The sequence below is a fragment of the Conyzicola nivalis genome (assembly GCF_014639655.1).
GTDB lineage: Bacteria > Actinomycetota > Actinomycetes > Actinomycetales > Microbacteriaceae > Conyzicola > Conyzicola nivalis.
In genome coordinates, this window is sequence record NZ_BMGB01000001.1 from 2,267,082 (window position 1) to 2,380,889 (window position 113,808).

Annotated in this window: 106 protein-coding genes (1 of these 106 cut by a window edge); 46 read left to right on the forward strand and 60 right to left on the reverse strand. The window is 69.2% G+C overall.

The genetic code is table 11. The features are described 5' to 3' along the window. Window positions 1-727, reverse strand: a 727-nt coding sequence (locus tag IEV96_RS11310; protein ID WP_188510692.1) for a LacI family DNA-binding transcriptional regulator, incomplete at its 3' end; no start/stop codon positions are given. Window positions 728-911: 184 nt separating this feature from the next. On the opposite strand from IEV96_RS11310, the gene IEV96_RS11315 reads away from it, so the two are divergent. From IEV96_RS11315 to IEV96_RS11360, 10 genes are all read left to right on the forward strand, one after another. After that, a complete protein-coding gene (locus IEV96_RS11315; RefSeq protein WP_188510693.1) occupies window positions 912-2,432 on the forward strand; it encodes a sugar ABC transporter ATP-binding protein in 1,521 nt (506 codons plus the stop codon). A gap of 5 nt (window positions 2,433-2,437) precedes the next feature. Further along, complete coding sequence (locus tag IEV96_RS11320; RefSeq protein WP_229733403.1) at window positions 2,438-3,457, forward strand: ABC transporter permease; 1,020 nt, start codon at window positions 2,438-2,440, stop codon at window positions 3,455-3,457. Then, window positions 3,454-4,497, forward strand: a complete 1,044-nt coding sequence (locus IEV96_RS11325) for an ABC transporter permease (RefSeq protein ID WP_188510695.1) — start codon at window positions 3,454-3,456, stop codon at window positions 4,495-4,497. The genes IEV96_RS11320 and IEV96_RS11325 overlap by 4 nt, the downstream gene beginning before the upstream one ends. A gap of 42 nt (window positions 4,498-4,539) precedes the next feature. Then, window positions 4,540-5,580, forward strand: coding sequence for a rhamnose ABC transporter substrate-binding protein (rhaS, locus tag IEV96_RS11330; protein WP_188510696.1), 1,041 nt, complete (start codon window positions 4,540-4,542; stop codon window positions 5,578-5,580). A gap of 91 nt (window positions 5,581-5,671) precedes the next feature. Next, on the forward strand, window positions 5,672-6,007 hold the full coding sequence (locus tag IEV96_RS11335) for an L-rhamnose mutarotase (RefSeq protein WP_188510697.1): 336 nt from the start codon (window positions 5,672-5,674) through the stop codon (window positions 6,005-6,007). 75 nt (window positions 6,008-6,082) lie between these two features. Continuing rightward, window positions 6,083-7,249 (forward strand): L-rhamnose isomerase, encoded by a 1,167-nt coding sequence (rhaI, locus tag IEV96_RS11340; RefSeq protein ID WP_188510698.1) that lies wholly within the window; start codon window positions 6,083-6,085, stop codon window positions 7,247-7,249. Between the two features lie 2 nt (window positions 7,250-7,251). After that, window positions 7,252-9,306, forward strand: a complete 2,055-nt coding sequence (locus tag IEV96_RS11345) for a bifunctional aldolase/short-chain dehydrogenase (protein WP_188510699.1) — start codon at window positions 7,252-7,254, stop codon at window positions 9,304-9,306. Window positions 9,307-9,319: 13 nt separating this feature from the next. Next, window positions 9,320-10,738, forward strand: coding sequence for a rhamnulokinase (locus IEV96_RS11350; protein WP_188510700.1), 1,419 nt, complete (start codon window positions 9,320-9,322; stop codon window positions 10,736-10,738). A gap of 148 nt (window positions 10,739-10,886) precedes the next feature. Beyond that, window positions 10,887-11,450, forward strand: a complete 564-nt coding sequence (locus IEV96_RS11355; protein WP_188510701.1) for a TetR/AcrR family transcriptional regulator — start codon at window positions 10,887-10,889, stop codon at window positions 11,448-11,450. 79 nt (window positions 11,451-11,529) lie between these two features. Next, the gene (locus IEV96_RS11360) at window positions 11,530-12,564 is read left to right on the forward strand and encodes a medium chain dehydrogenase/reductase family protein (protein ID WP_188510702.1); all 1,035 of its coding nucleotides are present in this window, start codon (window positions 11,530-11,532) and stop codon (window positions 12,562-12,564) included. 51 nt (window positions 12,565-12,615) lie between these two features. Here IEV96_RS11360 and IEV96_RS11365 read toward each other — a convergent pair whose 3' ends face one another. From IEV96_RS11365 to IEV96_RS11375, 3 genes are read right to left on the reverse strand one after another with little or no spacing between them, the layout of a single operon-like run. Then, window positions 12,616-13,878, reverse strand: a complete 1,263-nt coding sequence (locus tag IEV96_RS11365) for a multidrug effflux MFS transporter (protein WP_188510703.1) — start codon at window positions 13,876-13,878, stop codon at window positions 12,616-12,618. Then, window positions 13,875-15,821: a beta-galactosidase gene (locus tag IEV96_RS11370; RefSeq protein WP_229733261.1), complete on the reverse strand. Its 1,947-nt coding sequence runs from the start codon at window positions 15,819-15,821 to the stop codon at window positions 13,875-13,877. The genes IEV96_RS11365 and IEV96_RS11370 overlap by 4 nt, the downstream gene beginning before the upstream one ends. Continuing rightward, the gene (locus IEV96_RS11375; protein WP_229733262.1) at window positions 15,818-16,843 is read right to left on the reverse strand and encodes a LacI family DNA-binding transcriptional regulator; all 1,026 of its coding nucleotides are present in this window, start codon (window positions 16,841-16,843) and stop codon (window positions 15,818-15,820) included. The genes IEV96_RS11370 and IEV96_RS11375 overlap by 4 nt, the downstream gene beginning before the upstream one ends. Window positions 16,844-16,928: 85 nt before the next feature. Between IEV96_RS11375 and IEV96_RS11380 the strand changes: the two genes are divergently transcribed. The 6 genes from IEV96_RS11380 (at window position 16,929) to IEV96_RS11405 (ending at window position 23,968) form a co-directional block, all read left to right on the forward strand. Beyond that, window positions 16,929-17,894: a serine hydrolase domain-containing protein gene (locus IEV96_RS11380; protein ID WP_188510705.1), complete on the forward strand. Its 966-nt coding sequence runs from the start codon at window positions 16,929-16,931 to the stop codon at window positions 17,892-17,894. A 236-nt stretch (window positions 17,895-18,130) separates the two neighbouring features. Continuing rightward, window positions 18,131-19,429 carry an ABC transporter substrate-binding protein gene (locus IEV96_RS11385; RefSeq protein ID WP_188510706.1) on the forward strand — a complete coding sequence of 433 codons (1,299 nt, stop codon included), beginning with the start codon at window positions 18,131-18,133 and terminating at the stop codon, window positions 19,427-19,429. Window positions 19,430-19,527: 98 nt separating this feature from the next. Beyond that, window positions 19,528-20,538, forward strand: coding sequence for a carbohydrate ABC transporter permease (locus IEV96_RS11390; protein ID WP_188510707.1), 1,011 nt, complete (start codon window positions 19,528-19,530; stop codon window positions 20,536-20,538). After that, a complete protein-coding gene (locus IEV96_RS11395; protein WP_188510708.1) occupies window positions 20,535-21,431 on the forward strand; it encodes a carbohydrate ABC transporter permease in 897 nt (298 codons plus the stop codon). Before IEV96_RS11390 ends, IEV96_RS11395 begins: the two co-directional genes overlap by 4 nt. Beyond that, window positions 21,432-22,874: a GH1 family beta-glucosidase gene (locus IEV96_RS11400; protein ID WP_188510709.1), complete on the forward strand. Its 1,443-nt coding sequence runs from the start codon at window positions 21,432-21,434 to the stop codon at window positions 22,872-22,874. It begins immediately after the preceding gene. Between the two features lie 71 nt (window positions 22,875-22,945). Further along, entirely contained in the window at window positions 22,946-23,968 is a 1,023-nt protein-coding gene (locus IEV96_RS11405) for a LacI family DNA-binding transcriptional regulator (RefSeq protein WP_188510710.1), read from the forward strand. 9 nt (window positions 23,969-23,977) lie between these two features. On the opposite strand, the gene IEV96_RS11410 is transcribed toward IEV96_RS11405, so the two are convergent. The 10 genes from IEV96_RS11410 to IEV96_RS11455 form a co-directional block, all read right to left on the reverse strand. After that, window positions 23,978-24,622, reverse strand: a complete 645-nt coding sequence (locus tag IEV96_RS11410) for a HEAT repeat domain-containing protein (RefSeq protein ID WP_188510711.1) — start codon at window positions 24,620-24,622, stop codon at window positions 23,978-23,980. A 39-nt stretch (window positions 24,623-24,661) separates the two neighbouring features. After that, window positions 24,662-25,537, reverse strand: coding sequence for an alpha/beta hydrolase fold domain-containing protein (locus IEV96_RS11415; protein WP_188510712.1), 876 nt, complete (start codon window positions 25,535-25,537; stop codon window positions 24,662-24,664). Next, window positions 25,534-26,181, reverse strand: coding sequence for a hypothetical protein (locus IEV96_RS11420; protein ID WP_188510713.1), 648 nt, complete (start codon window positions 26,179-26,181; stop codon window positions 25,534-25,536). Before IEV96_RS11420 ends, IEV96_RS11415 begins: the two co-directional genes overlap by 4 nt. After that, a complete protein-coding gene (locus IEV96_RS11425) occupies window positions 26,178-27,089 on the reverse strand; it encodes a carbohydrate ABC transporter permease (RefSeq protein ID WP_188510714.1) in 912 nt (303 codons plus the stop codon). The genes IEV96_RS11420 and IEV96_RS11425 overlap by 4 nt, the downstream gene beginning before the upstream one ends. Beyond that, the gene (locus IEV96_RS11430) at window positions 27,086-28,075 is read right to left on the reverse strand and encodes a carbohydrate ABC transporter permease (RefSeq protein WP_188510715.1); all 990 of its coding nucleotides are present in this window, start codon (window positions 28,073-28,075) and stop codon (window positions 27,086-27,088) included. Before IEV96_RS11430 ends, IEV96_RS11425 begins: the two co-directional genes overlap by 4 nt. Window positions 28,076-28,125: 50 nt before the next feature. After that, window positions 28,126-29,433 (reverse strand): ABC transporter substrate-binding protein, encoded by a 1,308-nt coding sequence (locus IEV96_RS11435; protein ID WP_188510716.1) that lies wholly within the window; start codon window positions 29,431-29,433, stop codon window positions 28,126-28,128. 87 nt (window positions 29,434-29,520) lie between these two features. Continuing rightward, window positions 29,521-30,462 (reverse strand): family 43 glycosylhydrolase, encoded by a 942-nt coding sequence (locus IEV96_RS11440; protein WP_188510717.1) that lies wholly within the window; start codon window positions 30,460-30,462, stop codon window positions 29,521-29,523. Further along, window positions 30,462-31,622 (reverse strand): Gfo/Idh/MocA family protein, encoded by a 1,161-nt coding sequence (locus IEV96_RS11445; protein ID WP_188510718.1) that lies wholly within the window; start codon window positions 31,620-31,622, stop codon window positions 30,462-30,464. The genes IEV96_RS11440 and IEV96_RS11445 overlap by 1 nt, the downstream gene beginning before the upstream one ends. After that, on the reverse strand, window positions 31,619-32,719 hold the full coding sequence (locus IEV96_RS11450) for a M24 family metallopeptidase (protein WP_188510719.1): 1,101 nt from the start codon (window positions 32,717-32,719) through the stop codon (window positions 31,619-31,621). Before IEV96_RS11450 ends, IEV96_RS11445 begins: the two co-directional genes overlap by 4 nt. Continuing rightward, window positions 32,716-33,714, reverse strand: coding sequence for a LacI family DNA-binding transcriptional regulator (locus IEV96_RS11455; protein WP_188510720.1), 999 nt, complete (start codon window positions 33,712-33,714; stop codon window positions 32,716-32,718). Before IEV96_RS11455 ends, IEV96_RS11450 begins: the two co-directional genes overlap by 4 nt. 166 nt (window positions 33,715-33,880) lie before the next feature. On the opposite strand from IEV96_RS11455, the gene IEV96_RS11460 reads away from it, so the two are divergent. Together IEV96_RS11460 and IEV96_RS11465 are read left to right on the forward strand one after the other, a co-directional pair. Then, window positions 33,881-34,780 (forward strand): NAD-dependent epimerase/dehydratase family protein, encoded by a 900-nt coding sequence (locus IEV96_RS11460; RefSeq protein WP_188510721.1) that lies wholly within the window; start codon window positions 33,881-33,883, stop codon window positions 34,778-34,780. Next, a complete protein-coding gene (locus IEV96_RS11465) occupies window positions 34,777-35,859 on the forward strand; it encodes a mandelate racemase/muconate lactonizing enzyme family protein (RefSeq protein WP_188510722.1) in 1,083 nt (360 codons plus the stop codon). The genes IEV96_RS11460 and IEV96_RS11465 overlap by 4 nt, the downstream gene beginning before the upstream one ends. Here the strand turns inward: IEV96_RS11465 and IEV96_RS11470 are convergent. Together IEV96_RS11470 and IEV96_RS11475 are read right to left on the reverse strand one after the other, a co-directional pair. Beyond that, window positions 35,856-37,118, reverse strand: coding sequence for a Gfo/Idh/MocA family protein (locus tag IEV96_RS11470; RefSeq protein WP_188511235.1), 1,263 nt, complete (start codon window positions 37,116-37,118; stop codon window positions 35,856-35,858). The two genes, IEV96_RS11465 and IEV96_RS11470, sit on opposite strands and share 4 nt — an antisense overlap. Window positions 37,119-37,159: 41 nt before the next feature. Continuing rightward, on the reverse strand, window positions 37,160-38,056 hold the full coding sequence (locus IEV96_RS11475; protein ID WP_188510723.1) for a DUF6807 domain-containing protein: 897 nt from the start codon (window positions 38,054-38,056) through the stop codon (window positions 37,160-37,162). A gap of 161 nt (window positions 38,057-38,217) precedes the next feature. On the opposite strand from IEV96_RS11475, the gene IEV96_RS11480 reads away from it, so the two are divergent. Further along, window positions 38,218-39,267 (forward strand): LacI family DNA-binding transcriptional regulator, encoded by a 1,050-nt coding sequence (locus IEV96_RS11480; RefSeq protein ID WP_188510724.1) that lies wholly within the window; start codon window positions 38,218-38,220, stop codon window positions 39,265-39,267. Window positions 39,268-39,382: 115 nt separating this feature from the next. Here IEV96_RS11480 and IEV96_RS11485 read toward each other — a convergent pair whose 3' ends face one another. The 5 genes from IEV96_RS11485 to IEV96_RS11505 are packed head-to-tail and all read right to left on the reverse strand — an operon-like array spanning window position 39,383 to window position 43,593. Further along, window positions 39,383-40,612 carry an ABC transporter permease gene (locus IEV96_RS11485; RefSeq protein WP_188510725.1) on the reverse strand — a complete coding sequence of 410 codons (1,230 nt, stop codon included), beginning with the start codon at window positions 40,610-40,612 and terminating at the stop codon, window positions 39,383-39,385. Then, window positions 40,609-41,304, reverse strand: a complete 696-nt coding sequence (locus tag IEV96_RS11490) for an ABC transporter ATP-binding protein (protein WP_188510726.1) — start codon at window positions 41,302-41,304, stop codon at window positions 40,609-40,611. The genes IEV96_RS11485 and IEV96_RS11490 overlap by 4 nt, the downstream gene beginning before the upstream one ends. After that, a complete protein-coding gene (locus IEV96_RS11495; protein ID WP_188510727.1) occupies window positions 41,301-42,362 on the reverse strand; it encodes a peptidoglycan-binding protein in 1,062 nt (353 codons plus the stop codon). Before IEV96_RS11495 ends, IEV96_RS11490 begins: the two co-directional genes overlap by 4 nt. 53 nt (window positions 42,363-42,415) lie before the next feature. After that, the gene (locus tag IEV96_RS11500) at window positions 42,416-42,937 is read right to left on the reverse strand and encodes a hypothetical protein (protein WP_188510728.1); all 522 of its coding nucleotides are present in this window, start codon (window positions 42,935-42,937) and stop codon (window positions 42,416-42,418) included. A 50-nt stretch (window positions 42,938-42,987) separates the two neighbouring features. Continuing rightward, a complete protein-coding gene (locus IEV96_RS11505; protein WP_188510729.1) occupies window positions 42,988-43,593 on the reverse strand; it encodes a M15 family metallopeptidase in 606 nt (201 codons plus the stop codon). 154 nt (window positions 43,594-43,747) lie between these two features. Between IEV96_RS11505 and IEV96_RS11510 the strand changes: the two genes are divergently transcribed. The 6 genes from IEV96_RS11510 to IEV96_RS11535 all read left to right on the forward strand — a co-directional run bounded on the left by IEV96_RS11510 (window position 43,748) and on the right by IEV96_RS11535 (window position 49,279). Then, window positions 43,748-44,416, forward strand: coding sequence for a response regulator transcription factor (locus tag IEV96_RS11510; RefSeq protein ID WP_188510730.1), 669 nt, complete (start codon window positions 43,748-43,750; stop codon window positions 44,414-44,416). Next, window positions 44,413-45,525, forward strand: coding sequence for a sensor histidine kinase (locus tag IEV96_RS11515; RefSeq protein ID WP_188510731.1), 1,113 nt, complete (start codon window positions 44,413-44,415; stop codon window positions 45,523-45,525). Before IEV96_RS11510 ends, IEV96_RS11515 begins: the two co-directional genes overlap by 4 nt. Window positions 45,526-45,710: 185 nt before the next feature. Beyond that, the gene (locus IEV96_RS11520; protein ID WP_188511236.1) at window positions 45,711-46,808 is read left to right on the forward strand and encodes a Gfo/Idh/MocA family protein; all 1,098 of its coding nucleotides are present in this window, start codon (window positions 45,711-45,713) and stop codon (window positions 46,806-46,808) included. 10 nt (window positions 46,809-46,818) lie between these two features. Continuing rightward, window positions 46,819-47,979 (forward strand): dihydrodipicolinate synthase family protein, encoded by a 1,161-nt coding sequence (locus tag IEV96_RS11525; protein ID WP_229733264.1) that lies wholly within the window; start codon window positions 46,819-46,821, stop codon window positions 47,977-47,979. Beyond that, window positions 47,976-48,812 carry a sugar phosphate isomerase/epimerase family protein gene (locus tag IEV96_RS11530; RefSeq protein WP_188510733.1) on the forward strand — a complete coding sequence of 279 codons (837 nt, stop codon included), beginning with the start codon at window positions 47,976-47,978 and terminating at the stop codon, window positions 48,810-48,812. Before IEV96_RS11525 ends, IEV96_RS11530 begins: the two co-directional genes overlap by 4 nt. A 68-nt stretch (window positions 48,813-48,880) precedes the next feature. Then, on the forward strand, window positions 48,881-49,279 hold the full coding sequence (locus IEV96_RS11535; RefSeq protein ID WP_188510734.1) for a four-helix bundle copper-binding protein: 399 nt from the start codon (window positions 48,881-48,883) through the stop codon (window positions 49,277-49,279). Window positions 49,280-49,689: 410 nt separating this feature from the next. On the opposite strand, the gene IEV96_RS11545 is transcribed toward IEV96_RS11535, so the two are convergent. The 6 genes from IEV96_RS11545 to IEV96_RS11570 form a co-directional block, all read right to left on the reverse strand. Next, a complete protein-coding gene (locus tag IEV96_RS11545) occupies window positions 49,690-49,977 on the reverse strand; it encodes a hypothetical protein (RefSeq protein WP_188510736.1) in 288 nt (95 codons plus the stop codon). 66 nt (window positions 49,978-50,043) lie between these two features. Next, the gene (locus IEV96_RS11550) at window positions 50,044-52,158 is read right to left on the reverse strand and encodes an alpha-galactosidase (RefSeq protein ID WP_188510737.1); all 2,115 of its coding nucleotides are present in this window, start codon (window positions 52,156-52,158) and stop codon (window positions 50,044-50,046) included. A gap of 16 nt (window positions 52,159-52,174) precedes the next feature. After that, a complete protein-coding gene (locus tag IEV96_RS11555) occupies window positions 52,175-53,506 on the reverse strand; it encodes an ABC transporter substrate-binding protein (RefSeq protein ID WP_188510738.1) in 1,332 nt (443 codons plus the stop codon). 55 nt (window positions 53,507-53,561) lie between these two features. Next, window positions 53,562-54,440 carry a carbohydrate ABC transporter permease gene (locus IEV96_RS11560; RefSeq protein ID WP_229733266.1) on the reverse strand — a complete coding sequence of 293 codons (879 nt, stop codon included), beginning with the start codon at window positions 54,438-54,440 and terminating at the stop codon, window positions 53,562-53,564. After that, window positions 54,437-55,348: a carbohydrate ABC transporter permease gene (locus IEV96_RS11565; RefSeq protein WP_229733268.1), complete on the reverse strand. Its 912-nt coding sequence runs from the start codon at window positions 55,346-55,348 to the stop codon at window positions 54,437-54,439. Before IEV96_RS11565 ends, IEV96_RS11560 begins: the two co-directional genes overlap by 4 nt. Continuing rightward, window positions 55,345-57,366 carry a beta-galactosidase gene (locus IEV96_RS11570; protein ID WP_188510739.1) on the reverse strand — a complete coding sequence of 674 codons (2,022 nt, stop codon included), beginning with the start codon at window positions 57,364-57,366 and terminating at the stop codon, window positions 55,345-55,347. The genes IEV96_RS11565 and IEV96_RS11570 overlap by 4 nt, the downstream gene beginning before the upstream one ends. Before the next feature lie 185 nt (window positions 57,367-57,551). On the opposite strand from IEV96_RS11570, the gene IEV96_RS11575 reads away from it, so the two are divergent. The 4 genes from IEV96_RS11575 (at window position 57,552) to IEV96_RS11590 (ending at window position 61,053) form a co-directional block, all read left to right on the forward strand. After that, entirely contained in the window at window positions 57,552-58,574 is a 1,023-nt protein-coding gene (locus IEV96_RS11575) for a LacI family DNA-binding transcriptional regulator (RefSeq protein WP_188510740.1), read from the forward strand. A gap of 100 nt (window positions 58,575-58,674) precedes the next feature. After that, entirely contained in the window at window positions 58,675-59,337 is a 663-nt protein-coding gene (locus IEV96_RS11580; RefSeq protein WP_188510741.1) for a GntR family transcriptional regulator, read from the forward strand. A 14-nt stretch (window positions 59,338-59,351) separates the two neighbouring features. After that, window positions 59,352-60,587, forward strand: a complete 1,236-nt coding sequence (locus tag IEV96_RS11585) for an alpha-hydroxy acid oxidase (protein WP_188510742.1) — start codon at window positions 59,352-59,354, stop codon at window positions 60,585-60,587. Window positions 60,588-60,627: 40 nt separating this feature from the next. Beyond that, complete coding sequence (locus IEV96_RS11590; RefSeq protein WP_188510743.1) at window positions 60,628-61,053, forward strand: hypothetical protein; 426 nt, start codon at window positions 60,628-60,630, stop codon at window positions 61,051-61,053. 14 nt (window positions 61,054-61,067) lie between these two features. Here the strand turns inward: IEV96_RS11590 and IEV96_RS11595 are convergent, their stop codons facing one another. From IEV96_RS11595 to IEV96_RS11605, 3 genes are read right to left on the reverse strand one after another with little or no spacing between them, the layout of a single operon-like run. Beyond that, entirely contained in the window at window positions 61,068-62,336 is a 1,269-nt protein-coding gene (locus IEV96_RS11595) for a uracil-xanthine permease family protein (protein ID WP_188510744.1), read from the reverse strand. Window positions 62,337-62,392: 56 nt separating this feature from the next. Further along, window positions 62,393-63,508 (reverse strand): acyl-CoA dehydrogenase family protein, encoded by a 1,116-nt coding sequence (locus IEV96_RS11600; RefSeq protein WP_188510745.1) that lies wholly within the window; start codon window positions 63,506-63,508, stop codon window positions 62,393-62,395. A gap of 41 nt (window positions 63,509-63,549) precedes the next feature. Beyond that, entirely contained in the window at window positions 63,550-64,515 is a 966-nt protein-coding gene (locus IEV96_RS11605) for a ketopantoate reductase family protein (RefSeq protein ID WP_188510746.1), read from the reverse strand. 99 nt (window positions 64,516-64,614) lie between these two features. On the opposite strand from IEV96_RS11605, the gene IEV96_RS11610 reads away from it, so the two are divergent. After that, window positions 64,615-65,088: an Lrp/AsnC family transcriptional regulator gene (locus tag IEV96_RS11610; protein WP_188510747.1), complete on the forward strand. Its 474-nt coding sequence runs from the start codon at window positions 64,615-64,617 to the stop codon at window positions 65,086-65,088. Between the two features lie 11 nt (window positions 65,089-65,099). Here the strand turns inward: IEV96_RS11610 and IEV96_RS11615 are convergent, their stop codons facing one another. Continuing rightward, the gene (locus tag IEV96_RS11615) at window positions 65,100-66,269 is read right to left on the reverse strand and encodes a low temperature requirement protein A (protein WP_229733270.1); all 1,170 of its coding nucleotides are present in this window, start codon (window positions 66,267-66,269) and stop codon (window positions 65,100-65,102) included. Between the two features lie 105 nt (window positions 66,270-66,374). Further along, window positions 66,375-67,568 carry a kynureninase gene (locus IEV96_RS11620; protein WP_188510748.1) on the reverse strand — a complete coding sequence of 398 codons (1,194 nt, stop codon included), beginning with the start codon at window positions 67,566-67,568 and terminating at the stop codon, window positions 66,375-66,377. Between the two features lie 97 nt (window positions 67,569-67,665). On the opposite strand from IEV96_RS11620, the gene IEV96_RS11625 reads away from it, so the two are divergent. After that, window positions 67,666-68,559: a TerC family protein gene (locus IEV96_RS11625; protein ID WP_188510749.1), complete on the forward strand. Its 894-nt coding sequence runs from the start codon at window positions 67,666-67,668 to the stop codon at window positions 68,557-68,559. Here IEV96_RS11625 and IEV96_RS11630 read toward each other — a convergent pair. The 3 genes from IEV96_RS11630 to IEV96_RS11640 form a co-directional block, all read right to left on the reverse strand. Then, window positions 68,556-70,220, reverse strand: a complete 1,665-nt coding sequence (locus IEV96_RS11630; RefSeq protein ID WP_188510750.1) for an HNH endonuclease signature motif containing protein — start codon at window positions 70,218-70,220, stop codon at window positions 68,556-68,558. The two genes, IEV96_RS11625 and IEV96_RS11630, sit on opposite strands and share 4 nt — an antisense overlap. A gap of 86 nt (window positions 70,221-70,306) precedes the next feature. Then, window positions 70,307-70,711, reverse strand: a complete 405-nt coding sequence (locus tag IEV96_RS11635; protein WP_188510751.1) for a DMT family transporter — start codon at window positions 70,709-70,711, stop codon at window positions 70,307-70,309. After that, complete coding sequence (locus IEV96_RS11640; protein ID WP_188510752.1) at window positions 70,711-71,025, reverse strand: DMT family transporter; 315 nt, start codon at window positions 71,023-71,025, stop codon at window positions 70,711-70,713. The genes IEV96_RS11635 and IEV96_RS11640 overlap by 1 nt, the downstream gene beginning before the upstream one ends. A gap of 88 nt (window positions 71,026-71,113) precedes the next feature. Between IEV96_RS11640 and IEV96_RS11645 the strand changes: the two genes are divergently transcribed. Beyond that, entirely contained in the window at window positions 71,114-71,704 is a 591-nt protein-coding gene (locus IEV96_RS11645; RefSeq protein WP_188510753.1) for a TetR/AcrR family transcriptional regulator, read from the forward strand. A gap of 697 nt (window positions 71,705-72,401) precedes the next feature. On the opposite strand, the gene IEV96_RS11650 is transcribed toward IEV96_RS11645, so the two are convergent. Both IEV96_RS11650 and IEV96_RS11655 read right to left on the reverse strand, forming a co-directional pair. Further along, window positions 72,402-73,862, reverse strand: a complete 1,461-nt coding sequence (locus tag IEV96_RS11650; protein WP_188510754.1) for a peptide MFS transporter — start codon at window positions 73,860-73,862, stop codon at window positions 72,402-72,404. A gap of 10 nt (window positions 73,863-73,872) precedes the next feature. Beyond that, entirely contained in the window at window positions 73,873-75,297 is a 1,425-nt protein-coding gene (locus IEV96_RS11655) for an aminotransferase-like domain-containing protein (protein ID WP_188510755.1), read from the reverse strand. Between IEV96_RS11655 and IEV96_RS11660 the strand changes: the two genes are divergently transcribed. Continuing rightward, window positions 75,296-76,282, forward strand: a complete 987-nt coding sequence (locus tag IEV96_RS11660) for a DMT family transporter (protein ID WP_188510756.1) — start codon at window positions 75,296-75,298, stop codon at window positions 76,280-76,282. The genes IEV96_RS11655 and IEV96_RS11660 overlap by 2 nt on opposite strands. 49 nt (window positions 76,283-76,331) lie before the next feature. Here IEV96_RS11660 and rocD read toward each other — a convergent pair whose 3' ends face one another. Further along, window positions 76,332-77,537 (reverse strand): ornithine--oxo-acid transaminase, encoded by a 1,206-nt coding sequence (gene rocD, locus IEV96_RS11665; RefSeq protein WP_229733272.1) that lies wholly within the window; start codon window positions 77,535-77,537, stop codon window positions 76,332-76,334. 77 nt (window positions 77,538-77,614) lie between these two features. Beyond that, window positions 77,615-78,490, reverse strand: coding sequence for a dimethylargininase (ddaH, locus tag IEV96_RS11670; RefSeq protein ID WP_188510758.1), 876 nt, complete (start codon window positions 78,488-78,490; stop codon window positions 77,615-77,617). Window positions 78,491-78,593: 103 nt separating this feature from the next. Here ddaH and IEV96_RS11675 point away from each other — a divergent pair, with 103 nt between their 5' ends. Further along, window positions 78,594-79,031, forward strand: coding sequence for an Lrp/AsnC family transcriptional regulator (locus tag IEV96_RS11675; protein WP_188510759.1), 438 nt, complete (start codon window positions 78,594-78,596; stop codon window positions 79,029-79,031). 105 nt (window positions 79,032-79,136) lie between these two features. Here the strand turns inward: IEV96_RS11675 and IEV96_RS11680 are convergent, their stop codons facing one another. Together IEV96_RS11680 and IEV96_RS11685 are read right to left on the reverse strand one after the other, a co-directional pair. Then, window positions 79,137-79,634, reverse strand: a complete 498-nt coding sequence (locus IEV96_RS11680) for a hypothetical protein (protein ID WP_188510760.1) — start codon at window positions 79,632-79,634, stop codon at window positions 79,137-79,139. Between the two features lie 5 nt (window positions 79,635-79,639). Beyond that, entirely contained in the window at window positions 79,640-80,473 is an 834-nt protein-coding gene (locus IEV96_RS11685) for an aldo/keto reductase (RefSeq protein WP_188510761.1), read from the reverse strand. Window positions 80,474-80,578: 105 nt separating this feature from the next. Between IEV96_RS11685 and IEV96_RS11690 the strand changes: the two genes are divergently transcribed. Together IEV96_RS11690 and IEV96_RS11695 are read left to right on the forward strand one after the other, a co-directional pair. Continuing rightward, entirely contained in the window at window positions 80,579-81,481 is a 903-nt protein-coding gene (locus IEV96_RS11690) for a hypothetical protein (RefSeq protein ID WP_188510762.1), read from the forward strand. Further along, window positions 81,481-81,834 (forward strand): GntR family transcriptional regulator, encoded by a 354-nt coding sequence (locus IEV96_RS11695; protein WP_188510763.1) that lies wholly within the window; start codon window positions 81,481-81,483, stop codon window positions 81,832-81,834. The genes IEV96_RS11690 and IEV96_RS11695 overlap by 1 nt, the downstream gene beginning before the upstream one ends. Before the next feature lie 3 nt (window positions 81,835-81,837). Here IEV96_RS11695 and IEV96_RS11700 read toward each other — a convergent pair whose 3' ends face one another. Next, window positions 81,838-85,341, reverse strand: coding sequence for a bifunctional proline dehydrogenase/L-glutamate gamma-semialdehyde dehydrogenase (locus tag IEV96_RS11700; RefSeq protein ID WP_188511240.1), 3,504 nt, complete (start codon window positions 85,339-85,341; stop codon window positions 81,838-81,840). 126 nt (window positions 85,342-85,467) lie between these two features. On the opposite strand from IEV96_RS11700, the gene IEV96_RS11705 reads away from it, so the two are divergent. The 3 genes from IEV96_RS11705 to IEV96_RS11715 all read left to right on the forward strand — a co-directional run bounded on the left by IEV96_RS11705 (window position 85,468) and on the right by IEV96_RS11715 (window position 88,470). Next, the gene (locus IEV96_RS11705) at window positions 85,468-86,352 is read left to right on the forward strand and encodes a LysR substrate-binding domain-containing protein (protein ID WP_188510764.1); all 885 of its coding nucleotides are present in this window, start codon (window positions 85,468-85,470) and stop codon (window positions 86,350-86,352) included. A gap of 74 nt (window positions 86,353-86,426) precedes the next feature. After that, entirely contained in the window at window positions 86,427-87,089 is a 663-nt protein-coding gene (locus IEV96_RS11710; RefSeq protein WP_188510765.1) for a TetR/AcrR family transcriptional regulator, read from the forward strand. 40 nt (window positions 87,090-87,129) lie between these two features. Beyond that, window positions 87,130-88,470 (forward strand): FAD-binding oxidoreductase, encoded by a 1,341-nt coding sequence (locus IEV96_RS11715; protein ID WP_188510766.1) that lies wholly within the window; start codon window positions 87,130-87,132, stop codon window positions 88,468-88,470. Between the two features lie 14 nt (window positions 88,471-88,484). Here IEV96_RS11715 and IEV96_RS11720 read toward each other — a convergent pair whose 3' ends face one another. Then, on the reverse strand, window positions 88,485-89,408 hold the full coding sequence (locus IEV96_RS11720; RefSeq protein ID WP_188510767.1) for a DNA-3-methyladenine glycosylase family protein: 924 nt from the start codon (window positions 89,406-89,408) through the stop codon (window positions 88,485-88,487). A 177-nt stretch (window positions 89,409-89,585) separates the two neighbouring features. Here IEV96_RS11720 and IEV96_RS11725 point away from each other — a divergent pair, with 177 nt between their 5' ends. Together IEV96_RS11725 and IEV96_RS11730 are read left to right on the forward strand one after the other, a co-directional pair. Then, window positions 89,586-91,880, forward strand: a complete 2,295-nt coding sequence (locus tag IEV96_RS11725; RefSeq protein WP_188510768.1) for a glycosyltransferase family 2 protein — start codon at window positions 89,586-89,588, stop codon at window positions 91,878-91,880. 3 nt (window positions 91,881-91,883) lie between these two features. Next, window positions 91,884-93,473, forward strand: a complete 1,590-nt coding sequence (locus IEV96_RS11730) for a chitinase (protein ID WP_188510769.1) — start codon at window positions 91,884-91,886, stop codon at window positions 93,471-93,473. Between the two features lie 24 nt (window positions 93,474-93,497). On the opposite strand, the gene IEV96_RS11735 is transcribed toward IEV96_RS11730, so the two are convergent. Beyond that, the gene (locus IEV96_RS11735) at window positions 93,498-95,048 is read right to left on the reverse strand and encodes a carboxylesterase/lipase family protein (protein ID WP_229733273.1); all 1,551 of its coding nucleotides are present in this window, start codon (window positions 95,046-95,048) and stop codon (window positions 93,498-93,500) included. A 53-nt stretch (window positions 95,049-95,101) separates the two neighbouring features. Between IEV96_RS11735 and trhO the strand changes: the two genes are divergently transcribed. Then, entirely contained in the window at window positions 95,102-95,977 is an 876-nt protein-coding gene (gene trhO / locus IEV96_RS11740; RefSeq protein WP_188510770.1) for an oxygen-dependent tRNA uridine(34) hydroxylase TrhO, read from the forward strand. 46 nt (window positions 95,978-96,023) lie between these two features. Here the strand turns inward: trhO and IEV96_RS11745 are convergent, their stop codons facing one another. Next, window positions 96,024-96,353, reverse strand: a complete 330-nt coding sequence (locus IEV96_RS11745) for a hypothetical protein (protein WP_188510771.1) — start codon at window positions 96,351-96,353, stop codon at window positions 96,024-96,026. A 156-nt stretch (window positions 96,354-96,509) separates the two neighbouring features. Between IEV96_RS11745 and IEV96_RS11750 the strand changes: the two genes are divergently transcribed. From IEV96_RS11750 to IEV96_RS11760, 3 genes are read left to right on the forward strand one after another with little or no spacing between them, the layout of a single operon-like run. After that, on the forward strand, window positions 96,510-97,538 hold the full coding sequence (locus IEV96_RS11750; protein WP_188510772.1) for a 6-phosphofructokinase: 1,029 nt from the start codon (window positions 96,510-96,512) through the stop codon (window positions 97,536-97,538). Between the two features lie 34 nt (window positions 97,539-97,572). Continuing rightward, on the forward strand, window positions 97,573-98,592 hold the full coding sequence (locus IEV96_RS11755; protein ID WP_188510773.1) for an MDR family oxidoreductase: 1,020 nt from the start codon (window positions 97,573-97,575) through the stop codon (window positions 98,590-98,592). Window positions 98,593-98,596: 4 nt separating this feature from the next. Then, window positions 98,597-98,995, forward strand: a complete 399-nt coding sequence (locus tag IEV96_RS11760) for a DUF1304 domain-containing protein (protein ID WP_188510774.1) — start codon at window positions 98,597-98,599, stop codon at window positions 98,993-98,995. Between the two features lie 108 nt (window positions 98,996-99,103). On the opposite strand, the gene hemL is transcribed toward IEV96_RS11760, so the two are convergent. Genes hemL through hemE form a run of 11 tightly spaced genes read right to left on the reverse strand, consistent with a single transcriptional unit; the run spans window position 99,104 to window position 108,391 of the window. Further along, window positions 99,104-100,405, reverse strand: coding sequence for a glutamate-1-semialdehyde 2,1-aminomutase (gene hemL, locus IEV96_RS11765; RefSeq protein ID WP_188510775.1), 1,302 nt, complete (start codon window positions 100,403-100,405; stop codon window positions 99,104-99,106). Next, a complete protein-coding gene (gene hemB, locus IEV96_RS11770; RefSeq protein ID WP_188510776.1) occupies window positions 100,402-101,382 on the reverse strand; it encodes a porphobilinogen synthase in 981 nt (326 codons plus the stop codon). The genes hemL and hemB overlap by 4 nt, the downstream gene beginning before the upstream one ends. Then, window positions 101,379-102,167 carry a uroporphyrinogen-III synthase gene (locus IEV96_RS11775; RefSeq protein WP_188510777.1) on the reverse strand — a complete coding sequence of 263 codons (789 nt, stop codon included), beginning with the start codon at window positions 102,165-102,167 and terminating at the stop codon, window positions 101,379-101,381. Before IEV96_RS11775 ends, hemB begins: the two co-directional genes overlap by 4 nt. Next, the gene (gene hemC / locus IEV96_RS11780; protein WP_229733275.1) at window positions 102,164-103,135 is read right to left on the reverse strand and encodes a hydroxymethylbilane synthase; all 972 of its coding nucleotides are present in this window, start codon (window positions 103,133-103,135) and stop codon (window positions 102,164-102,166) included. The genes IEV96_RS11775 and hemC overlap by 4 nt, the downstream gene beginning before the upstream one ends. After that, entirely contained in the window at window positions 103,132-104,352 is a 1,221-nt protein-coding gene (locus tag IEV96_RS11785) for a ferrochelatase (protein ID WP_373282431.1), read from the reverse strand. Before IEV96_RS11785 ends, hemC begins: the two co-directional genes overlap by 4 nt. Then, entirely contained in the window at window positions 104,349-105,038 is a 690-nt protein-coding gene (gene hemQ / locus IEV96_RS11790) for a hydrogen peroxide-dependent heme synthase (RefSeq protein ID WP_188510778.1), read from the reverse strand. The genes IEV96_RS11785 and hemQ overlap by 4 nt, the downstream gene beginning before the upstream one ends. Before the next feature lie 43 nt (window positions 105,039-105,081). Next, a complete protein-coding gene (locus tag IEV96_RS11795; protein ID WP_188510779.1) occupies window positions 105,082-105,309 on the reverse strand; it encodes a DUF3618 domain-containing protein in 228 nt (75 codons plus the stop codon). A 1-nt stretch (window position 105,310) separates the two neighbouring features. Beyond that, the gene (locus IEV96_RS11800) at window positions 105,311-105,715 is read right to left on the reverse strand and encodes a phage holin family protein (protein ID WP_188510780.1); all 405 of its coding nucleotides are present in this window, start codon (window positions 105,713-105,715) and stop codon (window positions 105,311-105,313) included. Between the two features lie 6 nt (window positions 105,716-105,721). Next, entirely contained in the window at window positions 105,722-106,030 is a 309-nt protein-coding gene (locus IEV96_RS11805; RefSeq protein WP_188510781.1) for a YtxH domain-containing protein, read from the reverse strand. A 46-nt stretch (window positions 106,031-106,076) separates the two neighbouring features. Then, window positions 106,077-107,339 carry a protoporphyrinogen/coproporphyrinogen oxidase gene (locus tag IEV96_RS11810; protein ID WP_188510782.1) on the reverse strand — a complete coding sequence of 421 codons (1,263 nt, stop codon included), beginning with the start codon at window positions 107,337-107,339 and terminating at the stop codon, window positions 106,077-106,079. Continuing rightward, window positions 107,336-108,391: a uroporphyrinogen decarboxylase gene (gene hemE / locus IEV96_RS11815; RefSeq protein WP_188510783.1), complete on the reverse strand. Its 1,056-nt coding sequence runs from the start codon at window positions 108,389-108,391 to the stop codon at window positions 107,336-107,338. The genes IEV96_RS11810 and hemE overlap by 4 nt, the downstream gene beginning before the upstream one ends. Window positions 108,392-108,408: 17 nt before the next feature. On the opposite strand from hemE, the gene IEV96_RS11820 reads away from it, so the two are divergent. After that, window positions 108,409-109,677, forward strand: coding sequence for a glutamyl-tRNA reductase (locus tag IEV96_RS11820; protein WP_188510784.1), 1,269 nt, complete (start codon window positions 108,409-108,411; stop codon window positions 109,675-109,677). Window positions 109,678-109,787: 110 nt separating this feature from the next. Here IEV96_RS11820 and IEV96_RS11825 read toward each other — a convergent pair whose 3' ends face one another. The 4 genes in view from IEV96_RS11825 to IEV96_RS11840 are tightly spaced (at most 52 nt apart) and all read right to left on the reverse strand, a layout consistent with a single transcriptional unit that may run on beyond the window. After that, window positions 109,788-109,979, reverse strand: coding sequence for a YbdD/YjiX family protein (locus IEV96_RS11825; protein ID WP_188510785.1), 192 nt, complete (start codon window positions 109,977-109,979; stop codon window positions 109,788-109,790). Then, on the reverse strand, window positions 109,979-112,231 hold the full coding sequence (locus IEV96_RS11830) for a carbon starvation CstA family protein (RefSeq protein ID WP_188510786.1): 2,253 nt from the start codon (window positions 112,229-112,231) through the stop codon (window positions 109,979-109,981). Before IEV96_RS11830 ends, IEV96_RS11825 begins: the two co-directional genes overlap by 1 nt. A 52-nt stretch (window positions 112,232-112,283) precedes the next feature. After that, window positions 112,284-113,192, reverse strand: coding sequence for a serine hydrolase (locus tag IEV96_RS11835; RefSeq protein WP_188510787.1), 909 nt, complete (start codon window positions 113,190-113,192; stop codon window positions 112,284-112,286). A gap of 33 nt (window positions 113,193-113,225) precedes the next feature. Further along, window positions 113,226-113,808 carry the 3' portion of a M13 family metallopeptidase gene (locus tag IEV96_RS11840; RefSeq protein ID WP_188510788.1) on the reverse strand. Its footprint extends 1,403 nt past the window's final position, so only the last 583 of its 1,986 coding nucleotides appear in the window; its start codon lies beyond the right edge, outside the window; it ends in the stop codon at window positions 113,226-113,228.

A 113,808-nucleotide genomic window follows, 5' to 3' on the forward strand; every position in this document is an offset into this window, starting at 1 on the left:
CGTCGGGCCTGTCATGCGGCGCGCGCTCGGCGATCTCGATGCCGGCCGCCCTGCCGGCGAGCACGCTGAGCGCCTCGACGACGACGACCTCGAGCGCCGTGCCCTCGTGCGCGTCGACGGCCAGGCGCGCGCCGGCCAGGCGGTCCTGGACCTGCCGGATCTGCATCGGGCCTCCGATGAACGCGATGCGCTTGCGCCCCTGCGCGATGAGGTGCTCGACGGCGAGCCTGCCGCCCGCGAGGTCGTCGACCGACACCGAGCTGAACGACGCGTCGCCGCTCGAGCGGTCGACGAGCACCGCCGGTATGCCGCGCTGGCGCAGCCGCTCGAGCCGGCCGGTGATGTCGCCGAAGGGCGAGATGAGAACGCCGTGCACCCGCTGTTCCTCGAACAGGTCGAGGTACGCCGACTCGCGGTCGGTGTTCTCGTCACTGTTGCCGAGGATGACGGTGAGCCCCGCGTCGGCGGCCTTGTCCTCGGCGCCGCGGGCGACGTCGGTGAAGAACGGGTTGCGCACGTCGAGAACGACGAGTCCGACGGTCTTGGAGTGCCCGGCGCGCAGTTGGCGGGCGGCGTCGTTCCGGATGAACCCGAGCTCGTCGATCGCCGCGTGCACGCGGGCCACGGTCTCGGCGGTCACCTTCGCGGGCCGGTTGAGCACGTTGGAGACCGTGCCGACCGAGACGCCTGCCTTCAAGGCCACGTCGCGCACGCTTGCTGCTGCCATAAAAGTTCCTCCTGATCGGCGCTGACCCAGCGGAAGTTGTGAATCGTTCCAGATTCTAACCGTCCGTGACCCGATCGTCGCTTGACGAGAATTCGGCTCTGGCCATAGAGTTCTGTCAGCCCGAATCCTTAAAACGATTCAATCGGCTCGCACGACTCCACCCACCTCAAAGGCGAGGCAAGCAATGACGAACACAGCAACCACCCCGGACGCGCCCGCGCTCGAGCTGCGCACCATCTCGAAGGCCTTCGGCGCCGTCGTAGCCCTGTCCAACGCGAGCCTCACTCTGCGTTCCGGCTCCATCCACGCGCTCGTCGGCGAGAACGGCGCGGGCAAGTCGACGATCGTCAAGATCATCGCCGGCCTGTACCAGCGCGACACCGGCGATTTCGACCTCGACGGCGAGAGCGTGAACTTCACCTCGACCGCCCAGTCGAAGGCCGCCGGCATCGCCGTGATCTACCAGGAGCCCACGCTCTTCCCCGACCTCTCGGTCACCGAGAACATCTTCATGGGCCGCCAGCCCACGCTGAGCCTCGGCCGCATCGACCGCAAGCTCATGCGCCAGCAGGCCCTCGGCCTCTTCGCCCGCCTGGGCGTGCGCATCGACCCCGACCGCCCCACGCAGGGCCTGTCGATCGCCGACCAGCAGATCATCGAGATCGCGAAGGCGATCTCCCTCGACGCGCGGGTGCTGGTGATGGATGAACCGACAGCGGCCCTCAGCGGCGTGGAGGTCGACCGGCTCTTCGCCGTGGCGCGCAGCCTGCGCGACGAGGGCCGCGCGCTGCTCTTCATCTCCCACCGCTTCGACGAGGTGTTCGACCTGTGCGACACGGTCACCGTCATGCGAGACGGCGAGTACATCGACACGAGCGCGATCGCCGACACCACCGTCGAGCAGATCGTGCGCCGCATGGTCGGCCGCGATGTCACGACGCTCTTCCCGAAGGAGGAGGCGGTGATCGGCGCCGAGGTCCTGAGCGTCACGGGCCTGACGGAGGCCGGGATCTTCCATGACGTGTCGTTCGGCGTGCGGTCGGGCGAGATCGTCGCCTTGGCCGGCCTCGTCGGTGCGGGCCGCAGCGAGATCGCCCGCGCCGTGTTCGGCGTCGACCCGTACAGCGCGGGGACGGTGCACATCGGTGGCGCCCACGTGCCGAAGCGCGACCCCGCCGCGGCGATGCGCCTCGGCCTCGCACTCGTGCCGGAGGACCGCCGCAAGCAGGGACTCGTGCTCGAGTCATCCGTGGCCCGCAACACGACCATGGCGATCCGGCGCAACCTCGCCCGCTTCGGCCTGCTCTTCTCCCCCGCCGAGAACCGGGCCGCCCGCGAGTGGGCGAGCCGGCTCGAGGTGAAGGCCGCGACCCTCGACACCGAGGTCGGCACCCTCAGCGGCGGAAACCAACAGAAGGTCGTGCTGGCCAAGTGGCTCGCGACCACCCCGAAGGTGCTCATCGTCGACGAGCCGACGCGCGGCATCGACGTCGGAACGAAGGCCGAGGTGCACCGCCTGCTCTCCCGCCTCGCGGGGCAGGGCATGGCGATCCTGATGATCTCGTCGGAGCTGCCCGAGGTGCTCGGCATGGCCGACCGCGTGCTCGTGGTGCGCGAGGGGCGCATCACCGCCGAGATCGACCGGGCCGACGCCACCGCCGAGTCCGTCATGTTCGCCGCAACACACGAGGGGGTCGTCGCGTGAGCACGCTGACCGCAGAAACCACGGGCTCGCGCCTCGCCTCGGGCCTCGGCGGCCTGCTCAAGGCGCGCGAGACCGGCATCCTGATCGCCCTCGCGCTCATCGTGGTCGTGACGACCGCGAAGAACCCGAATTTCCTGTTCTCCAGCGACGGCTTCCGCGACCTGCTGCTCACGCCGTCGATCCTGCTGCTGGTCGCGGTCGGCCAGGCGATCGTGATCATCACCCGCAACGTCGACCTCTCCGTCGGCTCGGTGCTGGGCCTCACCGCCTACCTGACCGGCCGGTTGTTCATCGACATCCCTGGCATCCCGATCGTCGCCGTCTTCCTCGCCGGCCTCGTCTTCGGCGGCCTGCTCGGCCTCATCAACGGTGCCCTGGTCGCGTTCGCCCGGGTGCCCGCGCTGGTGATCACGCTCGGCACGCTCTACGCCTTCCGCGGCATCAACGTGCTCTGGACCGGCAGCGACCGCATCAACGCGTCCGACATGCCCAAGCCGTTCCTGGCGCTCGGCACGCAGTCGATCCTGTTCATCCCGGTGCTCACGATCATCGCCGTGGTCGTGCTCGTCGCCGCAGGCTGGTTCATGCGCAACCAGCGCGCGGGCCGCGAGCTCTACGCGATCGGTTCAGATCCGGATGCGGCCAACCTGTACGGGCTGAACGTCACCCGGCGCGTGCTGTCGGCGTTCGTCGTGAGCGGCGCCCTCGCCGGGCTCGCGGGCGTGCTCTACGCGGCCCGCTACGGCACCGTGAACTCGCAGGCCGGCAGCGGCTTCGAACTCGAGGCGGTGGGCGCCGCGGTCATCGGCGGTGTCGCGATCTTCGGCGGCAGCGGAACGGTCTGGGGCGCGGCCATCGGCGCCTACCTGCTGTTCACCATCAACCGCGCACTGCCCATCCTCGGCGTGCAGGACTTCTGGCAGCGTGCCGTGGTCGGCGTGCTCATCCTCGGCGCGATCGTGCTCGACCGCCTGCTGGCCCTCCGACAATCGCGCAAGCTCGTGGAAGCGAGGGACATCGAATGACCGACCTCATCTCGGGCGGCACGGCCACCCCGCGCGTCTACAAGGACTACGCCCGCCCGCTCTGGCAGCGCGTGCTGCTCACCCGCGAGGGTGCCGTCTACGCCGCCCTGATCCTGGTGATCGTCGTCGCCGCCCTCAGTGTGCGCAACTTCGGCAGCCCGATCACCATGACCTATCTGCTGCTCGACGTCACACCGATTCTGCTCATCGCCCTGCCGATGACGCTCGTGATCATCACCGGCGAGATCGACCTGTCGGTCGCGAGCGTCGTGGGCCTCTCGAGCGTCGTGCTCGGCACCCTGCACCAGGGCGGACTGCCGATCGAGGCGGCCGCGTTCGTCGCGATCGTCGTCGGCGCGATTGCCGGGGCGTTCAACGGGTTCCTCATCACGGTGGTCGGGCTCCCCTCGCTCGCCGTCACGATCGGCACGCTCGCGCTCTACCGGGGGCTCGCCGTCGGCCTGCTCGGCACCACCGCAGTCACCGACTTCACCGAGTTCTGGACCGACCTCGCGAAGTCGAAGCTCGGTTCGACCGGTGTTCCCACCGTGATGATCCTGTTCGTGCTGCTGCTTGTGGTGTTCGCCATCGTGCTGCACTTCACGCCGTTCGGCCGGGGCGTGTTCGCGATCGGGCTCAGCTCGGAGGCCGCCCGGTTCTCGGGCGTGCACGTGGAACGCACGAAGTTCATCCTGTTCGTGCTGACCGGGACGATCTCGGCACTCGCCGGCATCTACTACACGCTGCGGTTCGGCAGCGCGCGCGGCGACAACGCCACGGGCCTCGAACTGTCGGTGATCGCGGCGGTGCTGCTCGGCGGGGTGTCGATCTTCGGCGGGCGCGGCGCGCTGCACGGCGTTATCGCCGGCGTGCTGCTCATCGGCGTGCTCGGCAGCGCGCTGAGACTCGCCAACGTGACATCCGATGTCATCAACATCATCACCGGGGTGCTGCTCGTCGCCTCGGTGGTGTCCACAAGCGTCCTGAACTGGGTGCGCGCCAAGCGCACCAGGCCGGGCGAACCCAGGAAAACCAGATAGCAATCGCATCACCCACCACCACACATTCAAGGGAGAACAAAGATGTTGTTTCAGAACAAGACGGGCCGCGCGGGCGCCTTCGCCGCACTCGCGGTCACCGTCGCACTCGTCGCCACCGGTTGTGCCGCGACTGACGACGGCGGCGACGGCGGTTCGGGCGGAGACTCGGGCAACCTCGCCATCACGTTCCTGCCGAAGAACCTCGGCAACGCCTACTTCGACACGTCCGACAAGGGCGGCGAGAAGGCCATCGGAGAATTCGACGGAACCTACGCCGAGGTCGGACCCGCAGAGGCCAGCCCCGACGCACAGGTCAGCTACATCAACACGCTCACCCAGCAGGGCGTCGGCGGCATCGCGATCTCGGCCAACGACCCCAAGGCCATCTGCGACGCCCTGAACGAAGCGCGCGACGCGGGCGTCAAGGTCGTCACCTTCGACTCCGACACCAACCCCGAGTGCCGCGACATCTTCATCAACCAGGCCACCGCCGAGGGAATCGCCAAGGTGCAGGTCGACCTGATCGCCGAGCAGATCGGCGACGAGGGCGAGATCGCCATCCTGTCGGCGACGGCCAACGCCACGAACCAGAACGAGTGGATCGAGCTGATGAAGACCGAACTCGAGGCCAGCCACCCGAACATCGAACTCGTCGACACGGTCTACGGCGACGACGACGACCAGACGAGCTTCGACAAGACCGCGGCGCTGCTGCAGACCCACCCGAACCTCAAGGGCATCGTCTCGCCGACCACGGTCGGCATCGCGGCGGCCGCGCGTTACCTGCAGACCTCAGAGTTCAAGGGCAAGGTCGCGCTGACCGGTCTCGGCACCCCGAACCAGATGCGCGACTACGTCGAAGACGGCACGGTCACCGCGTTCGCGCTGTGGAACCCGGCCGACCTCGGCTACCTCGCGGCCTACGCGGCGAAGGCGCTCATCGAGGGCGAGATCACCGGCGAAGAGGGCGACTCGTTCGAGGCGGGCGAGCTCGGCGACTACGAGGTGGGTGAGGACGGCGTCGTGCTGCTCGGCGACCCGTACACCTTCAACGCAGAGAACATCGCGGAGTTCGACTTCTAACCCGCAGCGGGACGTTCCGCGGCCGTATCGAAATCCGGTTCCGATACGGCCGCGGGCGGCCTACTCGACCAGCACCTACCGAAAGGCCACCATGCAACGCGTCTGCTTCGAACTCCGGGTCAAGCCCGACCACATCGACGCCTACCGGGCCGCGCACGCGGCGGTCTGGCCGGACATGCTGCGCGCCCTGAAGGCCACGGGCTGGAACAACTACTCCATCTTCATGCGTCCCGACGGACTGCTCATCGGCTACTTCGAGACCGAGAACCTGCAGGCCTCCCTCGACGGCATGGCCGCGACCGAGGTCAACGGCCGCTGGCAGGCGGCGATGGCCGACCACTTCGTCGGAATCGACCTGCCCGCCGACCAGGCCTTCTCCTACCTCACCGAGGTCTTTAACCTCGACGAGCAGATTTCGGCGCTCTAGCTTTCGAAATCTGGCTCCACCCGCTAGGCTTATTGAAACGATTCAACCCCGCTCAACACGACCGAAAGAATTCCAATGGTGCAATTCAGCGACATCTCCGCCGCGCTCGAGACGCAGGTCATCGAGCTCCCGTCTTGGGCGTTCGGCAACTCCGGCACCCGTTTCAAGGTGTTCGGCACGCCGGGCACTCCGCGCACTCCGCAGGAGAAGATTGCGGATGCCGCGAAGGTGAACGAGTTCACCGGCCTGTCGCCCAAGGTGGCGCTGCACATCCCCTGGGACAAGGTCGACGACTACAGCGAGTTGCGCGACTACGCGGCCGACCTGGGCATGCAGCTCGGCACGGTCAACAGCAACACGTTCCAGGACGACGACTACAAGTTCGGCTCGCTGACCCACGTCGACCCGAAGATCCGCCAGAAGGCCATCGACCACCACTTCGAGTGCATCGAGATCATGGATGCGACCGGCTCGACAGACCTCAAGATCTGGCTCGCCGACGGGACGAACTATCCGGGCCAAGGCGACATCCGCGGTCGCCAGGACCGCCTCGCCGACTCGCTGGCCAAGATCTACGCCCGCGTCGGCGACGAGCAGCGTCTCGTGCTCGAGTACAAGTTCTTCGAGCCGGCTTTCTATCACACCGACGTTCCCGACTGGGGAACCAGCTACGCGCAGGTCTCGGCCCTCGGCGAGCGGGCGCTGGTCTGCCTCGACACCGGCCACCACGCGCCCGGCACCAACATCGAGTTCATCGTGGCGCAGCTGCTGCGCCTCGGGAAGCTCGGCTCGTTCGACTTCAACTCGCGCTTCTACGCCGACGACGACCTCATCGTGGGCGCGGCCGACCCGTTCCAGCTGTTCCGCATCATCTACGAGGTCATCCGCGGGGGCGGCTACGGCCCCGACTCGGGCGTCGCGTTCATGCTCGACCAGTGCCACAACGTCGAGGACAAGATCCCGGGCCAGATCCGCTCGGTGCTCAACGTGCAGGAGATGACGGCGCGCGCGCTGCTCGTCGACGGCGACGCCCTCACCGCGGCGCAGAACGCGGGCGACGTGCTCGGCGCCAACGGCATCCTCATGGACGCCTTCTACACCGACGTGCGCGGCGACCTCGCCGAGTGGCGTTCGGGACGCGGGCTGCCCGCCGACCCGATGGTCGCCTACGCGGCATCCGGGAACCAGGAAAAGATCGCCGCCGAGCGCGTCGGCGGCGCACAGGCAAGCTGGGGAGCATAAGCATGACGAACACGGCAGCAGCAGAACTCATCGCCCGGTCGAACCGTCTCGGTTCCGACCCGCGCGTCACCAACTACGCCGGCGGCAACACGAGCGCCAAGGGCAGCGAGACCGACCCCGTCACCGGCGAGCCGGTCGAACTGCTCTGGGTCAAGGGATCCGGCGGCGACCTCGGCACGCTGAGGGAGGCCGGCCTCGCCGTGCTCCGCCTCGACCGCGTGCGCGCGCTGAAGGGCGTCTACCCGGGGGTCGAGCGCGAAGACGAGATGGTCGCGGCCTTCGACTACACCCTGCACGGCAAGGGCGGTGCGGCACCGTCGATCGACACCGCGATGCACGCTCTCGTCGACGCGGCCCACGTCGACCACCTGCACCCCGACGCGGGCATCGCGTTCGCCACGGCCGCCGACGGCGAAGAGCTGACCGCCAAGGCGTTCGGGGGCAAGGTCGCGTGGGTCGACTGGCGCCGTCCGGGCTTCCAGCTCGGGCTCGACATCGCCGCCATCAAGGACGCGAACCCGTCGGCCGTGGGTGTCATCCTCGGTGGCCACGGCATCACGGCGTGGGGCGACACGTCGGACGAGGCCGAGGCTAACTCGCTCTGGATCATCAAGACCGCGGAGGCGTACATCGCCGAGAACGGAAAGTCGCACCCGTTCGGCGAAGACCTGCCCGGCTACGGCGCGCTGCCCTCGGCCGAGCGCCTGGCCAAGGCGGCGGCCCTCGCCGCCCACCTGCGCGGACTCGCCTCGACCGACAAGCCGCAGGTCGGGTCGTTCACCGACGCCGACGTCGTGACCGACTTCCTCGGCCTCGCCGAGCACCCGCGCCTGGCGGCTCTCGGCACGAGCTGCCCCGACCACTTCCTGCGCACCAAGGTTCGCCCGCTCGTGCTCGACCTGCCCGCCTCGGCCTCGATCGAGGAGTCGATCGCCCGCCTCGACGAGCTGCACGCGCAGTACCGAGCCGACTACCAGGCGTACTACGACGCGTACGCGGTCCCTTCGACAGGCTCAGGGACCGGTTCGCCGGCCATCCGCGGCGCCGACCCGGCCATCATCCTCATCCCGGGCGTCGGCATGTTCAGCTACGGCGCGAACAAACAGACCGCCCGCGTCGCCGGCGAGTTCTACATCAACGCGATCAACGTGATGCGCGGCGCCGAGGCCATCTCGACCTACGCGCCCATCTCCGACGAGGAGAAGTTCCGCATCGAATACTGGTCGCTCGAAGAGGCGAAACTGCAGCGCCTACCCAAGCCGAAGCCTCTCGCCGGACGCATCGCGCTCGTGACCGGTGCCGCATCCGGAATCGGCAAGGCCATCGCGACGCGCCTCGTCGCCGAGGGCGCCTGCGTCGTCATTGCCGACCTCGACCTCGAGAAGGCGCAGGCGGCGGCGGCCGAGCTGGGCAACACCGACGTCGCGATCGGCGTGCAAGCGAACGTCACCTCGGAAGAGGACGTGCAGGCCTCGGTCGACGCCGCACTGCTCGCCTTCGGCGGGCTCGACCTCGTCGTGAACAACGCCGGCCTCTCGCTGTCGAAGTCGCTGCTCGAGACCACGGTCGCCGACTGGGACCTGCAGCACGACGTGATGGCGAAGGGCTCGTTCCTCGTCTCCCGCGCCGCGGCCCGCGTGCTCATCGACCAGAAGCTCGGCGGCGACATCATCTACATCTCGAGCAAGAACTCGGTGTTCGCCGGCCCGAACAACATTGCCTACTCGGCGACCAAGGCCGACCAGGCCCACCAGGTGCGGCTGCTGGCCGCCGAGCTCGGCGAGTACGGCGTCAAGGTCAACGGCATCAACCCCGACGGAGTGGTGCGCGGCAGCGGCATCTTCGCCGGCGGCTGGGGCGCCAAGCGCGCCGCGGTCTACGGCGTCGACGAGGAGGACCTCGGCAAGTACTACGCCCAGCGCACGCTGCTCAAGCGCGAGGTGCTGCCGGAGAACGTGGCGAACGCGGTCTTCGTGCTCTGCACGGGCGACCTCAGCCACACGACCGGACTGCACATCCCGGTCGACGCGGGCGTCGCGGCCGCCTTCCTGCGATGACTGCGGGTCAGTCATGACGGCCGCCGTCGCCGCCGTCGACCTGGGCGCGACGAGCGGGCGGGTGATCCTCGGGCACGTCTCGGCGAACGAGCTGAGCATCCGCCCGGTCGCGCGCTTCCCGAACACTCCGGTGCGCACGATCGACGGCCTGCACTGGAACATCCTCGAGCTCTACCGCAGCGTAATCGCCGGCCTCGGCGCGGCCGCGCGCGAGGACCCCGCGATCGCCAGCATCGGCATCGATTCCTGGGCGGTCGACTATGCCCTGATCCGAAACGGGCGGATGCTTGGGGTCCCGTATCACTACCGGGACGACCGGAACCAGGCCGCCGTATCCACCGTCCACGGGGTCGTGTCACCCGAGGAGCTGTACGCCGCGAACGGACTGCAGCACCTGCCGTTCAACTCCCTCTACCAACTGGAGGCCGACCGCGCCGCCGGCATGCTCGACGTCGCCGACTCCCTGCTGCTCGTGCCCGACCTGCTCGCGTACTGGATGACCGGGCGCCAGGTCGCGGAGCGCACGAACGCGTCGACGACGGGACTCGTGAACGTGCGGTCCGGCGAGTGGGACGAGGCGTTGCTGCCGCAGTTGGGGCTGCCGCGGTCGCTCTTCCCCGAGCTGGTCGATGCCGGCACGGCCATCGGGCCATTGCTGCCGGCGGTCGCGCACGAGACCGGGATCGGCGGCGACGCGACGGTGACGGCCGTCGGGTCGCACGACACGGCATCCGCGGTTCTCGCCGTGCCCGCCCTCTCCGACGACTTCGCCTACATCTCGTGCGGCACCTGGGGGCTCGTCGGCGTCGAGCTCGAGGCGCCGGAGCTCTCGGAGGCCGGCCGGCTCGCGAACTTCACCAACGAGGGTGGCGTCGACGGGACGGTGCGCTACCTGCACAACGTGATGGGGCTGTGGCTGCTGAGCGAGTCGGTGCGCGAGTGGGAGCGCGGGGGCGACGTGATCTCGCTGCCCGCGCTTCTTGCCGCGGCCGCAGCGGTGACCTCGCCGGTCGCCGTGTTCGACGCCAACGACCCCCGGTTCCTGGCGCCCGGTGACATGCCCAACCGCATCGCGGAGTGGTGCAGGGAAAACGGTGCCGCCGTTCCCGCCAGCCGGGCCGAGTTCGTGCGCAGCATCGTGGAGAGCCTCGCCTCGGCGTTCGTCGCCGCGGTGCGCACGGCCGCGACGCTGTCTGGCAAGACCGTCTCGGCCATCCACATCGTCGGCGGCGGATCGCAGAACGAGCTGCTCTGCCAACTCGTCGCCGACCGCAGCGGACTGCCCGTGCAGGCCGGCCCGGTCGAGGCGACCGCGATCGGCAACGTGCTGGTGCAGGCCAGGGCGGCCGGGCTCGTCGCCGGGTCGCGCGAGTCGTTGCGGTCGCTCGTGGCGGCGTCGTTCCCGCCGCGGCTGTACGCGCCCGCGCGCTGAGAGCCGTCGCGGGCTCTCGTGTACCAAATGCAGGAGATCCCGGGCTGAGTCACACGATCGCGCGGATCGCGGGCCCTCGCCGGTGAAATCTCCTGCATTTGGTACGTGGCGCTTGACATCCGGTCGTTGTGACTGTTCAATCAGTTACATGACTTCCGGCCCCCGCTCCACCGCAGACGCCCAGCGCGCACGGATCATCGACCGTGCCGTCGACGTGTTCGCCGACGCCGGCTATCACGCCACCCCGGTGACGGCGGTCGCCACGGCCGCGGGTGTCTCTCCGGCCTACGTCTTCCGGCTCTTCCCGGGCAAACTCGCCCTCTTCATCGCCGCCGTCGAGCAGTGCTACGCCCGCGTTATCGACACGATGACCGAGAGCGGCAAGGCGGCGGGTGACGCCACCCCCGACGAGGTCCTCGAGGCGATGACCCTCGCCTACGTCGACCTCATCCGCGACCGCAATCTGATCCGGCTTCAGGTGCATGCCCAGAGTGCGTGCGATGTTCCCGAGATCCGCTCCGCTGTGCAGCGTGGACTACGCGACCTCGTCAACGCCGTCACCCTGGTCTCTGGCGCCGACCCCTCCAGCGTGCAGCGGTTCATGGCCTACGGCCAGCTCTGCCACCTCATCGTTCAGGCCGAACTGTCGCCCATCGACGACACCTGGGCGCACACGCTGAGCGACGGCATCCGGCACGCCGGACCGGTGTGAACCGGACCTACCCCCCCTCGCTTTTTCCCTTACCCAAAAAGGTGACTGACCAGTCACATACAACAGAATGGATGACACAATGAACACCGTTACCGCACTCGAGGTCGTACTGCCGGGGCTCGTCGAGCCGAGCGGCCTGCTGCTGCGCGAACGACCGCTGCCCGCGCCCGAAAGGGGCCAGCTGCTCGTCGCGGTCGAGGCGACCGGAATCTCGTTCGCCGAGAAGTCCATGCGCCGCGGCCTGTACTTCGGACAGCCCGCCTTCCCCTTCGTACCCGGGTACGACCTCGTCGGGCGCGTGCTCGCCGTCGGCTCCGAGCGCGACTCTGCGCTCGTGGGAACGCGAGTCGCATCCGTCACCAAGGTCGGCGGCTGGGCCAGCCACGCGATCGTCGCGGCACGCGATTCCGTACCCGTGCCCGACGGCCTCGCGCCCGCCGACGTCGAGACGGTGGTCGTCAACGGCCTGACCGCGTGGCAGATGCTGCACCGCAAGGCGCGGGTGCGGGCCGGCCAGACCGTGGTTGTGCACGGCGCGAACAGCGGGGTCGGCGGCATCCTCGTGCAGCTCGCGCGGCACGAGGGCATCCGGGTGATCGGCACCGCGTCGCCGCGGCACCACGACGCCCTACGCGCACAAGGCGTAGAACCGCTCGACTACAACGACCCGCGGCTGCTCGAGCGCGTGCTCGAGCTGTCGCCCGGTGGCGTCGCCGCGGTCTTCGACAACGTCGGCGGCGAGATGGTCAAGGCGTCATGGCGGATGCTCGCCCGTGGCGGATCGCTCGTTCGCTACTCGATCATCGCCGACGTGAGCGGCCTCACCGGCTCGCTGGCCGTGCCCTTTATGAAGGCTCTCGCGCGCACCGCCGCCTGGAACCTCCTGCCGAACGGACGCCGCGCGTCGTTCTACGACCTCTGGGCGGGGCATCGCATGCACCCGACGACGTTCCGTCTCCGGCTGCGCAAAGACCTCGGGCGCGTGTTCGCCCTGCTCGGCGACGGCACGATCAAGGCGAACATCGCCGCCACCTTCCCGCTGAGCGAGGCGAGCGACGCGATGGAACTCGCCGAGTCGCGAACGATCAACGGCAAGGTCATCCTGGTGCCGTGACACTCCCCACCCATGTACCAAATGCAGGAGATCTCGGGTCGAGTCACACGTTTACGCGGCCGGGCGGCCCTCGCCGGCGAAATCTCCTGTATTTGGCACGGGGCGCGAGCGGAACGCCCACGCGTAGGCCGCGAACGCCGCCGCCTCGAGCACGAGCATCACGACGACCGTCGCGGTCGGGGTGGCCACGCCGAAGAACCCGGCGATCGGCGACGCCACGGCGGCGAACACCATGTTCGAGGCGCCGAGCATCGAGGCCGCGGTGCCGGCGCGCAGGGCGTGCGGTTCGAGGGCGAACGCCTGCACGGCCGGGCCGATCAGGCCGAACGACGTCGTGAACAGCAGCAGCGGGAGCAGGAATCCGAGGAACCCCGCCTGCGGCACCAGCAGCACGCTGAGCAGCAGCAGCGCGGCGGCCGACACCAGCGAGGTCATGCCGATGAGCACGATTCGGCGTGGCGAGAACCGGCGCGACAGCCGCGCGCTCACCTGGGCGCCCACGATCATCAGCGCGCCGTGGCCGCCGAACGCGATCGCGTACTCGGTCGGGGTGAGGCCGAACACGTCCTGGAACAGGAACGCGCTCGACGCCATGTAGGTCATCATGCCCGCGAACATCAGCCCGCCACCGACGACGAGCGCCCGGAATACCGGCGACCCGAGCAGCACCCGGTAGTCGTCGCGCACCGTCGCACCCTCCCGCAGAGCACGCCGCTCGGGCGGGTTCGTCTCTGCGCGCAGGAACACCGCGAACGCCAGCACGACGAGCAGGCTGCCGTAGGCGGCGAGCACCCAGAACAGTCCGCGCCAGTCCACGACGGTCAGCAACTGCGCCCCGAGCGCCGGCGAGAGCACCACGAAGAAGCCGCTGATTACCGACAGGTTGGCGATGAAGCGCAGCATCGCCGGGCCCGACACGGTGTCGCGCACGAGTGCGATTCCGATCACCGCGCACCCGGCGGCGCCGAGCCCCTGCGCGAACCGGCCGGCGATCAGCAGCTCGATCGACGGCGCCAGAGCGCACCACACGGTCGCGACCGCGTAGATCACGAGCGCGGTCGCGAGCGGCCTGGTGCGCCCCACCGCGTCGGAGATCGGGCCCGCCACCAGCTGCCCCAGCGCCATGCCGATGAACGCCCCGGTCAGGGTGAACTGCACCAGAGCGGGCGTCGTGCCGAGCTCGTCCTGCAGCTGCGGGAACGACGGCAGGTACAGGTCCATCGTGAGCGGCCAGATGGCCTGCAGCGCCCCGAGCGAGACGATGAACAGCAGGCGACGTCGGGCGTCGCCGCGCATCCTCGCGGTCGCCGTCACTCGCCGTCTCGCAGCATGACGTACCCGAACGACTCCAGGGTCGCGCCGTCCGGCAGCGTCACGGTGTGTGGCCCGTGGTTGATGAGCGTGATCGAATCTCCGCGCCGGATCGCCTCGACCGTGTCGGGCAGGCCGAAAGCGACGGGGTGGATGTCGGCTGCCGCGAAGATCGCCGCGGCGACCGTCGCGCAGCCAGCGTCGTCCGGGACGGTGGCGAGGTAGTACGCCCGCCCCGCGCCCACGGGGTTGACGGTGAACGCCGGCCGGCCGTCGAGCCGCCCGCCGACGAACCGGCCGAGCGCGGCGGCCCCGTCGAGGTGGATCTCCTCGGCGAGCAGCGTGCCGGTGACCGTGGTGCCGACGAGGTCGAACGGCGCGGCACTCTGGCCGGGGCCGTCGCCGCCCGGCGCGACGAGAGCGCCGAAGTCCTCGAGCCAGATGCCGAGGGTGCGGGCGAGCTGGGTGAGGTATCCGCCGTCACGGAACGCGTCGTTCTCGTCGACGACGTCGCTGAAGGCCGTCACCAGCAGGTGGCCGCCCGACTCCGCGAACGCGATGAGGTTGGCCGCGGCATCCGCAGTCAGCAGGTAGAGCTGCGGCGCGATGACGACCCCGTACCCGGTGAGGTCGCTCGTCGGCTGCACGATGTCGACCTGCACGTGCTGACGGTGGATCGCGGCGTACCAGCGCTGCACGAGCGCGAGATAGTCGAGCACGGCGGGGTGGTCGGGGTTCTCCAGGGCCCACCAGTTCTGCCAGTCGAGCACGATCGCGACCTTCGCGTCGCGGGTTCCGGCCTGCAGTTCGGGCAGGGCGGCGAGCTCGGCGCCCAACGCGACGACCTCACGCCAGGTGCGGGTGCGCTTCCCGGCCTGCGGGACCATCGCCGAGTGGAACTTCTCGCTGCCCGCACGGGACTGGCGCCACTGGAAGAACATGATGCCGTCGGCACCGCGGGCGATCGCCTGCATGCTGAGCGCTGCCATCTGGCCGGGCGCCTTGGGCGCGTTGGTCGGCCGCCAGTTGAGGGCGTTGGTGGCCTGCTCCATGAGGATCCACGGGGTGTCGGGCTTGAGCGAGCGCATCAGGTCGCGCGCGAAGGCCGAGGCGCGGAACGACTCCGGGTCGTTCGGGTCGGGGTAGTTGTCGTCGGTGATGACGTCCATCTCGCGGGCCCAGCGCCAGTAGTCGGCCGGCGGGAACGCGCCCATGAAGTTCGTGGTCACCGGCTGGGTCGCGCCGGCGGCCCGGATGATGCGCTTCTCCATCAGGAACAGCTCGAGCAGGGCGTCGCTCGTGAAGCGCTTGAAGTCGAGTTCTCCGGCCGGATTGCGGCTGTACGGCGCCTTGCGCGGCGGCACGATCTGCTCGAACGACGTGTAGCGCTGCGACCAGAAGTCCGTGCCCCACGCCGCGTTCAGCGCCTCGATGGTCTCGTACTTGGCGAGCAGCCAGGCCCGGAAGGCGACCGCCGCGTTGTCGGAGTAGTCGTAGTTGAGGTGGCAGCCGTACTCGTTGTTGACGTGCCACATGACCACCGCGGGATGCTGGGCGTAGCGCTCGGCGAGGGCGGTGACCAGCTCGGCGGCGAGCCGGCGGTACTCGGGCGAGCTGGGCGCGAACTGCTGGCGCGAGCCCGGCCAGTACGTCGCGCCGTTCTCGTCCTGCGGCAGCATCTGGGGGTAGGCGGTCGTCGCCCACGGCGGCGGCGACGCGGTAGCGGTCGCGAGGTCGACGGCGATGCCACCCTCGTGCAGCAGGTCGATGACCGTGTCGAGCCACTCCCAGTCGAAGACGCCCTCGGCCGGCTGGATGCGCGACCAGGCGAAGATGCCGAGGCTCACCATCGTGACGCCCGCCTCGCGCATCAGGCGCACGTCGTCGTGCCAGACCTGTTCCGGCCACTGCTCGGGGTTGTAGTCGCCGCCGTAGTGCATGGTCATGGGGTGGTTCCCTTCGGGTCGCCGGTTGAGGCACGGATGATGAGTTGCGGCTCGTAGACGATCGAGCGCGGGCGGAAGTTATGCGGGTCGGCGATCTCGTCGATGAGCAGTTGGGCGGCGGTGCTGCCCATGCGGCGGCTCGGCTGCCTGACCGACGTCAGCGGGATGGCGGCGGCCGCAGAGAACACGATGTCGTCGTAGCCGATCACCGCGACATCCTGAGGCACCCGGAAGCCCGTGGCGGTGAGCCCCTGGATGACACCGAGCGCGAGCATGTCGTTGGCGGCGAAGATCGCGTCGGGTCGTTGGTCGACGGGAAGCGACGCGATCGCGCGGCCGTACTCGAGTCCGCTCGTCGCGTCGACGAAGGCGCCCGTCTCGACCCGCAGCGAGACGCCCGGGTAGTTGGCGATCATGCCGCGGAAGCCCTCCAGCCGGTCGTTCATCTGCCGCACGCTGAGCAGCCCGCCGATGAACCAGAGGTTGCGGCGGCCGAGCGACAGCAGGTGCTTGGCCGCGAGCCGGCCGCCGGCGAGGTCGTCGGTCGACACCGACGAGAACGCCCGCCGGTCGTCGACCCGGTCGATGAGCACGGCGGGGGTGCCGCGGCGGCGCAGGCCGTCGAGCTTGTCGAGCACGTCACCCGACGGCACGATGAGCACCCCGTCGACCTGCTGTTTCTCGAACAGCTCGAGGAATCCGCTCTCACCGTCGGGCCGCGATGCGCTGTTACCGAGCAGCACCGAGTACCCCGCCTCCCGCGCGGCCTCCTCGACGCCGGTCGCGACGTCGGTGAAGAACGGGTTGCTGATGTTGATGAGCGCGAGCCCGAGGAGCTTGCTGCTGCCGACCCGCAACTGGCGCGCCGCCGCGTTGCGCACGAAGCCGAGCTGCTCGATGGCGCGCTGCACGCGGTCGCGCGATTCGGCCGAAACCCGCTGCGGATTGTTCAGCACGTTCGACACGGTGCTCATCGAGACGCGGGCGAGCGCCGCGACGTCTTTGATGCTCGCACCCGACACTGGCCTACCCCGTTGCAACGTTTTACTCGATTGGTGAACGTGGCCCACGATAGCAAGTTCCCGGCGCTTGTGTATCGTTGCAACCATGCAGTCATCGTTCGATTGGGCCCAGCGTCAGGTACGCGACGGAATTCTGCCGACAGCCGTTCTCGGAATCGCCACGTCGAAGGGCATTTCGGATGTCGCGGCCTTCGGTTCGAGCGGGTCGCGAGTGGCCACCACCGGCGACGCCTATGCGCTCTTCTCGATCACGAAGCCGCTGGTCGGTCTGACCGCCCTGCGCGCCGTCGAGCGCGGGCTGCTGGCCCTCGATGCACCGCTCGTCGGCGCCATCCCCGGGTTCACCTCCCCCGCCGTGACGCTCACCCACCTGCTCAGCCACACGTCGGGCGTCTCCGAGCCGCAGCTCGACGTCGCCGAGGGCACCCGCCGCGCGCTCGTCGAGAGCGAGCAGGACTTCACTCCGGGCACCATGACGCGCTACTCGACCATCGCCTTCGAGGGCGTCGCGGCCCTGGTCGAGTCGGCCACGGGCGACTCGCTCGACGTCAACCTCGCGTCGCTCGCGTCCGACGCCGGCATGCCGGGGCTCACGTTCGAGCGCGACTGCGACCCGCACCCCGTGTTCGGCGCCGCGGAGCAAGATCTCGACTACGAGCGCTTCGTCACGCTGCGCCACCCGGGTGCCGGCCTGTTCGCGACCGCGGCAGACCTGCTGGGCCTCGGCTCGGCGCTGCTGCGCAACGACGGTGCCGTGGTGCACCCCACGACCCGTGACGCGATGCTGCGCCCCCTCACCGCCGGTCTGCCCAAGCTCGCGCCCTACCTCGTCGAGCGCGGCCAGGACTGGGGTCTCGGCTGGAACCTGCGGCACTCCGCCCCCGGCCTGCTGGAGCGCGGCGTCTTCGGGCACGGCGGCTGGGCCGGCACCGAGTTCTGGGTCTACCCCGAGCTCGACCTGACCTTCGTGCTTCTCACGAACGTTGCCGTGCCTGGCCGCCTCGGCTTCAACGCCGACCCGCTGTTCAACGCGGTCGCCGCCGGGCGCTGAGCCCCGCCCGCCGACAGGACCGGTCGGCCCGGCCGCCCCGTCGACAGGACGATCCCGGCCCGCCGACCCGTGGCATCCTGTCGACCGACGCGGACGCAGGCGTGAGAGCGCTCTCAGATTTTCCTTGACGCGGCACACTCGGTGCGCATAGTGTGGCTCCCACTTCGTCAGAGAGCGCTCTCTCAATTATCTCAGAGAGCGCTCTCTGACGCCCACGCACACACAAAGGAGTGACTGTGACTACATCACGACGCGCGGCCGCCATAGCAATCGCCGGCGCAGCAGCGTTCGCCCTCATCGCCTCGGGATGCGCCGCATCCGGTGGCGGGGGCGCATCCGAAGACGGCGAGATCACGCTGTCGATCACGACGTTCGGCACCATGGGTGTCGACGCCAACTACGAGAAGTACATGGAGGAGAACCCCAACATCACCATCGAGGCGACGAACCTCGAGGGCGGCGGCGCTGCCCGCGACGACGCCTACGCGAAGATCGCCGCCGGCACCGGGCTCAGCGACGTCGTCGCTATCGAGGAGGGCTGGCTCGGCACGATCCAGGAGGTCAGCGGCTCGTTCGTCGACCTGCGCGACTACGGCATCGAAGATGTCAAAGACGACTGGCTCGACTGGAAGTACAAGCAGGGCACCGACGCCGACGGTCGCGTCATCGGGGCCGGCCTCGACATCGGCCCGCAGGGCATCTGCTACCGCGGAGACCTGTTCGCCGCGGCCGGCCTGCCGAGTGAGCGCGGCGAGGTCGCGGAATACTTCGGTGGTGCGGATGCCACGTGGGAACGCTTCTACGAGGTGGGCGAGGAGTACGTGGCCGCGAGTGGCAAGGCGTTCTACCACTCCCCCCGGTTCTTCTGGAACTCGTTCGTGAACCAGCAGGAAGAGGGCTACTACAAGAAGGACGGCGAGACCCTGAACATCGAGGGTAACGACGTGCTGAAAGACCAGCTCGCCATGATCGTCGAGGCGGAGAACGATGGCCTCGGCGCCGGGCTCCCCGGCTGGGACGTCGGCCCGGAGGCCAAGGAAGACAAGTACGCGACGTACATGTGCCCGAGCTGGATGCTCGGCATCGTGCAGGGCTACTACGACGCCGGCACCACCGACAGCGGCTGGGACTTCGCCGACGTACTCCCCGGCGGATCGGCCAACTGGGGTGGCGCCTTCCTCGGTGTTTCCGAGGCGTCCGAGCACAAGGAGGAGGCCGCCAAGCTCGCGCTCTGGCTCGCCGCCCCCGCGCAGCAGGCCGCGTCGTTCGAACTCGCCGGCCCGTTCCCGAGCACGGTCGAGGGCCAGGAGCTCGTGAAGGATTCGACGAGCGCCTTCTTCAACAACGCGCCCGTCGGCGAGATCTTCGCCGCCCGCTCCGAGGGCGTCATCGCCCAAGTGAAGGGACCGGAAGACTCCAACATCCAGGACAACGTCTTTGGCCCGATCTTCGACCGGGTGAGCCAGGGCGAGATCACCGATGGCGACACCGCGTGGAAGGAAGCCGTCAAGCTGCTGAACCAGCTGGTCGGCTGACCCTCACCCTCCGGACAGGCGGTCCCCGTGTCATCCGGCACAGGGGCCGCCTGCCCGACCCTGACTCGACAACGACGAATTCGCGGATTGGCTGGCCGATGACGACCACACTCGGGGCGCGGGCGCCCTCCACACTCACGTTCACACAGAAGCTCTCGCGGCTCGACTACAAGGCGTCGCCGTACCTGTACATCGCGCCGTTCTTCATTCTGTTCGCGCTGATCGGCGTCTTCCCGATCATCTACACGCTCAACGTCTCGCTCTACGACTGGCATCTGCTCAAGGGCCAGGGCGACTTCGTCGGGCTCGACAACTACGCCTCGGTGCTCGCCGACCCGTTCTTCTGGAACGCCTTCGGCAACACGATCAGCATCTTCCTGCTGTCGGCCATCCCGCAGCTGATCTTCGCCACGGTCATCGCCGCCGTGCTCGACCAGGCCATCCGGGCGCGCACCTTCTGGCGCATGAGCATCCTGCTGCCGTACATCGTGGCGCCGGTCGCGGTCGCCGTGATCTTCCTGCAGATCTTCAACCAGTACCACGGGCCCATCGCCGGGCTGCTCGAGCTGTTCGGTCTCGACCCGATCCGCTGGTCGTTCGACGTCTTCCCCTCCCACGTCGCGATCGCGAGCATGGTGAACTGGCGCTGGACCGGCTACAACGCGCTCATCCTGCTCGCCGCCATGCAGGCCATCCCGCGCGACGTGTACGAGTCGGCGGCCCTCGACGGCGCCACCAAGGCCCGCCGGTTCTGGTCGATCACCATCCCGATGATCCGGCCGACGCTCATCTTCGTCGTGATCACCTCGACCATCGGCGGACTGCAGATCTTCACCGAGCCCAAACTGTTCGACGGACGCACCTACGGCGGCGGCGACAAGCAGTTCCAGACGATCGTGCTCTACCTGTACGAGCTCGCCTTCCCGCGCCGCGACTTCGGCCGGGCGTCGGCGACCGCCTGGATCCTGTTCATCATCATCATTCTGGCGGGGCTCATCAACTTCGCCATCTCGCGGGCCATCCGCACCGGCGACGCCAAGCCCACCCGCATACCGCGGGTCAGACCGGCCGCGCTGATCACCCCGACCAGGAACGGACGCCGAGCATGAGCGCGCTACTCGAACGACAGCAGGTCGCTCCCGAGGTGAAACAGGAACGCCAGGCGAAACGCCGCAAGGTCTACGAGGCCCCCGGTTTTCTCACCTACGCCCTGCTCGCCGCGTTCTTCGCCGGCTCCGCGTTCCCGCTCTGGTGGTCGTTCGTCATCGGCAGCCGGCAGTCGTCCGACACGAACCTCGTGCCGCCCGCGGTGGTGCCCGGCGGGAACTTCCTGTCGAACGCCGCCAAGGTGTTCGAGACGGTGCCGTTCTTCCAGGCGCTGATCAACAGCGTCATCATCTCGGGTGCGATCACCATCTCGGTGGTGTTCTTCTCCACCCTCGCCGGGTACGCGTTCGCGAAACTCAAGTTCCGCGCCAGCAACGGGCTGCTGCTCACCGTCATCGCAACCATGGCCATCCCCACCCAGCTCGGCATCATCCCGCTGTTTATGCTGATGGCGCAGTGGCACTGGATCGGCACCCTGCAGGCGGTCATCGTGCCGGGACTCGTCACCGCGTTCGGGGTGTTCTTTATGCGCCAGTACCTCGTCGATGTCATCCCCGACGAGCTCATCGAGGCCGCCCGCATGGACGGCGCCAGCATGTGGGGCACGTTCTGGCACGTCGCGGTTCCCGCCGCCCGCCCGGCGATGGCGGTGCTCGCGCTGTTCACGTTCATGGCGGCGTGGACCGACTTCCTCTGGCCGCTTCTCGTGCTCGGTCCGAGGAACCCGAGCGTGCAGACGGCGCTCGCCTCGCTCAGCGCGAGCGGCGGGCAGACCCCCGACAACGCGATGGTGCTCGCTGGCGCCGTGTTGTCGGTCATCCCGCTGCTCATCCTTTTCATCCTGGCGGGCAAGCAGCTCGTCGCCGGAATCATGCAGGGTGCGGTGAAGGGTTAGATGTCGCTCGAAATACTGCCGACCACCGCGGGCAACCCCGACTACCGCGACGCGGGCCTCGAATTCCCGCCCGCCTTCGTGATCGGCTCGGCCACCGCCGCCTACCAGATCGAGGGGGCGGTGGCCGAGGGCGGCCGCGGTCCCTCGATCTGGGACACCTTCAGCCACACCCCGGGCCGGGTCGTCGCCGGCGACACGGGTGACGTCGCCGACGACCATTACCACCGGCTCGAGAGCGACCTCGACCTGATGGCGTCGCTCGGGCTCGAGGCATACCGGTTCTCGATCGCGTGGCCGCGCATCCAGCCACTCGGCTCGGGCGAACCGAACCGGGCCGGCCTCGACTTCTACTCGCGGCTCGTCGACGGGCTGCTCGCCAGGGGCATCCGGCCCATCGCGACGCTGTACCACTGGGATCTGCCGCAGGCGCTCGAGGACGAGGGCGGCTGGTCCAACCGGCAGACCGCCTACCGCTTCGCCGAATACGCGGCGATCGTCGGGGTCGAGCTCGGCGACCGGGTCGCCGTCTGGACGACCCTCAACGAGCCGTGGTGCTCGGCGTACCTCGGTTACGGTTCGGGTGCCCACGCTCCCGGGCGCACCGAGCCGCTCGCGGCACTGCGCGCGGTGCACCACCTGAACCTCGCGCACGGCCTCGGCATCCTCGCGCTGCGGGAGACGGTGACAAACGACGCCGAGTATTCGGCGACGCTGAACTTCCACGTCGTGCGCGGTGACCACGCCAGCTCGCCCGAGGCGATCCGTCGCATCGACGCGCTCGCCAACCGCGGCTTCACCGGCCCGATGCTCACCGGCGCCTATCCGGCCGACCTGCTGGCCGACACCGCGGCGATCACCGACTGGTCGTTCGTGCTGCCGGGCGACCTCGGGCTGATCCACCAGCCGATCGACTTCCTCGGCGTCAACTACTACTCGACCGCGACCGTCCGCATGTGGGACGGCACGAGCGTTAGGCAGAACGCCGACGGCCACAAAGACGTGGGCGGCTCCCCGTGGCCGGGCAGCGAGCACGTCGAGTTTCTCGTGCAGGACGGCCCGTACACGTCGATGGGGTGGAACATCGCGCCCGACGGCCTCGAAGAGCTGCTCGTCTCGCTGCACGAGGCCCATCCGGGGCTGCCGCTCGTGATCACCGAGAACGGCGCCGCGTTCGACGACACGGTGGAAGACGGCCGGGTCGACGACCCGGAACGCGTCGACTACCTGCGCCGCCACTTCACCGCCGCGCACCGGGCCATCCAGTGCGGCGTCGACCTGCGCGGCTACCTGGTCTGGTCATTGCTCGACAACTTCGAGTGGGGCTACGGCTACAGCAAGCGGTTCGGCATCGTGCACGTGGACTACGAGACGCAGCAGCGCACCGTCAAACGCAGCGGGGCCTGGCTCGCCGACCTGATCGCGGGGCACCGGATCCCCGAGTGACGGTACGGTCACTAAGATTCCCTAGGGCGCGGCCACCCGTCGCGGGTGCCAACCCGCTACGAGAGGCGACTATGACGAGCGACGAATTCGTCGAGGGTGGCAAGCCCACTCTCGAGGCCGTCGGCGCGCTCGCCGGGGTCTCCCGGGCCACGGTCTCGCGAGTGATCAACGGTCACGCGACGGTGAAGCCCGAGATGGTGGACGCCGTCAACGCCGCCGTCGCCCAGCTGCGGTACGTGCCCAACCGGGCGGCGCGCAGCCTCGTGCGCCGGCGCACCCAGATGATCGCGATGGTCATCCCGGAGCGCACCGCCGAGTTCTTCGCCGACCCCTACTTCGCCGAGGTCATCCAGGGCGCCGCCCTGTACGCGTCGTCGACGGATCAGACGCTGACGCTGTTGATCGAATCGGATGCCGACCCGGAGAAGACGCGCCGCTACCTCACCGGGGGGAATGTCGACGGCGCGCTGATCCTCTCGCACCACAGCCGGGTGCCCGCCTACGTCGAGCTATCCGACACCGTTCCGATGGTCTTCGGCGTGCGTCCGCTCGAACCGGCCGAACGCCCGATCCACGTCGTCGACGTCGACAACGTGGAGGCGGCAGCCATCGCCACCCGCCACCTCGTCGCCCGCGGGCGCACCAGCATCGCGACGATCAGCGGCCCGCTCGACACCGCGGCGGGCATCGACCGCGTGAACGGCTGGCGTTCGGCGCTCGCGGATGCCGGGCTGGACGCCGGTCCGCTCGAGTCGGGCACGTTCACCCCGGCGAGCGGCGCGGAGGCGATGCAACGCCTGCTCGACAACGGCGCCCGCATCGACGCCGTGTTCGCGGCCTCCGCGCAGATGGCGACGGGCGCGCTCGAGGTGCTGCGCGCTCACTCGATCCGGGTGCCCTACGACATCGCCGTCGCCAGCGTCGACAACAACTACTTCTCGACGAGCGCGAATCCGCCGCTCACGACGGTCGACCTCGACACCGCCAACAAGGGCGCCGTGCTCGTCCAGACGCTGCTGCGCCTCATCGACGGCGAAGACGTCCCGCCGTTCACGGCCGTGCCGACGGCGCTGGTCGAGCGGCGGTCGGTGTAGCCACCCGCGCTACAGGGCGGTGCGTCGCGCCTCCGCTACGGCATCGTCGAAGTCCTCGTCGGGATCGTTGATCAGGCGCTCGGTGGCGACGGCGTGCAGCCGGATGTCGATGTCACGGTGCGAGGCCCGCGCCCGCAGCATCGGCACGGCGACCTCGCCGAGCGCGACGATGGAGCGGGTGAGGCTGCGCTGCGTCTCTCGTCCGCCTCGTCCGAGCTGGGAGGCCAGCGCCTCCGCCAGCTGCGCTTCCTGGCCCGCGGGAACGAGCCCGGCGGCGGTGCGCCACGCGGTCGTCGCCACCTCGTCGTGCGGGTCGCGCAGCACCTCGGCCGTGATCGCGGACCAGCCGCGCGGGTCGCCGATCTTCGACAGCGTGTGCAGTGCCTGGCTGCGCGCTTGAGGGCTGTCGGCCCCCACCTCGTAGAGCAGCCGCGGAACCGTGTGGGATGACGGATGCCGCGTGAGCGCCCAGGTGAGCATGTCGCGCACGAAGAAGTCAGGCTCGACGCCGCTGCGGTCGACGAGCACGGGGACGAACCGCACGTCGGGATACGTGCCGGCCGCGAGCGCGGTCTGCAGTCGAGCGGACGACGACTCGTCGCCCAGCGCCGCCCGCAGGCGATCGGCGGGCCCGGTTGCGTCTGGCGAGGTCATGCAGTCCATCCTCCATCAGACTCGCATCCTCCATCAGTATCAGAGCGACCGCAGGAACCCCGCCATCTCGTCGAGCGTGCGCAGCGCGCCGGGGAGACCCGGGGTGTTGAGGTGCCCGTGCAGCACTCCGGTCTCCAGGTATTCGCGAACGGGCACGCCCGCGGCGCGCAGGCGTGCGGCGGCATCCTGGGCCGAGGGCAGGAGGTCGTCGTACTCGGCACCGATCACGAGTGTCGGCGGCAGCCCGGCGAAGTGGGCGGCACCCGGATGGGCGCTGCCCGGGTAGGCGCTGCCCGGGTAGGCGCTGCCCGGGTAGGCGCTGCCCGGGTACGCGAGGGGCGGCGGGTCGTCGGCGAGCGGGCCGAGGTAGAAGGTCGCCATCGCGGTCATCTTCGCGGGCGGGAAGCGCACCGACGCGGGCAGCTGTGCCATGCGGGCCGTCAGGTCGGCCGGCGCGGGCGGGTTCACCCGGTGCAGGTACGGGTACGCGAGCACCAGGCCGGCCAATGCCACCTCGTCGCGCAGCCTCAGCGCAGCGGCCAGCGCGAGGTTGCCGCCGGCGCTCGTTCCGCCCAGCACCACGGGCCCGGCGAGCGCACCCACCACGGCGACCACGTCGTCTAGCCCGGCCGGGAACGCCGCGAGCCGGTAGCCGACCGAGACGACCGTGGCGCCCGCCCGCGCGACGAGTTCGCGCGCCACCACGTCGGCCTCGGGCATGTCGAGATCGCCGGCCGCGAATCCGCCGCCGTGCAGCCAGACCACGGTCGGCCCGGCCGAGCCGTAGGTGCGCACCGGAACCCCGGCGACCGTCGACGACACGACCGGGCACGCCGGCGCCGCGTAGGAACCGAGCGGCGCCGCCATCGACTCCCCCGAGTCGAGGCGCGAGGCGAGGGTGGGATCGAGCGTCACGCCCGGCGAGCGGCGTGCCGCACCGCGATCGCGGCGACCGCGAAGCACACGCAGCCGAGCGCCGGGATGATCAGGGGCGGCAGCATCCAGGTGAACAGCACCACGAGACCGGCACCGACGAGAAGGTAGACCGACCCGATCGGGTCGGTGCGGAGCGACGCGAAGCCGGTCCGCACGGCGGCCCGCCATCCGGAAGCCGGCGTCCACGACGCCGCGACCCACAGCGTCAGCACCGTGAGCGCCGCGAGCAACACCACGGCCAGGGCCCCGACGGCCACACCGCCGGGAAGGGCGCCGCTCGCGACGAGCAGCAGGTCCATCAGCAGGATGCCCGTGGCCGCGAGCCACGCGCAGCCGATGCCGACCCCGCCGATGAATCCCTCGCGCACGTCGCCCGCGACCAGGGCGAGCTGCGAGCCCTCGGCCCGCAGGAAGCGCATCAGGTGCCGCTTGCCCACGGCGAGCGCGAGCGGGATCGTCACGATCGGGATCGAGACGAGCACCACGATGATGCCGGTGAGCAGCACCTCGCCGAACAGTGCGAACCGCTGCTTCGCGCCGGGCCAGGCCCCCGCCTCCGAAGAGGTGGGCCCGGATCCCGAAGCGGCCTGCGCCTTGGCCCTGCGCGTCGAGACGATGGTCATCCCTTCAGCCCCTGCGTCGCCACACCCTCGACGAGGAACCGTTGGAAGATGAAGAAGAACAGCGCGATGGGGATGAGCGCGAGCACCGAGATGGCGATCGTCGCGCCGTAATCGCTGACGCTGGTCTGGTCGTTGTACAGCCGCAGCGCGAGCGGCAGCGGGTACTTGTCGGTCGAGTTGAGGTACAGCAGCGGACCGAGGAAGTCGTTCCAACTCCAGATGAAGGCGAAGATCGAGCTCGTCACGAGGGCCGGCTTGATGAGGGGCAGAGTGATCGAGAAGAAGACCCGCGGATGTCCCGCGCCATCGATTCTCGCGGCCTCGTCCAACTCCATCGGCAGGTTGCGAATGAACTGCACCATGAGGAACACGAAGAACGCCTCGGTGGCCAGGAACTTGACCACGAGCAGGGGCACGAACGTGTCGACCAGGCCGAGGCGCTGGAAGATGATGTACTGCGGAATGATCAGCACGTGGAACGGCAGCAGCAGCGTCGCGATCATCAGGCCGAAGAAGATCTTGCTTCCGGCGAACCGCACCCGGGCGAACGCGTAGGCGGCCATCGACGACGAGATGACCACGCCGATGACGGAGCCGACCGCGAGCACGAGCGAGTTGAGGAAGAACGTGTACACGGGGATGCCGCCGATGCCCTGCAGCACTTTCACGTAGTTCTGGATCGTCGGGTTCTCGGGCAGCAGCGACACGTTGCCGTTGATGTCGGCCGAAGGCTTGAACGACGCGAGCACCATCCAGAGCAGCGGGTAGAGCACGACCGCCACGATCACGGTGAGCGCGACCGCCCAGACGACGGTGACCCAGGTCGAGCGCTTCTTCCACTTCGGAACGCGCTGCTTCTGGCCGGTGAGCGGCAGGACGGGAGCGAGTTCGGTGTCGAGAGCGGTCATTTGAGGTCACCTCCGTAGTGCACCCAGAACTTCGAGGTGCGGAATAGGACGAACGCGGCGATACCGACGACGACGAGCAGCAGCCAGGCCATCGCCGAGGCGTAGCCCATCTGCAGGTCGCCGAAGGCCCGCTGGTAGAGGTACACGGTGTAGAAGTTGGTGCTGCCGGCGGGTCCGCCGGTGCCCGACGAGATGATGAACGCCGAGGCGAAGATCTGGAACGCGCCGATCATCTCGAGCAGCAGGTTGAAGAAGATGACGGGCGAGAGCATCGGCAGCGTCACGCTGCGGAACTTGCGCCACGGGCCGGCGCCGTCGACGTCGGCGGCCTCGTAGAGCTCGCCGGGAATCTGCTTGAGCCCCGCGAGGAAGATCACCATGGGGGCGCCGAACTGCCAGACCGCCAGCAGGATCATCATCGGCATGACCAGGGCCGGGTTTCCGACCCAGCCGCCGGCCTCGATGCCGATGAAGCTCAGGCCGGTGTCGACCGGACCTTCGTTGTTGAACATCGCGCGCCAGACGATGGCGACGCTGACGCTCGCGCCGATGAGCGAGGGCGCGTAGAAGGCCGACCGGAAGAAGCCCGACCCCTTGCTGCGGTAGTTCAGCAGCATCGCGACGCCGAGGGCTGCGGCCAGCTTGATCGGGGTGCCGACGAGAACGTAGACGAGGGTGATCTGCACCGACTGCTGGAACTGCGGGTCGGCGAACATGCGGGTGAAGTTGTCGAAGCCGATCCACTCGGGGTCGGTGAACAGGTTGTACTTCGTGAAGGCGAGGTACAGCGAGATCAGCATCGGCCCCAGCGTGAGCACGAAGAACCCAATGAGCCACGGCGTGAGGAAGAGGTAACCCGCTATGCCGTCGCGCTTTTTTTCACTGAGCTTGGGGCGGCCCCCGGCCCGGGAAGCTGAGCTTCCCGGGCCGGCGGGTGCTGACCCCAGCGGCGACGTCTTCGACACCTGCCGTTGTGTTGTGGTCATCGTGGATTCTCCGAGCGTCGTTGCTATGAAAGAACTTAGTTCTTCGGTACCTAGTTGTTGAGGGCGATCTCTGCTTCGCTGAAGAACTGCTTCACGGCCTCGTCGATCTCGATGGCGCCGAGGTCGATGCTCTTACCCAGGTCCCAGAACTTCTGTTCGATGGATGCCGCGCCCTCGGGAGGCAGCGGAGGAGCGTCACCGAGACGGTCGGTGATCGACTCTTCGTAGGCGAGCACGTTGGCGTCCTGGCCGGACAGTTCGGCGCCGTCACGCTGCGTCTCCGAGGCGGGGATACCGCGCGATGCACCGAAGATCTTGCCGACCTCGGGGCTGTTGGTGAGGAAGTCGATGAGCTTGGCGCCCGCGGCACCCACCTTGGTCTTCGACGACATCGCGAGGAGCATCGAGGGCTTGAGGTAGAGGTCCTTGGCGTCCGCGTCGTCGGTCGGCGGCGTCGTGAGGACCAGGTCGTCTACGGCCTTGCCCGAGTCGGCGAGGTAGCCGGCGCCGAAGTTGTCCCAGGTGAGCTCACTCGCGGCGATGTTCGCACCGAAACCCGAGACCGGGTTCAGCTCTTCGAGACGCTGCTGGGGGACGATGTCGCCCTCGCGGATGTCGGAAGCGGACTCCCAGAACGCGGTGAGGTCGTCTTCGTCGAAGCCGAGCGCGCCGTCGTCGGTGTAGAGGTTGCCACCGTTCTGGCGGAGCGACAGCTCGAAGTTCTGGATGCGCTGCGTGGGGTCGGCCCCGCCGTAGACGCCGTTACCCTTGGCGGTCACGTCGGCGATCCACTCGTAGTAGTCCTCCCAGCTCGTTCCGCCCTCGTAGGGCTCGACGCCGATGGTCTCCAGGAGCGTCTGGTCCTGGAACATGGCCCAGGCGTTGGTGCTCGAGATGAGGCCGTACGACTCGCCGTCTATGTCGCCCACCTCGAGGGCGGTCTCGGGGATCGCCTCGACGTCGATGTTGGTGCCGTACTCGGGGGTGAGGTTGTAGAGCAGGCCACGGCTGCCGAACGAGTCCATCTGCGAGTAGTCGAACTGCATCACGTCGGGCAGTCCGCCGCCGGCGGCCTCGGTGGTGCGCTTCTCCCAGTAGGAGGGGTAGTCGGTGAACGTGCCGTTGACGGTGACGTTCGGGTATTCCTCCTCGAAGAGGGCGATGGCCTCGGTGTACTTCGACGCGCGGTCGTCGTTACCCCACCAGGTGAAGTTGACCGTCACTTCGGCGTCGGGGTCGAACTCGCTGCCGCCGTCGGTGGCCGCGGGGCCGGAACCGGCGCAGCCGGCGAGGGCCAGAACGGCTGTTGCTGTGACCGCGATCGCAGTTGCGGTGCGGCGGGAGTGCTTGTAGAACATCGTTGTCCTCCTGGATAACGTCGCTGTAGTCCGTGGGTGGCGCTGGGAAAGCGTTATCCCAGAGCATAGGTTGAATGCATTCAACCGTCAATCCGATGGCAGAAATCTGCGCGATTTCCCCGGAAACTCGCGGTCTGCCGCGAGCACACCGTCACTCACCGACAGCCGCGCCACGTGGATCGCGGTGCGGCGGGCGGAGAGCGGCGTTGCACCCTCGAGCTCGACCCCGTCGAATCCCGGATGGGTGAAATAAAACAGTAGTCCGGCCTCCTGACCGACCACGACGCTCGCGTGCCTGCCCACCTCGCGGTCGAGCGGGTCGGCGCCGGGCTCGGCGAGGAGCAGCCCGTTCTGACGCTCCCAGCGCACCCCGTCGGTGCCGCGGTAGACGCCCAGACCGCGCCACTCGTCGACGATCAACCACCACCAGCCGCCGAGCTCGAAAACGTTCGGCCCCTCGTGCGGTGCGCCGCCGATCACGAGACCCGTGGGTGCCCAGTCGTAACCGTCGTCGCTCACCGCGCTGAACGTCGTCGAGTCTGCCTGCTCGTTTTTGAACCACAGGCGCAGCAGGCCGTCGGGCGTGCGCGCGACCGCCGCGTCGATCGCGAAGTCCGTGCCCACGTCGATGCGGCCGACCCTGGTCCAGCTCTCCAGAGTCTCGCTCTCGAAGTGCACGACGTGCCTCTCGTGTCCGGCCCAGGCATCCGGGATCCCCGCGATCCAGGTGAGGTACATGTGGTACCTGCCGCCGAAGCGCACGACCTCGGGCGCCCAGTGCGTGTTCGGCCCGGGGTCGCCCTCGGGATCGAGCCCGTCGACCACCCCGCGGTACCGCCAGCTGGCTCCCCCGTCGGTCGACACGGCGACGGCGATGCGGCTGCCGTGCACCCACTCGACGCCGGTGCCCTCGAGCAGGGCCCGGCGCTGGGTGTAGAACATCCACCATTCGCCGGTACCCTCGCGCTCGATAACGGTCGGGTCGGATGCGCCCTCCCACAGCTCGTCCCGATAGATCGGCGCGCCCATCAGCCGCCCACGGCCCGGTTGTCGACGGCCCGGGTCTCGACGCCCCTGTTGTCGACGCCCCGGTTGTCGACGACCGGCGCCTCGAGGGTTCCGCGCAGCGCGGCCTCGCCCTGCACCCGCTCGCGCTCGACCCGCCCGCCGCCCTCGCGCGCGGACGCGTAGAACGCGGTCACGATCTCGAGCGCTCGCGCCGGCTCGGCCGCGACGGCCGGCAGGGGCTCGCCCGCGAACAGCGACGCGTAGACGCTCCCGAGCAGGGCGTCGTGCCCGCTCGGCACGATCCCGCCCTCGAAGGCGGCGTCGTCGAAGTTCCAGGCCGCCGCCTCCTCCTCGCCCACGAACGACGCCGGTGTGATGCGCCAGTTCTTCGGGGCGTGGCCGTAGAGGTGGTCGACCTCGATGGTCGCCCTCTCGGTGTCGATACGGATCGAGCTGGTCTCGCGCGGCGACACGACGCTCGTGGATACGGATGCCACGGTGCCGCTCTCGAACAGGATCGTCGCGGTCGACACGTCTTCGGTCTCCACCTCGCGGGCCTGGCGCCAGAGCTGCGCCGACGCCGCGCGCCAGTCGCCGAGCAGGTAGGCGAGCAGGTCGATCTGGTGGATGCCGTGGCTGAGAGTCGTGCCGCCGCCCTCGGTCTCCCAGCGGCCGCGCCACGGCACGGAGTAGTACTCCGCGTCGCGGTACCAGAGCGTGTTGCAGGTGGCGAACAGCGCGCGGCCGAAGGCGCCGGAGTCGAGCAGCCGCTTGACCCGGTCGGCGGCCGAGCCCGTGCGCTGCTGGAAGACGACCGCGAACCGGCGGTCCGCTGCCGCCGCGGCATCCGTCATCTGCTGCAACTCCGACAGCGAGAGGGCCGGCGGCTTCTCGGCGATCACGTGCGCCCCGTGGGCGAAGGCCGCGACGGCCTGCGGCGCGTGCACGCCCGGCGGCGTGCAGAGGTGCACGACGTCGACGGTCTCGGCGGCGAACAGGTGCTCGAGCGAGTCGTAGGCGTGCGCGGCCGCGGCGTGCTCGTCGGCGAACGCCCGCGCACGGCCCGGCATCACGTCGGCGACCGCGACGAGCTCGACGCCGTCGATCCGGTCGAGGCTGCGGGCGTGCAGGGTCGCGACGGAGCCGGTTCCGATGATGGCGGCGCGCAGGGGTTGGGTCACGGTGCTTCTACTCTCGTTGCGGTTTCAGGGGGTCGTTGCAGTTCGATGGGTCGTCGGATGCCGCCCACCGTCACGGCGGGCCACCGGTCGTCCGCGGTGATCACCTCGACGCCGTCGGCGGTCAGCAGCACGGTGTCCTCGATCTTCGCGCCGGGCGCGGTGGGGTTCCAGGCGAAGGCCTGCCCGAGCTGGAGGACATCGCTCGCGCCCGGCGTCGCCCGCGGATCGCGTCCGTCGTAGCCGGCCGCCCCGCCCTGGTGGTGGTTGCGCCACTCGTCCGGATCGAAGCCGTTGGCCGCGTAGGCGGCGGTGCCGGCCGCGAAGGCCTCGCCGAGGGTGGCGCCGGCGACAGTGGCACCGAAGAAGGCCGACTCGACCTCGCGGATGCGCGCCTCGGTGTCCGCCTCGTCGGGACGCGGCGGGCCGAAGCGCACCCAGCGGGTGAGGTTGGCGATGAGTCCGTCGCGACGCCCGCAGACGACCACCATCGCGCGGTCGCCGAGCGGGGCATCCGTCGGCAGCGGGTGCCGCAGGCCCAGACGGTCCCGCCCGGCGACGAGCAGGACGAGCGGGTCGATACCCCGCGCCACCAGGTCGGCGCCGAGGGCCGCGGCGATGTCGCGTTCGCTTCGGATGCCGCGTGCCGCGCCCAGCACGTCGGTGACGACCTCGGCGCACTCGCGGCCGAGCGCGCGGAAGGCGGCGAGCTCCGCGGGGAGCAGCACGCCCCGCACGGCGCGCAGCTCGGCGGCGACGTCGTGCTCGTGGATCACGCCGGGGCCGGTCGGCAGCGCGCTCGCGAGCGGCTCGTGCCACGGCACCTCGACGACGTGGAACGCGGGGGCGGCGGCGCGCGGGGGCAACTCCTCGGTCTCGAGCCGGGCGCGCTCGTTCGCGAACACCACGACGGTGTCCATCGCGCGGCCGACGACCACGGCCAGCACCGGGTCCCCAGCGAGACTGACGTGCGTGCGGGCCCCTCCGAGGTACCAGGCGACGGCGCCGTGACTCGTGAGCACGAGCTCGTCCGCCCCTGCCGCGTCGAGCACCGCGACGAGTCGCTCGCGTTTGGCGGCGCGGTCGGCCGCGGTCCTCATCGCGCCACCTCGCCGGTGCTCGCCCGCACCACGAGCGCGGGGGTGAACAGCACGGGGGCGGCCGGGGTGCCGCCCTCGATCTCGGCGAGCAGGGCGTCCCACGCGCGGGCGCCGAGCAGCTGGCGCGGCACGGCCATCGTCGTCAGCGCCGGGGTGGCGTAACGGGCGAACTCGATGTCGTCGAAGCCGACGACCGACACGGTGCCCGGCACCGCTACTCCGGCGTCGCGCAGGGCCGCGAGCAGCCCGAAGGCCACGAGGTCGTTGAAGGCGATCACCGCGGTGGCATCGCCGAGCGCCTGCGCCGCCCGCGCCCCGTCCTCGACGTTCGCGCCGCAGGGGATGCTCGTGATCTCGACCCCGGGGTGCAGCGACCGCGCGCGCTCGAGCCCGGCCAGCCGGCGCCGGTTGGACTCGCTCGACGGGGGCCCGGCGAGGTACGCGATGCGGCGGTGGCCGAGTCCGGCGAGATGGTCGACGGCGGCGGAGGCTCCCGCCGCGTAGTCGACGACGACCTCGGGTGTTCCCGCGGCGGAGCGGTTGACCAGCACCACGGGCGCGAGGCTCGGCAGCAGGTCGCTCAGCTCGTGGTCGGACATCCGGGGCGCGACGAGCACGACAGCGTCGCAGCGGCGGCGGGCCTCGGTGGCGAGTTCCGGCTCGTCGGCGAGCGACTCCTGCGAGTCGGCCACGAGCACGCGGTACCCCGCGGCGGACGCGGCCTGGGTCACCCCGCGCAGCACCTCCTGGAACATCGGGTTGCCGAGGTCGGGCACGACAACTCCCACCGTCTGGGTGCTGCCGCGAGCGAGGTTGCGCGCCGAAGCGCTCGGCCGGTAGCCGAGTTCGTCGACCACCGCGAGAACCCGCCGCGCGATCGCCGGGTCGACCGTGCTCTTGCCGTTGACGACGCGGGAGACGGTGGCCTGCGACACGGCGGCGGCGAGCGCGACGTCGAGAATCGTCGCCGCGCGACCCCCGGGTCGAACCGTCATAACTCCCCGCTCCCTTGCGTGAAATGCCCTGCTGCGTCGATGCGACAGGCCGCGAATGGTGCGCCGAGGATCGCTTCGAGCCTAGAGTGTATCCGAGAAAGCGCTTTCTGGCCGCCTTTCTCCCCCCCCCCCCCCCCCAGCTCCCGATCAACGACGATGAGGACGAATGAAGATTCTGGTAACCGGCGGCGCCGGCCGTCTCGGGCGGTCGACCCTGGCCGCGCTCTCCGCGGCGGGGCACGAGGTGGTTTCGGTCGACCGGGCGACAGCACCCGATTTCGACGGCCGTCAGGTCGACATCGATCTCGCGCACCCCACGGCGTTTTCCGGATTCGTGGCCGCCGAGGCCCCCGACGCGATCGTGCACCTGGCCGCCATCGCCGTGCCGTTCAGCGCTCCCGAGGGCGTCATCCTCGACACCAACTCCCGTCTCGCGTTCACGGTTCTCGACGCCGCCCGCGAACACGGCGTCGCCCGGGTGCTCGCCGCGTCGAGTCCCACGGTGATGGGATACGGCAGCCCGACCGGCTGGGAACCCGACTACCTGCCGCTCGACGAAGAGCACCGCGCCCGCCCGTGGAACGCCTACGCCCTGTCGAAACAACTGGTGGAGAACCTCGTCGCGATGTTCGCCCGGCAGCAGACATCCACCCTCTTCGGCGCTTTCCGACCCTGCTTCGTGATCTCCCCGGGCGAGTGGTCGGGCGAGCCCACCCAGCAGGGCCACACCGTGGTCGACCGGCTGAACGACCCCTCGCTCGCAGCCGTGTCGCTGTTCAACTACGTCGACGCCCGGGATGCCGCGGACTTCGTGGTCGCCTGGGTCGAGCGCGCGGGCGCCGACGCGAACGGCGAGGTCTTCTTCGTCGGGGCGGCCGACGCCCTGGCGCTGGCACCGTTGTCGGAGCTGCTGCCCTACGCCGCGGCGACGGGCCTCGACGGGACGGCCCCCGCGTTCAGCTCGGCGCACGCGACCGACCGGCTGGGCTGGGCGCCGACCCGGTCGTGGCGCACCGAACTCCCGCCCGAGCAACGGGCGCTGCTCGCCGGTCCGGACGCCTCATGACCACGCCCACGATCACCGGCGTCACGACCACGCCGCTCACCGCCGCCATGCCGAGGCCGTGGGTGCCGAGCGCGCCGTGGATGCACCTCGTGCGGGTCGACATCGAGTGCAGCGACGGCGTGACCGGAACGGGCTTCTCCTGGACCCCGACCATCGGCGCCGCCGCGGTGCGCGCGCTGATCGACACCGACGTCGCGGGGTTCGTCGTCGGTCGCCGGGCCGACGCGCGCGAGCTCTGGACCGACCTCTGGCACCACCTGCACGAGGCCGGCGGCGGGGGCGTCACCACCATCGCCATGGCGGGCGTCGACCTGGCCCTGTGGGACGCGGCCGGCCGCCGCGCGTCGCTCGGGCTCGCCGACGCGGTGGGGCGCATCCGCACCTCGGTCGGCGTCTACGGCAGCGGCGTCAACCTGCACTACTCCCTCGACGAGCTCGTGGCGCAGGCCGAGCGCTGGGTCGAGACCGGCTACGACGCGGTGAAGATCAAGGTCGGCAAGCCGGATGTCGCGGAGGACGTCGACCGCGTCGCCGCCGTTCGCGACGTGATCGGCCCCGACCGCCAGCTGATGATCGACGCGAACCAGCGCTGGGACGTTCCGGCAGCGGTCGCCGCGATCGGCGCGCTGGAACGGTTCGACCTGCACTGGATCGAGGAACCGCTGCGCAGCGACGACACGCTCGGCTACCTCGAGTTGCGCGGGTCGATCGGCGTGCCGGTCGCGCTCGGTGAGAACGTGCACACGATCCACCGGTTCCGCGAGCTGGCGTCGCTCGGCGCCGCCGACATTCTGCAGCCCAACGTCGTGCGGGTCGGGGGCATCACGCCGTTCCTCGAGATCGCAGCGCTCGTCGACGAGGCCGACCTGCGCCTCGCCCCGCACCTGCTGCCCGAGCTGAGCGGCCAGCTCGCGATGAGCATCGCGCAGGAGACGCGCGTGGAACGGGTCGAAGACGCCGACCTCGACACGCTCGGCCTGCTCGCCGGGCCGAGTCCGGTGCTGTTCGACGGCGCGACGCTCACGGCGCCGGGCGCGCCCGGCATCGGCGTCCCGCTCGTGGCGCGGTCGCCGCGCTAGACGCCCAGGTCGGCGATCAGCACGGGCAGCCCGCTCGCCAGCGACGCGTTGCCCGCGATCCCCACCGACACGGCCTTGACCCCGTCGGCGTACCCGGCGGGTCGCCCGAGCGGGTCGGAGGTCACCCGGTTGAACACGTGGTCGAGCAGGTACGCGTCCCCGCCGCCGTGGCTGCCGATGCCGTCGGGGATGGGCACCTCGACCGCCGCCTCCCAGTGCCGCTGCAGCAGCAGGCGCTCGCCCTCGGGCCGCAGGTTGTCTGCGGATCCCGCCAGCGGCGTCGCGCTCGGGTCGACGACCACCACGCCGTCCTCGCCGACGAGCACCGCGCCGCGTTCGACGACCTCCAGCTCGGCGCGGCCGTGGGTGCCGTTGACCATCACCCGGTACCCCTCCCACGGGCTGTGCGCGTTGAGCGAGTACGACATCGTCGCGCCGCTGTCGTAGTCGACAAGCAGCGCCAGGTTGTCTTCGATCGAGATGTCGTCGTCGAACACGTCGCGGTCGCGCACGTAGCCGTCGAGGTGTTCGTTGTCGAGGTAGAGCCCCTTGAGCCGGGGGTCGGCGGCCATGTCGAGCACGAACGGGTCGCCCGCGTGTGTGTTGCGCGGCGTGCGCGCGCCGAGTCCGCGGCTGGCGGCGTTCGCGGCACCGTAGAACCGCAGCCCGCCGCTCGCGAAGACGCGGCGGGGCGCGGCGTCGATCCACCAGTTGACGAGGTCGAAGTGGTGCGAGGCCTTGTGGATGAGCAGTCCGCCCGAGCTCTGCTTGTCGCGGTGCCAGCGCCGGAAATAGTCGGCGCCGTGCACCGTGTCGAGCACCCATTCGAAGTGCACGGATGTCACGTCGCCGATCGCCCCCGACTGGATCAGTTCGCGCAGCGCCGAGTTGCGCGGGCTGTACCGGTAGTTGAACGTGGTGACCACCGTTTTGCCGCTGGCCTCGATGGCCGCGGCGATCTGGCGGAGGCCCTCGGCGTTGATGGTGATCGGCTTCTCGACCACGACGTCGGCGCCGGCGAGCAGCGACCTGGACACGAGGTCGGCGTGGGTGAAGTCGGGCGAGGTGACGATCACCCGGTCGATCCGCTGCTCGGCGATCGTTCGCTCGAGCTCGTCCGGTGCGAAGCGCAGCGGCACCGCGGCGTGGGACGCCACGAACTGCGCCTGGTAGAAGTCGAGCCGGCCCTGGTTCGTGTCGCTCCACGCCACAAGTTCGGCGACGTCGGCGTGGTCGCCGCGCATCGCGTCGAGGTACATCTGGGCGCGGTGCCCGGTTCCGATGAGCGCGTAGCGTTCGGTCACGAGGGGTCCTTCTCGGTGTGTGCGGTGGCGGCGAGAGCGGACGCCCTGCCGAGTTCTGATGGTCCGTCGGCGATGACGACGGTGTAGCCGAAGCGCACCTTCGCGCCCGCGGGCGCGTCGAGCGGTTCGGTGAAGAAGGGGGCGGGGCAGAGGCCCGCATACTCGTCGCTGCGCGCGAACCATGGGGTCGGATGCCGCGGATTCTGCGCCCGGTCGGTCATCACGACGGTGGCAGCCTCGGCCGAATACGCCATCCACGCGCCCCGCGATCCCATGCCGCCGTCGCCCTCGGCGAGCACCTCGCCGCCCTCCATGCTCTGCGGCCCGCGCCAGAACAGCCCGCCATAGCCCGCGTTCTCGCGGCCCTCGGTGCCGGGCGACCCGATACTCAGGGTCTCGCCCGAGGCGTTGCGCATCACCGTCTCGAAGAGCAGCGACCACGAGTCATCCGAAGCTCTGACGGTGAGGCGACGCTTCTCGGTGAAGAGCAGGGCGCCGTCTTGGGCGGTCCACTGCAGCATCTCCTCTATTTCGACGCCGTCGTCGCCGGCGAAGAGCGCCGTGAACCCGCGGTGGGTGACCGTGCCGTTGTTGGGCAGCTGCACGTAGCCGTCGCCGCGCACGAAGGTCGGGCCGCCCCAGAAGTTGTGGGTCGCGCCGCCGGGGGCCGCCACGTTCGGCAGCGCCCAAGAAAGGCCGTGGTGCCAGACGTGGTCGGCGGGTCTGGCCTGCGTGACGGTCTCGCCGCCGAGCGTGGTGAGCGGGTGGAAGTAGGGCCGGGGCGATTCCAGCTGCGCGACACCGGAACGGTAGACGTAGGTCAGTACCGGCACCTCGCCGATCGACACGACAAGGGAACCGTCGGAACGGTCATCCAGCGCGTATTTCGTCATTTTTGCCTCTTCGCAATCGACCAACGCGCTCCAGCCTAGCCGGTAAGCGCTTTCTCGGTCGAGTCGGGGCCTCCGCATCCGCTGGGGGGTGCGCGCTCGGAATATGCTTTCCCACGCCGGTTGCGCGCACCTCCTGCGCGACGCCCGAACGAGGAGAACGCATGCCCACCGCCCGACGCACGGCCGCCGTGACACTGCATGACGTTGCGCGCGAAGCGGGAGTATCGCTCGCCACCGCGTCGCGAGCGCTCAACGGCAGTGCCCGCACCGTGAACGACGAGTACCGCCAGCGTGTGCTCGCCGCGGCGAACAAGCTCAACTACACGACCAACCTCTCCGCCCAGGCCGTGGCGAAGGGCTCGACCACGTCGGTCGCCCTGCTCGTGGGCGACATTGCCGACCCCTACTTCTCGTCGATCGCCGCGGGCGTGATCAAGGGCTCCGAGGACGCCGGGCTCATCGTGACGATGTCGGTCACCGAGCGGTCGTCGCAGCGCGAGCTCGAGCTCGTGCGCGCGCTGCGCGGCCAGCGCCCCCGCGTCATCATCCTCGCCGGCAGCCGCAGCTCCGACGAAGAGCACCAGGCCGAACTCGCGCGCGAGCTGGAGGCCTTCGAGGCCAACGGCGGCCGGGTCGTGTTCGTCAGCCAGCACGAACTGCCGTTCGACACCGTACGCATCGACAACTACGGCGGCGCGCGTGCTCTGGCCGACGCTCTCGTCGGGCTCGGGTACACCCGCTTCGCCGCCATCTCGGGCGAGGCCGCGCTGCTCACCGCGACCGACCGGCTCGCCGGCTTCACCGACGGGCTCGCGGCCCACGGCATCCGCATCCCCGACGAACACGTCGTCACCGGCGGCTTCACCCGCGACGGCGGGTTCGACGGCGCGCTCGAGCTCGTCGACCGCGGTCTCGACGGGGTCGAACTGATCTTCGCGGTCAACGACGTGATGGCGATCGGCGCGATGAGCGGCCTGCGCTCGCGCGGCATCGAGCCGGGGCGCGACATCGCCATCGCCGGCTTCGACGACATCCAGACCGTGCGCGACGTGACGCCCGCGCTGACGACCGTCGGCATCCCGCTGTTCGAGGTGGGCGAATCGGCGCTCGCGGTGGCGCTGCGGGCGCGCGATGCCGACGCCGAACGCGACCTCTCGGTGGCGACCTCGGTCGTGCTGCGGGCGAGCACGCCGGGCCTCCCCGCGAGCTAGCCGGCGCCGGCGCGGCGCGAGGCGCATCCGTCAACAGGACCAAGCGGCCCGCGCGCACGTTCGACAGGACGAAGTCGCCCTCGCGGCCCGCTCCGTCCTGTCGAACGACCGGCGGCTACGAACTCAGCGCGACCGACGGCGGGGTGCGCGCCGCCCGCACCGCGGGATACAGCCCGGCCACCGCCCCGATGCCGATCGTGGCGAGCACGCCGCCGACCACGATCCAGGCGGGGATCACGGGCACCCAGCCGCTGCCGGCCGCGATCGCCGCCGTGACGGCCGCGCCGAGACCGGCACCCGCCACACCGCCCATCGCCGACAGCAGCACGGCCTCGGTCAGGAACTGCAGCCGGATGTGCCGGCGTGTGGCCCCGATCGCCCGCCGCAGCCCGATCTCGCGCCGTCGTTCGAGCACCGAGATGATCATCGTGTTCGCCACACCGATGCCGCCGACGAGCAGCGAGATCGACCCGAGCGCGAGCAGCATCCCGGTGAAGACCTCGTCGACTGCCGCTCGGGCGGTGAGCGCGTCGGACGGCCGGGAGACCACCACGTCGGCGGGCTCGGGCGGCTGCACGGATGGCGGCAGCAGCTCGCGCACGGCGATCACGGCGTCGTCCTCCGAACGCTCGTAGACGCGCGTGGGATTCCCGGCGTAGTCGTACTCGGCCGCGGCCACGGGCATCCCGACCAGGGCGGCGATGTCGAGTTCGGCCGCGAGCGGCACGGGCTCGAGGATGCCGAGCACCGTCGTGTTGCGCCCGTCGAGCCAGACCAGCCCGCCGACCTCCCGCACGCCGAGACGTTCCGCGGCGGTCGCGCCCAGCACGGTGGTGGGCAGGGCCGCCGTGGCCGGGTTGAACCACTGGCCCGACCGCAGCTCGGCGCCGACGACCGAGAGCAGGTCGAGTTCGCTCGCCGTGACGGTCAGGCCGCCGGTGCGTCCCTCGTCGACCAACGGGTTGCGGTAGACGTGCACATCGCTCAGGTCGGCGGTCGCGGTCGCCCCGGTGACCCCCGCGATGCGTTCCACCCTGGCCGACGCGTCGGACGGCAGCGGCAGCGGCGCGACGGCCCCCGTGGGCTCGGCCACCGTCACCGTCAGCAGGTTGGTTCCGAGTTCGGCCAGCTGGGAGTCGAGGCGCTCACGGCTCGACGTGCTGATGCCGACCACCGCGACCATCGCGGCGATACCGATGGCGACACCGAGGGCGGAGAGCACGGCCCGCATCGGCCGTGCGCGCAGCCCCGTCGACCCCACGTAGGCGAGGTCGCCGGCACGCAGGCGTGAGGGTGGCGGTGCGGATGAACCGGGGTTCGACTCCCGGCCACGGTTGCGGGTCATATCGTGCTCTCCTGACGCTCGGCCGAGTCGGCGACGATCGCGCCGTCGGTGATGGACACCCGGCGCGGGAGGCGTTCGGCCAGCCCGGCGTCGTGGGTGATGACGACCACCGTGGTGCCGTCGGCGTTGAGCTCGTGCAACAGGCGCACGATGCTCTCGCCGGAGGCCGTGTCGAGGTTGCCCGTGGGTTCGTCGGCGAGCAGCAGCGGCGGGTCCCCCACGACCGCCCGAGCGATGGCGACGCGTTGCCGCTCCCCGCCGGAGAGCTGGCCGGGCGCGTGGTCGAGCCGGTGCCCGAGCCCCACCCTGGTGAGCGCGTCACGTGCCCGGTCGCGGCGCTCCCGACGCGGCACACCGGTGTAGAGCAGACCGTCGGCGACGTTGTCGATCGCGTCGACGCCGTCCCGCAGATGGAACTGCTGGAAGACGAAACCGATGCGGTGGGCGCGCAACGCCGACAGGTCGGAATCGGACAGGTCTTTCACGTTCGCTCCGTCGATGTACGCGTCGCCGGAACTCGGCCGGTCGAGCGTTCCGATCACGTTCAGCAGGGTGGATTTTCCCGAACCGCTCGGGCCGACGATGGCGACGATCTCCCCGTGTTCCACCGTCAGGGTGACACCGGCGAGAGCGTTCACGGGTGGCGACCCGTAGGTGCGGGTCACGTCGTCGAGCCGGATCAGCGCGGTCACGATGCCGGCACCACTACCGCGAGCCCCTCCCGGATACCCTCCCCCGAGATCTGCACCCGCCCCGAGGCGAAGGCTCCGATCGTGACCGGGATCCGGCGCGCGGAACCGTCGCCCGCCGCGCCCGGTGTCTCCACCGCGAAGCTGGTCGCGTCGGTGGCGACGAGAGCCTCGACCGGCACGGTGAGCACCCCGTCGGCGAGAGCGCTCGTGAATTGCACCGACACGCTCGCTCGCGAGAAGGCTCCGACCGCGGCCTGATCGGCGACGGTCACGGTCACGGGTAGGACGAAGGTCGCGCTCGCGTCTTCCGCCGCCCTGTCGTCGCCGCCGCGTTCGACCGGTTCGCCGACCGATTCGATCAGGCCGGGCGTGGTCGTCCCGTCGGGCAGGGTGATGCCGACCCCGGCGCCGACGACGGCGAGCTGCTGGTCGGCCAGCCGCAGGTCGAGGTCGACGATCTTCGTGGTCGCGGAGACCGTGTACAGAGTGGCTCCCGCGGCGACTTCGGCACCGACGACCGCGGTCGCCTGGGCCGCCCGCAGGTCATGGTCGGCGAACAGGATGGCGGTGCGGTCGAGCCTGCCCGTGCGTTCCACGCCGAGGCTCTTCTGCCAGGTGCTGACCGCGGCCGCCGTCGCCTTTGTGAACGTCACGTCGGGGTCGCCGCGGAACATCCCCAGGGTGCCGAGGTTCTGCTCGAGTTGTCGCACGTCCTCACCCGGTTGCATACCGGTCTCGAAGGAGCGCCACGCGGGCAGGGACCCGCGCAGCAGGATGACCGGCGCGTTGTTGACGCGGTACAGGGTGCCGCCCGGGGCGATGACGGCGCCGACCGACGGCAGTGCAGTGACGACTCCGCTGGGAGCGGCGGTGAGGGCACGCTCCCCCGAGTAATGCAGTGTCGCCCGAGCGTTCGTGGTGGCGACCATGTTGCCGGTGGTGACGGGCGCCGTAGACACCCGCGTGGATGTTCCAGCCTTTCGCTCGGGGGCGGCGTCCGCGCGGATGACCAGCACGGCGAGTACCGCGGCAATCAGCAGGACGGCCGAAATCGTCACGACCGCCCACCGTCGACGCCGAGGAGCTGCGTTCGGCTGGGTCGGAGACGGAGTCACGAGGTTCGGCACGTCTCGAAGTCTTCGTTCGTGACTTCCGCCGGGATGAACCCGATGTCGTCCGCCGTCGGCTCCTGGATCTCGTAGCCCATTTCCCTCAGGCACTCGGCCTGCGCCAGAGCCTTCTCGAGATCCTCCGGCGTGGCCTGGATACCCGCGGACGATGGCGGATCGCCGATCTCCGCCGAACAGGTCGGGAACGCCTCGCGGATCTCGGGGCTGTCCTCGCTGATTCCGACACCGGGCAGCGGGTCTTTGACATCCAGGCCCTGGTCGCGGAGGCACTGCGCGAGCTTGAGGTCGTACGCGTCGCGCGCCGCCTCGAATTCGGCATTGGTCGTCGGCTGCTGTGCGGCGCCGCCGGAACCGTTGCCCTGGCCTTGGTCGGCTGCGTCCGGCGACGCCGAGGCACATCCGGCGAGCGCGATGACGAGGGCGGGCGTGGCCAGCAGGGTCACGAGCCACGAGCGACGCGCTCGGGCCTTCTCGGTCAGGGGTGAGCGGGTGGTCGTTTTCATGGTTTCTCCTTTGGGGTGAGTGAGTGGGGTGTGTGGGGACGGTGGCCGGGTCATCCGGCGGCGTCGTCCTTCTGAACGGGGCAGGTGCCACCGGGCTCGACCGCGAGTTCGAAGTGCCACATCTCGTTGCCGTAGATCTGGCACAGCCCGTAGTCGGCGCCGTGCTGGCTGAGCCAGCTGTTCGCATCGGTGAAGCCGATATCGACGGCTCCGCCGGTGACGTGCGCGGAGAGTTCGGGAGTGTTCACCCACTTGCGCGCCTCCTCGAGGCTGCCGTAGGTGACCGTCGCGTCGTCGAGCAGCGCCTGCTGATAGGCCGCGCTCCTCCAGCCCGAGGTGACGACGAACTCGAAGCCGTCGGCGATGGCCGCGGTCGCGGCGGCCTGCACGGCGGCGCGCAGCTCGGGGTCGAGTTTCGCGATGGTCGGCACGTGCTCGTCGAAGGGAGATACGGAGTCACCGACGGCGATGTAGCCGTTCTCCTCCGTGTACGCGTCGCTGCCGGACGCGGTCGCGACGGTCGGGATGCCGGCGGGCATGCGGGTACCGCCGTCGGTCGCGGCGCAGGCCGCGAGGCCCAGTCCGAGTGCGAGAACGAGCAGCACGGCGGTGAGGATGCCGCGCGGTCCGAGTCGGCGGCGAGCGGGGTGCGTCATAGTCTTCCTTTCGTCGGCTTCCGGTGTTCCCGTCGGCCTGGGACCCACTCCACCAAGCCGGGCGTTTCGCTGTCGTTGCGCTTTTTCCACACATTTCTGCAACACGGCCTCTGCCTAAACTGAGGCTCCCGACACGACCGCTGAGGAGGCGACCATGCGTGTGCTGATCGTCGAAGACGAGGTGTTCCTCGCCGAAGCCCTGCAGGCGGGGCTTCGCCACGAGGCCATCGCCGCCGACGTCTCCTTCGACGGCGACGACGCCCTCGAGCGAGTCGCCGTGAACGAGTACGACGTGGTCGTGCTCGACCGCGACATTCCGGGCACCCACGGCGACGACGTCTGCGCGGCGATCACCCGCGACCATCCGGCGGTGCGCGTGCTGATGTTGACCGCGGCGAGCCGCCTGAACGACAAGGTCGCCGGCTTCGAGCTCGGCGCCGACGACTACCTCACGAAACCCTTCGCTCTTGAAGAGCTGATCGTGCGGCTGCACGCCCTGGCCCGGCGCCCCGTCGCGGTCTCCCCTCCCGTGCTCGAGTTCGCCGACCTACGGCTCGACCCGTTCCGGCAGGAGGCCTACCGCGCCGGCCGCTATCTGAAGCTCACCCGCAAGCAGTTCGCGGTGCTGCACCTGCTGATGCAGGCGGGCGGCGGCGTGGTGAGCGCCGAGACGTTGCTCGAAAAGGCCTGGGACGAGAACGCCGATCCGTTCACCAGCGCGCCCCGGGTGACGATGTCGACCCTGCGCAAGGCACTCGGGTCACCCGACCTCATCGCGACGGTGTCCGGAGCGGGTTACCGCCTCGTCGAGGCGACTCCGTGAGCGCCGCAACCCCCCGGGTGCGCGTAAGCGCGCGCCTGCGTCTCGCCCTCAGCTACGCCGTGTTCCTCGTCGCCGCCGGCGCCGTCGTGCTCATCGCCGTCTACGTCGTGCTGTACTACGTACCCAACTACCCGCTCGCACCCGCGATACCCGGCGACAGCCCCAACCTGCAGATCGGCTCGCGGGGAGACATCCTGAAAGCGGTCCTCGGGTTCTCCGCGCTGGCGCTCGTCGCACTCGCCCTGATCGGGATCATCGGCGGCTGGTTTCTCGCCGGCTGGATCCTGGCCCCCCTGCGGCGCATCAACGAAGCCGCGCAGATAGTCGCTACGGGCGATCTACAGCACCGCATCGCCCTTACCGGGCGCAACGACGAGTTCCGACAGGTCGCCGACAACTTCGACCACATGCTCGACCGGTTGCGCGACGCGTTCGAGGTACAGGAAAGGTTCGCCGCCAACGCGTCGCACGAGCTGCGGACGCCCCTGGCCGTTACAGCCACCATGTTGGACGTCGCCTTGCGCAACCCAGACGAGCAGGACTACCCCGTTCTTCTCGAGCGGCTCCGCATCACGAATGACCGCGCCGTGGCACTCACCGCGGCTCTGTTGCGGCTCGCCGATGCCAACGCCATCGTCGCCACGGCCGAGCCCGTGGGCATCGCCGACATCGTGCGCGCGGCGATCAAGGAGAACGCCGACGAGGCCGATCGGCGCGATGTGACCATCACGTCTCAACTCGGGGCGGCGACGGTGATCGGCGACGCTGGTCTGCTTACCCAGCTCGTCACCAACCTCGTGCAGAACGCAGTGCGGCACAGCGGCAGCGGTGGGCGGGCCTTCGTGAGCATCACCTCCGACCACCAATTACGCACGGTCGCGCTGTGCATCGAGAGCACGGGAAGCCTGTTCGACGCCGAAACGGCGGCACGCCTCGCCGAGCCGTTCCTGCGCGGGGCGGGGCGGATTGCCGGCGGCGTCGCGGGCAACGGGCTCGGCCTCGCTCTCGTTGATCGCATCGCCGCCGTTCACGGCGGCTCGCTCGCCATCGTCCCGCGCGCTGCGGGCGGACTCGAGGTAACTGTCACACTGCCCGCCGACGGCCGCTGAGCACCCGCCGGCGCGCCCGGCCGCGGCGCATCCGCAAATTTGATGTTTGCCCAATCCGACCTCGCTGGCTATAGTTTGGTAAACGCTTTCCCGCGTGCCGGACGAATCGGTGCCACGAGAATCAGAGAAGAGACCCAGTGTCAGAGTCGACAATTGGAATCATCGTCAACGGCGCCACCGGCCGGATGGGCTACCGCCAGCACCTCGTGCGCTCGCTGCTCGCGATCCGCGACCAGGGCGGGGTCGTCACGAGTGACGGCTCGCGCCAGCAGATCGAGATCATGATCATCGGGCGCAACGAGGTCACGCTCAAGGAGCTCGCCGACAAGCACGGCATCGAGCACTACACGACCGACCTCGACGCCGCCTTGGCCGACCCGCGCTGGCAGATCTACTTCGACGCGCTCGTGACGCAGGCCCGCGTGAAGGGCATCAAGAAGGCGATCGCCGCCGGCAAGCACGTCTACACCGAGAAGCCCACCGCCGAGTCGAGCGAGGAGGCCTTCGAACTCGCCCGCCTCGCGACCGAGGCCGGCATCAAGAACGGCGTCGTGCACGACAAGCTCTACCTGCCCGGCCTGCAGAAGCTCAAGCGCCTCATCGACTCGGGCTTCTTCGGCCAGATCCTCAGCGTGCGCGGCGAGTTCGGCTACTGGGTCTTCGAGGGCGACTGGCAAGACGCGCAGCGCCCCAGCTGGAACTACCGCAGCGAAGACGGCGGCGGCATCATCGTCGACATGTTCCCGCACTGGAACTACGTGTTCGAGAACCTCTTCGGCCGCGTAGAAAGCGTCTACGCGCGCGCCGCGACGCACATCCCGACGCGGGTCGGAGAGGACGGACAGCCCTACAAGGCGACCGCGGACGACGCGGCCTACGGTGTCTTCGACCTGGCGGGTGGCATCGTCGCCCAGGTCAACTCGAGCTGGGTGGTGCGCGTGGACCGCAAGGAACTCGTCGAGTTCCAGGTCGACGGCACCCTCGGCAGCGCCGTGGTCGGCCTGTTCGGGGCGAAGATCCAGCCGCGCAACGCGACGCCGCGCCCCACCTGGAACCCCGACCTCGCCGAGACCCACGACTACACGGCCGACTGGCTGGAGATCCCGACCAACGACGTGTTCGAGAATGGCTTCAAGACGCAGTGGGAACAGTTCCTGCTGCACGTGATCGAGGATGCGCCCCACCCCTACGACTTCCTGGCCGGCGCGCGCGGAGTTCTGCTCGCCGAGGCCGGTCTGGAGTCGAACGCGACGGGTCGCCGCATCGATCTTCCCAACAGCTAAGGCGAACACCGTGACCGACCTCCTCCTCATCGACGCGGCGGGTGTCTCCAGCACCGTCGACCTCAAGCCGGCACCGGCCTACGTGAAGCCGACCGCTCCCCTGCGCAGCCGCATCGCCTACGCCGCCGCGCACGTCGTGCCGCGCCCGACCGCCGACAACACTCCCGGCCAGCCGGCCGACATCGACTGGGATGCGACCCTCGCCTTCCGCCGTCACGTCTGGTCGTGGGGGCTCGGTGTCGCCGACGCCATGGACACCGCGCAGCGCAACATGGGCCTCGACGCCGCGGCCACCCGCGAGCTGATCACCCGCAGTGCGCAGGCCGCCCGCGAGGAGGGCGGCGCGTTGGTGGTCGGCGTCAACACCGACCACGTCGACGACGAGGTCATCTCGCTCGACGACGTCATCGACGCCTACAAGGAGCAGCTGCATTTCACCGAGGATGCCGGCGCGGGCGTCGTGCTCATGGCCAGCCGTCACCTGGCGCGCGCGGCCCAGAGCGCCGACGACTACCTGCGGGTGTACCGCGAGGTGCTCGGCGCAGCGTCCACCCCCGTGGTGCTGCACTGGCTCGGCGCCGCCTTCGACCCGAGCCTCGCGAGCTACTTCGGCTCGACCGACTCGAAGACCGCGAGCGCGACCGTGCTCGAGATCATCACCGAGAACGCCGCGCACGTCAGCGGGATCAAGATGAGCCTGCTCGACCCGTTCGCCGAGATCGCCGTGCGCGCACAGCTGCCCGGGACGGCGACCATGTTCACGGGCGACGACTTCAACTACGTGGGGCTGATCGCCGGTACCGGCGGCAAGCACTCGGATGCCCTCTTAGGCGCCTTCGCGGCCCTCGCCCCCAGCGCGTCCGCCGCAATCCAGGCCCTGGACGCCGGCGACAGCGGCGAGTACGAGAGCATTCTCGGCCCGACCGAAGACCTCTCGCGCCAGATCTTCGCCGCCCCCACCTTCTACTACAAGACCGGCGTCGCCTTTATGTCGTGGCTCAACGGCCACCAGGACGCGTTCAGCATGGTCGGCGGGCTGCACTCGGCACGCTCACTGCCGCACCTGAGCGAGATCGTGCGGCTCGCGAACCGCTCGGGAGCGTTCGAGCAGCCCGAGCTCACCGCCGAGCGCTGGCACGCGCTGCTCAGGCTGAACGGAATCGGCCGATGAGCGCCCATCCTCGCCTGAGCCTCAATCAGGCCACGATCAAGTACGCCGATCTCGCCGAGGCGCTCGATGCCACGGTCAAGGCCGGGTACGAGAGCATCGGGTTGTGGCGCGAACCCGTGCAGGCGGCGGGCCTCAGCCGCAGCATCCGTCTCGTCGAAGACAGCGGGCTGCGCGTCTCGAGCCTCTGCCGCGGCGGCTTCTTCACGATGGAGGAGTCAGCGGCCAGGCGCGAGAGCATCGACGACAACCGGCGCGCGATCGCCGAGGCGCACGCGCTCGGCGCCCCGGCCCTGGTGCTCGTCGCCGGCGGGCTGCCCGAGGGGTCGAGAGATCTGGTCGGCGCGCGTGAACGGGTGCGCGATGCGATCGCAGAACTTGCGGATGACGCGACTGCAGCCCGCGTCACGCTGACGATAGAACCGCTGCACCCGATGTACGTGAGCGACCGGGCCGTCATCTCGACGCTCGGTCAGGCTCTCGACATCGCCGAACAATTTCCGCTGGGCGTGGTCGGTGCTGTGGTGGACACCTTCCACGTCTGGTGGGACCCTCAACTGCTGGCGCAGATCGAGCGGGCCGCCGGCCGCATCGCGAGCTACCAGGTCTGCGACTGGGCGACGCCGCTCCCCGCCGACGTACTGCTGGGCCGGCACTACCCGGGCGACGGCGTGATCGACTTCGAGTCGATCACCGCCGCGGTCGAGGCCGCCGGGTACGCAGGCGACGTCGAGGTGGAGATCTTCAACCAGCAGATCTGGGATTCGCCCTACGACGAGGTCGCCGCGCGAACGCGGGACAGTTTCGCCGCGGTTGTGGGCCCGCACCTGTCGTAACGACCGGGCGCGAGCGTAACATTTCGTAATAATCCCATTCGCTCGACAGACCGGAGACGCTCGTGGATATGACGACCGAGAAGATGATGACGATGATGCCCATGGAAATGTCCATGGACATGAAGCTCATGCAGCAGTGCATCGAGGCGTGTGCCGCGGCCGAACAGGCCGCCACCATGTGCGCCGATGCTGCGATGGGCGAGGGCATGGCCAAGATGATGAGCATGTGCGCCAACACCGCCGACATGACGCACACCATGATGCGCATGATGATGCGCCCGACCGGCTACGACATGGCCAGCATGATGGGGATGCTCGAGGCCACCATGATGATGTGCCGCGCCTGCGCCACCGAGTGCATGATGCACGCCGACATGAGCGACCACTGCGCCATGTGCGCCGAGGTGTGCACGAACGCGGTCACCGCGATGGAGGAACTCAAGGCCTCGATGCCGGTAGCGGGCTAGCTCGTCAGCCGGTTGAGTAGGTCGCTCTGGCGACCGTATCGAAACCTGACCGCACAACTCGCGCAGAAGCTATGGTTTCCTCATGGGGAACCTTAGATTCGTGACCTGGATTGGCGCTCATCCTGTCGTCTCGAATATAGGTCTATCCGTTGTCTGGTTGGTGTTCGTCGGCCTGCAGATCGCATCGATCGTCTCGGACGACGACGGACAGATCGGCGTAAACATCGCGACCGTGATATTCGGATCGATTGCCGCGTCTAGCTTCGCACTAGCGGCGGTAATCCACGCCGTCAAAAAGCGGCGGAAAGCCCGAGCCTGATGTGAACACCGTTCTTCGAAATCGATGGTTCAGTTCGCGTTGATATTCAGCACGAACTGAACCACGGTTTTCGAGAAGCCGCGATTCACCGTCACGTCACGGGCGCGGTGCGCACGCTGAACAGCGCCCGCCCCACGGCCAACACCGAGTACTGGCCGTGCAGCGACACCGGCTCGCCGACGCTCACGCCGGTCGCCTCGTGGTGCCAGACGCGCGACTCGGCCTGCGAGTCGACGTCGACCAGGTCGATCCAGCCGTCGTCGCCGACCGCGGTGACGACCACGTCGCGCCAGTGGCTCGCCGTCGTGACGGCCGCCATGCGCTGGATCGCGTTCAGCTCGTAGCCGGCCTCGAATCCCGAACGCAGTGAGTAGGTCATGCACCGACGATAGGTCGACGGTTTTCGGATGTCACGGCCGCCCGTCACACTATGAAACAGTGCGGCCTACTCGGCCAGCGTGACGTGCAGCACCAGCGCCTGCTCGGGCGCGAGGAGCGGCATCGGGATACCGACGGCAGCCAGCATCCGGCCGCTCATCGTCACCTCGCCCGCGTCCCACCAGGGCGGCGGCGCGTCCTGCACGACCCGCGGCCACGCCCCGAGGCGCACCGGCGTGACGCGGTAGTCCCGTGAAGGGTCGAGCCCCGGCAGCGTCGTCGGTCCGACGACCGCATCGCGCGTGGCCGTCATTGCGACGACCGCGAAGAGAGCGGATGACGCGTCGGCGGCGACCACCCCGTGCACCCAGCGCGTCGCATCCCCGGCGTCGCTGCGCACGACGTCGCCCGAGTGCAGCAGCCCGCGGTGCAGCTTGTACGCGGCGACCCACTCGGCCACGGCCGCGCGGTCGTCCGGCCCGAGCGTCGTGACATCCCACTCGATGCCCGCGTGCCCGAACAGCGCGGTCGCAAGTCGGAAGCTCAGCTCGTGCGTGCGGCCGGTGGTGTGTGCGGTCGGGGCGCCGAGGTGCGCGCCGAGAAACTCGGGAGGAACAAGCCCGGCGGTCCAGCGGTAGATCGCCTGCCGCTCGAGCGAGTCGTTGGTGTCGCTCGGCCAGACGCGGTCGGTGCGTTCGATCACACCCAGGTCGACGCGGCCGCCGCCCGACGAGCACGACTCGATCTCGAGCCCCGGGAACTCGGCGCGAAGCGCGTCCATCAGCGCGTACGTCGCGGTGGTGTGCCGGTGCGCCGAGCCGCCGAGCAGATCGCGGTTCTGGTCCCACTTGAGGTAGCTGATCGGGTACTCGCGCAGCAGGGCGGCGAGTTGCGCGTGGACGTGTGCGAAGGCGTCGGGGTTGGCGAGGTCGAGCACCTGCTGCCAGCGCCACGGCAGCGGAAGTGCTCCGTTGTCGAAGGCGCCGAGAACCCACTCCGGGTGCTCGCGCGCGACGGCCGAGTCGAGGCTCACCATCTCGGGCTCGACCCAGAGGCCGAAGTCCATGCCCAGCGAGAGCACGTGGTCGACGAGCGGGTGCAGGCCGTCGGGCCACTTCACCGGGTCGACGATCCAGTCGCCGAGCGCGCGGCGGTCGTCGGTTCGTCCGACCATCCAGCCGTCGTCGAGGACGAAACGCTCCACGCCGACCGACGCCGCGGCATCCGCGAGCTCGATCAGTCTCTGGGCACTCTGGTCGAAGTAGACGGCCTCCCAGGTGTTGAGCATCACCTTGCGGGTCGACAGCGGCCGTCGAGACCGGATGAACCGGTGGAAGCTCTGCGCGAGCCCGTCGAGTCCGGCATCCGAAAAGGCCGCGACGAGCCACGGTGACTCGAAGGATTCGTTCGGAGCGAGGCGCACCTCGCCCGGCTCGAACAGTTCGCCGCCGCCGAGCACCGTGTGGCCCGTCGACGCGGATTCCGTCCAGAGCCGCTGGTCGCCGCTCCAGGCCAGGTGCGCGCCCCAGACCTCGCCGGAGCGGAAGCCGAAACCGGGGGTGCCGGCCACCATGAGGAAGGCGTTGTCGTGGCCGGGGCGTCCGTGCCGCGCGTCACGGGTCCACGTGCCGTTGGCGATGTCGCGGCGCTGCGGCTGGCGTTCGCGCGGCCAGCGCCCGGTGAAGTCGAGGAGTTCACGCGCGCGGGTGGGGATCGGCAGCGCCGCGTCGAGGGAGGCGAGGGCGTAGACGCTGTCACCCGTGTTGGTCACGGTGAGGCGTTGGCGGAGGACGCCGTCGGGCGTGAGTTCGATGTCGACGCGCACACGCAGGGCCGCGGAGTCGAGGGTGATGCGCAGGCCTGCTTCGACAAGCTCAGCGACCGGGATCGGCTCAGCGACCGACAGGGAGAAAGCGGGCGCAGACGACGAACCACTCTCATGGTGCCCCGCGATGCCGGGCCGCCCGCTCCAGCCGTCGGCCATCACCGGCAGGATCGACTGCCGAAGGGGCGTGTCGATCGAGCTCGGCCCGACCGCGGGCACCTGGGAGTCGGCGAGGGATTCGAGGGCGGCGGGCGACAGCGCACCGAGGTCGGGACCCCAGTGAACGATCACGGGCACGCCCGTGCCGCGGGCGTCCAGCACGAAGCTGGTGCCCGCGGCACGGAGGTGATGGATCATGCTTACTGTTCTACTGCTACTTGTTGACCGGGATCGCCGCGGCCTCGAGGGCCGCGATGGTCTTCGTCTGGCCGGTCGCGAGGGCGTCGCTCAGCGTTCCCTCGCCTCCCAGCACCTTGCCGAAACCGTCAGCCACGTCGGCGTAGGTCTGCGTCATGGTCGGACCCCACGTGAAGTCGGCGTTCGTCTGGTTGGCAGCGTCGGCGAACGTGTCGTAGATCTTCTGGTTGGCGTAGAACTCGACGCCCTCGCTCAGCACGGGGAGGTCGAGGCCGGCCTTCGTCGCCGGGTAGAGGTTGGCTTCCTTGTTCAGGGCCGTGAGGGCCTCGTCGTCGGTGTTCAGCCACAGGGCGAACTGCGCGGCCTCGTAGGGGTGCTCGGAACCGGTGAGCACCGCGGTCGACGATCCGCCCCAGTTTCCGGCCTTCTCTTCACCCGCGGTCCACTGCGGCATGGGGGCAACGGCCCACTTGCCGGCCGTGTCGGGTGCGCCGCTCGAGATCGAGTTGGCGCCCCAGACGGCGGAGATCCAGGTCCAGTCGCTACCGGTGTTGTAGGCGTTGTTCCACTCGTCGGTCCAGGCCGGAACCTTGGAGACCAGGTCGGCCGCGATGAGGTCCTGCCAGTACGAGGCGACCTCTTCGCTCTCGGGCGAGGTCAGCGTGACGTCCCACGCTTCGCCCTCGTTCGAGAACCACGACCCGTCCTTCTGCCAGACGAGACCGGCGAACCAGTTCACGTCGTTCTGCGGGAAGTTCGTGATGTAGCCGCCCTGCTCGCGGATCTTCGTCGCGGCAGCCGCGTACTCGTCCCACGTGGTCGGAACCGGGATGCCGGCAGCCTCGAAGAGGTCCGCACGGTAGTACATCGCCATGGGGCCGGTGTCCTGCGGGATCGCGTAGACCGCGTCATCCTCACCGAACGACACCTGGTTCCAGGTCCAGTCGATGAACTGGTCCTCCGAGTCGGCGACGATGTCGCAGCTCGCGAGGTTGGTGAGGCCGTCCTGAACGCGGAAGTTCGGAAGCGCGTCGTACTCGATCTGGCCGAGGTCGGGCGCGTTGCCGGCGCTGAGCTGGTTGAAGAAGTTCTTGTACGTTCCGCCGTTGCCGTTCGGACCGGTCTGAACCGTCACCTGGATGTCGGGGTTCTTCTCGTTCCAGAGGGCCACGACGTTCTCGATGCCGGGGATCCACGACGTGTACGAGAGTTCGACCTTGCCGTCGGCGGGGGTGCAGTCGACGGCGCCGTCGGTGCTGCCCGAGTCGCTGCCGGCCGCGCAGCCGGTGAGGCTGATCGCGGCGACGATGCCGAGCGCTGCGATGCGCCTGCTGTTTTTGAGTTGCATGTCTCTTTCCTTTTTCTGCTCTGAAATGGGATGGTGCGGGAGGGTGGTGGAGGCGCTACTTCACGCTTCCGGCCCCCAGCCCGCCGCGCCAGAAGCGCTGCAGGCTGAGGAAGGCGATGATGAGCGGGATGATCGACAGGAAGGCGCCGATGATCACGAACGTGCGGATCTCGGGGATCTGGTTCACCTGCGAGTTCCAGGTGTAGAGGCCGAGGGTGACGGGGAAGAGGGTCTGGTCGCGCAGCATGATGAGCGGCAGGAAGAAGTTGTTCCAGATGGCCACGAACTGGAACAGGAAGATCGTGACGAGCGCGGGGGTCATCAGCCGGCGCGACACCGAGAAGAAGGTGCGGATCTCGCTGGCACCGTCGAGGCGGGCGGCCTCGAGCAGTTCGTCGGGCACGCTGGCCGAGGCGAAGATGCGGGCGAGGTAGACGCCGAACGGGCTGACCAGGCTGGGCAGGAACACCGACCAGAACGTGTTGGTGGCGTTGAACTGGCTGAAGATGAGGAACAACGGCAGCGCGAGCGCGGTCGCCGGCACGAGCACGCCTCCGAGCACGACGTTGAAGACGAGCTCGCGCCCCGGGAAGTGGTACTTCGCGAGGGCGTACCCGCACATCGCGGCGAACAGCGTTCCGAGCAGCGCGCCCGTTCCCGCGTAGAGGATGCTGTTGAGCATCCACTTCAGGTAAACACCGTCGTTGTAGGCGACGAGGTCGGCGATGTTCGTGAACAGGTTGAAGTCCGCGAACCAGAGGGCCGCGGTGGAGCTGAACTGCGCGCGGCTCTTGGTCGACGAGATGAACAGCCACCAGATCGGCACCAGGAAGTAGAGCGTCGAGACGCCCATGATGATCATGGCGGCCGTGCGCGAGGCGAGCTTCTCTTTGGGGGCTCCCGCGCGGGCCTTCGTGGTTACGTCGTTGCTCATTTGTCGGCCTTACGCTGGGTGAACTTGAGGAAACCGAACGACAGCGCGAAGGTCGCGAGGGCGAGCACGACGCTCATCGCGGCGGCGAGGCTCACGTTCGGCACGGCCGAGGTGGCGTAGACCGCGAGGTTCGGGGTGAAGGTGCTCGACACCGACGAGGTGAAGCTGCGGAACACCTGCGGTTCGGCGAGCAGCTGCAGTGTTCCGATGATCGAGAAGATCGCGGTGAGAGTGATGGCCGGCGCGACCAGCGGGATCTTGATGCTCCAAGCGATCTGCCACTGGTTCGCGCCGTCGAGACGGGCGGCCTCGAAGATCTCCGACGGCAGGGCGAGCAGCGCCGAGTAGATGATGAGCATGTTGTAGCCCACGTAGACCCAGGTCACCACGTTCGCGATCGACCACAGCACGGTCGACGGCGACAGCAGGTCGACCTCCGAGGTGAACGCGGCGAACGGCGACAGGTTGGGCGAGTAGAGGTAGCCCCACATGATGGCCGCGATCACGCCGGGCACCGCGTACGGCACGAAGAACGCGAGGCGGAAGAACTTCTTCCCCTTCACCAGGGGCGAGTCGAGCAGCAGCGCGAGCACGAGCGCGATGCCGAGCATCACCGGAACCTGCACCGCCCCGAAGAGCAGGACGCGGCCGACGGATGCCCAGAATTCTTCGTTCTGGAAGACCAGGAAATACTGCGTCAGGCCCCCGAAGACCTCGACGGGCTTGCCGAAGGTGCCGTCACGTTCGACGACGAGCAGCGACTGGTAGATGGCCCAGCCGATCGGCAGCAGGTAGAACGCGGCGAACAGCGCGGCGAACGGCGCGATGAAGAACGCGATGGCGCTCTTGTGTTTGATCGGGGTGCGGCGCGGTTTGGCGCCGGCCGCGACTACGGACTCGGTGGTCACGGGTTGTCCCTGCTTTCTCTTACGACGCGCACTTCGCCCGCTGCGACGGCGAGGGTGCCTTCGACGGCGGTGTCTGTGATGAGGTCGGTTCCGGTTGCCGAGAGTTCGAACGGGGCATCCGTGTGGTTGATGACGAAGAGGAAGTCGCCCGTGTCGCCGGAACGACGGATGATTTCGACCCCGTCGGGCGACGCGACGGGGGTCGCGACGCCGGCCTTGAGGGCGGCGGTGGCGAGCACCCCGCGCAGGCCCTCGGGGTCGAGGTTGGTGGCGAGGTACCAGGCGGTGCCGTCCCCGAATTCGTTGCGGGTCACGGCGGGGACGCCCACCAGCGGCCCCGACTCGAAGGTGGTGACGGCGGAGGCGCCGCGCAGGTGCACCCACTCGGCCCAGGTGGTGGCGGTCGAGCCGTTGCTGAGGGCGAGCTCGACGCCGGGTTCGACCGGGAAGAACTCCTCGGTCGAGACGCCCAGAAGGTCACGGAACGCGCCCGGGTAACCGCCGGCACGCACGCGGTCGTTGCCGTCGACGATTCCGCTGAAGAAGGTGACGACGGCGTGGCCGCCGGAAGCGACGAAATCGGCGAGGGACGCGGCATCCGCATCGCTGACGGCGTAGAGGCTGGGCACGACCACGAACCGGTGGCCCTCGAGGCTCGCGCCCGGAGCGACGATGTCGACGGTGAAACCCTCGGCGAGCAGCGCGTTGTAGACGCGGTGCACCTGGTCGAGGTAGCTGATGTCGCCGGTGGGGTGCGAGTCGAGGTCGGTGGCCCACCAGGCCTGCCAGTCGAAGACGAGCGCGACGTCGGTGACGACGCGGGTGCCGGTGACCTCGGCGAGCTTGGCGAGGGTCTCGCCGAGTTCGACGACCTCGCGCCAGACCTTGGAGTCTTCGCCGGCGTGGGGCAGCATCGCCGAGTGGAACTTCTCGCTGCCCTGCAGCGACGCACGCCACTGGAAGAAGCTGATGCCGTCGGCGCCCCGCGCAACGTGGCTGAGCGAGTTGCGGATCATCTCGCGCGGCGTCTTGGCGATGTTGCGGGGCTGCCAGTTGACGGCGCTCGTGGCCGACTCCATGAGCATCCAGGGGTCGCCGCCGGCGAGGCCGCGGGTCGTGTCGGCCGCGAACGAGAGCTCGTCGCGGGTGTTCGCGAGGCGGTGGTCGAGGTAGTGGTCGTTGGCGACGATGTCCATGTGCGGCGCCCACGCCCAGTAGTCCTGGTTGCGGATGTGCGCCGTGACCATGAAGTTGGTGGTGACCGGGGCGGCGCTGTGTTCGCGCAGCACGGCCTCCTCGGCGCGGTACTGGCCGAGCAGTTCGTCGCTCGAGAAGCGCATGAAGTCGAGAGCCTGGCCGGGGTTGCCGGTGGAGACCGTGAGCCGGGGGGTCTGGATGTGCTCCCACGCGCCGTACTTCTGGCTCCAGAACGCGGTGCCCCAGGCGTCGTTGAGGGCGTCGAGGGTGACGTAGCGCTCGCGCAGCCAGCCGCGGAAGGCCTCGGCCGACACGGCGCAGTAGCAGTGCGCGTTGTGGCAGCCGATCTCGTTCGAGACGTGCCAGAGCTTCACGGCGGGGTGGGCGCCGTGGCGGCGGGCCACCTGCTCGACGAGGCGCAGCGAGTGCTCGCGGTAGGCGGGCGAGCTGGGGCAGAACGCCTGGCGGCCGCCGAAGTAGCGCTGGGTTCCGTCGGCCATCGTCGGCAGCGAGTCGGGGTGGTCGTAGGCGAGCCAGGCCGGCGGGCTCGACGTCCCGGTGCCGAGGTTGATGCCGATGCCGTGCTCGTGCAGCACCTCGATCACCGCGTCGAGCGAAGAGAAGTCGTACTGGCCGGGCAGAGGCTCGAGCTGCGCCCACCCGAAGATGTTGATGGCCACGAGATTGACGCCGGCCTGCTGCATCAGGCGCGCGTCTTCGACCCACACCTCCGGAGCCCACTGCTCGGGGTTGTAGTCGGCGCCATAGGTGAACTGCGCCCGCGCCTGATCGACGAGTTCGGCTACGGGTGTCTTGCTCACGGCGAGGAGGCTCCATTGTCAGTGCGGGGAGCGCCCGTTCGGCGCTCGGCGTTCTCGACTTCGTGAAGTATCTGTGAACGCTCCCAGAGAAGCGCCGACAACTCTTCGTTGAGAGTCTGTGAACGCTCCCAGAATAAACAGACCCGACGGAAAGTGTCAACCCGGGGGCGCAGTAGTGTGTGAGGGTGATCGCTCGCCGCCTCCCCACCACGAGAGCGACGATCAACGACGTCGCCCGGGTGGCGGGGGTCTCGCGTGGGACGGTCTCCCGCGTGCTCAACTCCGAGGCGTACGTCTCCGAGTCCGCCAAGAAGGCCGTCGAGGCCGCCATCGAGCAGGTCGGGTACGTGCGCAATACGGCCGCGCGCAACCTGGTGACGAGGCAGTCGCACGCGATCGGACTCATCGTGCACGAGCCGCACTCGCTGTTTCTCGAGGACCCGAACATCGGCAGCATCCTGCTCGGCACCAACTCGGTGCTCTCCGACGCCGACTACCAGCTCGTCTCGCTCGTCATCGACTCCGACCGCGACAGCACGCGCGTGGCCCAGTACCTGACCGGCGGATTCGTCGACGGCGTGATCATCGTCTCGGCCCGCGCCCACGATCCGATCGCCAAGATCGTGTCGCAGATCGGCATCCCGGCGGCGTTCGTCGGTCACCCCGTCGACATCGAGGGCATCCCCTATGTCGGCATCGACAACTTCTCGGCCGCGAAGGCCATCACGACCCGTCTGATGCAGACGGGCCGCTCGACGATCGGCATGATCGCGGCCGGCCTCGACCGCGACTCGGGGCAGGACCGCGTGGCCGGCTTCGCCGCAGCGCTCGGCGACGCCTACGACCCGGGATTGGTCGTGCAGCAGCCGTTCTACGCCCACGCCAGCGGGCTCGAGGGAACGCGGGAGCTGCTGCGTCGGGCGCCCGACGTGAACGGCATCTTCGCGGCGTCCGACGCAATCGCGGCGGGGGTGCTCGACGCCCTGCGCGAGGCCGGACGCTCGGTGCCCGGCGACGTCGGAGTGGTCGGCTTCGACGACAGCGTGTGGGCGATCCGTGCGCAGCCGCAGCTGTCGACCGTGCACCAGCCGGCCGGCCAGCTCGGACGCCGGGCCGCCGAGTCGGTGCTCGCCCAGATCCGCGGCGAGGCCGTGGACAACGCCGGCACGTTCCTCGAGACCCACATCGTCTGGCGCGATTCGGCGTAGTCGCGCGGATCGCGCCCTGCCGGAATCGGCGACCAGTATTGTCAGACAATCTGCTAGGTTGTTAGACAATCTGAGCCGACGATGACCCGGGAGGTGCGAGATGACGACGGATGCGACATCCGCGGTCCTTCCCGATGCCATCTACTCGGGGCTCCGTTCGGCGATCATCAGTCAGAGCATCGCCCCCGGCGACTCGGTGACCGAATCCGCGATCGCGTTGCGGTTCGGCGTCGCCCGGCCCACCGCGAAGACCGCCATCGAGCGGCTCGTCGCCGACGGCCTGCTGCGACGGGAGAAGCACCAGACCGCGCGGGTTCCGCGGCTGAGCCGCGCCGACATCCTCGACCTGTTCGACAGCCGGGCCGTCGTCGAGAGCGCGGCGGTGGCGGCCCTCGCGACCGGCGGCCCCCTCCCGGCCGAGGCGCTCAGCGCCCACCGCGCCCTGCTTGCGACGGCCACGTCCGACACCGCCGACGGCGACTTCGCCACCCACGACATCGACTTCCACCGCGCGCTCGTCGCCGGCCAGCCCAGCCTGCGGCTCGCGCGGATGCACGCGCTGCTGATGGGCGAAATCGAGCTGTGCATCGGGCAGGTCCAAGCCGCCCACCTGCTCACCGCGGCCGAGGTCGGCGCCCAGCACCAGGGCATCCTCGACGCGGTCACCGCGGGCGACGCCGACCGCGCCGCTCGCCTCACACGCGAGCACATCGCCGGAGCGCGCGACCGACTGCTCACCCACTTCGACACCGATCCCCTCTAGAGAGAAGACCACCCATGGTTCAGCACCGAATCCCCAAGTACAAAGACCTCCGTCCGCTCATGAACTTCAAGACGCCGGAGTTCAACGCCAAGAAACGTCGCCTGCAGGGCGCGCTCACGATCGCCGACCTGCGCGACATCGCAAAGCGCCGCACGCCGAAGGCGGCGTTCGACTACACCGAGGGCGCCGCCGAGGCGGAGATCAGCCTCAAGCGCGCCCGTCAGGCGTTCGAGGACATCGAGTTCACTCCGTCGATCCTGCGCGACGTCTCGACGGTCGACATGTCGAGCGAGGTGCTCGGCGGCCGCGTCGCGTTGCCGTTCGGCATAGCTCCCACCGGCTTCACCCGCATGATGCAGACCGAGGGCGAGATCGCGGGGGCGGGCGCCGCGGCCGCGGCCGGCATCCCGTTCTCGCTGTCGACCATGGGCACCACCGCGATCGAAGACGTGAAGGCGGCGAACCCCGACGGGCGCAACTGGTTCCAGCTCTACATGTGGAAGGACCGCGAGCGCTCGATGGCGCTCGTCGACCGCGCGGCGAAGGCCGGGTTCGACACACTGCTCGTGACCGTCGACGTTCCCGTCGCGGGAGCCCGCCTGCGCGACAAGCGCAACGGCTTCTCCATCCCGCCGCAGCTCACCGTCGGCACCGTCGTGAACGCCATCCCCCGGCCCGAGTGGTGGATCAACTTCCTCACCACCGAACCCCTCGCCTTCGCCTCGCTCGACCGTTGGAGCGGAACCGTCGGCGAGCTGCTCGACTCGATGTTCGATCCGACGGTCACCTTCGACGACCTCGCCTGGATCAAGCAGCAGTGGCCGGGCAAGCTCGTCGTGAAGGGCGTGCAGAACGTCGACGACGCCAAGCGCCTCGCCGACATGGGCGTCGACGGCATCACCCTGTCGAACCACGGCGGGCGCCAGCTCGACCGCGCGCCGATCCCCTTCCACCTGCTTCCGGATGTCGTGCGCGAGGTCGGCAAGGACACGGAAGTCCATCTCGACACCGGAATCATGAGCGGCGCCGACATCGTCGCGTCGATAGCGCTCGGCGCCAAGTTCACCCTCATCGGGCGTGCGTACCTGTACGGGTTGATGGCGGGCGGACGCGACGGCGTCGACCGTACCATCGAGATCCTGGCCGATCAGATCGCCCGTACGATGCGGTTGCTCGGGGTGAAGAGCCTCGACGAGCTCGAACCGCGCCACGTGACACAGCTCGAGCGACTGGTGCCACGGCAGCGGTAGCGCTCGTTAACCGGCGTCGTCCATCCACTAAGGTTTTCTCATGAACGAGTTGACCCTCGCGGAACCTCCCACCACGCTCGACGACTTCACGATGGCGCTGCTGACGCGCGCGACGGACGCGGTGATCCCCCGCGGCCGCCCGCTGGTCGCGTTCGGCCTCGTCGAGTTGCCCTCCGGAGAACTCACGCTGAAGCGCACCACCGCCGGCACGCACGACGAGGCCCTGCAGCAGGCCCGCGCCGTGGTGAGGCTCGACGGCTTCGGCGTGCGCGCCGGTGTCGCCTGGGACGGATACTTCACCCTCGAGGGCACGCGCACCGAGGCGGTGTTCGTCGAGGTGTCCGAGCGGGACGCCGACACCAGCTTCGTGTTCGCGCAGCGTTACGGGCGAAAGGGCCTGCTGAAGAAGAGGACTTTCGCCATCGGACGGCCGATGCTCGTCGACAACGGCAACCTGCTCGGCTAGTTTCAGGTTCCGTTCTAGTTGTCGGTGCCGCGCAGCTTCGCGATGCTGTTCATCAGGTGGTACACGACGATCGCGGCGACCGTGCCGAGCACGATGCCCGAGAAGGTGAGCTGCCCGAGGTTGATCGTGAAGTCGGCGATGCCCATGATGAGGGCCACACCGGCGGTGAGCTGGTTCTTCGGCTTGCTGAAGTCGACCCGGTTCTCGACCCAGATGCGCACGCCGATGATTCCGATCAGACCGTAGAGCGCGGTGGTCACGCCGCCGAGCACGCCCGCCGGCACGGTGTTGATGATCGCCCCGAACTTGGGCGACAGCCCGAGCAGGATCGCCACGATGCCGGCGACCCAGTAGGCGGCGGTCGAGAAGACCCGGGTCGCAGCCATAACGCCGATGTTCTCGCCGTAGGTGGTGGTCGGCGAACCTCCGCCGAGACCGGAGAGCACCGTCGCGAGTCCGTCGGCGAACAGGGCCCGGCCGGTGAGGCCGTCGAGGTTGCGGTTGGTCAGCTGCCCCACGCCCTTGATGTGTCCGACGTTCTCGGCGACCAGCGCGAGCACCACAGGCAGGAACATCAGGTAGACGCCCACGTTGTCGCTCGATAACGACGGCGCGGTGAACTCGGGCAGGCCGACCCAGGCCGCGTCGCCGACCGCGCTGAAGTCGACCTCTCCCGCGATCGTCGCCGCGACATAGCCGACGATGACGCCGAGGATGATCGACAGCCGCCCGAGGAATCCGCGGAAGAACACCGCCGCCAGAATGATCGCGAGCAGGGTGATGATCGCCACGACGGGCGACTCGGCGAAGTTGTTCTTCGCGGCCGGCGCAAGGTTGAAGCCGATGAGCGCGACGATCGCACCGCTGACGACCGGCGGAAGGACCACGTCGATCCAGCCGGTGCCGGTGAGGTGCACGACGATGCCGATCACCGCGAGCAGTGCGCCGACGACGATGATGCCGCCGAGGGCTACGGATGGCCCGCCCGACGCGGTGGCCGCGCTGATGGGGGCGAGGAAGGCGAACGACGACCCGAGGTAGCTCGGCAGCCGGTTGGCGGTGATCAGCAGGAAGAGCAGGGTGCCGATGCCGGAGAACAGCAGCGTCGTCGCGGGCGGGAAGCCGGTGATGAGGGGCACGAGGAAGGTGGCGCCGAACATCGCGACGACGTGCTGGCTGCCGAAGCCGATCGTGCGCAGCCAGGTGAGGCGCTCCTCGGGGGCGACGATCTCCGTCGCGCCGACGTTCTTGCCGTCGCCGTGCAGTGTCCAGGGCAGGGCCACGTTTCCTCCGTAGGGGTGCGGCGCCCGAAATGGCGCTTATCGAGGATAACGGCTGGTCACAGTTCCAGCGCGCCCAACAGGTTCGTCGCCACCGTCGCGTGCGCCGACTCCGGGTCGCTCGGGTGGAACAGCCCGGCGAGGGCGTCGCGATACAGGCGCGAGAGCTCGGTGTCGGCGCCGTACGACGAGCCGCCCGATACCCGGATCGCCGTCTCCACCACCGACCGCGCCACGTCGACGGAGCGCGTCTTGGTGCCGACGAGCAGGCGGAACCACGCCGTCCCGTGGTCGGCCAGTTCGTCGACGTCGCGGGCGAGCCCCTCGATCTGGGGCGCGAGCGAGTCGAGCGCGATCGCGGCGTCGGCGAGCTGCCAACGGATGTCCGGGTCCTGCCCGTAGGCGAGTCCGGTTTTCATCGAGCGGCGCGAGGAGACGTTCTCGACCGCCAGCTCGAGGGCGCGGTCGGCGATGCCGGCGTACACGCTCGAGATCAGCAGCAGGAAATCGGCGAACAGTCCGAAGATGTAGGGGTCGGCGACCGGGCCGACGGGCAGGATCCGGGTGATGCGTTCGGGAGCGACGCGCGCGCCGTCGAGCACGGTCGTGAAACTCTGCGTGGCGCGCATGCCCAGGGGGTTCCACTCCCCCGCAGCGTGATGGCCCGGCGTCTCGCGAGTGAGCACACCGTGCACGAGCGTCGGCCCCGAGTCATCCGAATCGTCGCGCCCGAAGACGGCCAGGCGCGTCCACGCCGGGGACAGCGAGGTGAAGATCTTCGTGCCCGTGAACAGGTACGACCCGTCGGGCTGCGGCTCGGCCTTCGTGCGCGAGTCGAACATCACCTGGTCGTTGCCCGCCTCGCTGTTGCCGAACGCGAAGAGCTCGCCCGCGGCGGCCTCGGCCGCGATCCAGTCGAGCGAGCCGTCGCCGCGCTCGTGCAGCACCCGGGCGATGCCGACCACAACGAGGTGCATGTTGATGCCGAGCGCCGTCGCGGGCGCATGCGCCCCGAGCAGTCGCTGGTCGCGGGCGACCTCGAGCAGCGGGCGCGACCCGAGGTAGCCGGCGGCGCGCAGGTCGTCGAGGTCGTCGGAGAAGAAGGCGTTGTCGCGGTCGTAGCCTGCGGCGCGCGAGCGGATGCGGGCGAGCAGGTCTTCGTTGAGGGCGGTCACCCGTCCAAACTACGCCCAGCGGTGCCGCCGGGGCCGGGGTGCTACGCGGCGATCTCCTCGTCGAGCGGCTGGGGCTTGGCTCCGAGCGCGTCGATCAACCCGTGCACCATGCGCACGGTGGGCACGTCGATTCCGTGCCGCTCGGCCGCGGCCAGTACTGCGCCGGTCAGGTAGTTGTGCTCGAGCGGACGCCCCGCCCGGCGGTCGAGGTGCATCGACGTCGCGCTGTTGCGGGGCAGGCCGTCCATGCGCAGCAGGAACGTCTCGGCCGCGCCCGGCGCGAACCGCGCTCCCTCGGCAGCGGCGACGATTACACCCTCGGCGAGGAGCGCGCTCAGCAGCGGGCGCACGCTCGGGTCGGTCGTGACCTCCATCGTGCGGTCGGTGAGCGCGGTCACGGTGTTCAGGGCCGAGTTCATCACGAGCTTGGTCCACGACTCGGTCACGAAGTCCTCGACGAGGCGCACGGCGATGCGGTCGGCGTCGAAGAGCTCGGCGAACGCGGCGGCGGCGCGGTGCGAGGCGGCGTCGGTGCCCGCGGCGAGCGCGAGCGCACCGGGGTCGCGACAGACCACGAGGTCGCGCGTCACCTTTTCGGCGGCGATATAGACGATGCCGGGGATGACACGGTCTGCGCCCACCCACTCGCTGACGCGCTCGGCGTGGCCGATGCCGTTCTGCAGCACGACGACGGTGGTGTGCGGACCGACGAGGGCGTCAAGCCAGGGGCCGACGGCAGCGGTGTCCTGCGCCTTGACGGTGACGACGACCCAGTCCACCGGGCCGAGGGCGGCGGGCGTGGTGGCGACGGCCGCATCCACCCGCCTGACGTCTCCCGCGACCTCGATGGTCATCGGTGCCGCGGTCCCGCGGCGGCAGAGAACGACCTCGGCGCGCTCGGCGAGAGCGTCGGCGACGACCGTGCCGATGGCGCCGACTCCGACGATGGCGACGGTGGGTCGGCGTGCGGCACCCGCGGTCGGAACGGCGCGGAGAAAGTCGGTCATAGCTCAAGGATGTGGACGTTGAGCATGGTGCGCAACACGGCCTCACAGATTGCGCATCCTGCGCGATTCCAGCGTTGAGTCAGCCCGTTACACTGCACTATGCCCAATCTCGATGCCACCGATGCGCGAATCATTCTCGCTCTCGATGCCGAGCCCGAGGCGACCACCCTGTCGCTCTCGCGCGCGCTCGGCATCGCCCGCAACACCGTGCACGCGCGCCTGCGCAAACTGGCCGACCGGCACCAGCTCGGATCGCCCAGCCAACGCGTGAGCCCCGCGTCGCTCGGCTACCCGCTCATCGCCTTCCTGCGCCTCTCGATCACGCAGAGCAACTCCGACGACACTGTGCGCCAGCTCACGGCGATACCCGAGATCCTCGAGGCGCTGGCCATCACGGGCGAGGGCGACCTGCAGGTGCGCATCGCCGCGCGCGACCCCGCGCACCTCTACCGCCTGACCACGGGCATCCTCGAGATCGAGGGGGTCACGCGGTCGAGCACGACGCTCGCGATGGCCGAGATCATCCCGAACCGCATGGGTCCGCTGCTCGAGCGTCACGCCCGCGCGAAGTAGCGGCCGCGGTTCTACCGCTTCGACTCGGCAACGAGGGTGAGGGCGAGCAACGCCACGAGCACCATCACCATGGCCACGACGGCCCCGGCGACGCCGAGCGCGGGGGCCGCGAACGCCGCCGCGACGACGAGCGCGGCGGTCACCCCGATCGCGGCCGGGTTGATCACGACCCGGTCGACGATCGGCGCGTGCACGGCCCACAGCATCACGAGGAACACCGCGGTCGGGATCGCGATGGCGAGCGCTACAACCGTGTCGGCGGTCTCGGTATGGTGGCCAGCCGACTCGACCGCGACCTCCAGCCCGGCGCCCACCGCCGCGAGCGCCGCGAAGATCAGGTAGTGGCCGTAGCCCCAGACGAACGAGAGGTCGCGGCGTCGCGCGAGCCCGTCGCCGGCGGGCTCGGAGAAGTAGAGCCACCAGAGCACGAACAGCAGCGCGAGTCCTGCGAGTGCGATCACGATGAGGTCGGCGCTCAGGCCGCCGCCCTCCAGCGCGTCCTGCACCCCGACGGTCGCGGCGAGCACGCTCTCGCCCAGCACGATGATCGTGAACAGCCCGTAGCGCTCGGCGATGTGGTGCGGATGCCACGCGGTGTGGCCCGTGCGCTCGGCCCACAGCGGAACCGAGAGGTCGGCCGCGGCGATGATCACGAAGATCCACCAGGGTCCGCCGTCGGGGAGCGCCAGCCGCGCGAGCCACAGCGCCTGCACGACGGTGATGGCCGCGGCGTAGCGGAACGCGGTGGCACGGCCCTCCGGATGCTGGACTCCCGCCCTCAGCCACAGTGCCACCAGTCCGACGCGCATCACGAGGTAGCCGACCGTGACCGCGGTGAATCCGCCGTCGACGCCCGAGAACGCGGAGGGCACTCCGGCCGCCAGGATGAGCACCCCGGCCATCTGCACGAGCACGAGCGCGCGATAGGGAACGTCGTCGGTGTCGTACGCCGACGCGAACCAGGTGAAGTTCATCCAGGCCCACCAGATGGCAAAGAACACCATGAGGTAGGGGCCGAGTGTCTCGAGGGCGTGTCCGTCGGCGATGCTGTGGGCGAGCTGCGCCGCCACCTGGGCGATCGCGGCGACGAAGACGAGGTCGAAGAGCAGCTCGAGCGGACTCGACGAGCGGTGCGCCTCGGCCGTGTCGCGGGCGGACATGCGGGTCAGGAGACGAGGCATGCCACCACTGTAGGGGCTGGAGGAATGCCGGCCCGGTGGCGCGGCGGCGGCTCGGCCGCGGCGGCTCGGCCGCGGCGGCGGCTCGGCCGCGGCGGCTCCGGCCCGTTACTCCTTGACCAGCTCGGCGATCGCCGTGACGCCCGCCGCCACCTCGGCGAAACTCGTTGACAACGGCGACAGGCCGAGCCGGATGCCGTTCGGACGACGGAAGTCGGGGATAACGCCGCGCTGCCAGAGTCGGGGCATGATCGCCTCGAACCCGTCGTGGTCGATCGTCACGTGGCTGCCGCGGCGCCGCTGGTCGCGCGGGCTGGCCAGAACCGCCGAGGGAAGCAGCTCGTCGACGATCGCCACCGCGTACTCGGTGAGCGCCACGGACTTCGCCCGGACCGCGTCGATGCCGACCTCCTCGATGAGGGCGATCATGTCGCGCATCGCGAGCATTCCGACGATCGGCGGCGTGCCGCTCGTGAACGCGCGGATCCCCTCGGCGGGCTCGTAACCCTGCCCCATTTCGAAGGGGGTCGCACTGCCCAGCCAGCCCTGGATCGGCTGGCGCATCCGCTGGTTCCGCGTCGCGACGTAGGCGAACGCGGGCGATCCCGGCCCGCCGTTCAGGTACTTGTAGGTGCAGCCGACCGCGAGGTCGACACCCCATCCGTCGAGTTCGGTGGGCACGACGCCGGCGGAGTGGCAGAGGTCCCAGAGGATGAGCGCGCCCGCCTCGTGCGCCAGCGCCGTGAGCGCGGGCACGTCGGCGAGGAAACCGGACCGGTACGACACCGCGCTCAGCACGACGACCGCGGTTGCCGGCGACAGAACCGCGGCGAGCGCCTCGGGCGTCGGTTCGCCCGAGGCGATCCAGCGCAGCGTGAGGCCGCGCTCGGCCGCGATGCCCTCGAGCACGTAGCGGTCGGTCGGGAAGTTGTCACGGTCGATCACGAGCTCGGTTCGCCCCGGACGGGCGTCGACCGCCGCGCGCACGAGCTTGTAAAGCAGCACCGTGGTCGAGTCGCCGATCGTGGTCTGTCCGGCCGCGGCCCCGAGAGCGACCCGGCCGAGGTCGTCGCCGATCTGCTGGCCGAGTTCGAGCCAGCCGTCGTCCCATCCCCGGATCAGTCGGCCGCCCCACTGCTCGGTCATAAACGTCGCGACGCGGTCGACGGATGCCGTAAGCGGGCGCCCGAGGGAGTTGCCGTCGAGGTAGGCGGTCACCGAGGCGTCGCTGACGAAGAGGTCGCGGTGGCGAGCGAGCGGGTCGGCGTCGTCGAGGGGGCCGGGGGCCAGGTCGGTCGTCATGGCTCGACGCTACTATCAAGCGTCCCCGCCTGCGGAACAGGGGCAACGGTGGCAGTTTCTCAGTTTCGACGCGCCGTGCCTCTATACAGTCACAAGCATGGACTTCGCTCTCGAACTGACGCCCGACCTCCTCGTAGCTTTTCTCACACTCTTCGTTCTCGAGATCGTTCTCGGCATCGACAACGTGATCTTCATCTCGATCCTCGCGAGCAAGCTGCCCGTCGAGCAGCAGGCGAAGGCCCGGAACCTCGGGTTGTCGCTGGCCATGCTCATCCGCATCGGACTGCTGTTCTTCGCGTCGTGGATCATCTCGCTCACCAACGACCTGTTCGAACTGTTCGGCATGGGGTTCTCGGGCCGCGACCTCATCCTCATCGCCGGCGGACTCTTCCTCGTCTACAAGGCGGTTCACGAGATCCACGAGAAGCTCGAGGGCGGCGAATCCCACGGCAAGGAGAGCGGCAAGGCCGTCACCTTCGGCGCGATCATCGCCCAGATTCTGCTGCTCGACATCGTCTTCTCGTTCGACTCCGTGATCACGGCGGTCGGCATGGTCGACAACCTGCTCGTGATCATCGTCGCGGTCGTGCTCTCGTTCGGTGTCATGCTCTTCTCCTCCAAGTTCCTCTTCGCGTTCGTCAACAAGCACCCCACGGTGAAGATGCTCGCCCTCGCCTTCCTGGTGCTCATCGGGTTCACCCTCATCGCGGACGGCTTCGAGGTACACATCGACAAAGCACTCATCTACGTTCCGATCGGTTTCGCGATCATCGTCGAGGCGCTCAACCTCACCTACAAGGCCCGCCAGGAGAAGCGCTCCGGCACCCACACCGATCCGGTCAAGCTGCGCCACGCGTACACGAAGGCCGACGACCACGACGCCGTCGCCGCTGCCACGTCGAACAGCGCCGACTCCGGATCGGTCGGACTCTCGCGCAAGCCGGTCTCGGGTAAGAACACCGGCGGCGAAGAGCCCTTCGGTCTCGGTTAGCCGAGCTGGCGTCGAGCCGGGGGGCCGACGCAGGGGCCGCGCGGGGCCCGAGGCGGGAGCCGCGGGGGCCCACGCGGGGCCCGACGCTGGAGCCTTCGCTCGAGCGTCGCGCCCCAAAACGGAGTCGGCCCGATCGCGACGTCGGTCTCGGGCCAATCGCCGGGCGGCGGCGCACCGGCTCGGGTGGAGCCATCCGGCAGTTCAGAGGGCCGCGTTAGTTCAGAGGCCCGCGCCGTACCCGGCGGCGCACCGGACCGTGCGGCACCTTGCGTCGGCGCACCGACCGTGTTCGCCGGGTAGGTGACGTAGGTGCGGCCCGCCCGTGTGGTCCACTCGATGCGGCCGTCACCGGCATTGCGCAGCCGAACCCGCGTGTGATGCTTCCGGTTGTGGTGCGCCCGGCAGAGATGACTGAGGTCGCCCGCGCAGGTCGTTCCACCGCGGGCGAAGTCGACGGTGTGGTCGACGTCGCAGGTGACGGCGGGGCTGTTGCATCCCGGCGCTCGACAGACCTCGTCACGCACCCGCAGAACCAGTCGCAGGTCGGCCGGCACGGCGTACTTCGTCCGGTCGAAGTCGAGGATCGCGCTCGTCACCGGGTCGGTGAGCACGCGGGTGAAGCTCGGGGCATCCGCCGCGAGTTGGCGCGCCACCTCTGGATCGATCGGCCCGTATCCCTCGAGGTTGGCCGGCTGTTGCGACTTGCCGAGGAGCGTGAGCATCGGCACAGTCACGAGAACCTTGGGCCGGATGCCGTGCCCGGTGCCGGTGCCGGTAGCCGAGCCAGAGCCAGAGCCCGCGCTAGAGCCAGAGCCCGAGCCCGAGCCCGAGCCGGAGCCGGAACCACCCTCGGCAGCACAGGTATCGCCGTCGAGCAGCAGGTCTCCGAGTGCGTCGGCCCGCTTCTGGGCAAGCGTGCGGTCGTCGCCGGGAGCGTCTTGGGAGCGCCCGATCTCGGTCAGGCGCCCGTACGCGGCAACGCCGACCTCGGCACTGAGGTGCACCCCAAGGAACGCCATTCCGTCGGGCAGCGGGTCGAGCCACACCCGGCGCTCTTCGAGGCCTTTCTGCCTGCGGTCGGTGATCGACTCGGGATGCAGCACCTCGCGCTTCTTGCGGGCGACCCGCACGAATTTGGCGACGGTGAGCGTCTTGGCGAACGGCAGCAGCTCGCGCTCGTAGTCGGCGGCCGCCTCGTCGGGCAGCGTCGCCGTCTGTTCGACGATCACCTGGGCGTGACGGTAGCTGATCTCGCCCTCACGAAGCGCTGCGTGCGTCTCGGTGAGCACGTTGACCAGCTGTTTGGACTCGTCGAACAGCCTGTCGGCCGTCGACTCGGGAATGCGCAGCGCGCAGGCCAGCTCGAAGAGCAGTTCGCGCCGGCCGCGCACCGCGGGAGTCCAACCGTGCGGCTCACCGCCCGCGGCCACCGGACCCTCCGCCGCGACCATCGACTCGCTCCACACCCGCAACTGGTCGATCTGGGAGGCACGCAGCGCCATCGAGGCGCCGACGATGCGTTCGGCCGACTGGGCCGAAGACACCAGCCCGTCGAACGTCGCGAGCATGGTGCGGGCGAGCGCGTCGCCCTCCACAAGCTCGTGTTCAGCGGCGTCAGCGCCGCCCGGCGGACTCTCGTTCGCTCCCGTTGGTTCGTTCATGCCGACAGTGCAATTGTTACCACCGACATTCCCGTGCACCCCGCCGAAACCTGTGGAAAGTCGCGCGGTTGTGCATAACTGCCGGCCTACGACACCGACTTCACCGCCGCACCCGAGACAGCCGCACCCGAAACCGCCGCCTCCGAGTCGGCCGCACCCGAATCATCCGCCCCACGTCCCTTCAGCAGCTTCAGCCCCACGACGCTCCCGACGATCCCGACCAGGAACAGCACCCGCAGCACCGTCACCACCTCTGAACCGGTGGCCATTCCGTACGCGACGGTGAGGGCGGCCCCCGTGCCCGCCCAGACCGCGTACGCGGTGCTGATCGGGATGTGCTTCGCGACGTACGCCAGCGTCCCCATGCTCGCCACGAGCGCGACGGCGAACACGACGCTCGGCACGACCTCGGTAAAACCCTCGCTGGCACCGAGCGCGGTCGCCCAGACCGCCTCGAGGCCCGCGCTGACGAACAGGATGATCCACGGCATTAGCTCACTACTTTCAGTCCGATGACGCACCCGATGAGCACGACCAGCAGGGCCGCACGCCCCAGTGACAGAACTTCCTTCTTGCGCACGACCGCGACGATCACGGTCAGCACGGCGCCGATCCCGACCCAGACGGCGTAGGCGGTACCCACGAAGATATCGGTCATCGCGTAGGCCAGCCCCGCCATGCTGAGCACGAGCGAGACCGCGAAGAGCGCCGTCGGTTTCGGGCGTTTGAGATTGTCGGATGCACCGAGCGCGGTAGCCCAAACGGATTCGAGCACCCCCGATGCGATCAGTACGACCCACGTCATTTCGAACTCCTTAAACCTTCTCGCGTATTCGCACACCTGTGCCATAACCGAATCTAGCACATTCCGTACGACTGTGCGAATATGGGGTATGCCGAAGATCGTGGACACCGCCGAACGCAACCGGATCGTCTCCGAGGCGGCCTGGCGGGTGATGGTGCGCGACGGGCTCACCGCGCTGTCCGTGCGCAACGTCGCCGCCGAGGCCAACCTGCCCCCGTCGTCGCTGCGGTACACGTTCCCCACCCAGGCGAGCGTGCGCGACAGCGCCGTCGCGCTGCTCGTGGAGCGCATGGCCGAGCGGGTGGCGCGGCACGGCGAGAGCGGCGCAGACGACACGGCCGAAGCAGACGCCAGCACCGCCCGAGCCATCCTGCTCGAGCTCCTCCCCCTCGACGACGAGCGCCGCGTCGAGATGGAGGTCTCGCTCGCCCTCGGCGCGATGGCGGCCACCGACCGCGCCCTCTGGCAGGCGCACCAGAGAACGCACCTCGCCGTGCGCGAGGCGTGCGTGCGTGCGCTCGCACTGCTCGGCGCCGATCCGCGCGACGTCGACGGCACCCACGCCCTCATCGACGGCCTCGCGCTGCACCTCGTGCGGCAGGCACCGACGACGGGCGACGCCTGGGCACTGCGCGCGCTCGACGCCCACCTGCACCGGCTGCGCACCCCGGCCGGCTAGCGGAACACCCGCCGGCCAAGGCGACGGCGGCGGCGACGAGCGGCATTGGCGCTACACGGCACTTTTTGGCCTATCGGATAATGGCTCTTCCCGATTACCCGCAAAGGCCGATATGGGCGAGATCTCGCGCGACCCCACCCGTCCAGCGTTTTACTTGCTGGACACATTGCGATGGGCGTGTCTATTTGCTTAGTACATGCTCACGCGCACAAGCTGGACATGCAAAAACCCCCGCACTTCAGGGCGGGGGCCGTGCATTCAACTAAAGAGAGGAGAAACAAATGGCGAAGCGTGTTAAACGCAAACCGTTTGAGACTGCTATCAGTCTCGTTACCAAGATGCTTGCAACATCTGGTTTCGGTGGATTGATGGTTGTTCTTGGTATCTACTTTTCCCGGTAGCTATGCCAACTAGGTTGACACATCTCAATAGTGACACATTTGTACCACAGCTAGTGACGAACTATTGGTGTGTCACTAGCGGTGAATACGGAGTTAGTTCCAGTGATACTGGAACTAACTCCGTATTACATTTCGTGAAAATGAACTTATTCGCACGGTGCCTGCATACCCTCCGGAGGCTGTCACCTAATCGCGCTCCAACATCAAAATCGGGGGTGCTTCCGAGACAGCCCGAAAGGCAGTTGCGGACCTCGAAGACGGGTCGCCGATAGAGTCCGACCTCAGCGCCCGCCGGGCTACCGCACCCCGCGCATCATCCGCAATACCGGTCGCGCGAAGGCGACGAGCACCGCCCCGATCACCACCGCGATCGTGCCGATCACGCCGAAGTAGGGCACCTCGTTCTGCGGGTCGTATAGGCCCGCGAGCTGCCCCGACGCCGCGGAGCCCAGGGCCACCGACAGGAAGAACAGCGCCACCATCTGGGTGCGGAACCGCGCGGGCGCCAGCTTGGTCGACACCGACAGCCCGATCGGCGAGAGCAGCAGCTCGGCGACCGTGAACACCAACAGGATCAGCACCAGCGCGAGCAGCGGCGTCCCGTTCGCGCCGGTCGCCACGAACGGCAGGAAGAGCAGGAAGCCGAGGCCGACACCGATCGTGCCGAGTCCGAACTTCACCGGCGTGGTGGGCTGGCGCGTGCCGAGCCGGGTCCACAGTGCCGCGAACACGCCCGACAGCACGATGATGAAGATCGGGTTGATCGACTGCACCCACGACACCGGGAACTCCCAGCCGAACAGACTGCGGTCGAGCCGTTCGTCGGAGTAGATCGTGATCACCGTGAACTGCTGCTGGTAGATCGACCAGAAGGCCGCGCTCGTGAGGAAGAGCGGGATGAACGCGAACACCCGGCTGCGTTCGTCCGAGGTGAGCCCGGCCGACGACAGGATCACCACGAAATACGCGACCGCGGCGAGCGCCGTCACCACGATCACGATGATCGCGAGGTTCTCCGCGGTGATGAGTCCGGCCAGCACGAGCACCACGACCGCCACCACGACGACGACGGTCGCGACGATCACCAGCGGGTAGCGTTGCCGCGGCAGCGGGTTGGGGATCTCCCGCGCGACATCCGGCAGCCTCTTGCGGCCGAACGCATACTGCACGAGCCCGGCCGCCATGCCGACCGCCGCGAGGCCGAACCCGAAATGGAACCCGGCGGTGGTCTGCAGCAGGCCCGTGAGCAGCGGCCCGAAGAACGCGCCGAGGTTGATGCCGAGGTAGTAGAGCGAGAATCCGGCGTCGCGGCGCGTGTCGTCGGCCGAGTAGAGCGTTCCGACGATCGAGGTCGCCGTCGCCTTGAGCCCGCCGCTGCCGAGCGCGATGCAGATGAGGCCGACCCCCACGCCCGCGAATCCGGGCAGCACGGCGAGCGCGATGTGCCCGACCATGACCACCGTGGCGCTGATGAACAGCACCCGCTCGCTGCTCAGCAGGCGGTCGGCGACCCAGGCGCCGAGCACCGTCGCGAGGTAGACCCCGCCGCCGTACGCGCCCACGATGCCCGCCGCCACGGTCTGGTCGACGCCGAGGCCGCCGTCGGCCACCGAGTAGTACAGGTAGATGAGCAGGATGCCCTGCATGCCGTAGAACGAGAACCGCTCCCACGTCTCGACTCCGAAGAGGGTGGCGAGGGCCCGCGGTTGCCCGAAGAAGCCGGTGTCGCGCGCGACGCCGCTGTCAGTGTGGCTCATGCCCCCAGAGCTACACCCTCGGTGGCGCCTGCGCAAACGCACGCGCCCGGTCGAGCGCGCGGGCCAGCCTCTCGACACCCTCCGGAATAAGATCCGCGGATGTCTCGCCGAACGTCAGCCGCAGGTGCGGTCCGTCCGGCTCGGCCGGGAACCACGCGCGCCCCGCGGTCACGGCCACGCCATCGGCGAGCGCGAGCCCAGCCAGCGCGACATCGTCGACCTGGTCGGGCAATCGCGCCCACAGGTGCATGCCCCCGCGCGGGCGCACGGCGACGGCGAGCTCAGGTAGCTTCGCGGCGAGACTCGAGACCAGCGCGTCGCGCCGCACGCCGAGCTCGGCCGAGACCTTGCGTTTGTGGGTGGCCCAGGCCGGCGAGTTCACGAAGTCGGACGCCGCATCCTGCAGCGGCCCGGCGACGTAGAAGTCTTCCAGCGCCTTGGCCGAACGCAGCCGCGAATAGGCCGCGCCCTTCGCGACGAGGGCGGCGACGCGCAGCCCCGCCGCTGCCGACTTGGTGAGCGACCGGATGTGCACGACGTGCCCGTTCGGGTCGGCGCTCGCCAGCGACGCCGGGGCGGGACGTTCGATCGCCAGGTCGTGCGCGTAGTCGTCTTCGATCACGAACACCGAGTAGTGCTCGGCGATACGCATGAGTTCGGCGCGACGCTCGGCGGCCATCGTGACGCCCGTCGGGTTCGCGAACAGCGGCTGGGTGAGGATGACCCGGGCGTTGCTGCGCTCGAGAATCGCGGGCAACAGGTCGGTGCGCATACCGCGGTCGTCCATGGGTACCGGCGCGACATCCAGACCATAACTGCGGGCGATCGAGATCGCGCCCGTGTAGGTGGGGCTCTCGAGCACTATCGACTCCCCCGGCCTGGTGAGCGACCGGATGGCGATCGACAGCGCGGCCTGGCCGCCCGAGGTGATCATGACGTTGGACGCGTCGACCCCGCCGATCTCGCGTGCGAACCACTGGCGCAGGCTCTCGCGCCCCTCGGCGGGGACCCGCCCCCAGCTGCCCGGGCGGCGCACCGCCCGCGTCATCGACGCCGACAGTGCGGCGGACGGCACCAACGCGTCGTCGAGGTAGCCGCCGGCGAGACGGATGACGCCCGCCGCCGGTTTCGCGAACAGCGACAGCGTGCTCGAGACGTCGAGCGGACTGTGCCCGCCGAGGGCCGCCTGCTGCCACGACGTGTCGGCCAGTTCGGCCGGTTGGGCGGCCCGCGCGACGAACGTGCCCGACCCCGGCCGGGCGGTCACGAGGCCCTCCGCGCTCAACTCGCGCACGACCGCCTGCACGGTGAGCGGCGAGACGCCGTGCTGCTGTTGCAGCGACCGCACGCTCGGCAGACGGTCGCCGGGGGTCGCGGATGCGACGAGTCCACGAAGCGCTCGCGATAGTGCTCGGGTGCTGTTATCGTCATCCATGAAAGCTCACGATAACGTTATTGCCCCTCCGGCGGTAACGCCGCCGGCCGTTTCGCGCATCTGGATACCGGGCGCCGGACTCGGATTTCTCGGCGTGCTGGACTTCAGCTTCTCGCTGCCGGCCAACAAGCTCGCGGTCGACGGGATCGACCCCTTCTCGATCACGATACTGCGCGCGGCCGCGGCCGGGCTGCTGGCCGTCGGCTATCTCCTCGCCGTGCGCGCCCGCGTGCCCCGCCGGGCCGACCTGCGCGACCTCGCGCTGTCGTCGCTCGGCGTCGTCATCGGCTTTCCGCTGTTCTCGTCGCTGGCGCTCGTCACGAGCGGATCGGGTCACAGCGCCGTGACCCTCGGTCTGCTGCCCGCACTCACCGCGGTGTTCGCCGCGCTCGTCGGCGGCGAGCGCCTGCCGCGCGGGTTCTGGCTCGCGAGCGGCGCGGGCGTGGTGGTGCTCGTCGGCTACCTGCTCGTGCACCAGTGGGCGGAGACCGGTGCTGTCGCCGTGAGCGTCGGCGACTTCTGGATGCTCGCGGCGGCCGTCAGCGCCGGTTTCGGCTACGCGATGGGCGGGCGGCAGGCGAAGGTGATGGGCGGCGCTCGCACCGTGTCGTGGTCGATCGTGCTGGTGCTGCCCGTTTCGGCGCCCCTCGCGATCGTGGTGCTCGCGACGCAGCAGTTCGACTGGACGCCCGGCGTCATCGCCGGCATGGTCTACGTCACGCTGATCTCGCAGTTCCTGGGCTTCTTCGCCTGGTACGGCGGACTGGCAAGGGGCGGCATCGCCCGCGTCGGCCAGCTGCAGCAGATCCAGCCGTTGCTCACGCTCGTCTGGGCTTCGCTACTGCTGGGCGAGGCCTTCGACCCGTGGACGATCGTCGTCGGCATCGCGATCGCGGTGTTCGTCTGGCTCGCCCAGCGGGCGCGGTTCACGGCGCCGACCCCCGCGCCCGACGCCCCACCGAAAGAGCCGGTTCCGGCGCCGTGAGCCCACCGCGGCGGGGTCATTGCGCCGGAACCGGCTCATCTGGCTGAAGTCAGGCGCCGAGTTCCACCAGCACCGCGTCGAGCTGCGCGACAGCAAAGTCGAGGTCGGCTTCGGATGCCACGATCGGAGGCGCGAAGCGGATCGTCGAGCCGTGCGTGTCTTTCACGAGCACGCCCCGCTGCATCAACGCCTCGCAGACCTCCCGGCCGGTGGCCAGTGCCGGATCGATGTCGACTCCGGCCCAGAGTCCGGCGCCGCGCACCTCGACGACTCCCCGGCCGATGAGCGACCGCAGGCCGGCCTGCAGGCGCTCCCCGAGCATCCGGGCACGCTCCTGCATCTCTCCCGTCGCGAGCAGCTCGACGACCGCGAGGCCGACGGCCGCGGCGAGCGGGTTTCCGCCGAAGGTGGAGCCGTGTTCGCCCGGGCGCAGCACGCCGAGGACGTCCTTGTCGCCGACGACCGCCGACACCGGCAGGATCCCGCCGCCGAGCGCCTTGCCGAGCAGGTAGAGGTCGGGCACGACACCCACGTTGTCGCACTGGAACGTGGCACCGGTGCGGCCGAGGCCCGACTGGATCTCGTCGGCGATGAACAGCACGTTGCGTCGGGTCGTTATCTCGCGCACGGCGGGCAGGTATGACTCCGGCGGCACGACGATGCCGGCCTCGCCCTGGATCGGCTCGATCAGCACGGCGACGGTGTTCTCGTCGATCGCGGCTTCAAGTGCCGCGGCGTCGCCGTAGGGCACGCTCACGAAACCGGGCGTGAACGGACCGAAGTCAGCTCGCGCCTGCTCGTCATTGCTGAAGCTGATGATCGTGGTGGTGCGCCCGTGGAAGTTACCGTCGGCGACGATGATCTTCGCCTCGTTCGGCTTGACGCCCTTCACCCGGTAGCCCCAGGCGCGGGCGATCTTGATGCCCGACTCCACGGCCTCGGCGCCCGTGTTCATCGGAAGCACCATGTCCTTGCCCGCGAGGTCCGCGAGCGCCGCCACGAACGGGCCGAGCTGGTCGTTGTGGAACGCGCGACTGGTGAGCGTGATGCGGTCGAGCTGGTCTTTGGCCGCCTTGACGAGGGCCGGATGCCCGTGGCCGAAGTTCACCGCCGAGTACGCCGCCAGGCAGTCGAGGTAGCGGCGGCCGGTCACGTCGGTGACCCACGCGCCGTCGCCGCGCGTGACGACGACCTCGAGCGGGTGGTAGTTGTGCGCGGCGTGCTGGTCTTCCTGGGTCAGAAACCCACTGCTCACGTTAGTAACCTCCTTCGCAGGCTCAGTCGGCGCTGGGGTCGCGAAATCGCTGGCGCGACTTCTCATAGCTCCACCGCTCACGACCGAAGCTCCAGCGTGCAGCACTTCACTCCGCCGCCGCCGAGCAGCAGCTCGGAGAGGTCGACGCCGATCGGGTTGTAGCCACGCTCCTTGAGCTGGCGCTCGAAGTCTTTCGCGCGCTTCGCGATGACGACGTTCAGCCCGTCGCTGAAACTGTTGAGGCCAAGAACCGCGGCATCCTCTTCGTTCACGATGATGGCGTCGGGGTAGCGCTCGCGCAGAATCGCGAGGCTAGCCTCGTCGAACGCGCTCGGCAGGTAGGCGATGTTGGGGGCTTGCACTGAGCCTGTCGAAGTGTCGACCACAGGCTGGGGATCGAGCACGGCGATGGCCGTGTCCAGGTGGTAGAAACTCGGGTTGATCAGCTTCAGCGTGATCACCGGACGCCCGAAGATCTCGGCCATCTCTTCGTGGCTGTTCGAGGCGCTGCGGAAGCCGGTGCCGGCGAGGATGACGTCGCCGACGAGCAGGAAGTCGCCCTCGCCCTCGTTGATGTTCTTGGGCTCGCGCACCTCGAAGCCGTTGTCGCCGAACCACTTCATGTAGGCGGGGCCCTCGGGCTGGCGCTCGGGGTGGGTGAAGCTCGCGCCATAGGCGATGCCGTCGAGCACGAAGCCGCCGTTGGCCGCGTAGACCATGTCGGGCAGGCCGTCGATCGGGTCGACGAGCTTCACATCGAAGCCGAGGTCGACATAGGTCTGATAGAGCGTCTCCCACTGCCGCACGGCGAGGCTCGTGTCGGTGGGGACGGCGGGGTCCATCCACGGGTTGATCCGGTAGACGACGGTGAAAAAATCGGGGCGGCACATGAGGATCGTGCGCTTGCTGGCGACGCGCGTCGGGGCGCTCAGGGATGGCTCGATGAGGGTCATGGCTCCAGTCTCACACGCACCATATGACACGTTTTCGCTATCTTGCGCACGTTTTCGCCGCGTATGCGCCGGGTGACACATTTTTTCGCCATAGGCTGGGCGGATGGACAGCCTCGACTACGGCATCATCGACCACCTGCGGCTCAACGCCCGCGCCGGCTACGGCGACATCGGCGACATCATCGGCCTGTCGGCGTCGGCCGTGAAACGCCGCGTCGACCGGCTGGTTTCCGACGGGGTCATCCGCGGCTTCACGATCCAGGTCGACCCCGCTGTAGAGGGACTGAGCACCGAGGCCTACGTCGAGCTCTTCTGCCGCGGCACCGTGGCGCCGGACGAGTTGCGGCGCATCCTGTCGGGCATCCCCGACGTGGTCGACGCCGGCACGGTCACCGGATCCGCGGACGCGATCGTGCACATGCGCTCCAGGGACATCGCGTCGCTCGAGCTCGCACTCGAGAAGGTGCGCGTCGCACCCAACGTCGACCACACGCGCAGCGCGATCGTGCTATCCCGCCTGATCAGCCGCTCGCACGACTGAGCCGGCCGCCGCTCTGGCGGGTTTCCGCGCAGTCCTGGGACGACCGCGCACGGGCGCCGCACCGCGGTCGTCCCGAGAGTGCGCGGTAACGCGGCACGCTGTCGGTCAGGCGGACTCGACGAGCAGCCCCACCCGGTCGTCGAGGTACGGGCCGAGGGCGCGCGACTGCGCGAGGTTCGTGGGGTTCCAGCGCACCCGCGCCTCACCGCCCTCGACGAACAGCGGCGTCGTGTTCGCGTCGAGTCGCGCCAGCACGATCTCGGCCGTGTCGAAGTTGACGGTGTCGCCCTCGACGAATTTGCCCGCGTGGGCGGCCGCGCGATATCCCCGCCGCACCTCGATGCCCGGCGACTGGTAGCCCGGATACCCGGCCGGCACGGCACGCGTGATCTTGCCGGTGGCGTGCAGGCGTCCGTCCCGCCCGAGCAGCAGTACACCGAGCGGCCAGACCCGACCGGTCGGCACCATCACCGGCGCGCGCTCCATGCCGAGGATGCGCTTTCGGTGCACGAACTCGGCGAGCGCCTCGTCCGCGACCCCCGCCTGTTCGAGCCGTCGAACCGCCCGCTCGAGCGACTCGAGCACGTGGTCGGACCCGGCCACCTCGGTCAGTGACCGGTCGTATCGGAATCGACCCCGGCATCCGGGCCCTGCGCCAGCTGCGCGATCAGCGCGAGATCCGCGGAGCTGAGCTCGAAATCGAAGACCTCGAGGTTCTCGGCGAGGCGCTCCGGGGTCTTGCTCTTCGGGATGGCGACCAGTCCCTGCTGCACGTGCCAGCGCAGGATCACCTGGGCCGGGGTGCGACCGTGCGCGCCGGCGACCTCGAGGATGCGGGCGTCGGTGAGCAGGCCGGTGCCGGGGCCGAGCGGGCTCCACGACTCGGTGACGATGCCGAAGTGCTCGTCGGCGGCCCGCTGTTCGGCACGCACGACGAGCGGGTTGAGCTCGATCTGGTTCACGGCCGGGGTGATACCCGTCTGCTCGATGAGCCGCTCGAGGTGCGCGGGCTTGAAGTTGGAGACACCGATCGACCGCGTCTTGCCCTCGTTCAGCAGCTTCTCGAAGGTGCGGAACGTCGACACGTACTCGTTGCGCGCGGGCAGCGGCCAGTGGATGAGCAGCAGGTCGACGTAGTCGAGGCCCAGGCGGTCGAGTGATGCGTCGAGGCCGGCGATGGCTCGGTCCTCGCCCTGGAACTGGCCGTCGAGCTTGGTGGTGACGAAGATCTCGTCGCGGGCGACACCGCTCGACGCGACCCCGACCCCGACGCCCCGCTCGTTGCCGTACTTCGCGGCCGTGTCGACGTGCCGGTACCCGAGATGCACCGCCTCGACGATCACCTCGGCGACGGCGTCGTCGTCGAGGGGCCAGGTTCCGAGCCCGATCTGGGGAATGGAGTGGCCGTCGTTCAATTGGATGCGCGGGGCGAGAGAAGCCATGCGTCCAGCCTCGCAGATGGCCGGTCGCACGCACCACCCTTGACAGGTCACTTTGTATTGCTACGATGGTACAAAACGACGCACAATCGAGTCGAGGAGGACCCCGTGGACAATGCGACCCTGGTCGTCAGTGCTTGTGTCGGCATCATCGCCGTCGTCGGCCTGGCGGCGACCTTTGTTCCTTGGTATGGGCGCTGGCGCGCGTACCAGCAGTCGGCCTATCTCCGCGTCGATCTGCCGACCCGGTTGGAGCGCGCGGTGAGTTCGCGGCTCATCTCGCGTGAACGGGGCGGGATCATCGGGGCCGCGGCCCTGGGCGGATTGGCGGTTCTCGGGTTCGCCACCGGCATCGTCGACGGGCTCGAGCCGAGCCTCACCATATTTTTCATCGTCGGGGCCGTCTTCGTCGGCGTCGGCGTGGGCACGGCGATAGCCGCGCTGACCGGAAAAAAGGAGGTCCCCTCCGACGTACCGCGCGTCGCGAGGTCGGAAGCCGCGTCCGTCGCCGACTACATAGCTCCGATCGAGCGCATCGGAGCGCGGGTGTGTGTGGCGATCGTCGTCGCACTTGCCATTGCGGTTGGCCTCGCTGGGCCTTCGGCTGATGACCTCCTGCTGCCCGTCACGCTTTTCGCGGCGGCCGCGATCCTCACGCTCGCGCTGTTCGAGATGGCGAGCCGGCGAATCGTGGAAGCGTCGCAACCTGCCGGATCGACGGCCGAGCTGGTCTGGGATGACGCGATACGCGCTTCCGTGATCCGTGACCTCGTGACGGCTCCCCTCGCCCTGTCGGTCTACGGAACGGTATTCGGGGTGTTTGCGCTGGCGGACAGAAGCATCGGGGCTGCCGCCGCCACCGCGTACCTCGGCTCCGCCCTCGTGATCGCCGGTTTCATCATCACCGTTGTGGTGTCGGCGGTCACTCGCCCGCGCCGCTACTTCCTCGACCGGCTGTGGCCGAATCTGCGCTGGAGCGACACCGCCGACGTCGCGACGGATGCCGCCTGATGCTCACGATCGACCCGAAGTCGGCGACACCGCCGTTCGAGCAGCTGCGTCTGCAGTTCATGGATCAGGTGCGCAGCGGCGAGCTCGCCGCCGGCGCGAAGCTGCCCACCGTGCGCCGTCTGGCCGACGACCTGGGTCTGGCGCCGAACACCGTGGCGCGCTGTTACCGCGAGCTCGAACGCGACGGCTTCATCGAGACCCGGGGCCGCAACGGCTCGTTCGTGAGCGCACAGGGCGACGCGGCCGAGCAGCAGGCGCAGGTCGCAGCCCGCGCGTACGCCGACCGGGTCGCGCAGCTCGGGGTGTCGCATGACGACGCGCTCGCCTGGGTCACCGCGGCGCTGAAGGCGTAGCGCCTAGACGCGCAGCCCGATCATGCCGGCGTCGGGGTTGCCGAAGCGGTGTGCGGTGATGCTCACGGCCTGCTCGCGCAGGAAGGGCAGCAGTTCGACGCGTCCGGCGGCCGTGACCTCGCCCGCGTAGATCGCGAGGTCGGGCGTGCCGCCCACCGCAGCGGCGAGAGCCGATGCGTCCCCACCGACGAGACGTACGCGGGCCGTCGTGACGGCACCCGCCGCCGCGCGGGCCAGCCACGCCGCATCCGATTCGATCTTCACGTCGCGCAGGGCCAGCGGCGAGGTTCCACGCGCGACCCCCTCGATGAGTGTCGCCGGCAGCGGGACGGCCGAGCTCACGAACACCGGAGCCTTGGCACGCGTCGCGGCGGCGAGCAGGCGCACGAGCTTGCCGAGCGGCTCGCCCTCCGCGAGGCGAAGCGTGACCGGCACCGGCAGGTAGCGGAAGACGTTGCGTTCGACCCCGAGACCCGAGGCGTCGCGGCTGACGCCGAACTCCTGCTGCCAGGCCTGCTCGTCGCTGAACGCGCTGCGGCGCACGCCATCGAACTCGAGGAACTCCAGTCCGGTCTGCGCCAGCTTGATGAAGCTCGCCACGCCGGTGCTGAGACCGTCGAGACGCAGGTCCTCGTCGGGCTCGGCGGTGACCGCCGACCAGCTGCCGAGCGTCATGAGGTAGTTCGGGCCGCCCGCCTTGGTTCCGGCGCCGACCGACGAGCGCTTCCAGCCGCCGAAGGGCTGGCGCTGCACGACCGCGCCGGTGATGCCGCGGTTGACGTAGACGTTGCCGGCCTCGACGTAGGCGAGCCACTTGGCGACCTCGTTCGGGTCGAGCGAGTGGATGCCGGCGGTGAGGCCGTAGGCGCTGGCGTTCTGCATCTCGATGGCGTCTTCGAGCGTGTCGGCGGTCATGATGCCGAGCACCGGGCCGAAGTACTCGGTGAGGTGGAACTCGCTGCCCGCGGCCACACCCTCGCGCACACCGGGCGACCAGAGGCGGCCGTCGGCGACCGAGGGGTCCGACAGTTCGACCGGCTTCACGAGCCACGACTGTCCGGGCTCGAGGGTCGTGAGCGCGCGCAGCAGCTTGCCCTGCGCCGGTTCGATGATCGGGCCCATCTGGCTGAGCGGGTTCTGCGGGACGCCGACGCGCAGCGTGCGCACCGAGTCGACCAGCTGGCGGCGGAACCGCTCGGACTTCGCGACCGAACCGACCAGGATCACGAGCGAGGCGGCCGAGCACTTCTGTCCGGCGTGCCCGAAGGCGCTGCGCACGATGTCGGCCGCGGCGAGGTCGAGGTCGCCGCTCGGTGTCACGATGATGGCGTTCTTGCCGCTCGTCTCGGCCAGCAGGGGCAGGTCGGGTCGCCACGATCGGAACAGCTGCGCGGTCTCGTAGCCGCCGGTGAGGATGACGCGGTCGACGGCGGGGTGTGCCACGAGCTCCCGCCCGAGGTCGCCCTCTTCGATGTCGACCAGCACGAGCACGTTTCGCGGCACGCCGGCCTCCCACAGCGCTTCGACCATGACGGCGGCCGCGCGCTTGGCCTGCGGTGCCGGCTTGATGATGACGGCGCTGCCCGAGGCGAGCGCGGCGAGCACGGAGCCCGCGGGGATCGCGACGGGGAAGTTCCAGGGCGGGGTGACCACGATCAGCCGTGACGGCGTGAACGTGGCATCCGCGACCTCGTGAAGTTCGAGCGAGCGCGCCGCGTAGTAGTGGGCGAAGTCGATCGCCTCGCTCACCTCGACGTCTGCCTCGGCGATGGTCTTGCCGGTCTCGCTGGCCATGACCTCGATGAGTCGGCCGCGGAAGGCGCCGAGCACGTCGCCGGCGTCGTGCAGGATGCGGGCCCGGGTCTCGACGGGGAGCGTCTGCCACCCGTCGGCGGCGTGCACGGTCGCGCCCACCGTGGTGAGCAGCGTGTCGAGGTCGTCGATGCGCGCGGCCTCGATCGTGTCGATGCCGAGTCGCGAGTACGCGCTGCGTTCGAGGATGCGCCGTCCCCACGCGCGGTTGGCCGCGATGGAGTTGTCGGTGTCTGCCTCGTTGTGGAACTCGTCGACCGCGACGGTCGGCGGGGCCTCGGGGGCCGTGCGGTCCTGCACGCGGTGCGAGCCCGGGATCTCGCGGTCGAAGGCCTCCATCGACGCGACGAACCGGCCCTCCTCGCGGGCGAACACCTGCTCGTTGCCCGCGAGCTCGAACAGCCCGCTCATGAAGTTCTCGGTGCTCGCGTTCTCTTCGAGCCGGCGGATCAGGTAGCTGATCGCGGAGTCGAACTCGCTCGGCCGCACGACGGGCGTGTAGAGCAGGAGGCCGCCGACGTCCTTCTTCACGGCCTCCGCCTGCCCGGTGGCCATGCCGAGGAGCATCTCGAACTCGATGCGGTTCTCGACCCCGCGCTGTTTCGCGAGCAGCCAGGCGAAGGCGACGTCGAACAGGTTGTGGCCGGCGACGCCGATGCGCACGGCGTCGGTGCGCTCGGGGGTGAACGCCCAGTCGAGCACGCGCTTGTAGTTGGTGTCGGTCTCGACCTTGCTCGACCAGGTGGCGAGCGGCCAGCCGTGCATCGTGGCGTCGACGTACTCCATGGCGAGATTCGCGCCCTTCACGACGCGCACCTTGATGCCCGCACCGCCCGCGGCGCGGCGTTCGGTGGCCCACGCGGTGAGCCCCTGCAGCGCGGACAGCGCGTCGGGAAGGTAGGCCTGCAACACGATGCCGGCCTCGAGTTCGTGCAGCTGCGGCTGCGAGAGCAGCGCCTCGAACACGGCGACCGTGAGGTCGAGGTCGTGGAACTCCTCCATGTCGAGGTTGATGAACTTGGGGGTGGGCGACCCGGCGGCGAGCTCGTAGAGCGGCGTGAGCCGCTCGACGACGCGCGCGACGGTCTCGTCGAACGCCCACATCGACAGCTGGGCCGACACCGACGACACCTTGATCGAGACGTAGTCGACGTCGTCGCGGCGCAGCAGCTCGAGCGTGCCCGCGAGGCGGCGGTCGGCCTCGTCGTCGCCCAGCACGGCCTCGCCGAGCAGGTTGATGTTGAGGCGCACGCCGTTCTCGCGCAGGTGCGAGAGCGTCTTGTCGAGGCTCGTCGGCGTCGCGTCGATCACCAGGTGGCCGACCATGTTGCGCAGCACGCGGCGGGCGATCGGCACAACGACCCAGGGCAGCGCCGGGGCGACCGCCCCGCCGACGCCGATCGCGGCCCTCAGGTACCAGGGCAGGAACTTCGGGACGCGGTGGCTCAGCTGCTCGAGGCTGCGCGCCGCGACGTGCAGGTCTTCGGGCCGCACGACCTTGTCGACGAACCCGATCGTGAACTCCAGGCCCAGCGGGTCTTTGAGTACACCGGCGAGACGGGCGGCACTCGCGTCGGTCGCGACGTCGGCGCTCTCGGTGAGCCACCGGCGCACCGTGGCGACCGTCTCCGTGACGAGCCCGTCGATCGGGGCGTCTGGCGCGGTGTCTTCGGGTTCTGTGCGCTGGGTCGACATGCTCACGAGAATAGGCCTCCATCTGGGGCGGTTGCTGGATTAGGTCAGTGTCCCTCGCGATTCAATAAAGCAAAAGCGATGGTTTATGCACGATATTGTTTAGCTCCACCGAAAGAACGGATGCCCGTGCTCGATCTGAAGAGGCTGCGCCTGTTGCGAGAACTCAAGATCCGCGGAACCATCACGGCCGTCGCCGAAACCTTCTCCTACAGTCCCTCGTCGGTGTCGCAACAGCTCGCCCTGCTCGAGGTGGAGGCGGGCGTGCCGCTGCTCACCAAGTCGGGGCGACGCGTGCAGCTCACGCCGCAGGCCGAAGTGCTCGTCGCACACACGACACAGCTGCTCGAGCGGGTCGAGCTGATGGAGAGCGAACTCGTCTCGAGCCTCACCGAGGTGCGCGGCACGGTGCGGCTCGCCGTGTTCCAGTCGGCCGCGCTCGGCATCATCCCGCAGGCGCTCACGCTGCTCGCCGACGAGTACCCCGAGCTGCGCGTCGAGGTGACCCAGCGCGAACCCGAGAACGCGCTGTTCGAGGTGTGGGCGCGCGAGTTCGACCTCGTGATCGCCGAGCAGTACCCCGGTCACGCCGCGCCGCACCAACCCGACCTCGACCGCGTCGAACTGTGCGTCGACGAACTGCGACTCGGGGTGCCGTCGGCACGTGGCATCCGGTCTCTCGAAGACGCAGCCCACCTGCCCTGGGTGATGGAACCGCGCGGGACCGCCAGTCGCCACTGGGCGGAGCAGGCCTGTCGCCGCGCCGGCTTCGAGCCCGACGTGCGGTTCGAGACGGCCGACCTGCAGGCGCACATCCGGTTCGTCGAGTCGGGAAACGCCGTGGCGATCCTCCCCGACCTGGTCTGGTCGGGCCGCACCCCCAGCGTGCACCTGGTCCGGCTCGACGGGCATCCGACGCGTACGGTGTTCACGTCGGCGCGCGATGCGAGCAAGGATCGTCCCACTATCCTCGCCTGCCGAGCCATTCTCAATCAGTCGGTCGCTTTCCTCTAGCACCGGCCCGGCTGGCCTCCGTATCCCAGCGAAACGGTAGGCTGACCGCGAAAGAAACACACAGGGAGAATCAAATGAGCACCGAAATCGCGGGTGCGAGTGTGCGCCGGATTCCACGTCAGGACCGTAGCGAACAACGCTTCGAACTGATCCTTGACACCACGGCCGCACTGATCGACGAGGTGGGCTACGGCAACCTCACGACCTCGCTCATCGCCAAGCGGGTCGGCATGTCCGGCCCCGGCATCTACCGCTATTTCGACGGCCTCCAGGCCATCGCCACCGCCCTCGCGACCCGCAACCTGCGTCGCCTGCTCGAGCGCGCGACCGAACTCACCTCCGACACCAGCCTCGAGTGGGAGGCCGCCATGCACGGCCTCGTCGGCGTGTACTGCGACATGTTCCGCACCGAGCCGGGTTTCCGCTGGCTGCGGCTGGGAGACGCCATCGACCGCCACCTCATCGACGAGACAGAGACCAACCGCACGGTCGTGGCGCGCCACATGGCGAACCACTTCGTCGAGCGCTACGACGTCTTCCCCCGGGTCGACCTGCTCGAGCACGTCGAGGTCATGGTCGAGATCGCCGACAGCCTCGTCGCCCGCGCCTTCGTGTCCAACAGCCAGGGCGACGAATTCTTCATCGACGAGACCTCGCGCCTACTCACCCGCTACCTCGGCGAATACCTCGCGAGCACGCTCGACGAGGCAGAGCGGCTGCAGGCCCTGAAGGCCTGAGCCCTTTCTCGAGCGGCCCCCTTTTCGGTATGGTCGGCAAATGATCGACACGGCCGAGCTTCGTTCACGCATCGCCGGCGTTGTGCTCAGCGCCACCGACGAGGGCTTCGCCGCCGAAGTCGCCGGATTCAACCTGGCGATCGAACAGACCCCGGATGTCGCGGTGGGCGCCGCCTCCACGAGCGACGTCGTCGACGCGGTGCGTTTCGCGCGCGAGCTCGCGTTGCCCGTGCGTGTGCAGTCGACCGGCCACGGTGCCCACGAACGGATCACCGACGGTGTGCTCATCACCACCAGGCGCCTGAACTCGGTGAAGGTCGACCCGGCCACCCGCATCGCCACGATCGGCGGGGGCGCCCGTTGGAGCCGAGTGATCGCGGCCGGCGCACCGCTCGGGCTCGCCCCGGTCGGGGGTGCCTCGCCGGCGGTCGGCGTCGTCGGCTACCTCACCGGAGGCGGGTTTGGGCCACTCGCGCGCAGCCACGGCGTCTCGTCCGACCTGGTGCGGGGCTTCACCGTCGTCACCGGTACGGGCGACGTCGTCGAGGCGAGCGCCACGAGCAATCCCGACCTGTTCTGGGCCCTGCGCGGCGGCAAGACGGGGTTCGGCATCGTGACCGAGGTGCGCCTCGAGCTCGTCGAACTGCCGTCGCTCTACGCCGGCTCGCTGCTGTTCGAGAACCAGCACATCGAGAAGGTGCTGCGCGGCTGGCTCGACTACACCCACACCGCCGACGACGCCGTGACGACGAGCGTCGTTATGCTGCGCTTCCCGCCCATCGACGCCGTTCCCGAGCCGATGCGCGGCAAGAACTTCGCCAGCGTGCGCTTCGCGTTCCCCGGCGAGATCGGCCAGGGCAAGCGCCTCGCCGCTCCCCTGCGCGCCCTCGCCCCCGTGTTCATCGACTCGCTCGGGGAGCTGCCGATCGACGAGATCGGGCTCGTGCACAACGACCCGGAGGGGCCCTCGCCGTCGTGGAGCAACGGCACGCTGCTCTCGCACGACGACCCCGGCCTCGCGGACGCCGTCTTAGCCGCCGCGGGCCCGGCCGCGCGCATCCCGTTCGTCGCCGCCGAGTTGCGCCACCTGGGTGCAGCGACCGCCGTCGACGTGCCGGAGGGTTCCGCCGTCGGAGGCCGTTCCGGCCGGTACACGTTCACGCTCATCGCGGCGCCCGAGCCCAGCCTGTTCCAGAACATCGTGCCCGAGGCGGCGAACCGGATCTTCGAGGCGCTGCGCCCGTGGATCAACGCCGAATCCAACGTCAACTTCTCGGGCCACGGCGGCGCGGGCACCCCGAACTGGTCGCCCGCCGCCACAGAGCGCCTCGCTGCGGTGCGCGCCGCGTACGACCCCGACCGCGTGTTCGCGCGCCCGTAGCGGTGTACCGGCGGCTAGTGCCTGCGGTGGTCCTGGATCGTCATGCGCGGGCCGAACGTCGGCTTGCGGAACCCGCTCGCCTCGATCAGCCGCATCACCCGCTGCCGGTGTCCGGCGAACGGCTCAAGCAGTTCGAGCATGCCGTCGTCGTCGACCGGCTTTCCGATCAGCGCCCAGCCGACGACGGCCGGCAGGTGGTAGTCGCCGACGCTCGGTGAGTCGGGGTCGCCGTGGGCGCGCTGGGTGGTCTCGGCCGCCGTCCACACTCCGATGCCGGGAATCGAACGCAGCTTCGTCGAGACGGTCGGACCGCCGCGCCCGTCGGCGAGGGTGCGCTCCAAAGACGCGGCGACGGATGCTGCGCGCATCACGGTCGCGGACCGCTGGGGCCCCACTCCAGCCGTGTGCCACTCCCACGAGGGCACGCGGCGCCAGCGCTCGGCGCTCGGGAACACGCGCATACCCTCGGGCGCCGGCCCCGGCGGCACGTCGCCGAACTTCCAGAGCAGCGTGCGCCAGGCACGCCGGGCCTCGATGCCCGTCACCTTCTGCTCGAGGATCGCGACGAGCAGCATCTCGAACACCTGACGCGTGCGCAGCAGCCGCAGGCCCGGGTTGCGGCGCAGCGAATCGGCGAGGAACGCATTGCCCGAGACGTCGAGCCCTGCCCAGTCGTCGCCCGCGCCGAGCAGCTCGGGAACGCCCGCGATCGCCCACTCCGCGCCGTCTCCCCACGCCCGGGCCTCCACCGAGCCCTGCCGCTCGGCGAGGTGCAGCGTGGCGGCGCCGTGGGGCGTCAGCATCGTTCTCCAGACCCCCGTGACATCCACCCGCATGGTCGGATCGGCGTGCCCGCGACGCAGCGGACGAAGGGTTGCCTGCACTGCCACTCGGATACGCGGCGTGTAGGTCGTGGAGAAGAAGGGTACAGCGTCCATCAGATCGAGCCTACGTCGATCGGGGCCGCTCATCGTCGCGATCGTAGCACCCCCCGAACTGGGAGGGGGGAACGTTCGGTCTATTTACGAAATGTCACGTTATCGGGTTTAGGATCGCTGTCGAGACCTCCCGAAGCGCGAACCCGAAACGTGCTGGTCTCACCGAGGAATCCCCCTATGTCTGCAAACCCTACAACCGCGCCCGCTCGCAAGAGACAGTGGGGCGCCGAACGCAGTACCGAACCGCTGCCCACTATCCACGTTCGCCCTAGCGACCGTCAGATCGCGATGAGCCGACTCGCCATTGTGGCGACCGTCGTGTTCTGGGCGATCTACGTCGTCTATACGATCCTGCGCCAGTTCATCGACAACGGAACGCAGAACTTCCGCTTCACGACCGAGGCGGTGTCGTACGTCATCGTGGTGACATTCCTCACGTTCTCGGCGCTGATGTATCTCGTCGCGCGCCAGGGAGCGCTCATCCGGTTCCGCGACCACGTGCGCGTTCCCCGCGCCGAACTCGACCGGCACTTCGCGCAGAACCACTCGTCGATCACGGTTCTCGTGCCGTCGTACAGCGAAGAGCTCGTCGTCATCCGCTCGACCCTGTGGTCTGCCGCGCTGCAGGAGTACCCCGAGATGCGCGTCGTGCTGCTGATCGACGACCCGCCCTTCCCCACCGACAAGACCGTCGCGGCCAAGCTCGACCAGGCGCGCGGCATCGCGACCGACATCATGGACGCCCTCTCGGAGCCGCGTCAGCGCTTCGCCGACGCGCGCATGCAGTTCGAGCTCGAGACGATGGACAACGCCGAGCCTACGATCGAGGCCGTGCGCCAGCTGGCCTACCAGTATTTCTGGGCGGCCGACTGGCTCGAGACGATGGCCGAGGGCGAGCGTATCGAAGACCACGTCGACGAGTTCTTCGCCGACCAGGTGCTGCGCGGACTGAGTGAGGAGCTGGCGCTCGTCGGAACCGCGCTCACCGCCGCGGCCGACCAGGGCGAAACGCCCGCCATCGAGCGGATGGCCGAGCTGTACCGCCGCCTCGACTGGACCTTCAACGCCGAGATCACCACGTTCGAGCGCAAGAAGTACGCCTCGCTCTCGCACGAGGCGAACAAGGCCATGAACCTCAACTCGTACATCGGCCTCATGGGCGACAGCTACGAGGAGGAGCTGACCCCCAACGGCCTCGTGCTGCGTCCGTCGGTCACGGGCGATTTCATCGTGCCCGACTCCGACTACCTGCTCACGCTCGACGCCGACTCCGTACTGCTGCGCGACTACTGCCTGCGCCTCGTCTACTTCCTCGAGCAGCCCGAGAACGCCCGCGTCGCGGTGACGCAGACGCCGTACTCCTCGTTCCGCGGTGCGGGCACCCGCATCGAGCGTCTCGCCGGGGCGACCACCGACATCCAGCACCTCCTGCACCAGGGCATGTCGTACTACAACGCCGCCTTCTGGGTGGGCGCCAACGCGGTCATCCGTCGCGAGTCGCTCGTCGACATCGTCGAGATCGAGAACATCGGCGGCTTCGACATCAAGCGCTACGTGCAGGACCGCACGGTCATCGAGGACACCGAGTCGAGCGTCGACCTCGGCACCCACGGTTGGACGATCGTGAACTACCCCGAGCGCCTGAGCTACTCGGCCACACCGCCCGACTTCGGCTCGCTCGTCGTGCAGCGTCGGCGCTGGGCCAACGGCGGACTGCTGATCATGCCCAAGTTCGTGCGCCAGGTGCGCGAGCGCCGGGCGCGCGGCGAGCGCGTGACCTTCACCGAGATCGCCCTGCGCACCAACTACATGACGTCGATCGCCTGGGCGAGCTTCGGCCTGATCTTCCTCCTCGCGTACCCGTACGACAGCCGGCTGCTCAGCCCCGTCGTGGTGCTCGCGGCGGTGCCGTACTTCCTCTGCATGGGCTTCGACCTTCGCCGATTCGGCTACCGGTTCACCGACATCGCGCGCATCTACGGCTTCAACCTGATCCTGCTGCCCGTCAACCTGGCCGGCGTCTTCAAGTCGATCGAGCAGGCCATCACTGTCAAGAAGATCCCGTTCTCCCGCACGCCGAAGGTCAAGGACCGCACCGCGGCTCCGCTGCTCTACGTCGTCGCGCCCTACGTGATCGTGGCCTTCTCGGTCATCACCCTCTGGCGTGACGTCATGGCGGGCAACTGGGGCAACGCGGCCTTCGCCGGCCTGAACGCCTTCCTCGCCCTCACCGCGATCATCGCCTACATCGGCATCTGGAACTCCATCGTCGACATCTGGATCGCCATGACCGGTTGGTTGTTCGTTCCGGTGAAGCCGAAGACCACCACGGCCGACGACGCGGCCGACGGCGACGCCCCCATCGACTGGCGCTCGGTTCTCTACCGCGGCGACACCGACGGGCTCGGCTCGACGACGATCGCCAGTGCCGAACCGCGCAACCCCGCATCGACTTCAAGAAAGGGGGCGTGACCGATGACCACCGTCGAGAATGCTTCCCAGAAGCCGCCGAAGACCCGGCGTCTCTCCATCACCCGACTGCTCATCGCCATCACCGTCACGGCGGCGCTCGTCGCCGCCGGCGTGATCGGCGCGCGCTCCTGGTATTCCTCCGCGAATACCCCTGAGATCGACCCCTGGTTCGCCGGCTACGTCGACGTGACCGCCACCCCCACCTTCGCGTTCGAGACGCCGAAGAGCGACGCCGCGAAGAACGTGGTGCTCTCGTTCATCGTCGCGAAGTCGGGCGAGGACTGCACCCCGTCGTGGGGCAACGCCTACACGATGGACGAGGCCGCGAACTCGCTCGACCTCGACCGGCGCATCGCCCGCCTGCAGCAGCAGGGCGGCGAGCCGATCGTGTCCTTCGGCGGCTTGCTCAACGACGAACTCGCCACGGCGTGCAGCGATGAGAACAAGCTCGTCGACGCCTACCAGAGCGTGATCGACCGCTACTCGCTCACGACGATCGACCTCGACATCGAGGCCGGCAACCTCGCCGACACCGATTCGAGCGCCCGTCGCGCCGAGGCCATCGCGAGCCTGCAGAAGTCGCAGAAGGCCGACGGCAAGAACCTGGCCGTCTGGCTCACCCTTCCCGTGGCTCCCACCGGCCTCACCGAGGCAGGCACCGATGCCGTGTCGGCCTTCCTCGACGCCGGAGTGGACCTCGCGGGCGTCAACGTGATGACGATGGACTACGGCGACAGCCGAGTCGAGGGCCAGAGCATGCTCGACGCCTCGACCGCCGCGCTCGAGCAGACCCACCGCCAGCTCGGCATCCTCTACTCGCGCGCCGAGATCGACCTCACCAGCGACACGCTCTGGAGCAAGATCGGCGCGACGCCGATGATCGGCCAGAACGACGTCGAAGAGGAGATCTTCTCCCTCGCAGACGCGAAGGCATTCAACAAGTTCGTGGTCGGCCACAACCTCGGCCGCATGTCGATGTGGTCCCTCAACCGCGACGTGACCTGCAGCCCGAACTACGGCGACACCCGTCGCGTCTCCGACTCGTGCAGCGGCGTGCCGCAGGGCGACGCGTCCTTCGCCGACCTGCTCGGCAAGGGCATCGACGGCGACCCCGTGGTCTCCGCCGCGGTCGTCACCACCAACGAGCCCCTCGCCCCGGTCGTGGAAGACGACCCGGCCACCAGCCCGTACCAGATCTGGTCGCCCGACTCGACCTACCTGCTCGGCACGAAGGTCGTCTGGCACCAGAACGTCTACTCGGCCAAGTGGTGGACGCGTGGCGACCTGCCCGACAACCCCGTGCTCGAGACCTTCGAGACCCCGTGGGAGCTGGTCGGTCCCGTGCTGCCCGGCGAGACGCCCGTCCCGATCCCGACGGTCCCCGCCGACGCGTATCCCGCGTGGGACGGAGCGACCACCTACCGGGAGGGCGACCGCGTGATCGTGGGACAGTACGCCTTCGAAGCGAAGTGGTTCAACGAGGGCGAGGCCCCCGCGGCAGCGTCCACCGACCCCGACAGCTCGCCGTGGGTGGTCCTTACCGACGCGCAGGTTCAGGAGCTGCTCGACGCCCAGGAGACCCCGGCCGGCTGATCCGGCGCCCTTCGTGCCGCGCGGTCAGACGTGCGGCACGAAGGCCTGCCAGGCCTCGCGCCTGCTCGAGCGCGGGTCCGACTCCACCCGGTCGCGCTCGTCGAAGATGAGCGTCTCGCGCGACGTCTCGTCGTAGGGCGGCCAGTCGGCGCCCGCCCGCCCCGACCGCGCGAACTCGACCCAGTGCGCGCGCATGCGCGCTCCCGTTCTCTTGAAGGCGCGACGGCCGCCCAGCGCCCCCATCGCGCGCCCGAACGGGCCATCCATTCGGTCGAAAAGGGCGAACAGCTCTATTCCGTGGGTCGCGTCGAATCCGAGCGCGCGCACCAGCCGCGGCGCGATGTCGAAGCGGTAGAAGTACACCGGCGCGAACCGCGAGTGCCGCTCGGCCACCTTCACCGTCGGATACCAGAACGCGAAGTCGCCGGCGAAGTCCGCGGCCGGGCGCTTCTCGGGCAGTCCCGGGTATTCGGCCTTGATCGCCTTGCGCGCCTTCTTCTTCGTCTTCGAAAAGATCGAACGGATGCGAGGGGGCGTCGTGGCGAGGATGTCGAGACGACCCGTAAACAGCGAGCCTTCGCGGTCGTTGGTGCCGATGATCAGCGGGACCCGCATCGCCGTGCCGCTCTTGAACGCGTCGAGCGGACGGACCGGCAGGAAGTCGCCGTCGATGACCGGGCTCAACGCGATCGTGCCCGGGTCGCGGTCGGGCGTGAGCAGCGTGAGCTGCACGGCGGCCTCGACCAGGTCGGCCGGGTCGGCGATCGTGAGCATCAGCGCCGCGTCTTCGAGCGTCGTCGACTCCACGCCTGAGGGCTCGAGGCGTTCGGTGAGAAATTCCAGGTACTCGTCGGCCCAGCGCGTCGAGACGTCAGGTTCGTAGAGCGCGTTCGTCGGCGCGCTCTGGGCGATCGCCTTGGCGAACAGCCCGTGCGCGGCGGGCGTCGCCATCAACGTCGTCACGGCGTTGCCACCCGCCGACTCGCCGAACAGGGTCACGTTGCGGGGGTCGCCGCCGAACGCCGAGATGTTGTCGCGCACCCACTCGAGAGCGGCCACCTGGTCGCGAAGGCCGAGGTTCGACTCGATCGGCCTGCCCGGCGTCGAGTAGCGCGAGAAGTCGATGTAGCCGAGCGCACTGAGGCGGTAGTTGAAGCTCACGTAGACGATGCCGCCCTCGCGCACGAGAGTCTCGCCGTTGTGCGGGTGCTCGGCCGAGGAGCCGACCGCGTAGGCGCCGCCGTGTACAAAGACCATCACCGGCAGGTTCTCCCCGCCGCCCGCCGGTCGCAACACATTGAGGGTGAGGCAGTCCTCGCTCATCACCTGCCCCTTGGCCGCTCCGACGAAGTTGCCCGAGCGCGACTGCCAGGCCACGGCACCGAAGGCGCTCGCGTCGCGCACCCCGGTCCACGGCTCGGCCGGTGCCGGCGCCCGCCAGCGCCGGGAGTCGACGGGAGGTGCCGCGAAGGGCAGCCCGCGCCACGCCTCGAGGCCCCGGGTCCGCACGCCGCGCGCGACGCCCTGGGCGACCGGGATATCGAGGCTGACCGCTGCCGAGGTACGAGTAGACACCGGCCGATGGTAACTCCACAGTGTTAACGCCCGGGTGCGACTACCCTCGAACGGTGGCAGTACCGAAAATCATCCTCTTCTACGGGTTCACCCCGCTCGCGGACCCCGAGGCCGTTCGGCTGTGGCAACGCGACCTGTGCGAGTCGCTGGGACTGACCGGGCGCATCCTGATCTCGGCCGACGGCATCAACGGCACCCTCGGCGGCGAACTGAAAGACGTCAAGCGCTACGTGCGCAAGACCCGCGAGTACGCCCCGTTCAAGAACATCGACTTCAAGTGGAGCGAGGGCACCGGCGACGACTTCCCCCGCCTCAGCGTGCGGGTGCGCGACGAGATCGTGAGCTTCGGCGCCCCCGGCGAGCTGAAGGTCGACGAGAACGGCGTCGTCGGCGGCGGTACGCGCCTGACGCCGCACGAACTGCACGAACTGGTCGAACGCAAAGATGTCACCTTCTTCGACGGACGCAACGCCTTCGAGGCGGAGATCGGCCGGTTTGCGGATGCCGTGGTTCCGAACGTGGCGAACACGCGCGAGTTCGTGGCCGAGCTGGACAGCGGAAAGTACGACCATCTCAAGGACCAGCCGATCGTCACCTACTGCACCGGCGGCATCCGGTGCGAGGTGCTGTCGTCGCTGATGGTGAGCCGCGGCTTCGGCGAGGTGTACCAGCTCGAGGGCGGCATCGTGAAGTACGGCGAGGAGTTCGGCGACTCGGGGCTCTGGCAGGGTTCGCTTTATGTCTTCGACAACCGCATGTCGATCGACTTCACCGACGACGCCACCGTGATCGGGCACTGCTACTGCTGCGGGGCCGACACCAAGAACATGCGCAACTGCCGCGAGCTCTCCTGCCGCGAGCAGCTCGTCGTCTGCGAGGTGCACGCCGCCGAGACCGTGTGCACCGAGCACGCGCCACTCTTCGCTTAACGGGGTAACGCCCCGGCAGCTGGGCCGGGGCGTTACCTGGAAACGACTACGGGCAGGTGACCTGCACGCCCTCGGCGGTCTCGACGACCGTGCCGGAGGCGACGCCCGCGCAGGACTCCTGCAGCAGCTCGACGGCCGCGATGCCCGCGGTGATCGCGAGGATGACGAGGATGACCTGGATCACGAACAGCACGAGACCGATGATGATCGCGGCGAGCGCGAAGCCGTTGTTGTAACCGGCCTTCTTCGACTTCGAGCGGGCGACGAAGCCAACGATCGCGCCGACGATGGAGAGGAAGATCGCCAGCACGAGGGCGACGATTCCGAGGGTCTTGCCGGGATCGGTGCCGGCGGGCGTGTTGTTGACTTCAGACATGGAAACTCCTGTTTTCTGGGTGAAGCGCGGTTGATAAGAATGTGAATCGATCCACTTTATAGGGAAACTCTCAGCTTTGGCCATGGGCAGATCTATCCACATCGCGGTGAGCACCCCCGCACGGGTTACCCGGCACGCGTACGCCATGATGGAGTCATGAAAATCGGCATCCTCACCAGCGGCGGCGACGCGCCCGGCCTGAACGCTGTTATCCGTGGAATCGTCTACACCGGGATCGCCACTGGGAAGTGCGAGGAGTTCGTCGGATTCATCGGCGGCTGGAAGGGCGTCGTCGAGGCCGACATCATCCCCCTCGGCCGTCACGAGATCAAAGGCATCCACAAGCAGGGCGGCACGATCCTCGGCACCTCGCGCACCAATCCGTTCGACGGCAACGGCGGCGTCGAGCGCATCAACGAGGTCATGCGCGACAACGGCATCGACGCGATTATCGCGATCGGCGGCGAGGGCACGCTGGCCGCGGCCAAGCGCCTCACCGACGCCGGCATCAACATCGTCGGAGTGCCGAAGACGGTGGACAACGATCTGGATGCCACGGACTACACCTTCGGCTTCGACACCGCCGTGCAGATCGCGACCGACGCCATGGACCGCCTCCGCACCACGGGCGACTCCCACGGCCGCTGCATGATCGCCGAGGTGATGGGCCGCCACGTCGGCTGGATCGCGCTGCACTCGGGCATGGCCGCCGGCGCCCACGCGATCCTCATCCCCGAACAGAAGACGAGCGTCGACCAGATCATCGAGTGGGTCACCTCGGCCCACGACCGCGGCCGCGCGCCCCTGGTCGTGGTCGCGGAGGGCTTCTCGCTCGACACCATGGACGACGCCCACAGCGAGCGCGGACTGGATGCCTTCGGCCGCCCCCGGCTCGGCGGCATCGGCGAGCTGCTCGCCCCCATCATCGAGGAGCGCACGGGCATCGAGACCCGCGCCACGACCCTCGGCCACATCCAGCGCGGCGGAACGCCCAGTGCCTACGACCGCGTGCTCGCGACGCGGCTCGGCATGGCGGCGCTCGACGCCGCGATCGCCGGCCGCTGGGGTCACATGGTCGGCCTGCGCGGAACCGACATCATCACCGTGCCGTTCGCCGACGCGCTCGGCAAGCTCAAGACGGTTCCGCAGCAGCGCTACGACGAGGCGCGCATCCTCTTCGGCTGACGCGCTCCCGCCGGCACGGTTCTAGGCTGGCCGTATGTTCCGTGCCATCGTCGTCACCCGCCCCTCGGATGCCCCGGCTACCGCCACCCTCGAGAGCGGTGTCACCGACTCCGCGCTCGGCGAGGGCGACGTCGAGATCGACGTGGAGTTCTCGAGCATCAACTACAAGGACGGCATGGCGCTCACCGGGCGCCCCGGCGTCATCAAGGCCGAGAGCCTGATCGCCGGCATCGACCTGGTCGGAGTCGTGTCCTCGGTCCCCGAGCCTGTCGAAGGGTCCGCGTCGGCAGGCTCAGCGACCGTCTCCGTCGGCGACCGCGTCATCGTCACCGGCTTCGGGCTGGGCGAGAACCACCCCGGCGGACTCTCCGAGCGCGCGCGGGTGAAGAGCGAGTGGCTCGTGCCCTTGCCCGACGGCCTCAGCCTGCGCCGGGCGGCGGCGATCGGCACGGCGGGCTTCACCGCCATGCTCGCGGTGCTGGCGATCGAGAAGTCCCTGACACCCGCCGACGGCGGAGAGGTGCTCGTCACCGGTGCATCCGGGGGCGTCGGCTCCATTGCGATCGCCCTCCTCGCCGGCCTCGGCTACAGCGTCACGGCGTCGACCGGACGCGCCGCCGAACACGACTACCTGCGCTCGCTCGGCGCCACGACCGTGATCGACCGCGCGGAACTCGGCGGGCCCGGCAAGCCGCTGCAGTCGCAACGCTGGGCCGGTGCCGTCGACTCGGTCGGCAGCCACACCCTCGCGAACGTGCTGGCCCAGGCGAACTACGGCGCGACCGTCGCGACCTGTGGTCTCGCCCAGGGCCCCGACCTGCCGGCGACTGTGATGCCGTTCATCCTGCGTGGGGTGTCCCTCGTCGGCATCAACTCGGTCTACTGCCCGCTGCCGCTGCGCACGGAGGCCTGGCGACGCTTGGCCCTCGATCTCGACCTCGACCTGCTCGACTCGCTCACGACATCCGTCGGTCTGGACGGCGCCATCGATGTCGCGCACGCCATCATCGACGGCACGGTGCGCGGGCGCACGGTCGTCGAGGTGCGAAAATAGGCGGATGAACCCTGCACTCCTGATCATCGGCTCGATTTTCGCGGTCCTCGCCGCCCTCGTACACGTGATGATCTTCTACTTCGAGTCGATCGTGTGGACGAAGCCCGCGACCTGGAAGCGCTTCGGCCTCGCGTCGCAGGCGGACGCCGACACGGTGCGGCCGATGGCCTACAACCAGGGGTTCTACAACCTGTTCCTCGCGATCGGCGCCGTGGTCGGTGTGATCCTTCTGGCGACCGAGGCCGCGGAGGCCGGGTACGCCGTCGCACTGTTCGCGACGCTGAGCATGGTCGCCGCGGCCACCGTGCTGGTGCTGTCGAACCCGAAACTTGCCCGCGCCGCGCTCACGCAGGGCGCGCTGCCGCTCGTTGCGGTGCTGTTCCTGCTGCTCGCGCTGATCTAGTCCGCGGGCACCGCCGGCACGGGGTGTCTGCGCCGTTTCGGGTCACCTGCGCGACGGCGCCGCACCGCACGTGACCCGAGAGTGCGCAGACACCGGGCGGCGGCCGGCCTACTGGGGCGGCGTCGCCGCGGCTGCCGCGCGCGCCGCGGCCGGCAGCGCCGTCAGGATGCGATCGGTCGCCTCGTCGTCGAGCGCCGCGGAGACGAACCATGCCTCGAACACGCTCGGCGGCAGCGAGACGCCGGCGTCGAGCATCGCGTGGAAGAAGGCGGGGTAGCGGAAGGCGTCCTGCGCCTTCACCTGCTCGTAGTTCTCGGGCACACCCGAGCGGAACGCGAACGAGAACAGGTTGCCGGCGTACTGCACCGAGTAGGCAACACCGGCGGCGTCGAACGCCGCGGCGGTCGCGGTCGAGATCGTCTCGGCGGCTGCGTCGAGCCGCGCGTACACCGACGTATCGGCGGCCTTCAGCGTTGCGATGCCCGCGGCCACGGCCACCGGGTTTCCGCTGAGGGTGCCGGCCTGATAGACGGGGCCGAGCGGCGCGAGGTAGTCCATGATGTCGGCACGCCCACCGAGGGCGGCGAGCGGCATCCCTCCGCCGACGACCTTGCCGAACGTCACGATGTCGGGCGTGTAGGAGCCCGCCTCGAGCCCGAGCCAACCGCCCGCACCCACCCGGAAGCCGGTGAGCACCTCGTCGACGATGAGCAGCGCGCCGTTCGCGTGTGCGGTCTCGGCGAGGAACGCGTTGAAACCGGGCAAGGGGGTTACGACGCCCATGTTGGCCGCGGCCGCCTCGGTGATGACGGCGGCGATGCGGTCGCCGAACTCGGCGAAAACGGCGGTGATCGCGTCGCGGTCGTTGTACGGGATCACGAGCGTCTGCGCGGCGGTGGCGGCGGTCACACCGGCCGAGCCGGGCATGGCCATCGTCGCGAGGCCCGAGCCGGCCTCGGCCAGCAGCCCGTCGGAGTGACCGTGATAGTGGCCGGCGAACTTCACCAGCAGGTCGCGATCGGTGAAACCGCGCGCGAGCCGGATGGCGGTCATCGTCGCCTCGGTGCCCGTCGACACGAGTCGCACCTTCTGCACGGCGGGCACCCGCGAGAGGATCAGCTCGGCCAGCTCGGTCTCGCCCGGGGTGCTCGCCCCGAACGAGAGGCCGCGGCCCGCGGCATCCTGAACCGCTTTGATGACCGACGGATGCGCGTGGCCGAGAATCGCGGGACCCCAGGAGTTGACGAGGTCGACGAACGAGCGGCCCTCGACGTCGGTGATGTAGGCGCCCTTGGCCTCGACGAAGAAGCGCGGGGTGCCGCCGACGGAGCCGAAGGCCCGCACCGGGGAATTGACGCCGCCGGGGATGGCGGCGCGTGCGCGGTCGAAGGCCTGCTGGTTTGTGGTCATGAGCGGCGGAGTCTTTCTGCGAGCTCGAGGGCCCAGTAGGTGAGCACGACATCGGCGCCGGCGCGCTTGATCGCGAGCACGGATTCGTCGATGGCACGGTCGCGGTCGATCCAGCCGTTGGCGGCGGCGGCCTCGATCATCGCGTACTCGCCCGACACCTGGTACGCCCAGACGGGCACCGTCGAGGTGGCCGCCACGTCGGCGAGAACGTCGAGGTAGCTGCCGGCGGGCTTGACCATCACGACGTCGGCACCCTCGATGATGTCGAGTTCGACCTCGAGCGAGCCCTCACGGCGGTTTGCGGAGTCCATCTGGTACGCGCGGCGATCTCCGACGAGCGAGGAGTTGACCGCCTCGCGGAACGGCCCGTAGTAGGCCGAGGCGTACTTGGCGGCGTAGGCGAGGATCGCGGTGTCGACGAAGCCGGCGCCCTCGAGGGCCTCGCGCACGACGGCGGTCTGGCCGTCCATCATGCCGCTGAGCCCGAGCATCTCGGAGCCGGATTGCGCCTGCACGAGAGCCATGTCGCGGTAGCGCTCGAGGGTCGCGTCGTTGTCGACACGACCGGCGCCGTCCAGCACGCCGCAGTGCCCGTGGTCGGTGAACTCGTCGAGGCACAGGTCGGTCTGCACGACGAGAGCGCCGCCGGCCTCCTGCACCGCCACGCGGGTGGCGAGGTTGAGGATGCCGTCGGGGTCGGTGGCACCGGAACCGATCGCGTCCTTCTCGAGGGGAACGCCGAACAGCATCACGCCGCCGATTCCCGCCTCGGCCGCCGCCGCGATTGCGCCCTTCAGGCTGTCGAGCGAGTGGTGCACGACGCCGGGCATCGAGCCGATCTCGACCGGCTCGCTGATGCCCTCGCGCACGAACATCGGCAGGACCAGGTCGGCGGGGTGCAGCCGCGTCTCGGCGACGAGTCTGCGCATCGCGGGCGAGCTGCGCAGTCTTCGGGGGCGGACGCTGCGCTGGCTCATCGTTCTTCTTCCGTGTTTTCCGGCGCCCCTGCCGTGACGAATTCGACGAGGGCGTCGACGAGGGCGTCCGCCGAGCGGGACTCGGCGATGACGTGGACGTTCAGGCCGGCCGCGCGCGCGTCGAACGCGGTGCGCGGGCCGATGCAGGCCACGATCGTGGCGTCGGGCAGGGGGGCGAGCTGCTCCGCGACCTGGCGGGCGACGCTGCCGGAGGTCACGAGCACGGCGCCGATGCGGCCGGAGGCGACGTCGGCGGCGACGTGCTGGGCGATCGGCACGCCGACGGTGCGGTAGGCCGACACGAACTGCACGTCTAGCCCGAGTTCGGCGAGCCCGCTGACGAGGGTCGGCTCGGCGATGTCGCTCTGCGGGATGAGCACCCGCCCGGTGATCTCGGCGGTCGGCCACTCCTTCAGCAGGCCGCGGGCCGAGTTGTCGCCCTCGGGGATGAAGGTGACCTGGTAGCCGGCGACGGCGAGTGCGGCCGCCGTGGTCTCGCCGACCGCGGCGATGCGGGTGGTCGGCGGCACGATGACGCTCTGCCCGGCGAGCACGTCGACGGTGGTGGCGCTCGTCACGACGAGCCAGTCGAACTGGCCGTCCTGCAGCTCGTAGAAGGCGTTCGCGAGGGTCTGCGCGTCATCGCTCGAGGCGAAGTTGATCAGCGGCGCGATCACGGGCACCGCGCCGTGCCCGCGCAGGGTCGCCGCCACGGTGTCGCCCCAACGGCCGCCGCGCGGCACGAGGACCCGCCAGCCGGCGAGGGGTTTCGGCTTGACGGTCACTGCGCGCTCCCGAGGGGCGCGAGCGTGGCCGCACCGTTCTCGAGCAGCTCGTTCGCCACCCGTTCCGCGACCTCGAGCGACGGATGCACCGTGTCGGACACATACAACGCGTGGGAACTCGTGAGCTTCTCGGTGCCGTCGGGACTGTAGACCCGCGCGTCGAGGAACAGCAGGCCGTCGTCGATCTGGCCGTGTGCGCCGATCGGCGCCGCGCAGCCGGCCTCGAGCAGGGCGAGAACGTGACGCTCGGCCTCGACGATCGTGCGGGTGGGGTTGTGGTTGAGCGCCGCGACGAGCTTCTCGTCGCCCTCGCGCACCTCGAGGGCCAGCGCGCCCTGGCCGGGCGCCGTGGGCCAGCCGTCGAGCGACAGGAATTCGGTGATGGCGCCGAGGCGGCCGAGACGGTCGAGGCCGGCGGCGGCGAGCACGACCGCGTCGAGGCGGCCCTCCGCGACGTGCGCCAGGCGGGTGTCGACGTTGCCGCGGATGTCCACGACCTCGATGTCGGGGCGGCGGGCACGCAGCTGTGCGGCCCGGCGCGGCGAGCCGGTGCCCACGCGGGCGCCGGCCGGCAGCTCGTCCATCGTGAGTCCGTCGCGCGCGCAGAGCGCGTCACGGGCGTCGACGCGCTTCGGCACCGCGCCGATCGAGAGCCCGGGGTAGGCGGCGGTGGGCAGGTCTTTCAGCGAGTGCACCACGACGTCGACGCGGCCGGCCACGAGGGCCTCGCGCAGCGCACCGGCGAAGACGCCGGTTCCGCCGAGGCTCGCGAGCGACTCGGTCGACGTGTCGCCCTCGGTGCGCACCGTGACGATCTCGATCACCACGCCGGTCTTGGCGGCGAGGGCGTTCGCGACCGTCGTGGTCTGCGCCACGGCGAGCGCGCTGCCGCGGGTGCCGATGCGCACGACCGCGCCGGTTCCGGCGTGCGCCGAGCCGATCGTCGGGTGCGAAGGGGCGGGTGTCACGGCAGCACTCCGGCGAGCGCGGGTTTGAAGCCCGCGCGCTTGTTCTCGCAGCAGCCGGGGCGGCACACGTCGTACCACGGGCCGAGGTCGGTCATGGCGGGGCGGTCTTCGACCGGCACGCCGTCGCGGCGCTCGAGCACGAGGTCGATGAGTCCGCTGACGTAGGCGGCGTGTACCCCGGGGGTCGGCACACGGACGGCGAACACGTCGTGCTCGGCCGACGTCTCCATCGCCTCGGTGTCGAGGTCCCACTTCACTTCCATGTGGTCGCTCACGAAGCCGAGCGGCACGATGACGACCGCCTTGATGCCCTTCCCGGCGAGTTCCGCGATCGAGTCGTTGATGTCGGGCTCGAGCCACGGCATGCTGGGCGGGCCCGAGCGCGACTGGTAGACGAGGCTCCAGGCGATCTCGGTCGCTGAGCCTGTCGAAGCGTCTGCCCCTTCGACGAGCTCAGGGACCGTCTTGGCCTCGTGCATGACGACCTCGGCGACCGCGAGGTGCTGCGCCGCGTACGCGCCCTCGGGGCCGAAGCCGCGCGAGGCGGGACCGCTGCGCTCCGCGTCACTCGACGGGATGCTGTGGGTGGAGAAGAGCACGTGTGTCTGCTCCGGAGTGAAACCCTTGGCCGCGACATCCGCCAGCCCCTGCTTCACACCGTCGATGAACGGCTGGACGAATCCGGGGTGGTCGAAGAACTGGCGCACCTTGTCGATCGACATGGTGTCGCCGAGGCCGGTCTCTTCGAGGGCGATCGCGTAGTCCTCGCGGTACTGGCGGCAGCTCGAGAACGAGCTGTAGGCGCTGGTGCCGATGGCGATGAGCTTGGTGAAACCGCGCTCGTTAGCCTCGGTGAGGGCATCACGCACGTACGGCGTCCAGTTGCGGTTGCCCCAGATCACGGGAAGGTCGATGCCGCGGCGCTCGAGTTCGGCCTCGAGGGCCGCCTTGAGCTCGCGGTTCTGGTCGTTGATCGGGCTCACCCCGCCGAAGGCGCGGTAGTGGTGGGCGACCTCTTCGAGCCGCTCCTCGGGGATCCCGCGACCGCGCGTGACGTTGCGCAGGAACGGGATGACGTCGTCCTGTCCCTCCGGTCCGCCGAAGCTCGCGAGCAGGATCGCGTCGTAGTCGACGGGGGTCGTCACGTGCTCGGCACCCGATGCTGCTTCGGCGGATGCCGCGTTGAGAACTACATACTCGCCGTTGCTGATGGTCACGCTAGTACCTCGGAAATCTCGGAAATCTCGATGCGCCGCCCGGTATAGAACGGCACTTCTTCGCGCACGTGTCGACGCGCCTCGGTGTTGCGCAGGTGGCGCATGAGGTCGACCAGGTCGACCAGCTCGGGGGCTTCGAGCGCGAGGATCCACTCGTAGTCGCCGAGCGCGAAGCTCGCGACCGTGTTGGCGAGCACCTGCGGGTACTGGCTGCCCTTGCGTCCGTGGTCGCCGAGCATCTTCTTGCGCTCGTCTTCGGGAAGCAGGTACCACTCGTAGCTGCGCACGAACGGATAGACCGTGAGCCACGCCTCGGGCTCCTTGCCACGCATAAACGCGGGCAGGTGGTTGTTGGTGAACTCGGCCTCGCGGTGCACGCCCATCGCGTTCCAGACGGGGAGCAGCGAGTTCAGCGATGCGGAGCGTCGAAGCTCGCGCAACGCCCACTGCACCGTCTCGGGGCTCGGGCCGTGGAGCCAGATCATGAGGTCGGAATCGGCACGGATCGACGACACGTCGTAGAAACCGCGCACGGTGACGCCCTTGGCCTCGACGGCGGCTACGGCGGCGTCGAGGCCTCCGTCGCCGGCGGGCGTCGCGGGGTCGCGCTTGAGGACAGACCAGAGGGTGTAACCCAGGGCGTCTGCGGATGGAAGGGTGGGCTCAGTCGGAGAGCTATGGCTCATGACTCTATCCTCCCCCTGTCTTGGGGGAGTTGCTAATCGAGAGTTACTCGTCGTTGCTCAGCAACGCCCATGCAACAATGCCGATCACCGAAATGCCGACGGCGGTCGCGCCGACGATCCACGGCACGGGGTTTTCGTTGTAGGCGACCTTCGCCTTGTCGGCGAAGCGGCTCGCCTGCTTGGGAACGTTGAGCTTGTTCTCGATGGCATCGAGGGTGTGTTCGAGGTTCGCGCGCTGGGCCGCGATTTTGGCGTCGATGTCGTCGCTCATGTCAGTTTCGCTTTCCGATGCCCTTGATGGCATTCACGTCTTCTTTAACACTGGCGATGGTCTCTTCGGGAACCGGAGGGACACCACGCTTCAACTGCTTGACGCCGATGAGCACGAGGATCGCCGTGATCACCAGCAGGGCGAACGCCACGATGAGGGCGGACAGCCACGCGGGAAGTGCGGTGGCAATTCCCAGGATCGCCGCCGTTACCAGCACGCCGAACGCGAAGAACGCGAAGAACGCGCCAGCCGCGATTAGGCCGACGCCGACACCGAGGTGCTTGGCCTTCTCGACGAGCTCCTGCTTGAGGCGCTCGAGTTCGCTGCGCAGCAGTTCGACGAGGTACCCGGGCAGATCGCCGATGAGTTTGAACAGCGACCGCTTGGGGAGTTCTCTCTCGCTCACGGCGACCTACTTGCTCGAACCGGAGCTCGCCGCGGACGACTGTGCCGGCGTGGTGCGGGCGGAGGACTTGGACGACGGCTTGCGGCCGGAGACCTGCGTGGCGACCTTCTTCGCACCGCTGGCGAGGGCCGAGACGACCTCGGGGGTCTTGTCTTTGACGAAGCCCTCGGCGTCGTCGAACTGGCGCTGCACGCGCGGGTCATTCCAGAACTTGCCGGCGATGCGCTTGATGTCTTCGTAACGCTCACGCCCAGCCCGAGCACCAAGTACGTAGCCGACGCCGATGCCGACTACAAGAAGGATCTTGCCTTTCATGGTTTACTCCGTTTTCGTTCGTGAATGTTCGTCCAGCGTAACCGGGCTACTGCAATTCGCCCCTGACGACAGCATCAGCTTGTGCCAGTGAGTGCCCAATGATATTTGCGAGACCCGTTCCGGCGATACCCTCCCCGACGAGCGTCACGCCGTCGGGAGCGGTCTCCACCGCGGTCGTGCGCGTCCACTGCACCCGCGCGAAATCGACGACCGCCGCGGGGTCGATCGGCACACCGAGCAGGGCCGCGGCGTCCGCGCGCGCGATCTCGGCGAGACCGGCCGGATCTTCGCCGTAGGACAGCCGCAGCACGTGACGGCCGTCGGCGCGCTCGGCGAGCCACTGCCACTTCGCGGTGGCGTGCGTCAGTGCCCTGGCCCGGATGCCTCTGGCCCCCTTCGCCACGAGAAGTCCGGTTCCGCGCGGGGCCGCGTCGAGCAGCGGCTGTTCGACCACGAGGGTGGCGAGGGTCACGACCCGGTCGGGCGTGGCGAGCGGACCGAGCACTCCGGACGCCGCCACGACGATGTGGCCGCCGAGCACGTCGTCGTCCGTCGTGGCGCTGCCGACGGTGACCGAGCGCACGGACGTGTTCAGGCGCACGTCGGCGCCGAACCGGTCGAGGTCGGCGACGAGCTCGTCGACGATCCGCGAGATGCCGCCGCGGAGTCCGGCGACTGCGGTGCCGGCGGGCGCCTCGACGCGCAGCGAGCGCACGGCCCGGGCGAGCGAGCCCTCGCGGCGCAGCGCAGCGCGCAGGTGCGGGGCGACGCGGTCGAGGTCGAGGTCGTCGGGCGACGCCGAGTGCACGCCGTTCACGATCGGGGCCACCAGCTTGTCGAGCACGTCGTCGCCCATGCGCCGGCGCACCAGTTCGCCGAGCGTCGTCGCTTTCGATCCGACGGTTCCGGGCAGGAAGGCGTCGACGGCGAACGCGCGCAGGGCGGCACTCTGCCCGAGCACCGCGATCACGTCTTCGGCGACCGGCGATCCGGGAATGCCGAGCAGGCTCGTCGCGGGGATGGGGACCGCGGGTCCGTCGACCGGCTGCAGCCAGGCGCCCGCCGGGTTCGGAGCGACGATCTCGTCGCCCAGCCCGAGGTCGCGCACGAGCGCTTCCACGGTGCCCCCGCGGGTGGCGAAGCTCTCGGCGCCGGCGTCCAGCGCGATTCCGCCGACGACGTGGCGCGAGACGCTGCCGCCGAGACGATCGCCCGCCTCGAGCAACGTGACCGATTTGCCCTCGATCAGCAGTTTGCGGGCGATCACCAGCCCCGCGATGCCCCCGCCGACAACGACGACATCGCTCATCCCGCGTGCACCTGCTCCACGATGCGGGTCAGAACGTCGGGGTCGGTCGAGGGCGGGACGCCGTGGCCGAGGTTGAGCACGTGGGCGGGCGCCTCGCGGCCGCGGTCGATCACGTCGTCGACGTGGGCGGCGAGCACCTTCGCGGGGGCCGCGAGCAGGGCGGGGTCGAGGTTGCCCTGCAGGGGCACGGTGCCGCCGAGGCGGCGGTTGGCCTCGTCGAGCGGGATGCGCCAGTCGACGCCCATGACGTCGGCGCCGATGTCGCGCATCGCCGCGAGCACCTCGTTGCTGCCGACGCCGAAGTGCACCTTGGGAATGTCGAGGCCGCGCAGATGCGACAGCGCGCGCTTCGAGTGCGGGGCGACGCGGCGCACGTACTGCTGCTCGCTGAGCGAGCCGACCCACGAGTCGAAGAGCTGGGCGGCCGAGGCGCCGGCGAGCACCTGGGCCTGCAGGAACGCCCCGCTCACGTCGGCACACCAGTTGAGGAGCGTCGCCCAGGCGTGCGGCTCGGTGTACATCATGGTGCGGGCGCGCAACTGGTCCTTCGACGGGCCACCCTCGACGAGGTACGAGGCGAGAGTGAACGGCGCACCCGCGAAGCCGATCAGGGGCGTCGAGCCGAGCTCGGCGACGGTGCGCGCGACACCCTCGATGATCGGTGCGAGCGCGGCCGGGTCGAGAGGTCGCAGCTTCGCGACATCCGAAACGCTTCTGATCGGATCGGCGAGAACCGGACCGCGACCCGGCACAATTTCGACCTCTACACCTGCGAGTTTGATGGGAATCACGATGTCGCTGAAGAAAATCGCGGCGTCGACGCCGTGTCGGCGAACCGGCTGCAGGGTGATCTCGCTCGACAGCTCGGGGGTCAGGCAGGCGTCGAGCATGGCGTTGCCGACGCGGAGTTCCCGGTATTCCGGCAGCGAACGGCCCGCCTGGCGCATGAACCACACGGGCGGAGTCGCCTGACGCTCACCCCGGTAGGCGCGGATGAGGGGCGCGTCGGTCGTTCGGCCGTCGGTGAGAGGGTGGTTCGCAGGCAGGGTCACGGAGTTAACATTAGATTGTGCTCCTCTGCCTGACCGCGAACCATCAAAATGCCAGCTTCGACCTTCTCGAGAAGCTGTCCATTGGCGCACCGGCGGCAGCCTCCGATCTCGTGGCCGGCAGCGCGTTCGTCTCGGGCGCCGTCGTGCTCGCGACCTGCAACCGCTTCGAGGCCTATCTCGACATCGACGAGCCGCTCACCGGTTCGAGCGCCGTCGCCGTGGAATCCACGATCGACGCCATGAGCTCGGCCAGCGGCGTGCTGCCCGAAGAGCTGCGCAAATCGGTGAAGGTCATCACCGGCGACGCCGTGGCCGGGCACCTGTTCTCGGTCACCGCCGGTCTCGAATCGGTGGTCGTCGGCGAAGACGAGATCTCGGGCCAGGTGGGCCGGGCACTCGAGGCGGCGCGCGTATCCGGCACCGCGACATCCACCCTCGACACCCTGTTCCAGACCGCGACCCGCACCTCGCGCGAGGTGAAGAACCACACGGCCCTCGGCGGCGCAGGCCGCTCCCTCGTGCGCCTCGCGCTCGAACTCGCCTCGAGCCGCGTTACGGACTGGTCGAAGACCCGCGTGCTGCTGGTCGGAACCGGCCAGTACGCCGCGACCACGCTCGGCGCCCTCCGCGACCGCGGCGCGACCGACGTGCGCGTCTTCTCCCCCAGCGGCCGGGCCGCCAAGTTCGCGTCGAAGTACGGGATCGAATTCGAGACGTCGCTGTCGGAGGCGATCGCCGATTCGGATGTTGTGCTCACCTGCACGTCGACCCTCGCGATCACGCCGGCCGACGTGCCAAACGACAACCGCCGCCTCGTCATCGACCTCGGGTTGCCCCGCAACGTCGACCCGGCCGTCGCCACGCTCGCGGGCGTCGAACTGCTCGACCTCGACCTGATCAGCCGGCACGCGCCGGTCGAGGCGCTGACCGCCGCCACCGACGCCCGCGCGCTCATCGGCGACGCGGCAGCGTCCTACCTCTCGGCCGCGACCGTCGAGCCGGCCATCGTGGCGTTCCGCTCGCACGTGTTCGACCTGCTCGACGCAGAGATCGAACGCGCGCAGCGTCGATCCGGTGACAGCACCGACACCGTCGCCGCGCTGCGCCACCTCGCCGGAGTGCTGCTGCACGGACCGTCGGTGCGGGCGCGCACGCTTGCCCGCGAGGGCCGCGGCGGCGAGTTCGTGGCGGCGCTCGACGCCCTCTACGGAATCGCGCCGGAAGCCGTCATCCACCCGCTGGTCACGGCGACCGACTCTTCCGACGCGGACGACCTCGCGGTCTGAGGCCGCCGGTCGCGTGCTACTCGCCCGGCACGTACCCACGACCGCTGCCGTTCGGCTCGGGTGCGCCCGTTCGATCGGCCGCACCCGAGCCGAAGCACCGCGGTCGACGGCTAGCAGCAGCGACCCTCGGGGTTCGCGTCCTGCCGGTCGGTGCGGTCGCGCCAGAACTCGCGCTCGGTCATGACCGGCACCGCTCCGGCGTGCTCGCCCTGCACATGCTCGAGGTACTTGTCGTAGGCGTCTTCGCCCATCAGTCCGCGCACGTACCAGCGGATCCCGCGCGCCACCTCGGTCACGCCCATCAGTGACCGCCCCTCTTGGGCTTGGCGGGGAGCTTGTCCCACTCGGCCTGCAGCTCGCGCTCGGCCGCCGTCGGGATCAGCCCCGCGGGGGCGAACACCTTCGACTGCACGGCGGGATCCTCGCTGCTCTCGCTCGCCCCGCGCCGCGCGGCCCTGATCGTGGCCAGGATCGCGGTCACGATCACGATGATCGCGAGCGTCACGAACAGGATCGACAGGATGCCCTGCACCATCGTGTTGCGCACGACGGCCTCCATCGCCTCGACCGTCGGCGCGGTGCCGAAGCTCGTCTCGCCGTCGGCGAGCGCCTGCCGGAACGCGGCGTTCTGGGCGAAGTAGCCCACCGCGGGTACGGGCGAGAAGATCTTCAGGAACGACGCCGAGATGGTGACCACCGCCGCGAACCCGAGCGGCAGGGCGACCACCCAGAGGAACCGGAAGTACCCGCGCTTGGCGATGATGGCCATGCACACGGCGAGCGCGATGGCCGCGAGCAGCTGGTTGGCGATACCGAACAGCGGGAACAGCGTGTTGATGCCGCCGAGCGGGTCGGTCACGCCCATAACCAGGATCGCGCCCCACGCCGCCACCATGATCGCGGTCGCGATCCAGGCTCCCACGCGCCAGGACGTGTTCTTGAACTTCGGGATGAAGTTGCCGATCGAGTCCTGCAGCATGAACCGCGCGACCCGGGTGCCGGCGTCGACGGCGGTGAGGATGAACAGCGCCTCGAACATGATGGCGAAGTGGTACCAGAACGCCATCAACCCGCTGCCGCCGATCAGCTGCTGCATGATGTTCGCGAGTCCGACCGCGAGGGTCGGGGCGCCGCCGGTGCGCGAGACGATCGACTCCTCGCCGACGTTGTCCGCGGTCTGCTGCAGCATCTCCGGTGTCAGGTTCACCCCCGACATCCCCAGCCCGTTGACGAACGCCACGGCGCCCTCGATCGTTCCGCCGGTGGCCGCCGCAGAAGCGTTCATCGCGAAGTAGATGCCGCGGTCGATCGACAGGGCGGCGACGAGCGCCATGATCGCCACGAACGATTCCATCAGCATGCCGCCGTAGCCGATGAACCGGGTCTGCCGCTCTTTCTCGACGAGCTTGGGGGTGGTTCCGGATGCGATGAGCGCGTGGAATCCGGACAGCGCGCCGCAGGCGATGGTGACGAACAGGAAGGGGAAGAGGGTTCCACTCACGACCGGACCGGTCCCAGTAGACGCAAACTCGCTCACGGCCGGGGCGAAGATCTCGGGGCGCACGATGATGATCGCGATGGCGAGCATCACGATCGTGCCGATCTTCATAAACGTCGACAGGTAGTCGCGCGGGGCGAGCAGCAGCCAGACCGGCAGAACGGCCGCAACGAAACCGTAGATGATGATGCCGATGGCGAGCGGCACCTTGTCCATGGTGAAAAGAGCGACGCCCCAGTCGGTCTCGGCGACCGCGCCGCCGCCGATGATGGCGGCGAGCAGCAGCACGAATCCGATGATCGACACCTCGGTGACCTTGCCGGGTCGGAAGAACCGCAGGTAGCACCCCATGAAGAGCGCGATCGGGATGGTCATGGCGACCGAGAACACGCCCCACGGGCTCTCGGCGAGCGCGTTCACCACGACGAGCGCGAGGATCGCGACGATGATCACCATGATCGTGAGCGTGGCGATGATCGCGGCGGTTCCGCCGACGCGGCCGAGCTCGTCGCGCGCCATCTGGCCGAGCGAGCGACCGCCGCGGCGCATGGAGAAGAACATGACCAGGTAGTCCTGCACGGCGCCCGCGAGCACGACGCCGACGATGATCCAGATCGTGCCGGGCAGGTAGCCCATCTGCGCGGCGAGCACCGGTCCGACGAGCGGTCCGGCGCCTGCGATGGCCGCGAAGTGGTGGCCGTAGAGCACCCGGCGGTCGGTGGCGGCGTAATCCTTGCCGTCGGCCTTGTACTCGGCCGGTGTCGCCCGGCTGTCGTCGGGCTTCACGATGTTCTTCTCGATGTACTTCGAGTAGAACCGGTAGCCGATGAAGTAGGTGCACACCGCGGCAAACACGAACCAGATGGCGTTGACCGTCTCGCCTCGCACGACCGCCAGCATCACCCAGCTGAGACCGCCGAGCAGGGCGATCGCGATCCAGATGGCGATCTTGGCGGGGGTCCAGCGCCGGTCTTCGGCCTCCAGAATCGCGGGATCGACCGCTACCGGGGGTAGGTTCCCGTCTTTCGTGCGCGTGCTCGCTGACGTCTTTGGCATTTTTCTCCCCATTGAGACTGTGACCGACTTTCACAAGTACGGTAACACGGGGCTAGTGCACGTACTCCAGAAGCTCTTCCCCGACCGAGCGCATCGCCTCCACGACACTCAGCCGCCGCGCGAGCGAGTCGTCGGCGAAGTGCACGGAGACCGCGTAGGACACCGCGGCACGCCGGCCGCGCAGCGCTCCGGCTTCACTGCGGACGCCGACATCCGACCCCGTCTTGTTGATGAGGAGGGTCGAGTGGTCGGCGTTGCGGTGGGCGAGCGGGTCGAGACCGAAGGCGCTCGCCACGAGCGAGAGGTCGCTGTTGAGCGAGAGCCAGCCCATCACGCGCTGGCTCGTCACCGCGTCGACGACTTCTTCGCGGGCGAGCATGCCGAAGAGCCTGGCCAGCTCGTCGGTCGAGCCGACCGAGAGCTGGGGCGCGTCGTCGGGTCCACGCTTGTCGCGGGCGAAGTCGAGCAGCGCCGTGCGGCTGAGCCCGAGCGACTCGGTGCGAGCGCGCACGGCCTCGAGTCCCACCCGGTTCAGCAGCAGGTTGGTCGCCACGTTGTCGCTCGACGAGCCGACGAGGGTCGCGAGGTCGGTTATCGGGAGCGACGGTGCCTGCAGGTGCTGCCAGACTCCCGCGCTGCCGACGAGCCCGATGGGCGGCTTGTCGACGATGCCGTACCCGGAGTCGTCGCGGGCGCTGAGCCGCGCCGACACCTCGATGAGCAGCAGCACCTTGCCGATGCTCGCCGTCGGCAGCACAATGCGGTCGTCGATTTCGAGAAGGGCACGACCCGAGCCCAGATCGCGCACGCTCGCCGACACCTCGGCTCCGTCGTAGGCGAGGCGACCGAGCGCACGGAACGATCCGGCGAACTTCGGCTCGCGCTGGGTGCTGACGTGTCGCCCGGGCGAGGCGGCGCGCAACCGCTCGGAGCGTTCTCTAATTCGGGCTACTTGCGCCACCGGCGGCCTCTGCAGTGCGCTCGAGCGGGAGGGTCACCAGATGGTGACTCGTTCGTTCGGATCAAGCCAGAGCGCGTCAGTGGGCGTGACCCCGAAGGTGGTGTAGAAGTCGTCAATGTTACGCACGATCTGGTTGCAGCGGAACTCATTTGGGGAATGAGGATCTATTGAAATTAAGCGAATAACTTCCGCATCCCTGGCCTTGATCTGCCACGCCTGAGCCCACGAGAGGAAGAAGCGCTCGGCGCCGGTGAGGCCGTCGACAACGGGCGGTTCCTCCCCGTCGAGCGACAGCAGGTAGGCCTTCCACGCGATGCTGAGACCGCCGAGGTCGCCGATGTTCTCGCCGATCGTGAGGGCACCGTTGACGTGGTGCTCGGGGGTCTGCGCGGGGGCGAGGGCGTTGTACTGCTCGATGAGCGATGCGGTGAGCTTCTCGAACGCCGCCTTGTCGTCTTCGGTCCACCAGTCGGTCAGCTTGCCGTCGCCGTCGTACTTCGAACCCTGGTCGTCGAAGCCGTGGCCGATCTCGTGCCCGATCACGGCGCCGATCGCGCCGTAGTTCGCTGCTGCGTCGCGCTTCTCGTCGAAGAACGGGAACTGCAGGATGGCCGCC

Bases quoted from the DNA above. Each gene is read 5' to 3' on its own strand.
- IEV96_RS11550 (WP_188510737.1), bottom strand. From the start codon at position 52,158: ATGATCCATCACCTCCGTGCCGCGGGCACCAGCTTCGTGCTGGACGCC.
- IEV96_RS11485 (WP_188510725.1), bottom strand. From the start codon at position 40,612: ATGACCCGCAACCGTGGCCGGGAGTCGAACCCCGGTTCATCCGCACCG.
- rhaS (WP_188510696.1), top strand. From the start codon at position 4,540: ATGTTGTTTCAGAACAAGACGGGCCGCGCGGGCGCCTTCGCCGCACTC.
- IEV96_RS11615 (WP_229733270.1), bottom strand. From the start codon at position 66,269: ATGCCTCGTCTCCTGACCCGCATGTCCGCCCGCGACACGGCCGAGGCG.
- IEV96_RS11745 (WP_188510771.1), bottom strand. From the start codon at position 96,353: ATGTCTGAAGTCAACAACACGCCCGCCGGCACCGATCCCGGCAAGACC.
- IEV96_RS11660 (WP_188510756.1), top strand. From the start codon at position 75,296: ATGAAAGCTCACGATAACGTTATTGCCCCTCCGGCGGTAACGCCGCCG.
- IEV96_RS11640 (WP_188510752.1), bottom strand. From the start codon at position 71,025: ATGACGTGGGTCGTACTGATCGCATCGGGGGTGCTCGAATCCGTTTGG.
- IEV96_RS11425 (WP_188510714.1), bottom strand. From the start codon at position 27,089: ATGACCGCTCTCGACACCGAACTCGCTCCCGTCCTGCCGCTCACCGGC.
- IEV96_RS11405 (WP_188510710.1), top strand. From the start codon at position 22,946: ATGACGAGCGACGAATTCGTCGAGGGTGGCAAGCCCACTCTCGAGGCC.
- IEV96_RS11470 (WP_188511235.1), bottom strand. From the start codon at position 37,118: ATGTACCTCGACGCGATGCGCGGCGACCACGCCGACGTCGCCGAACTT.
- IEV96_RS11650 (WP_188510754.1), bottom strand. From the start codon at position 73,862: ATGAGCCACACTGACAGCGGCGTCGCGCGCGACACCGGCTTCTTCGGG.
- IEV96_RS11715 (WP_188510766.1), top strand. From the start codon at position 87,130: ATGATCGACACGGCCGAGCTTCGTTCACGCATCGCCGGCGTTGTGCTC.
- IEV96_RS11730 (WP_188510769.1), top strand. From the start codon at position 91,884: ATGACCACCGTCGAGAATGCTTCCCAGAAGCCGCCGAAGACCCGGCGT.
- IEV96_RS11695 (WP_188510763.1), top strand. From the start codon at position 81,481: ATGCTCACGATCGACCCGAAGTCGGCGACACCGCCGTTCGAGCAGCTG.
- IEV96_RS11750 (WP_188510772.1), top strand. From the start codon at position 96,510: ATGAAAATCGGCATCCTCACCAGCGGCGGCGACGCGCCCGGCCTGAAC.
- IEV96_RS11360 (WP_188510702.1), top strand. From the start codon at position 11,530: ATGAACACCGTTACCGCACTCGAGGTCGTACTGCCGGGGCTCGTCGAG.
- IEV96_RS11700 (WP_188511240.1), bottom strand. From the start codon at position 85,341: ATGTCGACCCAGCGCACAGAACCCGAAGACACCGCGCCAGACGCCCCG.
- IEV96_RS11585 (WP_188510742.1), top strand. From the start codon at position 59,352: ATGGTTCAGCACCGAATCCCCAAGTACAAAGACCTCCGTCCGCTCATG.
- IEV96_RS11435 (WP_188510716.1), bottom strand. From the start codon at position 29,433: ATGTTCTACAAGCACTCCCGCCGCACCGCAACTGCGATCGCGGTCACA.
- ddaH (WP_188510758.1), bottom strand. From the start codon at position 78,490: ATGACCCTCATCGAGCCATCCCTGAGCGCCCCGACGCGCGTCGCCAGC.
- IEV96_RS11675 (WP_188510759.1), top strand. From the start codon at position 78,594: ATGGACAGCCTCGACTACGGCATCATCGACCACCTGCGGCTCAACGCC.
- IEV96_RS11805 (WP_188510781.1), bottom strand. From the start codon at position 106,030: ATGAAAGGCAAGATCCTTCTTGTAGTCGGCATCGGCGTCGGCTACGTA.
- IEV96_RS11760 (WP_188510774.1), top strand. From the start codon at position 98,597: ATGAACCCTGCACTCCTGATCATCGGCTCGATTTTCGCGGTCCTCGCC.
- IEV96_RS11630 (WP_188510750.1), bottom strand. From the start codon at position 70,220: ATGAACGAACCAACGGGAGCGAACGAGAGTCCGCCGGGCGGCGCTGAC.
- IEV96_RS11610 (WP_188510747.1), top strand. From the start codon at position 64,615: ATGCCCAATCTCGATGCCACCGATGCGCGAATCATTCTCGCTCTCGAT.
- IEV96_RS11465 (WP_188510722.1), top strand. From the start codon at position 34,777: ATGACCACGCCCACGATCACCGGCGTCACGACCACGCCGCTCACCGCC.
- IEV96_RS11620 (WP_188510748.1), bottom strand. From the start codon at position 67,568: ATGACGACCGACCTGGCCCCCGGCCCCCTCGACGACGCCGACCCGCTC.
- IEV96_RS11400 (WP_188510709.1), top strand. From the start codon at position 21,432: ATGTCGCTCGAAATACTGCCGACCACCGCGGGCAACCCCGACTACCGC.
- IEV96_RS11720 (WP_188510767.1), bottom strand. From the start codon at position 89,408: ATGGACGCTGTACCCTTCTTCTCCACGACCTACACGCCGCGTATCCGA.
- IEV96_RS11410 (WP_188510711.1), bottom strand. From the start codon at position 24,622: ATGACCTCGCCAGACGCAACCGGGCCCGCCGATCGCCTGCGGGCGGCG.
- IEV96_RS11830 (WP_188510786.1), bottom strand. From the start codon at position 112,231: ATGCCAAAGACGTCAGCGAGCACGCGCACGAAAGACGGGAACCTACCC.
- IEV96_RS11370 (WP_229733261.1), bottom strand. From the start codon at position 15,821: ATGACCATGCACTACGGCGGCGACTACAACCCCGAGCAGTGGCCGGAA.
- IEV96_RS11430 (WP_188510715.1), bottom strand. From the start codon at position 28,075: ATGACCACAACACAACGGCAGGTGTCGAAGACGTCGCCGCTGGGGTCA.
- IEV96_RS11635 (WP_188510751.1), bottom strand. From the start codon at position 70,711: ATGCCGTGGATCATCCTGTTCGTCAGCGCGGGCCTCGAGGCGGTCTGG.
- IEV96_RS11605 (WP_188510746.1), bottom strand. From the start codon at position 64,515: ATGACCGACTTTCTCCGCGCCGTTCCGACCGCGGGTGCCGCACGCCGA.
- IEV96_RS11560 (WP_229733266.1), bottom strand. From the start codon at position 54,440: ATGAGCAACGACGTAACCACGAAGGCCCGCGCGGGAGCCCCCAAAGAG.
- IEV96_RS11315 (WP_188510693.1), top strand. From the start codon at position 912: ATGACGAACACAGCAACCACCCCGGACGCGCCCGCGCTCGAGCTGCGC.
- hemL (WP_188510775.1), bottom strand. From the start codon at position 100,405: ATGACCACAAACCAGCAGGCCTTCGACCGCGCACGCGCCGCCATCCCC.
- IEV96_RS11390 (WP_188510707.1), top strand. From the start codon at position 19,528: ATGACGACCACACTCGGGGCGCGGGCGCCCTCCACACTCACGTTCACA.
- IEV96_RS11825 (WP_188510785.1), bottom strand. From the start codon at position 109,979: ATGGGCGTGACCGAGGTGGCGCGCGGGATCCGCTGGTACGTGCGCGGA.
- IEV96_RS11325 (WP_188510695.1), top strand. From the start codon at position 3,454: ATGACCGACCTCATCTCGGGCGGCACGGCCACCCCGCGCGTCTACAAG.
- IEV96_RS11440 (WP_188510717.1), bottom strand. From the start codon at position 30,462: ATGGGCGCGCCGATCTATCGGGACGAGCTGTGGGAGGGCGCATCCGAC.
- IEV96_RS11655 (WP_188510755.1), bottom strand. From the start codon at position 75,297: ATGGATGACGATAACAGCACCCGAGCACTATCGCGAGCGCTTCGTGGA.
- IEV96_RS11645 (WP_188510753.1), top strand. From the start codon at position 71,114: ATGCCGAAGATCGTGGACACCGCCGAACGCAACCGGATCGTCTCCGAG.
- IEV96_RS11350 (WP_188510700.1), top strand. From the start codon at position 9,320: ATGACGGCCGCCGTCGCCGCCGTCGACCTGGGCGCGACGAGCGGGCGG.
- IEV96_RS11420 (WP_188510713.1), bottom strand. From the start codon at position 26,181: ATGACCATCGTCTCGACGCGCAGGGCCAAGGCGCAGGCCGCTTCGGGA.
- IEV96_RS11345 (WP_188510699.1), top strand. From the start codon at position 7,252: ATGACGAACACGGCAGCAGCAGAACTCATCGCCCGGTCGAACCGTCTC.
- IEV96_RS11500 (WP_188510728.1), bottom strand. From the start codon at position 42,937: ATGAAAACGACCACCCGCTCACCCCTGACCGAGAAGGCCCGAGCGCGT.
- IEV96_RS11355 (WP_188510701.1), top strand. From the start codon at position 10,887: ATGACTTCCGGCCCCCGCTCCACCGCAGACGCCCAGCGCGCACGGATC.
- IEV96_RS11725 (WP_188510768.1), top strand. From the start codon at position 89,586: ATGTCTGCAAACCCTACAACCGCGCCCGCTCGCAAGAGACAGTGGGGC.
- IEV96_RS11580 (WP_188510741.1), top strand. From the start codon at position 58,675: ATGACGACGGATGCGACATCCGCGGTCCTTCCCGATGCCATCTACTCG.
- IEV96_RS11460 (WP_188510721.1), top strand. From the start codon at position 33,881: ATGAAGATTCTGGTAACCGGCGGCGCCGGCCGTCTCGGGCGGTCGACC.
- IEV96_RS11710 (WP_188510765.1), top strand. From the start codon at position 86,427: ATGAGCACCGAAATCGCGGGTGCGAGTGTGCGCCGGATTCCACGTCAG.
- rhaI (WP_188510698.1), top strand. From the start codon at position 6,083: ATGGTGCAATTCAGCGACATCTCCGCCGCGCTCGAGACGCAGGTCATC.
- IEV96_RS11555 (WP_188510738.1), bottom strand. From the start codon at position 53,506: ATGCAACTCAAAAACAGCAGGCGCATCGCAGCGCTCGGCATCGTCGCC.
- IEV96_RS11510 (WP_188510730.1), top strand. From the start codon at position 43,748: ATGCGTGTGCTGATCGTCGAAGACGAGGTGTTCCTCGCCGAAGCCCTG.
- IEV96_RS11520 (WP_188511236.1), top strand. From the start codon at position 45,711: ATGGGCTACCGCCAGCACCTCGTGCGCTCGCTGCTCGCGATCCGCGAC.
- IEV96_RS11685 (WP_188510761.1), bottom strand. From the start codon at position 80,473: ATGGCTTCTCTCGCCCCGCGCATCCAATTGAACGACGGCCACTCCATT.
- IEV96_RS11535 (WP_188510734.1), top strand. From the start codon at position 48,881: ATGACGACCGAGAAGATGATGACGATGATGCCCATGGAAATGTCCATG.
- IEV96_RS11455 (WP_188510720.1), bottom strand. From the start codon at position 33,714: ATGACGGTTCGACCCGGGGGTCGCGCGGCGACGATTCTCGACGTCGCG.
- hemQ (WP_188510778.1), bottom strand. From the start codon at position 105,038: ATGAGCCATAGCTCTCCGACTGAGCCCACCCTTCCATCCGCAGACGCC.
- IEV96_RS11530 (WP_188510733.1), top strand. From the start codon at position 47,976: ATGAGCGCCCATCCTCGCCTGAGCCTCAATCAGGCCACGATCAAGTAC.
- IEV96_RS11545 (WP_188510736.1), bottom strand. From the start codon at position 49,977: ATGACCTACTCACTGCGTTCGGGATTCGAGGCCGGCTACGAGCTGAAC.
- IEV96_RS11335 (WP_188510697.1), top strand. From the start codon at position 5,672: ATGCAACGCGTCTGCTTCGAACTCCGGGTCAAGCCCGACCACATCGAC.
- IEV96_RS11795 (WP_188510779.1), bottom strand. From the start codon at position 105,309: ATGAGCGACGACATCGACGCCAAAATCGCGGCCCAGCGCGCGAACCTC.
- IEV96_RS11625 (WP_188510749.1), top strand. From the start codon at position 67,666: ATGGACTTCGCTCTCGAACTGACGCCCGACCTCCTCGTAGCTTTTCTC.
- IEV96_RS11380 (WP_188510705.1), top strand. From the start codon at position 16,929: ATGCAGTCATCGTTCGATTGGGCCCAGCGTCAGGTACGCGACGGAATT.
- IEV96_RS11450 (WP_188510719.1), bottom strand. From the start codon at position 32,719: ATGAGGACCGCGGCCGACCGCGCCGCCAAACGCGAGCGACTCGTCGCG.
- IEV96_RS11505 (WP_188510729.1), bottom strand. From the start codon at position 43,593: ATGACGCACCCCGCTCGCCGCCGACTCGGACCGCGCGGCATCCTCACC.
- IEV96_RS11755 (WP_188510773.1), top strand. From the start codon at position 97,573: ATGTTCCGTGCCATCGTCGTCACCCGCCCCTCGGATGCCCCGGCTACC.
- IEV96_RS11475 (WP_188510723.1), bottom strand. From the start codon at position 38,056: ATGACGAAATACGCGCTGGATGACCGTTCCGACGGTTCCCTTGTCGTG.
- IEV96_RS11590 (WP_188510743.1), top strand. From the start codon at position 60,628: ATGAACGAGTTGACCCTCGCGGAACCTCCCACCACGCTCGACGACTTC.
- IEV96_RS11810 (WP_188510782.1), bottom strand. From the start codon at position 107,339: ATGAGCGATGTCGTCGTTGTCGGCGGGGGCATCGCGGGGCTGGTGATC.
- IEV96_RS11395 (WP_188510708.1), top strand. From the start codon at position 20,535: ATGAGCGCGCTACTCGAACGACAGCAGGTCGCTCCCGAGGTGAAACAG.
- IEV96_RS11480 (WP_188510724.1), top strand. From the start codon at position 38,218: ATGCCCACCGCCCGACGCACGGCCGCCGTGACACTGCATGACGTTGCG.
- hemB (WP_188510776.1), bottom strand. From the start codon at position 101,382: ATGAGCCAGCGCAGCGTCCGCCCCCGAAGACTGCGCAGCTCGCCCGCG.